101 protein-coding genes, 3 tRNA genes and 2 pseudogenes (2 of these 106 running past the window's edge) are annotated in these 115,343 nt (G+C 55.1%); 82 read left to right on the top strand and 24 right to left on the bottom strand.

Annotated elements, in window-relative coordinates:
• From ACO5Z0_RS03745 to ACO5Z0_RS03795, 11 genes are all read left to right on the top strand, one after another.
• Positions 1-511 carry the 3' portion of a MinD/ParA family protein gene (locus ACO5Z0_RS03745; RefSeq protein ID WP_442673003.1) on the top strand. The gene continues 425 nt to the left of window position 1, outside the view, so 511 of the gene's 936 nt are visible here — the last part of the coding sequence; its start codon lies off the left edge, out of view; it ends in the stop codon at positions 509-511.
• A 16-nt stretch (positions 512-527) separates the two neighbouring features.
• Entirely contained in the window at positions 528-1,211 is a 684-nt protein-coding gene (locus ACO5Z0_RS03750; protein WP_442673004.1) for a flagellar brake protein, read from the top strand.
• A 200-nt stretch (positions 1,212-1,411) separates the two neighbouring features.
• On the top strand, positions 1,412-3,529 hold the full coding sequence (locus ACO5Z0_RS03755) for a chemotaxis protein CheA (protein ID WP_485649267.1): 2,118 nt from the start codon (positions 1,412-1,414) through the stop codon (positions 3,527-3,529).
• Positions 3,530-3,545: 16 nt separating this feature from the next.
• Entirely contained in the window at positions 3,546-4,007 is a 462-nt protein-coding gene (locus tag ACO5Z0_RS03760; RefSeq protein WP_442673006.1) for a chemotaxis protein CheW, read from the top strand.
• 82 nt (positions 4,008-4,089) lie between these two features.
• On the top strand, positions 4,090-4,707 hold the full coding sequence (locus ACO5Z0_RS03765) for a chemotaxis protein CheC (RefSeq protein WP_442675876.1): 618 nt from the start codon (positions 4,090-4,092) through the stop codon (positions 4,705-4,707).
• Position 4,708: 1 nt separating this feature from the next.
• Positions 4,709-5,194: a chemotaxis protein CheD gene (locus ACO5Z0_RS03770; protein WP_442673828.1), complete on the top strand. Its 486-nt coding sequence runs from the start codon at positions 4,709-4,711 to the stop codon at positions 5,192-5,194.
• A 14-nt stretch (positions 5,195-5,208) separates the two neighbouring features.
• On the top strand, positions 5,209-5,595 hold the full coding sequence (locus ACO5Z0_RS03775) for a hypothetical protein (RefSeq protein WP_485649268.1): 387 nt from the start codon (positions 5,209-5,211) through the stop codon (positions 5,593-5,595).
• A 24-nt stretch (positions 5,596-5,619) separates the two neighbouring features.
• Positions 5,620-6,378: a FliA/WhiG family RNA polymerase sigma factor gene (locus ACO5Z0_RS03780; RefSeq protein ID WP_442673830.1), complete on the top strand. Its 759-nt coding sequence runs from the start codon at positions 5,620-5,622 to the stop codon at positions 6,376-6,378.
• Between the two features lie 23 nt (positions 6,379-6,401).
• Positions 6,402-7,805 carry a flagellar assembly protein A gene (locus tag ACO5Z0_RS03785; RefSeq protein WP_442673826.1) on the top strand — a complete coding sequence of 468 codons (1,404 nt, stop codon included), beginning with the start codon at positions 6,402-6,404 and terminating at the stop codon, positions 7,803-7,805.
• Between the two features lie 60 nt (positions 7,806-7,865).
• The gene (locus tag ACO5Z0_RS03790) at positions 7,866-8,198 is read left to right on the top strand and encodes a hypothetical protein (protein ID WP_485649269.1); all 333 of its coding nucleotides are present in this window, start codon (positions 7,866-7,868) and stop codon (positions 8,196-8,198) included.
• Between the two features lie 184 nt (positions 8,199-8,382).
• Positions 8,383-9,456: a hypothetical protein gene (locus ACO5Z0_RS03795; protein ID WP_485649270.1), complete on the top strand. Its 1,074-nt coding sequence runs from the start codon at positions 8,383-8,385 to the stop codon at positions 9,454-9,456.
• A gap of 93 nt (positions 9,457-9,549) precedes the next feature.
• Here the strand turns inward: ACO5Z0_RS03795 and ACO5Z0_RS03800 are convergent.
• Positions 9,550-9,626: transfer RNA gene (locus ACO5Z0_RS03800), tRNA-Arg, on the bottom strand.
• 2 nt (positions 9,627-9,628) lie between these two features.
• Positions 9,629-9,705: transfer RNA gene (locus ACO5Z0_RS03805), tRNA-Pro, on the bottom strand.
• 137 nt (positions 9,706-9,842) lie between these two features.
• On the opposite strand from ACO5Z0_RS03805, the gene ACO5Z0_RS03810 reads away from it, so the two are divergent.
• Genes ACO5Z0_RS03810 through ACO5Z0_RS03820 form a run of 3 tightly spaced genes read left to right on the top strand, consistent with a single transcriptional unit; the run spans position 9,843 to position 12,783 of the window.
• Complete coding sequence (locus ACO5Z0_RS03810; protein ID WP_485649271.1) at positions 9,843-10,787, top strand: sirohydrochlorin cobaltochelatase; 945 nt, start codon at positions 9,843-9,845, stop codon at positions 10,785-10,787.
• Positions 10,762-12,054 (top strand): purple acid phosphatase family protein, encoded by a 1,293-nt coding sequence (locus ACO5Z0_RS03815; protein ID WP_485649272.1) that lies wholly within the window; start codon positions 10,762-10,764, stop codon positions 12,052-12,054. Before ACO5Z0_RS03810 ends, ACO5Z0_RS03815 begins: the two co-directional genes overlap by 26 nt.
• A 36-nt stretch (positions 12,055-12,090) precedes the next feature.
• The gene (locus ACO5Z0_RS03820; RefSeq protein ID WP_485649273.1) at positions 12,091-12,783 is read left to right on the top strand and encodes a flagellar brake protein; all 693 of its coding nucleotides are present in this window, start codon (positions 12,091-12,093) and stop codon (positions 12,781-12,783) included.
• Positions 12,784-12,923: 140 nt separating this feature from the next.
• On the opposite strand, the gene ACO5Z0_RS03825 is transcribed toward ACO5Z0_RS03820, so the two are convergent.
• Together ACO5Z0_RS03825 and ACO5Z0_RS03830 are read right to left on the bottom strand one after the other, a co-directional pair.
• Positions 12,924-14,225: a M18 family aminopeptidase gene (locus ACO5Z0_RS03825; RefSeq protein ID WP_485649274.1), complete on the bottom strand. Its 1,302-nt coding sequence runs from the start codon at positions 14,223-14,225 to the stop codon at positions 12,924-12,926.
• Complete coding sequence (locus tag ACO5Z0_RS03830; RefSeq protein ID WP_485649275.1) at positions 14,222-15,610, bottom strand: sodium:solute symporter family protein; 1,389 nt, start codon at positions 15,608-15,610, stop codon at positions 14,222-14,224. Before ACO5Z0_RS03830 ends, ACO5Z0_RS03825 begins: the two co-directional genes overlap by 4 nt.
• 224 nt (positions 15,611-15,834) lie before the next feature.
• Between ACO5Z0_RS03830 and ACO5Z0_RS03835 the strand changes: the two genes are divergently transcribed.
• From ACO5Z0_RS03835 to ACO5Z0_RS03850, 4 genes are all read left to right on the top strand, one after another.
• Positions 15,835-16,479: an NfeD family protein gene (locus tag ACO5Z0_RS03835; RefSeq protein WP_485649276.1), complete on the top strand. Its 645-nt coding sequence runs from the start codon at positions 15,835-15,837 to the stop codon at positions 16,477-16,479.
• 27 nt (positions 16,480-16,506) lie between these two features.
• The gene (gene floA / locus ACO5Z0_RS03840) at positions 16,507-17,493 is read left to right on the top strand and encodes a flotillin-like protein FloA (RefSeq protein WP_442676592.1); all 987 of its coding nucleotides are present in this window, start codon (positions 16,507-16,509) and stop codon (positions 17,491-17,493) included.
• 27 nt (positions 17,494-17,520) lie between these two features.
• Entirely contained in the window at positions 17,521-17,988 is a 468-nt protein-coding gene (locus ACO5Z0_RS03845; RefSeq protein WP_485649277.1) for a dihydropteroate synthase, read from the top strand.
• A gap of 94 nt (positions 17,989-18,082) precedes the next feature.
• Positions 18,083-18,952: an NAD(P)-dependent oxidoreductase gene (locus ACO5Z0_RS03850; protein ID WP_442673279.1), complete on the top strand. Its 870-nt coding sequence runs from the start codon at positions 18,083-18,085 to the stop codon at positions 18,950-18,952.
• Positions 18,953-18,962: 10 nt separating this feature from the next.
• Here the strand turns inward: ACO5Z0_RS03850 and ACO5Z0_RS03855 are convergent, their stop codons facing one another.
• Positions 18,963-19,358, bottom strand: a complete 396-nt coding sequence (locus tag ACO5Z0_RS03855) for a GtrA family protein (RefSeq protein WP_485649278.1) — start codon at positions 19,356-19,358, stop codon at positions 18,963-18,965.
• A 105-nt stretch (positions 19,359-19,463) separates the two neighbouring features.
• On the opposite strand from ACO5Z0_RS03855, the pseudogene ACO5Z0_RS03860 reads away from it, so the two are divergent.
• The 5 genes and pseudogenes from ACO5Z0_RS03860 to ACO5Z0_RS03880 form a co-directional block, all read left to right on the top strand.
• Positions 19,464-19,931, top strand: a pseudogene (locus ACO5Z0_RS03860) (heme NO-binding domain-containing protein); the annotation flags it as partial.
• A gap of 711 nt (positions 19,932-20,642) precedes the next feature.
• The gene (locus tag ACO5Z0_RS03865) at positions 20,643-21,260 is read left to right on the top strand and encodes a methyl-accepting chemotaxis protein (RefSeq protein WP_442673281.1); all 618 of its coding nucleotides are present in this window, start codon (positions 20,643-20,645) and stop codon (positions 21,258-21,260) included.
• Between the two features lie 69 nt (positions 21,261-21,329).
• On the top strand, positions 21,330-22,193 hold the full coding sequence (locus ACO5Z0_RS03870) for a ChbG/HpnK family deacetylase (protein ID WP_485649279.1): 864 nt from the start codon (positions 21,330-21,332) through the stop codon (positions 22,191-22,193).
• Complete coding sequence (locus ACO5Z0_RS03875; protein WP_485649280.1) at positions 22,183-23,850, top strand: DUF3329 domain-containing protein; 1,668 nt, start codon at positions 22,183-22,185, stop codon at positions 23,848-23,850. Before ACO5Z0_RS03870 ends, ACO5Z0_RS03875 begins: the two co-directional genes overlap by 11 nt.
• A 383-nt stretch (positions 23,851-24,233) precedes the next feature.
• The gene (locus ACO5Z0_RS03880) at positions 24,234-25,553 is read left to right on the top strand and encodes an S-layer homology domain-containing protein (protein WP_485649281.1); all 1,320 of its coding nucleotides are present in this window, start codon (positions 24,234-24,236) and stop codon (positions 25,551-25,553) included.
• 70 nt (positions 25,554-25,623) lie between these two features.
• Here ACO5Z0_RS03880 and ACO5Z0_RS03885 read toward each other — a convergent pair whose 3' ends face one another.
• Together ACO5Z0_RS03885 and ACO5Z0_RS03890 are read right to left on the bottom strand one after the other, a co-directional pair.
• Positions 25,624-26,523, bottom strand: coding sequence for a metal ABC transporter substrate-binding protein (locus tag ACO5Z0_RS03885; RefSeq protein WP_485649282.1), 900 nt, complete (start codon positions 26,521-26,523; stop codon positions 25,624-25,626).
• Between the two features lie 129 nt (positions 26,524-26,652).
• Positions 26,653-27,066, bottom strand: coding sequence for a Fur family transcriptional regulator (locus tag ACO5Z0_RS03890; RefSeq protein WP_485649283.1), 414 nt, complete (start codon positions 27,064-27,066; stop codon positions 26,653-26,655).
• A gap of 284 nt (positions 27,067-27,350) precedes the next feature.
• Here ACO5Z0_RS03890 and ACO5Z0_RS03895 point away from each other — a divergent pair.
• Positions 27,351-27,836, top strand: a pseudogene (locus tag ACO5Z0_RS03895) (nitroreductase family protein); the annotation flags it as partial.
• Between the two features lie 169 nt (positions 27,837-28,005).
• Here the strand turns inward: ACO5Z0_RS03895 and ACO5Z0_RS03900 are convergent.
• Positions 28,006-28,854: a deoxyribonuclease IV gene (locus tag ACO5Z0_RS03900; protein WP_485649284.1), complete on the bottom strand. Its 849-nt coding sequence runs from the start codon at positions 28,852-28,854 to the stop codon at positions 28,006-28,008.
• Positions 28,855-28,884: 30 nt separating this feature from the next.
• A complete protein-coding gene (gene lgt, locus ACO5Z0_RS03905) occupies positions 28,885-29,700 on the bottom strand; it encodes a prolipoprotein diacylglyceryl transferase (protein ID WP_485649285.1) in 816 nt (271 codons plus the stop codon).
• Between the two features lie 397 nt (positions 29,701-30,097).
• On the opposite strand from lgt, the gene ACO5Z0_RS03910 reads away from it, so the two are divergent.
• The 6 genes from ACO5Z0_RS03910 (at position 30,098) to ACO5Z0_RS03935 (ending at position 36,409) form a co-directional block, all read left to right on the top strand.
• On the top strand, positions 30,098-31,348 hold the full coding sequence (locus ACO5Z0_RS03910; RefSeq protein WP_485649286.1) for an NCS2 family permease: 1,251 nt from the start codon (positions 30,098-30,100) through the stop codon (positions 31,346-31,348).
• An 18-nt stretch (positions 31,349-31,366) separates the two neighbouring features.
• Positions 31,367-32,170, top strand: a complete 804-nt coding sequence (locus tag ACO5Z0_RS03915) for a glucosaminidase domain-containing protein (protein ID WP_442673679.1) — start codon at positions 31,367-31,369, stop codon at positions 32,168-32,170.
• 81 nt (positions 32,171-32,251) lie between these two features.
• Positions 32,252-33,877, top strand: coding sequence for an ABC-F family ATP-binding cassette domain-containing protein (locus ACO5Z0_RS03920; RefSeq protein ID WP_485649287.1), 1,626 nt, complete (start codon positions 32,252-32,254; stop codon positions 33,875-33,877).
• A gap of 36 nt (positions 33,878-33,913) precedes the next feature.
• On the top strand, positions 33,914-35,521 hold the full coding sequence (locus ACO5Z0_RS03925) for an ABC1 kinase family protein (RefSeq protein ID WP_485649288.1): 1,608 nt from the start codon (positions 33,914-33,916) through the stop codon (positions 35,519-35,521).
• 68 nt (positions 35,522-35,589) lie between these two features.
• Positions 35,590-35,955 (top strand): chorismate mutase, encoded by a 366-nt coding sequence (gene aroH / locus ACO5Z0_RS03930; RefSeq protein WP_442673676.1) that lies wholly within the window; start codon positions 35,590-35,592, stop codon positions 35,953-35,955.
• A gap of 55 nt (positions 35,956-36,010) precedes the next feature.
• On the top strand, positions 36,011-36,409 hold the full coding sequence (locus tag ACO5Z0_RS03935) for a RidA family protein (protein WP_485649289.1): 399 nt from the start codon (positions 36,011-36,013) through the stop codon (positions 36,407-36,409).
• Between the two features lie 107 nt (positions 36,410-36,516).
• Here the strand turns inward: ACO5Z0_RS03935 and rpmB are convergent, their stop codons facing one another.
• The 5 genes from rpmB to ACO5Z0_RS03960 all read right to left on the bottom strand — a co-directional run bounded on the left by rpmB (position 36,517) and on the right by ACO5Z0_RS03960 (position 42,110).
• Complete coding sequence (rpmB, locus tag ACO5Z0_RS03940; RefSeq protein WP_006192484.1) at positions 36,517-36,708, bottom strand: 50S ribosomal protein L28; 192 nt, start codon at positions 36,706-36,708, stop codon at positions 36,517-36,519.
• A 148-nt stretch (positions 36,709-36,856) separates the two neighbouring features.
• Positions 36,857-37,744 (bottom strand): fructose bisphosphate aldolase, encoded by an 888-nt coding sequence (locus ACO5Z0_RS03945; RefSeq protein ID WP_485649290.1) that lies wholly within the window; start codon positions 37,742-37,744, stop codon positions 36,857-36,859.
• 164 nt (positions 37,745-37,908) lie between these two features.
• Positions 37,909-38,898, bottom strand: coding sequence for a class II fructose-1,6-bisphosphate aldolase (gene fba, locus ACO5Z0_RS03950; RefSeq protein WP_442675827.1), 990 nt, complete (start codon positions 38,896-38,898; stop codon positions 37,909-37,911).
• Positions 38,899-38,947: 49 nt separating this feature from the next.
• Complete coding sequence (locus ACO5Z0_RS03955; protein ID WP_485649291.1) at positions 38,948-39,871, bottom strand: RluA family pseudouridine synthase; 924 nt, start codon at positions 39,869-39,871, stop codon at positions 38,948-38,950.
• A 151-nt stretch (positions 39,872-40,022) separates the two neighbouring features.
• On the bottom strand, positions 40,023-42,110 hold the full coding sequence (locus ACO5Z0_RS03960; protein WP_485649292.1) for a TonB-dependent copper receptor: 2,088 nt from the start codon (positions 42,108-42,110) through the stop codon (positions 40,023-40,025).
• 247 nt (positions 42,111-42,357) lie between these two features.
• Here ACO5Z0_RS03960 and ACO5Z0_RS03965 point away from each other — a divergent pair, with 247 nt between their 5' ends.
• The 5 genes from ACO5Z0_RS03965 to ACO5Z0_RS03985 all read left to right on the top strand — a co-directional run bounded on the left by ACO5Z0_RS03965 (position 42,358) and on the right by ACO5Z0_RS03985 (position 48,740).
• Positions 42,358-43,587, top strand: coding sequence for an aspartate kinase (locus tag ACO5Z0_RS03965; protein WP_485649293.1), 1,230 nt, complete (start codon positions 42,358-42,360; stop codon positions 43,585-43,587).
• 449 nt (positions 43,588-44,036) lie between these two features.
• The gene (locus ACO5Z0_RS03970) at positions 44,037-45,281 is read left to right on the top strand and encodes a pyridoxal phosphate-dependent aminotransferase (RefSeq protein ID WP_485649294.1); all 1,245 of its coding nucleotides are present in this window, start codon (positions 44,037-44,039) and stop codon (positions 45,279-45,281) included.
• Between the two features lie 100 nt (positions 45,282-45,381).
• Positions 45,382-46,008: a DUF47 domain-containing protein gene (locus tag ACO5Z0_RS03975; protein ID WP_442673157.1), complete on the top strand. Its 627-nt coding sequence runs from the start codon at positions 45,382-45,384 to the stop codon at positions 46,006-46,008.
• Positions 46,001-46,996 (top strand): anion permease, encoded by a 996-nt coding sequence (locus ACO5Z0_RS03980; protein WP_485649295.1) that lies wholly within the window; start codon positions 46,001-46,003, stop codon positions 46,994-46,996. Before ACO5Z0_RS03975 ends, ACO5Z0_RS03980 begins: the two co-directional genes overlap by 8 nt.
• Positions 46,997-47,093: 97 nt before the next feature.
• Positions 47,094-48,740, top strand: coding sequence for a uridine kinase family protein (locus ACO5Z0_RS03985; protein WP_485649296.1), 1,647 nt, complete (start codon positions 47,094-47,096; stop codon positions 48,738-48,740).
• Positions 48,741-48,824: 84 nt separating this feature from the next.
• Here the strand turns inward: ACO5Z0_RS03985 and ACO5Z0_RS03990 are convergent, their stop codons facing one another.
• Positions 48,825-50,219: a pyruvate carboxylase subunit B gene (locus tag ACO5Z0_RS03990; RefSeq protein WP_442673160.1), complete on the bottom strand. Its 1,395-nt coding sequence runs from the start codon at positions 50,217-50,219 to the stop codon at positions 48,825-48,827.
• A 251-nt stretch (positions 50,220-50,470) separates the two neighbouring features.
• On the bottom strand, positions 50,471-51,331 hold the full coding sequence (dat, locus tag ACO5Z0_RS03995) for a D-amino-acid transaminase (protein ID WP_485649297.1): 861 nt from the start codon (positions 51,329-51,331) through the stop codon (positions 50,471-50,473).
• 197 nt (positions 51,332-51,528) lie between these two features.
• Here dat and ACO5Z0_RS04000 point away from each other — a divergent pair, with 197 nt between their 5' ends.
• The 23 genes from ACO5Z0_RS04000 to ACO5Z0_RS04110 all read left to right on the top strand — a co-directional run bounded on the left by ACO5Z0_RS04000 (position 51,529) and on the right by ACO5Z0_RS04110 (position 77,458).
• Positions 51,529-51,798 carry an ACT domain-containing protein gene (locus ACO5Z0_RS04000; protein ID WP_442673162.1) on the top strand — a complete coding sequence of 90 codons (270 nt, stop codon included), beginning with the start codon at positions 51,529-51,531 and terminating at the stop codon, positions 51,796-51,798.
• Positions 51,799-51,840: 42 nt separating this feature from the next.
• On the top strand, positions 51,841-53,202 hold the full coding sequence (locus tag ACO5Z0_RS04005) for a DUF711 family protein (protein WP_485649298.1): 1,362 nt from the start codon (positions 51,841-51,843) through the stop codon (positions 53,200-53,202).
• A 7-nt stretch (positions 53,203-53,209) separates the two neighbouring features.
• Positions 53,210-53,839, top strand: a complete 630-nt coding sequence (nth, locus tag ACO5Z0_RS04010) for an endonuclease III (protein ID WP_442673164.1) — start codon at positions 53,210-53,212, stop codon at positions 53,837-53,839.
• A 21-nt stretch (positions 53,840-53,860) separates the two neighbouring features.
• Positions 53,861-54,334 (top strand): N-acetyltransferase, encoded by a 474-nt coding sequence (locus ACO5Z0_RS04015; protein WP_442675819.1) that lies wholly within the window; start codon positions 53,861-53,863, stop codon positions 54,332-54,334.
• A 19-nt stretch (positions 54,335-54,353) separates the two neighbouring features.
• Entirely contained in the window at positions 54,354-55,367 is a 1,014-nt protein-coding gene (gene aroF, locus ACO5Z0_RS04020; protein ID WP_442673166.1) for a 3-deoxy-7-phosphoheptulonate synthase, read from the top strand.
• Positions 55,364-56,251 carry a prephenate dehydrogenase gene (locus tag ACO5Z0_RS04025; protein WP_485649299.1) on the top strand — a complete coding sequence of 296 codons (888 nt, stop codon included), beginning with the start codon at positions 55,364-55,366 and terminating at the stop codon, positions 56,249-56,251. The genes aroF and ACO5Z0_RS04025 overlap by 4 nt, the downstream gene beginning before the upstream one ends.
• A gap of 15 nt (positions 56,252-56,266) precedes the next feature.
• The gene (locus ACO5Z0_RS04030) at positions 56,267-56,707 is read left to right on the top strand and encodes a UPF0158 family protein (RefSeq protein WP_485649300.1); all 441 of its coding nucleotides are present in this window, start codon (positions 56,267-56,269) and stop codon (positions 56,705-56,707) included.
• Positions 56,708-57,081: 374 nt separating this feature from the next.
• The gene (rpoB, locus tag ACO5Z0_RS04035; protein ID WP_485649301.1) at positions 57,082-60,816 is read left to right on the top strand and encodes a DNA-directed RNA polymerase subunit beta; all 3,735 of its coding nucleotides are present in this window, start codon (positions 57,082-57,084) and stop codon (positions 60,814-60,816) included.
• 17 nt (positions 60,817-60,833) lie between these two features.
• Positions 60,834-64,919, top strand: a complete 4,086-nt coding sequence (rpoC, locus tag ACO5Z0_RS04040) for a DNA-directed RNA polymerase subunit beta' (RefSeq protein WP_485649302.1) — start codon at positions 60,834-60,836, stop codon at positions 64,917-64,919.
• A gap of 207 nt (positions 64,920-65,126) precedes the next feature.
• Positions 65,127-65,579, top strand: coding sequence for a ribosome maturation factor RimP (locus ACO5Z0_RS04045; protein WP_485649303.1), 453 nt, complete (start codon positions 65,127-65,129; stop codon positions 65,577-65,579).
• Between the two features lie 70 nt (positions 65,580-65,649).
• Entirely contained in the window at positions 65,650-66,747 is a 1,098-nt protein-coding gene (gene nusA, locus ACO5Z0_RS04050; protein WP_442672510.1) for a transcription termination factor NusA, read from the top strand.
• A complete protein-coding gene (gene rnpM / locus ACO5Z0_RS04055; RefSeq protein ID WP_485649304.1) occupies positions 66,744-67,034 on the top strand; it encodes an RNase P modulator RnpM in 291 nt (96 codons plus the stop codon). Before nusA ends, rnpM begins: the two co-directional genes overlap by 4 nt.
• A 19-nt stretch (positions 67,035-67,053) precedes the next feature.
• Positions 67,054-69,531: a translation initiation factor IF-2 gene (gene infB, locus ACO5Z0_RS04060; protein WP_485649305.1), complete on the top strand. Its 2,478-nt coding sequence runs from the start codon at positions 67,054-67,056 to the stop codon at positions 69,529-69,531.
• 15 nt (positions 69,532-69,546) lie between these two features.
• Positions 69,547-69,906, top strand: a complete 360-nt coding sequence (gene rbfA / locus ACO5Z0_RS04065; protein ID WP_442672493.1) for a 30S ribosome-binding factor RbfA — start codon at positions 69,547-69,549, stop codon at positions 69,904-69,906.
• 5 nt (positions 69,907-69,911) lie between these two features.
• Entirely contained in the window at positions 69,912-70,871 is a 960-nt protein-coding gene (locus ACO5Z0_RS04070) for a DHH family phosphoesterase (protein ID WP_485649307.1), read from the top strand.
• Positions 70,871-71,752 carry a tRNA pseudouridine(55) synthase TruB gene (gene truB, locus ACO5Z0_RS04075; RefSeq protein ID WP_485649308.1) on the top strand — a complete coding sequence of 294 codons (882 nt, stop codon included), beginning with the start codon at positions 70,871-70,873 and terminating at the stop codon, positions 71,750-71,752. Before ACO5Z0_RS04070 ends, truB begins: the two co-directional genes overlap by 1 nt.
• Positions 71,753-71,781: 29 nt before the next feature.
• Positions 71,782-72,747 carry a riboflavin biosynthesis protein RibF gene (gene ribF / locus ACO5Z0_RS04080; protein WP_485649309.1) on the top strand — a complete coding sequence of 322 codons (966 nt, stop codon included), beginning with the start codon at positions 71,782-71,784 and terminating at the stop codon, positions 72,745-72,747.
• On the top strand, positions 72,728-73,483 hold the full coding sequence (locus ACO5Z0_RS04085; RefSeq protein WP_485649310.1) for a WecB/TagA/CpsF family glycosyltransferase: 756 nt from the start codon (positions 72,728-72,730) through the stop codon (positions 73,481-73,483). Before ribF ends, ACO5Z0_RS04085 begins: the two co-directional genes overlap by 20 nt.
• Before the next feature lie 161 nt (positions 73,484-73,644).
• Entirely contained in the window at positions 73,645-74,298 is a 654-nt protein-coding gene (locus ACO5Z0_RS04090; protein WP_485649311.1) for a phosphatidylserine decarboxylase family protein, read from the top strand.
• A complete protein-coding gene (gene pssA / locus ACO5Z0_RS04095) occupies positions 74,283-74,984 on the top strand; it encodes a CDP-diacylglycerol--serine O-phosphatidyltransferase (RefSeq protein ID WP_442672499.1) in 702 nt (233 codons plus the stop codon). Before ACO5Z0_RS04090 ends, pssA begins: the two co-directional genes overlap by 16 nt.
• Positions 74,985-75,019: 35 nt before the next feature.
• Entirely contained in the window at positions 75,020-76,291 is a 1,272-nt protein-coding gene (locus tag ACO5Z0_RS04100; protein ID WP_485649312.1) for a glycosyltransferase family 2 protein, read from the top strand.
• A 57-nt stretch (positions 76,292-76,348) separates the two neighbouring features.
• Positions 76,349-76,729, top strand: coding sequence for a 6-carboxytetrahydropterin synthase QueD (gene queD, locus ACO5Z0_RS04105; protein ID WP_442672501.1), 381 nt, complete (start codon positions 76,349-76,351; stop codon positions 76,727-76,729).
• A 3-nt stretch (positions 76,730-76,732) separates the two neighbouring features.
• The gene (locus ACO5Z0_RS04110; protein WP_442675805.1) at positions 76,733-77,458 is read left to right on the top strand and encodes a 7-carboxy-7-deazaguanine synthase QueE; all 726 of its coding nucleotides are present in this window, start codon (positions 76,733-76,735) and stop codon (positions 77,456-77,458) included.
• A 113-nt stretch (positions 77,459-77,571) separates the two neighbouring features.
• Here ACO5Z0_RS04110 and ACO5Z0_RS04115 read toward each other — a convergent pair whose 3' ends face one another.
• Both ACO5Z0_RS04115 and ACO5Z0_RS04120 read right to left on the bottom strand, forming a co-directional pair.
• Positions 77,572-78,357: a tRNA 2-thiocytidine biosynthesis TtcA family protein gene (locus tag ACO5Z0_RS04115; protein WP_485649313.1), complete on the bottom strand. Its 786-nt coding sequence runs from the start codon at positions 78,355-78,357 to the stop codon at positions 77,572-77,574.
• A gap of 188 nt (positions 78,358-78,545) precedes the next feature.
• Positions 78,546-78,633, bottom strand: a tRNA-Leu gene (locus ACO5Z0_RS04120).
• A gap of 309 nt (positions 78,634-78,942) precedes the next feature.
• On the opposite strand from ACO5Z0_RS04120, the gene ACO5Z0_RS04125 reads away from it, so the two are divergent.
• Positions 78,943-80,298 carry a sodium-dependent transporter gene (locus tag ACO5Z0_RS04125; RefSeq protein ID WP_485649314.1) on the top strand — a complete coding sequence of 452 codons (1,356 nt, stop codon included), beginning with the start codon at positions 78,943-78,945 and terminating at the stop codon, positions 80,296-80,298.
• Between the two features lie 55 nt (positions 80,299-80,353).
• Here the strand turns inward: ACO5Z0_RS04125 and uraA are convergent, their stop codons facing one another.
• Entirely contained in the window at positions 80,354-81,613 is a 1,260-nt protein-coding gene (gene uraA, locus ACO5Z0_RS04130) for a uracil permease (protein ID WP_485649315.1), read from the bottom strand.
• A 183-nt stretch (positions 81,614-81,796) separates the two neighbouring features.
• Between uraA and ACO5Z0_RS04135 the strand changes: the two genes are divergently transcribed.
• The 4 genes from ACO5Z0_RS04135 (at position 81,797) to ACO5Z0_RS04150 (ending at position 85,590) form a co-directional block, all read left to right on the top strand.
• Positions 81,797-83,455 (top strand): DUF4153 domain-containing protein, encoded by a 1,659-nt coding sequence (locus tag ACO5Z0_RS04135; protein WP_485649316.1) that lies wholly within the window; start codon positions 81,797-81,799, stop codon positions 83,453-83,455.
• Positions 83,456-83,510: 55 nt separating this feature from the next.
• Complete coding sequence (locus tag ACO5Z0_RS04140) at positions 83,511-83,780, top strand: type II toxin-antitoxin system RelB/DinJ family antitoxin (protein WP_485649317.1); 270 nt, start codon at positions 83,511-83,513, stop codon at positions 83,778-83,780.
• Entirely contained in the window at positions 83,777-84,013 is a 237-nt protein-coding gene (locus ACO5Z0_RS04145; protein ID WP_485649318.1) for a Txe/YoeB family addiction module toxin, read from the top strand. The genes ACO5Z0_RS04140 and ACO5Z0_RS04145 overlap by 4 nt, the downstream gene beginning before the upstream one ends.
• Before the next feature lie 218 nt (positions 84,014-84,231).
• Positions 84,232-85,590, top strand: a complete 1,359-nt coding sequence (locus ACO5Z0_RS04150) for an MATE family efflux transporter (RefSeq protein ID WP_485649319.1) — start codon at positions 84,232-84,234, stop codon at positions 85,588-85,590.
• A gap of 87 nt (positions 85,591-85,677) precedes the next feature.
• Here the strand turns inward: ACO5Z0_RS04150 and ACO5Z0_RS04155 are convergent, their stop codons facing one another.
• Entirely contained in the window at positions 85,678-87,630 is a 1,953-nt protein-coding gene (locus tag ACO5Z0_RS04155) for a methyl-accepting chemotaxis protein (RefSeq protein ID WP_485649320.1), read from the bottom strand.
• 415 nt (positions 87,631-88,045) lie between these two features.
• On the opposite strand from ACO5Z0_RS04155, the gene ileS reads away from it, so the two are divergent.
• The 5 genes from ileS (at position 88,046) to ACO5Z0_RS04180 (ending at position 96,052) form a co-directional block, all read left to right on the top strand.
• Positions 88,046-91,162, top strand: a complete 3,117-nt coding sequence (gene ileS, locus ACO5Z0_RS04160; RefSeq protein ID WP_485649340.1) for an isoleucine--tRNA ligase — start codon at positions 88,046-88,048, stop codon at positions 91,160-91,162.
• Positions 91,163-91,182: 20 nt separating this feature from the next.
• Positions 91,183-91,599 carry a tRNA (N6-threonylcarbamoyladenosine(37)-N6)-methyltransferase TrmO gene (gene tsaA, locus ACO5Z0_RS04165; RefSeq protein WP_485649321.1) on the top strand — a complete coding sequence of 139 codons (417 nt, stop codon included), beginning with the start codon at positions 91,183-91,185 and terminating at the stop codon, positions 91,597-91,599.
• 1 nt (position 91,600) lies between these two features.
• Positions 91,601-91,891, top strand: coding sequence for a metal-sensing transcriptional repressor (locus tag ACO5Z0_RS04170; protein WP_442673485.1), 291 nt, complete (start codon positions 91,601-91,603; stop codon positions 91,889-91,891).
• Between the two features lie 316 nt (positions 91,892-92,207).
• Entirely contained in the window at positions 92,208-93,269 is a 1,062-nt protein-coding gene (locus ACO5Z0_RS04175) for an HD-GYP domain-containing protein (RefSeq protein ID WP_442673483.1), read from the top strand.
• 164 nt (positions 93,270-93,433) lie between these two features.
• Positions 93,434-96,052 (top strand): heavy metal translocating P-type ATPase, encoded by a 2,619-nt coding sequence (locus tag ACO5Z0_RS04180; protein ID WP_485649322.1) that lies wholly within the window; start codon positions 93,434-93,436, stop codon positions 96,050-96,052.
• A gap of 74 nt (positions 96,053-96,126) precedes the next feature.
• Here ACO5Z0_RS04180 and ACO5Z0_RS04185 read toward each other — a convergent pair whose 3' ends face one another.
• On the bottom strand, positions 96,127-97,032 hold the full coding sequence (locus ACO5Z0_RS04185) for a Fic family protein (protein ID WP_485649323.1): 906 nt from the start codon (positions 97,030-97,032) through the stop codon (positions 96,127-96,129).
• 476 nt (positions 97,033-97,508) lie between these two features.
• On the opposite strand from ACO5Z0_RS04185, the gene ACO5Z0_RS04190 reads away from it, so the two are divergent.
• The 10 genes from ACO5Z0_RS04190 (at position 97,509) to recJ (ending at position 107,365) form a co-directional block, all read left to right on the top strand.
• On the top strand, positions 97,509-98,768 hold the full coding sequence (locus ACO5Z0_RS04190) for a SpoIID/LytB domain-containing protein (RefSeq protein ID WP_485649324.1): 1,260 nt from the start codon (positions 97,509-97,511) through the stop codon (positions 98,766-98,768).
• Entirely contained in the window at positions 98,768-99,799 is a 1,032-nt protein-coding gene (gene queA / locus ACO5Z0_RS04195; RefSeq protein ID WP_485649341.1) for a tRNA preQ1(34) S-adenosylmethionine ribosyltransferase-isomerase QueA, read from the top strand. Before ACO5Z0_RS04190 ends, queA begins: the two co-directional genes overlap by 1 nt.
• A gap of 27 nt (positions 99,800-99,826) precedes the next feature.
• Positions 99,827-100,942: a tRNA guanosine(34) transglycosylase Tgt gene (tgt, locus tag ACO5Z0_RS04200; protein WP_485649325.1), complete on the top strand. Its 1,116-nt coding sequence runs from the start codon at positions 99,827-99,829 to the stop codon at positions 100,940-100,942.
• 94 nt (positions 100,943-101,036) lie between these two features.
• The gene (gene yajC, locus ACO5Z0_RS04205; RefSeq protein ID WP_442673472.1) at positions 101,037-101,333 is read left to right on the top strand and encodes a preprotein translocase subunit YajC; all 297 of its coding nucleotides are present in this window, start codon (positions 101,037-101,039) and stop codon (positions 101,331-101,333) included.
• Positions 101,334-101,372: 39 nt separating this feature from the next.
• Positions 101,373-101,924 (top strand): 5-formyltetrahydrofolate cyclo-ligase, encoded by a 552-nt coding sequence (locus tag ACO5Z0_RS04210; protein ID WP_485649326.1) that lies wholly within the window; start codon positions 101,373-101,375, stop codon positions 101,922-101,924.
• Positions 101,925-101,951: 27 nt separating this feature from the next.
• On the top strand, positions 101,952-102,644 hold the full coding sequence (locus ACO5Z0_RS04215; RefSeq protein ID WP_485649327.1) for a PP2C family protein-serine/threonine phosphatase: 693 nt from the start codon (positions 101,952-101,954) through the stop codon (positions 102,642-102,644).
• A gap of 26 nt (positions 102,645-102,670) precedes the next feature.
• Positions 102,671-103,012: a hypothetical protein gene (locus ACO5Z0_RS04220; RefSeq protein WP_442673475.1), complete on the top strand. Its 342-nt coding sequence runs from the start codon at positions 102,671-102,673 to the stop codon at positions 103,010-103,012.
• A 43-nt stretch (positions 103,013-103,055) separates the two neighbouring features.
• Complete coding sequence (secD, locus tag ACO5Z0_RS04225; protein ID WP_442673476.1) at positions 103,056-104,324, top strand: protein translocase subunit SecD; 1,269 nt, start codon at positions 103,056-103,058, stop codon at positions 104,322-104,324.
• Positions 104,317-105,234 carry a protein translocase subunit SecF gene (gene secF, locus ACO5Z0_RS04230; RefSeq protein WP_485649328.1) on the top strand — a complete coding sequence of 306 codons (918 nt, stop codon included), beginning with the start codon at positions 104,317-104,319 and terminating at the stop codon, positions 105,232-105,234. The genes secD and secF overlap by 8 nt, the downstream gene beginning before the upstream one ends.
• A gap of 163 nt (positions 105,235-105,397) precedes the next feature.
• Entirely contained in the window at positions 105,398-107,365 is a 1,968-nt protein-coding gene (gene recJ / locus ACO5Z0_RS04235; protein WP_485649329.1) for a single-stranded-DNA-specific exonuclease RecJ, read from the top strand.
• A gap of 97 nt (positions 107,366-107,462) precedes the next feature.
• Here the strand turns inward: recJ and ACO5Z0_RS04240 are convergent, their stop codons facing one another.
• From ACO5Z0_RS04240 to ACO5Z0_RS04250, 3 genes are read right to left on the bottom strand one after another with little or no spacing between them, the layout of a single operon-like run.
• Complete coding sequence (locus ACO5Z0_RS04240) at positions 107,463-107,903, bottom strand: hypothetical protein (protein WP_485649330.1); 441 nt, start codon at positions 107,901-107,903, stop codon at positions 107,463-107,465.
• Between the two features lie 23 nt (positions 107,904-107,926).
• Positions 107,927-108,562, bottom strand: a complete 636-nt coding sequence (locus ACO5Z0_RS04245; RefSeq protein ID WP_485649331.1) for a hypothetical protein — start codon at positions 108,560-108,562, stop codon at positions 107,927-107,929.
• A gap of 32 nt (positions 108,563-108,594) precedes the next feature.
• On the bottom strand, positions 108,595-109,608 hold the full coding sequence (locus ACO5Z0_RS04250) for an OB-fold protein (protein ID WP_485649332.1): 1,014 nt from the start codon (positions 109,606-109,608) through the stop codon (positions 108,595-108,597).
• Positions 109,609-109,942: 334 nt separating this feature from the next.
• Here ACO5Z0_RS04250 and ACO5Z0_RS04255 point away from each other — a divergent pair, with 334 nt between their 5' ends.
• The 4 genes from ACO5Z0_RS04255 to ACO5Z0_RS04270 form a co-directional block, all read left to right on the top strand.
• Positions 109,943-112,165 carry a RelA/SpoT family protein gene (locus ACO5Z0_RS04255; protein ID WP_485649333.1) on the top strand — a complete coding sequence of 741 codons (2,223 nt, stop codon included), beginning with the start codon at positions 109,943-109,945 and terminating at the stop codon, positions 112,163-112,165.
• A complete protein-coding gene (locus ACO5Z0_RS04260; protein ID WP_485649334.1) occupies positions 112,162-112,803 on the top strand; it encodes an MBL fold metallo-hydrolase in 642 nt (213 codons plus the stop codon). Before ACO5Z0_RS04255 ends, ACO5Z0_RS04260 begins: the two co-directional genes overlap by 4 nt.
• Before the next feature lie 349 nt (positions 112,804-113,152).
• Entirely contained in the window at positions 113,153-114,784 is a 1,632-nt protein-coding gene (locus ACO5Z0_RS04265) for a ShlB/FhaC/HecB family hemolysin secretion/activation protein (protein ID WP_485649335.1), read from the top strand.
• A 35-nt stretch (positions 114,785-114,819) separates the two neighbouring features.
• The coding region annotated (locus ACO5Z0_RS04270) for a leukotoxin LktA family filamentous adhesin (protein WP_485649336.1) crosses the window boundary (this coding region is incomplete at its 3' end): on the top strand, positions 114,820-115,343 show 524 of its 17,161 nt. The annotated region continues 16,637 nt past the right edge of the window.

Here is a 115,343-nt window from a genome sequence, read left to right on the forward strand (position 1 = left end):
CGAACGCAGCCTGCTGGAAGAAAAACTCACGGGCTGCGGCGAGATGGCGGACATCATTCTCATAGATACGGGGGCAGGTATCGGCAGAAATGTTCTCGACTTCATTCTGGCGGCAGACGAGGTGCTTCTCGTGACGACGCCTGAGCCGACGGCGCTGACCGATGCCTATGCCGTTATGAAGGCGTACAGTATGTATGCCGCGAAACCGAACATGCGCCTCGTCGTCAATCGCGTTTACGATGAGGCGGAAAGCCTGGAAGTGGCGGAAAAACTTAAGAAAACGGCAGAACGGTTCTTGCACATGGATATCGGCTGTCTTGGTGCGATTTATGAGGACCGCAACATGATCCAAGCCGTGCGGCAGCAAAAGCCGATCTTAGAAGCATATCCAAGCTCGCTTGCAGCGAAGTGTATCAAGGCGATTGCACGAGCAATTCTCTACGGGGAGAAGGTTCCTGTAAAAAAAGGCTGGAAATCATTCCTGCAATATTTTCTTGATTTCACTCGATGATAGGGAGGTGCCTGTTATGGCCGGCGATTTGATCAATGCGGCAAAGGTGTTAAAAATTGGGCAGAGGGTTGAGTTTTACCTCGAAGATGACGATATAAAGTATACGAGCCGTATAGAAGATATTACTTCGGATCGATTGGTTGTTGCCATGCCTGTGGATGAGAAACGTCGTCCTGTCATACCGGCAGTTGGTGAACAGCTCTATGGACTTGCTGTAGATGAGATGTGTCGTTACCGCTTTTTTTCTGTATTCAGGGGAAAGGCGCGGGATCCGATTCCTGTCTGGAAGATCACGAAGCCCGAGGTCGTTGAGCGTCACCAGAACCGCGGTTTTGTGCGTGCAATGGTGCGTTTGCCCATCCAAGTGCGGATTATCAATACGGAAGGTCGCGAGGGCGACTTGATGAATCTGCGAACCACAGATGTCAGCGGCGGCGGCGTTTCCTTTATCGCGCCGCACCATGTCAAGATCAACAGCCGTGCGGCCATCGTGTTCACGAACTTCCCCAACATCGGCACATTGTCCGTCATGACGCGCGTTGTACGCTGTCAGCCTCTTGCGTCGAATGATCGCGGCTGGCAGATCGGGGCGCACTTCCTTGAGCTTAATCGAGGAACGATGAATAAAATCGTCCATTTTGTCTTTAGCGAACTCCGCCGTCAAATTGCCCTGCACCCGGACAGTCCCGGTCGTGAATAAATAAAAGCAGGATTTTTGACGGTGGCGGCGAAGAATATAAGAATGATGCAAGTGATTCGCGATTCGCGTGCTGCCTGGCTGGTACCAAGGCTCTTGGCGAAGGTTGCGGAGCAAACTGACAGGCTGCTGGGCCTTTTGAGGTGATGCTGCACTAAGCGGTAGTTCCTAGAGGCAGCAGAAAACAAACAGGGGGATTTGAAATGGAAACAAATCAGTACATGGACATGTTTTTGGACGAGTCACGCGAACATCTGCAGTCCTTGAACGATGGTCTGCTGAGCCTCGAAAATGACCCGAACGAGGTGTCCGTCGTCAACGAGATTTTTCGTAACGCGCATACATTGAAGGGTATGTCGGCGACGATGGGGTTCAATAAGATCGCTGAGCTTACACATGAGATGGAAGACGTTCTTGATCTTATCCGCAACAATCAGCTCAAGGTGACGGAGGACATCATTGAGACGATCTTTAAGTGCCTTGACTCCCTGCAAGAAATGATCGAAAACGTCGGCAATGGCGATCCTGAGGATCTCGTTGATGTTTCTGACCTCGTGAAAAAACTCTCGTCCATTTCGAAAGGCGAGCCGCAGCCAACGGCAGATGTCGCAGAACCGCCGGCTCCGACAGCTGCTGAGGCGCCTGCAGAAGCTGCGCCGATATCCTCGCTGGACTACACGGAGGACGATAAAGATGCAATGAAGGCTGCGAAGCAGGGCGGCATGGACGTGTTCCATATCCATATCCGTCTCGCCGATACATGCCTTTTGAAAGCAGCGCGTACATACATGGTCATGAATGCCCTCGAAGAGATTGGCGACGTCATCAAGTCGGTTCCCCCGGCAGAGGAGCTGGAAGCGGAGAAGTTCGATCACGATTTCGATCTCGTGATTGTGACGACTTCCGATGCACATGCAATATCCGATGCACTTGCACCTGTCTCCGAACTTGAAGAAGTGAAGATCGAGCAGGTCGATCCTGATAACCTTGCAGCCCCGGCATCAGCTCCTGCAAAGCCTGCGGCCGCCGCTGCTCCCGCTGAAGCGCCGCCTGCTGCACCTGCGCCGACACCGGTTCCTGCGGCAAAGCCCGCTGCCAAACCTGCGGCAAAACCCGCAGCGAAGGCTCCGGCGAAGCCGGCGCCGGCTGCTGAGAAGAAGCATCATGCGAGCCAGTCCGTGCGCGTCGATATCGAAAAGCTCGACAATCTCATGAACCTTGTCGGTGAGCTTGTCATCAACAAGGTGCGCCTTGAGCAGATCGGCACGACGAATCGTATGCCGGAACTTACGGAAACCTTAGAACAGATGGATCGAGTGACGACGGATCTGCAGAATGTCGTCATGAAGGTTCGAATGGTTCCGGTCAGTCAAGTGTTCAATCGTTTCCCACGCATGGTTCGTGATATCGCAAAGGAACTCAACAAGGACATTAACCTTACGGTCGAGGGTGAGGAAACCGAACTTGACCGTACGGTTATCGATGAGATCGGCGATCCGCTGATGCATCTTCTGCGGAACTCGCTTGACCACGGCGTCGAACATCCCGATGACCGCGAGAAGAAGGGCAAGCCGCGCACGGGCGAGGTTGGTCTTATCGCGCGACATGAAGGAAACAATGTTGTCATTATGGTCACGGACGACGGTGCGGGCATTGATGCCGATAAGATTCGTGCCAAGGCTGTGGAAAAAGGCATTTACACACAGGATGAGGTTGATACGATGTCTGATGCGGACGCCGTACGCATCATCTTTGCACCGGGTTTCTCAACGGCGGAGCAAATTACGGATATCTCCGGTCGCGGCGTTGGCATGGACGTTGTGCGCAGCAAGATCGAATCCTTGGGCGGTCACGTCGATGTTGAAACGAAGATCGATGAAGGCTCTGTATTCAAGATCAAGCTGCCGCTGACGCTCGCTATCATCCAGGCGCTTCTCGTGCGCGTGCAGGAAGAGATGTATGCGATTCCGCTCGGTTCCATCGACAGTACGATCAACATTCATCCCGATGACATCAAGACGGTGCAGAATCAGGCGGTTATCGTGCTGCGCGGTCAAATCATTCCGATCATCAATCTCAGCAATGCACTCCAAGTGCCGCGTACGAAAGAAGAAGACAATGACGATATCTTTGTCGTCGTCGTTTATGTCGGTGAGCGTAAGGCTGGTATTGTCGTCGACAATCTCATCGGTCAGCAGGAAATCGTCATCAAGACGCTCGGAAAACTCCTTTCCGGACTCAAGATCTTCTCTGGAGCGACTGTGCTCGGAGATGGCCGTGTCGCCTTGATTTTGGATGTAGGCACGGTCGTGCAGCAGTAAGGGGGAGGATTTAGACATGGCTAAGGAAAAAAAGGCAATTATGGAAGATGTTCAGGTCGCTGCATTCAAGCTCTTGAAAGAAGAGTATGGCGTAAACATCCTCAATGTGCAGGAAATCAAAGTTTTGACAGATATCACACGCGTGCCTTTCGCGCCGGACTATATCAAGGGCGTCATCAATCTGCGCGGCAGTGTGCTGCCGGTCATTGACCTCAAGCGCCGCATCGGTCTTGAAGATGCTCCCTACACGGAGGCAACGCGCATCGTCATCATGAAGATTGGCGAGTTTTCCATCGGTATGATTGTCGATGCCGTGACTGAGGTGCTGACTATTTCCGGACGTGATATCAATGCCGCGAAGGATGTCAGCGACAACACGAGCAATCGTTTTGTCAGCAGCATCGGCAACATTGATGCGCGTCTGATCATCATGCTGAATCTCGATGAAATCGTCGATTTGCCGGAAGATATGAAATAAGATTTTACGACCTTCTCCTGTCCGGCAGGACAGGAGAAGGATATTTCTATCGGATCATGCCAGTATGCTAGAGGGTGCAGCTATGACGGAAGATATTATTGACCTCTCTCCTGTGCAGCTCGATGTGCTGCGGGAAATAGGAAATGTCGGCGCCGGAAATTCTGCGACAGCTTTGTCGCAGCTCATCAATCGCCGCATTGATATGAATGTGCCGAAGGTTTCGGTCGTTCCGCTCGACGAAGTTCCCGACCTCGTCGGTGGTCCGGAAACGATCGTCGTCGGCGTTTTTCTGCGTGTTTACGGCAAGGCGCCGAGCAATATCCTGTTTCTCATGCCGCAAGACAGCGCTTTCTACCTCGTGGATGCTCTTATGGGCAAGGAAGCGGGGGAGACGACGCATCTTGATATGATGGCGGAATCTGCCTTAATGGAAATCGGCAATATTTTAGCGGGCGCCTATCTCAACGCGCTTTATAGTTTCACGAACCTCTCATTGATCCCCTCCATACCGGCGCTTGCTATGGATATGGCAGGTGCGATTTTGAATGTCGTGCTCGTGCAGCTCGGACAGATGGGGGATCATGCCATGGTCATTGAGACGGAGTTCCTTGCGGAGGATGATGAGCTTCGCGGACACTTCTTCCTCGTGCCGGATCCAGGCTCCATGGAAATGATTCTTTCGGCAGTGGGGGTTGGATGATATGGCTGATATGTTACGCGTAGGAATCGCGGATTACAAAGTCGGTAAGGCTCCGCAGCAGATCATCAGCTATGGTCTTGGATCGTGTATCGGCATATCCCTCTACGATCCTCAGACAAAAGTTGGCGGACTTCTCCATATCATGCTGCCCGACAGTACGCAGGCGAGAGCGCACGAGAATCATGCAAAGTTTGCCGATACAGGCGTACCTTTAATGCTCGGGGAGGTCTTGAAGCTCGGTGCGGTGAAGAGCAGGCTCGTCGCGAAGATTGCAGGCGGTGCACAGATGTTTTCGTTCGCCAATGCATCCGATGTCATGCGCGTGGGGCTTAGGAATGCCGAAGCTGCCAAAAAAGCGCTGGCTAAGGAAGGTATACGGATCATTGCTGAAGATACGGGCGGAACCTACGGACGCACGGTGCAGATTGACTTGACAACGGGCGATTACAAGGTCAAGACGATCGACCGTGGTGAAAAAATCATTTAACGGGGGAAGGGACTTTGTTTAAGATTGGAACAGCGCTTGTCTCGGGCGTCATAGCAGCCTTTCTTGCCGTCTTGAGCGCCGTTTCCGCAGGTGCGCGGTTTTCGACGGTTGCGGGGAGGAGCTTTGCGGTATTTCTCGTTGTTACTGCTCTCGTATTTCTCGTCACATTCCTCATGGAGAAGCAGTTTCCAGCTCTTTTTGCACGAACGGCTGAAACGGATATTTCAGCTGTGAAAGAGGGAAAACCGCCATCTACGACGAATGATACAGATGAGGTAGGAGATACGGCAGATGTCGCAGAAGATGGGGAAACGGCAGATATGCAATCGGAAGGCTCGGAGCAGGATTTGGAATCGGCGATCACGGAAGAGCCTGTCGTTGCTGCCCCACAGGGAGAATGACTAGACGAGGAGGCGGCTTGATTGATGAAAAAAGCAGACCCCCCCTCCGCAGAAATCCAAACGCTTTGGTCGCTTTATCGCGAGACGCGCTCACCGGAAGTTCGTGACAGGCTTGTCGAAAAGTATTTGCCGCTCGTCAATATTATTGCAGGACGTGTTGTCGTCGGTTTGCCTGCGCATGTTGATCGTGATGATCTCGTTTCGAGCGGCTTTTTTGGTTTGCTTGATGCGATTGAGCGATACGATGTTGAGCGCGGCAATAAGTTTGAAACGTATGGCGGCGTGCGCATTCGCGGCGCCATGCTCGACTATTTGCGCACGATGGATTGGATACCGGTATCGAAAAGGCAAAAGATTCGGCGGTATGAGCAGGCTGTGACGAATTTGGAAGGGCGCTTGGGGCGTTCGGCAACTGACGATGAGCTTGCCGATGAACTCAAAATATCGAAAAAGGAATTGCACGATCTCGTTTCACAGACAAATATTGCAACGGTCATTCCGCTGGAAGAGTATGTGCGAACGGAATCACCGTCTTCACAAACGATTGATCCCGAAGAAAATGCTGAGAAGAATGAACTGCGTGATACTTTGGCGAAAGCGATTGACCAGCTGCCTGAAAAGGAGCGCACGGTTGTTTCACTCTATTATTATGAAGAACTCACTTTGAAGGAAATCAGCTTGATTCTGCATCTTTCGGAGGCGAGAATTTCTCAGCTCCATACGAAAGCGGTCTTTCGGCTCAGGGGCTTTTTGGCTAGGTGGAAAACGAGTCTCATGGAATGAGGCACAAAGGAGGCACATAGGGCATGAGCGATAATGCAATGGGAGCGTCTGCGGCTGACGGAGACAGGCCGGTCTACAGTAAGATCAACATCCATATCAGCTCGGACAAGATGGTGGCGACGGTTGGTTTCGACCATACGGATTCCGACGTTTATCCGACGCCGGAGATGATTAAGAAGGCGCTTCAGGACAAAGGCGTTGTCTTCGGCTTCGATGAGAAAGCGATCGAGCAAGGGGCAAAGGATGGGCAGGATTTCGAGGCGGCGCTCGGGCAGGAGCCGCAGCATGGCGAGGATGCCTATCTGAAGAAGAATTACGATCTCGGCGTCAAGGGGCGTCCTAAGACCGATCAATATGATCGTGCAGACTACAAGGATATGAATCTCTTTGTGCTGGTAAAGCAGGGGGATCTCCTCGCTGAAAGGATCCTGCAGACGGATGGCGCGCCCGGCATGAATGTTCTCGGCGGCAAGATCAATCAGAAGAAGGGGCGGCCGCTGGTGTTCAAGGCGGGCAAAAATTCTTCGATTCGCGATGAGAACTTTCTCTATGCCGATATTGACGGACAGATCGTTGATACGGGCAAAATCATCGGCGTTGATCCGCGTCTTGTGATCAAGGAAGATGTGGGCGTTGGTACGGGAAATATTGAGTTTACCGGCGCCGTTGCTGTTCAGGGCAGTGTGCAGGCGGGCTTCGTCGTCAAAGCGACAGGTGATATCGAGGTTGGCGGCATCGTTTCGGGCGCTGAGGTTGAGGGGCGCAATATCTTCATCAAGGGCGGCATTCAAGGCATGAATCGCGGTTTTGTCAAGGCGAAGGAGACGCTTACCGCGTTTTTTGCTGAAAATGCCGAGATCGAAGCGGGCAAGGATGTCGCGATTGCAGACGTTGTCTTGAATTCTCAAGTGCGGGCGGGCAGAAAAGTCACGGTACTTGGAAAACGCGGGCAGATCATGGGCGGTTCGACCTTTGCCGGCGAAGAAATTGAGGCGACGCAGATCGGAAACCCTGCGAATGTCGCGACGAAGCTCGAAGTCGGTATCAATCCTATGGTGCAGCGTCAATACAAGAGTGTTTGTCAGGAATATGGTGATACGAAGAAGAAGCTCGATGATATCAAAAAGACGCTTACGACGCTTGGCAAGGTTGACCTCAGCAAGCTGCCGCCCGAACGGCAGGAGTTGGTTGCGCAGCTCGGGAAGGCTCGCTTCCAGGTGGAGGAGCGCCTTGAGAGTCTCGTGGAGGAAATGGACGAACTTGAGGAAAAGATCCAGAGCATGAAACGCGGCCGCATCCGTGCCGCTGATACGATTTATCCGGGCGTGAAGCTCAAGATCAACAATGTTATCAAAAATATTCATTCCGAGGAGAAGCGTTGCACTTTGAGTGTCGAGGGTGATCAGATCCGCACAGGTGCGTATTGATTTTTTGCCTTTTTCGTGATTTCTTTTGCTTGAACTGTTCGGAAAGGACGGATGGAACGCATGGATGTAACCCCAATGAGCTTGCAGGCGATCGTACCGCGCACATCCGAAGCGACGCAGGTGCAGCACAATATGAACCAGCAGTCCGCGCTGCAGCAGGATTTCCAAGCCGTGCGCGACAAGCAGGAAACGGCGTTGAAACAAACGCAGGTCAGAAAGAAAGATCAAGCGGAGGAAGAGCGTATCAAAGATGATCCTGAACGCCGTAAGAAGCAGGGACGCGGCAGACGCGGGGATCGAGGCGGTCGCCATGAGGCGGATGAGGATGAGGCGCCGACGGAGAGACTGGCTGTCGATGTGTTTCGCGGACGTAACATTGATATATCGCTGTAGAGGTGTCCTATAGGAAGCGCCGATAAAATGAAGTTGTCCGGACGTGTGAAAATGGGTGACTGAATGTATCCGCGCTTCCTGCTAAAGGGGCTGTCGCATAGCCGCATTAGGCTCATGCGGCAGCCCCATTTCTAAAGAGAGCAGAGCGTATGTATATTTTTAAAGATAAGGGGAGCTGCGAGAAGTGATCACGGAAATTTTGGGCGCTTTGATCGTTTTGGGGGCGGTGCTCGTCCTCGTCATGCGGCGGCTTTTGCATAAGGGGAAAGGGAAGGAACAAGAATCGGTGGAGGTTTCTGCCAGTCGCCTGCGCTATGAGATCGAGCGCTCGGGTGACGCCGTCATCGGCAGGATGCAGATTCATGTCGAACGCTTGGAGAGGCTTTTGGCAGAGGCGAATGCACAGAAAGCGGCGCTCGATGAACGTCTGAATGCTTTGGCGCAATGGGAAAAGGTCTATGGCGCACAGCTCGGCGCTCTTCCAGCGCAGATGAATTTCGCTGCTGCGCCCCCCGCAGCAGCTCAACAAACGACTTCGGCGGCGCAGTCGCGCACTGCGCACCAGATGAACGCCTCTCTAGCATCGCAGCAGACGGTTGGGGCGGCTGCTCCCATGTCTTCGGCGACGTCTCCGGTGGAGGAAGCGACGAATTTCCATGCTGCTCTCATGGAACAGATGACAGGAAGAACGGTAGGCGGCTCTATTGACTTGCAGCTGTATCCGGAAGAGTGGACGTCGCCGGATGCAGAAAAGGCTGCGGACTATGATCGCGCTGCGGCGCGGGTGGAAGGTTTGGCGAAGACTTCGTTCGATGCCGCGCACGCATCGATGTCTGTCGATTCGTATGCTGAGACTGAGGAAGAAGAGGTGGCTGAAGCGTACGAATATCCGGATGCGGACGAGATCGAATATGCGGCATACGAAGAAGAAGGCGAAGAGGAAGGAGAGGATGTTGCGCCGGACGACGAGGAGCGCACGGAGGATGTCTTGTCGGAAGATGAAGAGGCAGAAGATGAGCCGTCCGAAGAAGATTCGCTGACTTTTGCATCGGAAGATGAGATCGAAGAAGGAAACGAGGCGTCTTCCCATGCGGTTTTGAAGCAACAGCAGGAGCAGATCCGCGCCTTTTTGCGTCAAGGGCTGAGCGTCGAAGAGATTTCTCAGCGATTGGGATTGGGGCTTGGCGCGATCGAACTCATAAGGCATATAGAGAAGCGAACACAGGAAACGAAGAATCAAGCGGCGCAGGAAGAGTAAACTGCACGAACAAACGCTCGCTCGTGGACATTGTGCGCTGCCTTTAGTAAAATAAAAAGGGCTTGGCATAAAATGCCAAGCCCCGTACATGTCTGGTGCGACAGGAGGGATTCGAACCCCCGACCCACGGCTTAGAAGGCCGTTGCTCTATCCGACTGAGCTACTGACGCGATGGTCGGAGCAGCAGGATTTGAACCTGCGACCCCCTGGTCCCAAGCCAGGTGCTCTACCAAACTGAGCCATGCCCCGAAAATCGCACATGCAAAGTGTATCATGCGCAATAAAGAAATTATAAAGGACGCTGTGCGCTTTGTCAAGGTTTTGTCCTGAGGCAGAATATTTTGTATGAGGTTAAGTTAATGATGCAGGAAAGAGGCGATACATATATGGCACATACGGGTTACAAGCTCCATGATGAGGTCAAGACGGCAGGCAGGGCGTTGAGAAGAGCGGCAAGTCTTGGCGTACTTGCCGCGGAGAATGCGGCGCTCTTTAAGCGTGAAGAGCGCGATGCCATTCTTGTCATGAGTTTTGGCACGACCTTTAAGGAGACACGTGAAAAGACGATCCTTGCTGTGGTGGAAGAGATACGGCGCGAGCATCCGAATGCCAAAGTGATGCTCGCGTTCACTTCGCACATCGTCATCGAGCGTGTCAAGGCGAACGAGGGGATTTCCTACCCGACGCCTGAAGAAGCGCTGCAAAAACTCAAGGATGATGGATATACGCGCGTGGCGCTCGTTTCTCTCGACATCATCCCGGGCATCGAGTATGCGTATAAGCGCGAGGTGTTCGAGGAGTGCCGCACATGGTTTTACAGGATGACGCTCGGCACGCCGCTCGTGTATTGGCAGGGGCAGGAGGAAAAGCGCGACGATGTCGCCGATGTCATGACTGCTGTCGCCAAAGATCTGCCGCCATGTGCTGCGGATGAAGCCGTACTCCTCATGGTTCATGGCACGCCGCATCCGGCAAATGCTTATTACACCGTTATGCAGGAACGCTTGGAGCAGCAGGGACAGCATCGCATCTATATCTACAGTGTAGAGGGACGGCCGCATTTGGATGATGTTCTGCCGAAACTGAAAAAGGCGTGTATAAAAAAGGTCACGCTCGTGCCGCTGATGCTTGTGGCAGGCGATCATGCGACGAATGATATGGCAGGCGACGCGCCGGACTCGCATAAGGCTGTTTTGGAACGGGAGGGATTCGTCGTGCAGACGATTCTTCGGGGTATCGGCGAAAACGATGCTGTGCGCAAAATTTTTGCAGCGCGTGCGCAGGAGGCGTATGAGGCGCTGTACGATGGAAGTTTGTGCAATGATGTCTGAAGCGTTCGTTATTTCGCGCCGCAGGTTTTTGAACATATCATCAAGGACTGTTGCTGCACTGGGGCTTTTCGGTCTTTTTCCTGCATCATGGCGGCGGGTGTTTGCCGCCGATGGTCTGGATGCGTTTTTTGTGCGTCAGATCATCACGGAGGATAGTCGGACTTCGCGCATGATCGCTTGGGAGTCTGCCGTGAGCGAGCCGGAGGCTGTCGTCGATCTGCGGTGTGCGGGTGCGGCGGATGTTTCTTCGTTTGCTGCGCGTGAGAAGGTTTTCGTCGACGGCGGCGAGCGGCTTTTTTCGCATGAGGCTCTTTTGACAGGGCTTGCTCCCGATACTTCGTACGAGTATCGCCTGCGCACGGGCGATACGGCGTCGCCGTGGTTCTCGCTTCAGACGGCGGCGGATGGTACGTTCAAGGCGTTGATATTTCCTGATTCGCAGTGTTCGGACGGCTATCGCACATGGCGAAATGCGGCGGAGAAGGCGGCGCAGCAGCAGTCGGACGCCGGCTTTTTCATCATGATGGGGGATCTTGTCGACAATGGCGAGGCTGCCTACCAATGGCGGCAGTGGTTTGAGGGGGCGGCGAAGATCATCGCCCGCCTGCCGTGTGCGCCTTTGATGGGCAATCATGAGGCGTATGATCTCAACTGGCAGTGCCGCTTGCCTTTGGGCTGGCTCGGCTATTTTCCTGTACCGGGGAACGGCAGTCTGCATTTTTCGGGCTGGTATTATTCGTTCGACTGGGGAGTGTGCCACTTTGCTGCGCTCAATACGCAGTGGGAAGAAGTCGATGCGCTGCGGGCTGGACTTTTCGAGGAGCAGGCTGCATGGCTGCGCCATGATCTGGCGGCGAGCCGCAAGAAGTGGAAGATCGTTTTGATGCACAAGGATATCATCGAGTACGATTATCCTGATGGGAGCGATCCTGTCACGGGCGATATCAGTGCGACGGGGCGGGCGCTGATGCCGATCTTCGACGAGCTGCGTCCCGACGTCGTCTTGACGGCGCATCAGCATACATATCGGCGGCTCGGGCATATTCTGCACTTTGCGCCGAGCGAGGATGGTCCTTTTTACATCGACACAGGCAACTGCGGCAACTGCTACTATGATGTGCCGCAGAATATGCGCTTTGACAAGAAGATGCTCGCGCAGCCCGAACGCGGCAATTATATGACGCTTGAGGCGTCCGCAGGGCAGCTGCGCTTCCAGTGTTTTCTGCCTGACGGCAGCCTTGCCGACGAGGTGGTTTTGCAGAAATGATGGAATGGAATGGATATTGCAGAAAGCAGAGGGAATATGACGACAGAGAATGGGACGGCAGAGCGCTTTGCGCCGGAAGAAGCGCTTGTCTTAGAGGAGAAAATTTATTTTTTGCAGGAGAACGGAAAGAAAACGCGCGTGGGAAGGCTCAAAGAGATGTCGGTGGATCGTCTCGTCGTCGAGATGCAGATGACGGACGCAGAATATGCGCATGGTCCGGAGACGAACGCGCATTTTCGCTGCGCCATGCCGAGCGAGAAGTGCACCTACCGATTCGAGTCTGCGTTTTGTGCGAGCAGTCCGCTGCCCGATCGCATCTGGTACATGGAGCTTCCCACTGAGGTCGAACGTCAGCAGAAGCGCGATTTTGTGCGCGTGCCCGCGCCGTTTCCCATGCAGGTAACGCTGTCGAATCTTTACGGCGGCAAAAATAAGCCGAAGGAGACGACGCTCGTCGATCTCAGTGGCAACGGTGTGTCCTTCGTTTGGAAGGAGCCGTTGGAAGATGGTATGGAAATCGAGATCTCCATACCGGATCTGCCGGCTGTCGGCGAACTTCATACGACAGCCGTTGTCATGCGCTCGATCGACCGTACAGCGCTTGCAACGCCCGTTTATCATATCGGCGCACATTTTGCCAAGTACCTCGACAAGAGACAGCAGAATCAGCTGGTGCGATGTATTTTTTTGCTGCAAAGAAAGTATTTGGAACGAGGGCTTGGCATTTGAGGAACGCTGTTAAAAGGAAGTCGCAGAGGTTTGTGAAGATAGGCGTTTGACTTGATCTGTGATTTCTTAAAACGCACCCCCGAAAGTCCGAGATGGATTTTCGGGGGTGCGTTGCATTTTGTGAGACTGCGTGCAGATTTTTAGGCGAGGAATACTTTCAGAAGCCGTTCCAGTGCATCTTGATCGGCGCAGCCCATCGTTTCCCTTGCGGAGTGCATGGCGAGCAGCGGTGCGCCGATGTCCATCGTGCGCACAGGAACGAAGGATGAGGCGATGGCGCCGAGTGTGGAGCCGCCGCGGCTGTCGGCGCGGTTCACGAAGCGCTGCCAGGGGATCGCGTGCTCTTCGGCAAGCGCCCGCACGATGGCGACGGCTTCGGCGTCGCCCGCATAGCTTTGTGATGCCGCCTGCTTCAAGACGACGCCTGCGCCGAGCGTCGGACGCACGTTTGGGTCGCTCTTTGCCGCGTGCGAAGGATGTACGGCGTGCGCTACATCGACGGAGAGCAGGAAGCCTTCGGCGAGTGCGCGGATGAGAGCGTCGCTTTCGTCCGTGCGTTCTTGATAGATGCGGCGGAGCACGTCGCTGAGTACGGTGGAGCCTGCGCCTTGCTTCGTGCGGCTGCCGACTTCTTCGTTGTCGAAAAGTGCGATGAGGCGAAGCCCTTCGTCGGGACGTGTTTCTTCGATGCCCTTGAGGCAGGCGAGAACGGATGTGAGGTTGTCGAGCCGGGGGGATGAGATGAATGCGTCGTCCATACCGAAGGTGCAGCCTGTCTCGCATGGATAGGCGCTGAGATCGTAGGAGAGGATTGCCGTCGGTTCCACGCCGCAGGAGGCGGCAAGCCACGGGAGGAAGAAATCGCTTTTTGCCGCTTCCGCACCGACGAGGGCGGCGAGCGGCAGCATGTCCTTCTGGGCGTTCAGGGCGCCGCTTTTGTTGACCTCGCGGTCCATGTGGATGGCAAGGCTCGGAATCGTCATGAGCGGTTTTGGAAAATCGACGAGCTTCTCTTCGGGATGAAAGGCGTCGCTGCCGCGCAGCATGACTTTGCCTGCAAGGGAGAGCGGGCGGTCGAGCCATGTGCGCAGAATGAGACCGCCGTATGGCTCGACGTTCAAGCTGCCATAGCCGTCGCTTGCTATGCCTGCGGCGGGTTTCAGGCGAAAGCATGGGAAGTCCGTGTGCGCCGCTGCCATGCGAAGCGGTGCGCCGCAGCCTGCGAGAGATTTTTCACCGAGGGTGAAAGCGAGGAGCGTCGAGCCGTAGACTTTGACGAAGTAGCGTCCGCCGGGAAAAAGCCGCCATGCGGCGGCGGGATGCAGCTCTTGGAAGCCCGCGCGTTCTAGTCGTTCTGCGCTTTTTTCGACGACATGGAAGGGCGATACGGCGCAGGTGATGAAGTCGATCAGTTCTGTTGCTGTCGTGTTTGTCTTTGTCATGAGAGGATCCCTCCGTTGTTTTTCGGTGGTTTTTTGCAAAGTTTTGGCAAGATGAGCGCGGCGCTCGTGATGAGGCCGATGAAGAGCGGGTGTATGGAGCTTTTGCATACGATTGCCGCTGCAGCAACTGCCGTCGAGAGAAGCATGGAAGCGACGGCGCGGCGCGGCGAGAGGCGCCCGGGCAGGAATACCGCCGCTGTCAGCGGCAGGAAGATGCCGCCGCCGCGAAGTGCCATAGACAGGTAGTTCCAGACGAGTACTTCGCTGTCGATGGTAAAAAGTGCGAAGAGGGCGGCAAGTCCCATCACGAGAAGCACGGTGAGACGGTGCAGGAGAAGCAGCCGCTTTTCGCGCGTCACGGCGAAAAATGGCGCGAATACGTCGTGTGAGAGCATGGTTCCAATACCGAGCGAAAGACCGCCGATGCTGCCGACGAGGGAAAGTACGATGCCGCCCATAGCGACGCTGCCGATGAAAACGCCTGCATGTGTAAAGAGGTAGGCGGGCAGTGCGAGGATGGGCGCGATGTCGGGCGCTGCCGCGTGCATGTAGACGCCGATGATGGAGCAAGGCAGACCGACGGGAATGACGATGAGCGCGGCGGTAAAGGCGCCGACAGCAGCCGTGCGCGGGTTGGCGGCGGAGAAGATGGCTTGGATGTAGGATTGTGTGGATAGGATACCGACGATGAGAGAGAGGAGCCCTGCGGCGATGCTTTCTGCACCAGCGCTCATAAGGCTCAGTGTCCCCTCTTTCAGCGGTGTGTTCACCGTGACCTCGGGCAGACCTTGCCATGCGGCGATCCCCGCGAAGCAAAGACTCAGCCACAGGATGAGCATTTTCAAGACGCCGCCGACGCCGGCGCTTTTCATGCCGCCGAAGAAAACGTATCCGGCGACGAGTACGACGAGAAAAAGCGCCGCTTTGCCGTGACCGACGCCAAAAACGGCGGCGATGAGATGAAGTCCCGGCAGCGTGCTGGCGACGGCGCTGAAGAAGATGCCGATGGAAGATACGAGACTCGAAAAGACGCCTGCGGGCTTGCCGTAACAGATGCCGAGAAACTGCGGGATCGTCTCAAGCGCGGTGCGCCGCAAGGGACCGGCGTAGAAAAGTCCCATGAGGATCAGGGCGATCCCCGTGCCGAGTGTGAACCACCAAGCGGAAAGTCCGAGGGAGAAGGCGAGCTGCGCCGTGCCGACCGTCGCGCCGCCGCCGACGCAGGTACCGGCGATCGTACCCGCGACGAGCGGCGCACCTGCACTGCGCCCGTTGAGGCTGAAGCCTTCCGCCGAGTGAATGGAACGCGCAGCGTAAAGCCCGACGGCGATGACGAGTGCGATGGTCGAGAGCATGATCGCAAGCTGCTCTGCGGAAATCTCCATAGCGTGAAAACCTCCCCAAATATTTTCTGAGGGAAACCGTCTTTGCTGCAATTATACGCCCGCAGGGGCGTGAAAGGCAAATCATTCCTTAAAGAGAAAAGTCTATAGCGTCATGGGTATTCTCTCCTGTAATTTTAACGATTGCAGGCAGGGTTTCGCCTTTTTCTATGGAATATATATTAGGAAAGGCAGAGGTAGGAAAGGCTGAGGAAGGATGTGATCGTATGGAATTCGTCGGAACGATGCCTCTTTTGCAGGTCCTGCTTGTCGCTGTGATTTTTCTCGCCGTACTTGTGGAGATCAAGACGGGCGGCACGGGGTTCGGCGTTTTGCTCGGTCTTGCGGCGGCGGGCGTGTTTTTCAGCAGCCAGTACGTCAAAGGGCTTGTGAGTCTATATGAGGTTGCCGTCTTTCTTGTCGGCGTCCTGCTGATCGTGGCAGAGGCGCTCTTACCCGCTACAGGCGTTTTAGGGGCGCTCGGCGTTGCGGCGATGCTATACAGCGTCGTCCTCGCGCTCGGCGGCGACGTCAATGCGCTCTATGCACTTTTTGCGGCAGCTGCGATCGCGCTCGTCTCATTTCTTTTGCTCGTGCGGTTTTTGCCCGAGAGCCGCCTTTGGAAGAGGGTCGTGCTGCATGATGCTTCGACGAGTGCAGGCGGTTATGTGAGCGCGGCAGAGCGCACGGATCTCGTAGGAAGGGAAGCGACCGTGCTGACCGATGTGCGTCCGGCTGGCTCTATCCTCATCGACGGCGTGTCCGTTGACGTCGTTTCCGAGGGCGCTTACATCGAGAAGGGCGAGCGCGTCTATGTGGCAGAGGTGCATGGCAGCCGCATCGTCGTGCGCCGTGTCTGTGAAAAGGTTTGATTGGAATTTTTACGGGAGGGGTTCTTCATGGAAGGCGTTATCGCATTGGCATTTCTCTTTGTCATCGCCGTTGTTGTCGTCATGGTTTTTCTGCACTTTGTTCCCATTGGTCTTTGGATTTCGGCGATTGCGGCGAATGTGCCCGTGAATATCATCACGCTCATCGGTATGCGTATGCGCCGTGTGCCGCCCGGCAAGATCGTCATGCCGCTCATCAAGGCGAACAAGGCGGGGCTGAACGTGCAGGTCAATCAGCTCGAAGCGCACTATTTGGCGGGCGGCAACGTCGATAAGGTCGTCGATGCGCTGATCGCGGCGCACCGTGCGCAGATTCCCCTGCCGTTCGAGCGCTCCGCCGCCATTGACCTTGCAGGGCGCGACGTGCTCGACGCTGTGCAGATGAGCGTCAATCCCAAGGTCATAGAGACGCCGATCGTCTCCGCCGTCGCTATGAACGGCATCGAGTTGAAGATCAAGGCGCGTGTGACTGTGCGCGCCAACATCGATCGCCTCGTCGGCGGCGCGGGTGAGCCGACGATCATCGCCCGCGTCGGCGAGGGTATCGTCACGACGGTCGGCTCCTCGGCGAGCCACGGCGAAGTCCTTGCGAATCCCGACGTCATCTCCAAGACCGTACTTGGCAAGGGGCTTGACGCAGGAACGGCGTTTGAGATCCTTTCCATCGACATCGCCGATGTCGATGTCGGGCGCAACATCGGCGCGGAACTGCAGACCGACCAAGCCGAAGCCGATAAGCGCATCGCGCAGGCAAAGGCGGAGGAGCGCCGCGCTATGGCGGTCGCCAAGGAGCAGGAAATGAAGGCTTACACGCAGGAGATGGAAGCGAAGGTCGTCGAGGCGCAGGCAGAAGTGCCGCACGCGATGGCAGAAGCCTTGAAGAGCGGCAATCTCGGCGTCATGGACTATTACAACCTGCGCAATGTGCAGGCGGACACCGACATGCGGACGGCGATCAGCGAGGCGGGTGCAAACCCGTCGCATCCGGCGAAGTAAGACGGAAAAGGGAAGGAGACAGACGGTATGAGCGTCACGGGTATCATCCTATTCGTCATATTTCTCCTCGTCACGAATTTGCTCGACAAGAAGAAGCGCAAGGCGCGGCAGAAAAGGCAGTCCGAAGCGCTCGAACCGCCCGTCGATTTGCGGGAAACGGCGACAGAAACGCAGGGAGCCGCGCCGTCGGATGAGATGCAGGCTTTGCTGCGCCGCTTCTTTTCCGCGCAGGAAGCGGCGAGCGAGGAGCCGAGCGCACCGCGAGCGGCGGTTGCTGTCCACACGGCGGCTTCTCTTGCGATAGATGGAGTCGATGCGCCGCCGCATAAAGCCGTGCAGCGGCAAGAAATGGAGCAGCCGCAGCGGGAGCCGGCTGCTTCGGGCGCTTTGGCGCTCGACTTTACCCCCGCTGCCATGCTGCAGGCGGCTGTACTTGCGGAAGTCATCGGACGACCCAAGGCGCAGCGCGGACGAAGCCCCTATTTTCGTCCATGAAGAGAGAGCCCCCCGACGCTTCGCAGATCGCGGCAAGCGGCGGGGATTTGCACATTTATAGAAAATAGGAAAAAATATCCAAGGAGGCAAGATCATGGATAGAGAGCGTATCGGCTTTATCGGTACAGGCGTCATGGGAAGCAGCATGGCGAGAAATCTTATGCGGGCAGGATATCCCGTCAGCGTCTACACGCGCACGAAGAAAAAGGCGCAGGCGCTTCTCGATGCGGGCGCGTGCTGGGCGTCTTCGCCCGCAGAGCTTTCGAAGGAAGCGGACGTCGTCATCTCCATCGTCGGCTATCCGAAGGACGTTGAGGAGATCTACCTCGGTGCGGCAGGCGTCTTGTCTGTGAAAAAGGGCGGCGCGGTCATCGACATGACGACGTCGAGCCCCGCGCTCGCGAAGAAAATTTTCGCCGCTGCGAAAGAGAAGGGCGTCGATGCGCTTGATGCGCCCGTTTCCGGCGGCGACATCGGTGCGCGTGATGCGTCGCTCGCCATCATGGTCGGCGGTGAAAAAGAGGCGTTTGAGAGGTATCGTGACATCTTCGCCGCCGTGGGAAAAAATGTGCGCTATTTCGGTGCGGCAGGCAGCGGGCAGTTCGTCAAGATGAGCAACCAGATCGCCATCGCCTCGAACATGCTCGGTGTCGCTGAAGCGATGGCGTATGCGAAAAAGAGCGGACTGGACGCCGAGGCTGTGCAGCAGACGATCGCCGCCGGTGCAGCCGGCTCGTGGTCGCTCACGAACCTCGCGCCGAAGATGCTGGCAGGCGACTGGTCGCCGGGATTCTTCATCAAGCATTTCCTCAAAGACATGCGCATCGCCATCGAATCGGCGGAGGAAATGGGGCTTGACCTGCCGGGACTGAAGCTCTCGAAGAAGCTCTATGACGAGCTTTCAGTGCGCGGCATGGACGACTGCGGTACGCAGGCGATCTTCCGTTGGTATACGGAGAAATGAGACAATCGACTCATGCTCTGCCGAAGGCGAAGAGCTTCACGGCGAGGAATGTCACAGGCACGCCGAGGACGGCGGCGATGATAAACGCTGCAAGGCTCGGAAAACCGAGCTGATTGTAGAAAATAAAGACGATGACGTTCTGAATCAAATAGTTCGGGATGTAGGAAACAGCGAACTTCAGGCATTTTTCAAGGGCGAGCGGCTCGTGGAAGATCAAGCGGCTGTTCAGTGCGTAGGCGATGAGGTTCGCGAGGATGTAGCCGATGTTGAACGCGAAATTCGTATCGAGGAAATGTTCTAAGGCGCTCGCCAGCAGGCTGCCGTTGAACGTGTTGAGACAGCCGACGGCGAGAAAGAGCAGAAATTCGCGGGAAAGAAAGTGACGGCGTAAGTTTTTGAAAAGCATGGGCATAAAATACCTCCCTTTCGCTGCATTATTGCCAGTATAGCATAAACGCAGCGAAAGAGGGAGCGGAAATGACCTGCGAGGATTGATAGAATAGGAGTGTTTATGAAAGGAACTGTTGTGGCGACGTGGATGGACACGGCGCAGAAGCTTTGGGGCGATACGGCTGTCCGTGCGGCGTGTCAGGCGGCTGGTTGGTCGGCGGGGCGTATTTTTACGCCTTTGGAGGATGTGGCAGATACGGAGGTCCGCACCTTCTTCGATACTTTGGCAAAGAATATGGGGCAGACGTCGGATGCCATTTGGCACGAAGTGGGACGCGACAATATTCTGACCTTCGCATCTGTTTATCCGTCCTTTTTCGAAGGCAAGAACATCTATACGTTCCTCGCCTCGATCTACAATGTGCATGTGGAAATCGTCCGAAAGATTCCGGGAGCGAATCCGCCGCTCTTGAAGATGACGCCGCTCTCTGAGCATGAGGCGGAGCTGCTGTATAAGTCGAAGCGCAATCTCAGTTCGTATTTTCGCGGCTTATTGAAAGGGGCGATCGACTACTTTAAGGAGCCTGTCGAGGTCAAGGTCGTGGAGGAAGGAAACGGCGTGGTGCGTCTGCGCCTCCACTTCAAAGAGCGCATCTTGGAGAAGAGGCGCTTTGCGCTCAACTGCCTCTTAGGCGTTTTGGCGCGATCTTTATCGGTAAAATTTGCGTTCGTTTCTTTTGCTGCGGCTCTTTTTTTCAGCGCGCTTTTCTGGCTTTTCGGAGCGCCGTCTATGGTGTTTTTGTTCCCCGTCCTCATGGGCGCTGTGACAGGCGCTGCGGCGGGCGTTCTGCTCTCGCCGCTTCGTCTGCTGCGGCGGGAACTTACCTCTATTGCCGAGCATCGCTTCTCGGCGGATCTCGTGCTCTCCTCGCGCGATGAATTTGAGGAAATGGGCGCTTTGATCGATGCTTATAAAAAATCGGTACGCGCCGACTTCACGGGCTTTCGCGGCATGGGCGACGAACTTATCGCCTACGGCGGCAAGTTCAATGAACTTGCGAGCAACATGAGCCAAGCGTCTGCCCAGATCACCGAAGTTGTAGATAATGTGGCGGAAGCGACGACGGGGAGCGCTTCTTCGACGGGGCAGGTGGCGGAAGTGCTGCGCCGGAATGTCGAAGCGCTGCAGCAGGTCGTTTCTTCGCAGGAGAAAAACAACAAGAGCCTTGCAGAAGCCGTGGACAATGTGGCGCGTGGCTTTGAAGGCGTGCGCAGCTCAAGCGATGCGCTCGGCAAGAGCATGGAGAACTTCGCTGCCGTGCGCGATGCCGCCGATTCCTTGAAGCAGGAAACGGAGAAAATCATCTCCATCGCCAACATGGTGACGGAGATCGCTTCTCAGACGAATCTCCTCGCTTTGAATGCTTCGGTCGAAGCGGCGCGCGCCGGCGAGCAGGGCAAAGGCTTCGCCGTCGTCGCGCAGGAAATCGGCAAGCTTGCCGCCGAATCGCGCGAGCAGGCGGATACGATCACCTCTGATGTGCGCAACATCACACGCATCATCAACAATGTCGTCGCAAGTATCGACGCTGAGTATCATGCGCTCGGCAGGGAGAGCGGCGGGCTTGTGCAGGTCGTCGAGAGCAACGGCGCCTTCGTTGCTAACATCCGCGAAGTATCGACGAGCATCAGCGGCATCATTCTGCGGCTCAACGATGAGATGGGGCGTATGAACGACGCCATCGGTCAGGTGCGGACGATCGCCGGACTTTCAGAAGAAAACTCCGCTGCAGCGAAAGAGGTCAACGAAACGGTTGGCGATCACCACGAGAAGCTGCAGGATATGATGCAAAAGATCCAAGACTTCCAAAAAATCGCCGTATCCTTCTCCGACGATCTCAAAAATTTCAAGATATGACGATCTTTGGGCAACGTGCGCTTTCGCTGAGGCTCATGGGTATAGAGATGAAACGGATGTGAGAAGAAGTTGAAGCGGATTATCGTCAATGCCGATGATTTCGGGCGGCATGTGCGCATCAATGAGGCGGTGGAGCGGGGAGCCGTCGAGGGCGTGCTGCGCTCGGCGACCCTGATGGCGGGGGGCAGGGCTTTTGCCGATGCGGCGGAGCGCGTGCGTCGTCTGCCGCAGTTGGGATTGGGCATACACTTCACGCTGGTCGACGGCTTTCCGATCCTGCCGCCTGCGGAGATTCCTTCGCTCGTCGATGAAAACGGCGTCTTTCTGCCGAACTACGGCGCTTTTTCCAAGCATTATGCAAAGGGCGGCGTGCGACTTGCCGAAGTGCGTGCCGAACTTTCCGCGCAGATTCGAAAGATCGAGAATGCCGGTCTTCGCATCGACCATGCCGACAGTCATCAGCACATGCACGCCCTGCCGGGCATTGTAGAGGTCGTCATCGGGCTTTGCTGCGAGGCGAAGATTCCGGCGCTTCGCGCGCCGTTTGCGCCGCTCTTTGCAGGCGGCTTCGGGGGCGTCGGGCAGTTCATCGGGCGTGTCGGTCTTTCGCTCTTGGCGAAGAACGCTGCGAGTTTGGCAAGAAAGGCGGGGCTTTTCGTACCCGAACATTTCGCGGGCATCGTCGCGGGAGAAGCCGTCGATGAAGCGGCGCTTCTTGCCGTGCTCAAGGGTCTGAAAGAAGGCACGACTGAAGTCATGATGCACCCGGGCACGGCAAACGAAGAACTCGCGCGAGATTGTGGCTGGCGGCATGACTTCGAAGCGGAGCTCGCCGCGATTCTTTCCGCGAGAGCGGCGCAGATCCTCGCGGAAGAGAGGATCGAAGCGGTGAATTTTCAAGCGTTGGGAGGCTCTCTAGAGAATGAATCGTAAGTGCCGAGAGACTGTACTGGCGGCTGCGGGCATATTCTTATTGATGTATGCGCTCAATTATTTTATGCCGCTGCACCGTGACGATTATGAATACTCACTGATCTGGCTGACGAATCAGCATATTGCGTCTCTTCCCGATGTCATGGAATCTCTGTGGCGGCATTATTTACTGCATGGCGGGCGCATGGTGGCATTCTTCTTCCTCGATGTTTTTCTCCTCTGGGGCAAGGGCATTTTTGATATAGCTAATGCTTTGATGTTCCTCATCCTCATCGTGCTGCTGACGATTCATGCACGGCGCGATTGGCGGTTTTGGCGGGAGCCGCGTCTCTTTGCCGTCATGGGTGCTTTCGCGTGGCTTTCGTTTCCGCATTTTGGCGAGGTGGCTGTTTGGAAGTGCGGCGCTGCCGTCTACCTGTGGACGGGTGTGTTTGCTGCGCTTTTCCTCGTGCCGTACAATCTCCAATGCAGGGCGATGGCACAGGAGAAGCCGCCTGTGCGGAATTGGCTGATCGCGCCGATGCTTGTGCTCGGCGTCCTCGCGGGCTGGTCGGTGGAGAATCTTGCCGTGACGGTGTTCGTTCTGACGGCAGGGCTTTCGTGGTGGGCGCGGCGCAAGGGGGCAATGCCGCTTTGGATGCCGGCGGGCACTTTTGGGGCGTTCGTCGGGCTTGTGCTGCTCGTCGCTGCGCCAGGCAATTTTGTGCGTTACGATGCGCAGGGCAGCGGCAAGGGGATACTCACGCATATCGGCAATCAGTTTGCAGGCAACGGTGAGATGGCGCTGTATATCCTGCCGCTTCTTTTGCTCTTGCTGGCGGCGGGGCGCATCTATCGTCTGCATCTTGCCGCGCGTGTGGACATGCTGCGCGATAATGCTGCGGGAGAGAGACCATGCGCTCTTAAAGTAGGGCAAATCGCTTGTTTGCTATGGATCCTGCTCCTCGTTTTTTCCTATTTCAATGACGGCTTCTTTGCCAATGCGCTGCGTGATTTTCTCGTCGGACATGTGCTTGTACCGCTGGGGCTTGACAAGCCGCGCACGATCGAGCACTTTGCCAACGTCATGGCGGGATTTGAGGAAATGGCGATCTATTGGCTTACGATATTTTTCTTCTACAGCCTGCTGAAGCGCTCGCTGGGATTTTCGCGCGATAAACTCGCCGCAGCTCGCACCGTGTCGTGGCTTGAGGTGACGCATACTTTTCCGGCAGCGCGCTATGCGGCATTCCTGCTTCTTTTGGCGCTGTTCAACAACTTCGTCATGATCGCCGCGCCGACCTTCCCGGCACGCGCGACATTCAGCTCTGTCGCGATGATCCTCGTTGCCGCCTGTGCCGTGCTGCGCGATCCTGTCGTTGCGGATGTCCTGCAGAGCAGAGCGAAGAAAACGCTTCTCGCAGGCGCTGCGGCGATTTGCTCCTTCACGATGGCTGCTGCACTCTTCATTACAGCCGCTATGCAGGAAGAAAATGCCGTGCGTATTGCCATCGTCGAGCAGGCGGCGGCGAACGGCGAGGATATCGCCTATATGAAGCCCCTCCCTCTGAAAAACCGCGCCCTGCGCCATGTATTCTTCGTCGATTTCGACAACGGCGTGACGAAGGAAGGTCTTTGCCGCTATTATGGCATCAAGGATATTTGTGTAGAACGCTAGAGAAATACGGGACCGTCGCACTTAAAGCATGTGCGGCGGTCTCGTATTTTATTTTGCATGGCCGCTTTCTCGCAGGGGGGTTATCTAATATGCGCCTAATTGCCTATTGTGAAAGTATGGAATTTATCTATAATATGCGGATTTTCTCTCTGGAAATTCATCTGGAGCTGGGTGTATAGGCGGAATATAGGGCTTTTCTGGGGAGAAAGACTTGATTTATGAATGAGCTTCATTTCTTCTTGTATTCGATCATGATATGTGATATCATTCTCTTTACCAAAGGAGCGTTTGAGGACATCGTTGAGGAAACATGGATACTCAGAGGATGCCTCCCGATTCTTTGGAGAAGATTTACGGTTCCATTTTTGAAGGAGGAGCTTATTATGAAGAAGTCTCTCACAGCCGCTTTGACGACGGCGCTTGTCGTCGGCGCAGCATCGACGACGTTTGCTGCGGCGAACCCGTTCAGCGACGTCCCGATGGATCATTGGGCATACGATGCAGTCGCGCAGCTTGCCGACGACGGCATCATCGAGGGCTACGGCGACGGTTCGTATCGCGGTGAAAATGAGATCACGCGCTACGAGATGGCGCAGATGGTCGCAAAAGCGATGGCAAAGGAAGATCAGGTCAACGCCCGGCAGAAGGCGATGATCGACCGTCTCGCCGCTGAGTTCAGCGAAGAGCTGAACAACCTCGGCGTGCGCGTCGCCAACCTCGAAAGCCGCATTGACAACGTCAAGTGGACGGGCGAACTGCAGTACACCTACGAGCGTCAGAAGGCAGAGGACGCAGCTGACGCAGATACGACCAATGAACTGGTGTTCCGCCTTGAGCCGGAGGCTACGGTCAATGCTCACTGGAAGGTCAAGGCTCGCCTCGATGCAACGTGGGATGCGAAAGAGGACAAGGGTGATTCTGGAACGGTCGAACTCAAGCGCGCCTATGTCGAAGGGAATTATGGAACGACGGTTATCCGCGCCGGCAAGATGCCCGTTCTGACAGAACAGGGCATGGCGATCGACGATGATTTGACGGGCGCTTCCGTGACCTTTGGCGAAGGTACGAACTTCACCGGTACGCTTTTCGCCGGTCGTTGGGATTTGGAAGATGCTGAGGGTGTAAAGGACAGCGTCAAGGATGCGCGGAGGAATATGTGGTTCCATCCCAGGGCGAGTGCTACTGCAGATGTGCAGATGGTGAACCTCAACTGGATGCCTTCCGAGAGGTTCAATGTCGCAGCGGAATATGTGCGCATTCATCAGGAAGCGGTTCTGAATACTGCTTTTGAGATGCACGACGCCAGCAATATTTGGGGCATTGGCGCAACGTGGAAGCCGGTTGACACGGTATACCTCACGGGCGGTTATTGGAAGAACACGAGCGATGAAGGAAGAGCGCTTCTTGCCGGCAAAGATGGTATGAGGGCTTACAACATCGAGCTTGGCTATAGGGGCGCGGAGCCTGAGAACGCCCGCACTTTCGGTCTCTATGCAGCCTATCGCTATGTTGGCGGCGCTGTGGCGTTTGCGCCGACATTCGATGGAGCGCTTTGGAATACGAAAGGGTGGGAGATCGGCGGTCAGTACACGTTCGCTAAGAATGTCGTCGGTTCGATGGTCTACTTTAACGGAAAAGACCTTAGCAAGACCGATAAAGATGGCGTGAACAAGTTCTTCGCTCGCCTCGAATACTTCTTCTAAGGGGTTTTACGAAGATAAAGCGCCTGCGCACGGTTTTGTGCGCAGGCGCTTTTCGTATGCTTCTTTCGGCTTACTGCAATGCCGTTTTCAGCGTCTCCATATTCTTTTTCATGGTGTCGATATAGGCGTTGATTGCTTTATCGTCGGATTCGCCCGTGACGACGGGATCCAACGTGTAGATCTTTGCACCTGTTTCGCGAGCGATGGTTTCAGCAGCGCTCGGGGAGTACTGCGGCTCGGTGAAGAGAACTTTGACGGGGAGCTTATTGACTTGCTCGACGGTCGCTTGCAGTTCGGCAGGCGTCGGCTCGGTGCCCGGCTCTCGTTCGACGACGCTGATGATGTTGAGACCGAATTCCTTGGCGAAGTAGGGGAAAGCTTCGTGGAAGGTTACGATGTCTTTGTTCGGCACGTTGTCGAGTGCGGCGTGCATCTCGGCTTTGAGCGATTCGAGCTTTTTGATATAGGCGTCGGCGTTTTTCTCGTAGGCGTCGGCATGTTTGGGATCCGCCGCCTTGAGCTGCTCGGCGATGTTTTTCACCTGCAGGATTGCATCGGTGACGCTGAGCCAAACGTGCGGATTTTCCTCATCCCCGTCTTTGAGAAGCTCGATGCCCTTGGAAGCGTCGATGACTTTGAGGTTCTTCTGCTGCGTGACAACTTTGTCGAGGAAGCTTTCCATGCCCGCGCCGTTGATGATGAAAGCATCGGCTTTTTCGAGCGTTTTCATGTCCTCGGTCATAAGTTGGTAGTCGTGCAGGCAGCCCGTCTGCGGTTTCGTCATATTGGTGACGGTCACGCCGTCGATGCCCTGCGTGATGTTGAGGGTGGCGACGTACATGGGGTAGAAGGACGTGACGATATGGAAGGAGCCGTCCTTGCCGCCGTCTGCCGTGTTTGCGCCCCCGCAGCCCGTGAGAAACAGGCAGAGTGCAGCAAGCAGGCAGAAGAGTGTGTTTTTACGTTTCAAAAGAATGACCTCCTGTGCGTGGGGAATGTTCCCCTTGAATAGTAATTTTACTATTTGATAGAATAGCACAGGAGTTTCTGTTTGACAAGAGATTATTTCTCATGAAGTGCAGGATTTTCGAAGATTTTTTTACTGGCAATCTTTGCAGATACCGTAAAATTCGAAGATGTGACCCGTGATGCGAAAGCCTTTTTTCTCGGCTTCTTTGATGTAGGTATCCTGCATGGGGCAGATGTCGACGCACTCCGTTTTTCCGCATTCCGTACAGACGAGGTGGTGATGGTGATGTCCCGGCGCAAGGATCTCGTAGACGTTTCCTGCCGTACGGTAGATCTCATGAATGACGCCGAGTTCTGAAAGGAGTGCAAGGTTGCGGTAGATGGTGTCGAGGGAGACGTTGGCATGTTTCTTGTGTACGGCTGCAAGCAGCTGCTGTGCGGTGGGAAAGGGGTCGCATTCCAAGAAAGCATCCAGTACGGCGCGTCGCTGTGGTGTCAGCTTATAGCCCTTGGAGCGCAAGAGGGCAAGGTGATCTTCTGTCATGAGAACCTCCTTTTGTCGAGGGTGGATGCGTCTTTTTCGGGGCGGCATGGATATATTCTGCCATGCGGTCTTGGCGCAGTCGTTCACGATCTCTGCGTCGGCAAATCTGCACGAATCGGACGGAGTTCATTTTATCCGCGCTTTTTGGATTCGTGTTTCCTTAGAATCATAGCATAATTGGAAGAAAAGAGATAGAGTAGAAAAGAAGAAAGTATTGACTTCTTGAAGGTTCGTAGTAGAATGACGATATAGGAAACCGATGGCTTTCTAAAGGAGGAGTTTTTATGTCGTTTCTTGATTTGGCGAAAAAGCGCTATTCTTGCCGCAAGATCTCGGCGCGGCCGGTGGAGGATGAGAAACTTCAGAAGATTTTAGAGGCGGGCGATCTCGCGCCTACTGCACACAACAATCAGCCGTTTCATATCTGGCTTCTGGAGAGCGCTGAGGCGATGCAGAAGGTTTCACAGACGACGTCGTTTATCTTCGGCGCCCCTGTCGCTTTCGTCGTGGGAAGCAAGGCGGAGAGCGCCTGGGTGCGGCCTTTTGATAAGAAGAACTTCGCGGACGTGGACGCGAGCATTGCGGCGACGCATATCATGCTGGCGATCGAGGATCTGGGGCTTGGCACGACGTGGGTCGCGCATTTTGATGCACCGAAGCTCAAGGAGCTTTTTCCCGAGATGGCAGATTACGAGCTTGTGGCGATATTCCCCGTCGGCTATCCCGCGGAAGACGCCGCACCGTCGCCGCGCCATACCGAGCGCGTAGGGCCGCCGCGCTTTCTGATCGGCTTTGAAAGTACGAATCGTTGCAGAGCGTCAGGCATAGCAGGCGCGATTTTGCCAGATGATACGTGTTTCCCTAAGCGTGCAGGAAAAGCCGCCTTTCGTTGAGAGGCGGCTTTTTTCATGGATGATGGAGATGCGGTGTTTTTGCAGGTTATTTCGCCCGTTCTCGGAGCATGGCGATTTCTTTTGCGTATCCGGCATCGTCGTTTGGCGTTTCCAAGATGAAAGGCAGATGACGAAGTTTCGGGTGGCGGATGATACGCGTCAAGGCTTCAAGTCCGATTTTTCCTTCGCCGATGCGGGCATGGCGATCTTTGTGTGCGGCGCGTGGATTGAGACTGTCGTTCAAATGGACGGCATGGAGGCGAGAAAGCCCGATCGCACGGTCAAATTCCTCGAGGACGCCATCGAGATTGTCCGCGATGTCATAGCCTGCATCCCAGACATGGCAGGTATCGAGACAGACGCCGAGTTTTTCTGCGCATTCCACGCGCTCGATGATAGCGGCGATCTCCTCGAAACTGCGTCCGACTTCCGTGCCTTTGCCCGCCATCGTTTCTAAGAGGACGGTCGTCTTTTGTGCAGGGCGCAGAACATCATTCAAGAGTTCGGCGATCAGGTTGACGCCTTTTTCTGCGCCCTGCTGCACATGGCTGCCGGGATGAAAGTTGTAAAAGGTGTTGGGGATGTGTTCTAAACGTGAGAGATCATCCGCCATCGCTTCGCGTGCAAACGTGCGAAGGTTCTCTTTTGCGGCGCAGGCGTTCAGTGTATAGGGGGCATGGGCGACGAGTGTGCCGATGCCGTGTTCTTCGCGGTAGACAGAAAAAGCGCGGACATCATCGGGGTTGAGTGGTTTCGCGCTGCCGCCGCGCGGGTTGCGTGTGAAGAAGGCGAATACATCGGCGCCGAGCTGCGTTGCCGTCTTGCCCATGACGAGAAAACCGCCGGCAGATGACAAGTGGCAGCCGATGTGAAGCATTTGAGGCGTCTTTTGCATGTTTGACTCCGTTTCTATGAGATGATGAGGCTATGCGCGTGCCGTGCGTTTTCGGCTCTTCTTTTTGGGCGGGGTTTTTTGATGCTTTTTCAGTCCGAGCCAGACGAAGAAAAAGAGCGCGATGGTAAAAGCGACGAGGCTTGTCATCTGTGCAGATTTGAAAAGACCGAGAACAAGTTCATTGTAATCGCCTCGCAGGTATTCGAGGAAGAAACGCGCTGCCGAGTAGAGCATGATGTAGAGCGTGAACGCCTGTCCTTTCGCATGATTCGTGGCGCGAAAAATGAGGAGAAGAGCGAAGATGAAGATGTCGAGCTGGCATTCCCAAACTTCCGCAGGCCAAAGAGGCTGATTGCCGTAGGTGTGGAACGCGAGCGTCGTTTCCGGATAGAGGATGCCGAAGGAAGAGCCTGTCGGCGCACCGAAAGCGTCGCCGTTCAGGAGATTGGCTGTGCGGCCGAGCGCCTGCCCTAAGATGATGGCGGGGGCGACGATGTCGGCGAGCGCCCATGTGTCGATGTCGTGGCGGCGTGTGTAGAGGATGCCGACGATGGCGCCGAGCAGCACGCCGCCCTGAATCGCCATGCCGCCCTGCCAGACGTTTAACAGCTCCGTCAAATGGTTTTGATAGTAGTCCCAATCGAAGAAGAATACATCCCAGAGGCGCGCGCCCAGCAGTCCCGCGATGCCGCAGTAAATGCCCATGTCGATGATATGCCCATGATAGCGGCCGTCCTGCTTTGCGAGAAAGTAGGCGACGCCCGTCGCCAAGATGATGCTGAGGCTCAAGATCAACCCGTAAGCGCGTACAGGAAAATCTCCGAGGAAGAACAAATATTGGTGCATGATATGCCTCCGTTGCTGTATGATAAGGAATACAACAAGTGTATCATTTCTCTACGCCCTTTGTCCAGCATCGACGTATTCTTGATGGGGAAGATTCCTTCAAACGCGTGGGGTAAACTACACGCACAAACGTCTACTTCGTAGACATTGTGCGCCGCCCTTACCAGAAACTTAGCCAATCGGTCTGCGCCTACGGCTTGACCTCTTGGAGTTTCATGGTAAGCTACACGCACAAACGTCCACTTTGTGGACATTGTGCGCCGCCCTTACCAGAAACTTAGCCAATCGGTCTGCGCCTACGGCTTGACCTCTTGGAGTTTCATGGTAAAATATAAAATAGGTTGTTTTGGTGAGGGGAGGATGGGCTGAGATTTTTTCTTTTCCTTTAGGGGAGAATATGCGCGGTTCATGGCGGCGGGAGTTTTTGGGCGGCGCTCTTACGGCGCTTTCGCTCCTTGCTTCTTGTGCCGTTGTGCCTGCGCTTTGGGCGAAGGCGGGAGCGCCCTTTGTCGGGGCTTATGCGGCGGTGCTCATCTCTGCGTTTTTGGCGACGTTTTTCTTGGGGCTTTGGGCGCGTCAGCCGCTTGCGGCAGCGCCGGCGCTCGGCGTCAATGTCTGGCTCGTCTATGGCGTCGTCTATCCTCTGGGGGTGTCGTGGCAGGCGGCTTTGGCGGCATCTTTCACCGCTTCGCTTCTTTTTTTGCTGACGGCGCTCACGCCGCTTCGCCGCATTCTTGCAGGTGCGGTGCCGGATGTGATCGTGCAGGCAGCGCGCGGCGGCATGGGACTGCTCATCGTGTTCATGGGGCTTCAGATGGGAAAGCTCGTTGTCGGTTCGCCGCTTGCGGTGACGATGCTCGGGAACCTTTCTGAGCCGATGGCTTTTGTAGCGCTTGCAGGTCTTGCCGTATCGCTCGCGCTTTGGGCGATGGGGGTTCATGCGGCGGCGTTCTGGGGTGCTTTTGCGGCGGCGGCGCTGGCTCTTTTGGAAGGATTTCTCGTCGTGCCGGATGCGCCGTTCCTGCTGCCTGAGGGGCTTGACCGAGTGTCTCTGGCGCTCGACTTCGCGCACGTTTGGGAGCTTTCGGGCGTCGTTTTGGCGCTTTGGCTTGTTCTCTTCTTTGATACGCTTGGTGTTTTTGCTGCGTTGGGGGAGCGGGGGGAGCCATGCAGCCTTGCAGAAAAGCGTACGTTTGCTGTGCTTGCTGCAGGCAATGCTGCAGCGGCTCTTTTCGGTGCGGGTCCTCTCGCTTTGGCAAAGGAGTCGGCGGCGGCGCGCGCCGTCGGTGCGCGTACGCCTCTTGCGGCATGTGCAGCGGCGCTCTGTTTGCTTTTCGTGCTTTTCGTGGAGCCTGTGGCGGCGGCGGTTCTTGATTTTTCGGCTATTCTCGCACCGCTGCTCGTGTTTTCCGGCTGCCTGCTGCTCAAGGGGCTGCGGCTCGATTGGCGTGAGCCGTCGGAGCACGCATCCTTTTTCGCCGTGCTTCTCATAACGCCGCTTTCGTTCAGTCTTTCGACGGGCTTGGGTGCAGGTCTGATTCTCTATGTTTTCTTGGAGGTCTTTTCGGGACGAGGGAAGAAGGTTCATCCGGTCTTGTTTTTCTTGGCGGGGTGTTTCTCGCTGTATTTTGCGTACGGTACGTCATGATTTCTAGGGGGAATTTCATTGAGTTTCAAAAGGTCTTTTCGAGGCAGAGCCGTTTTGACGGCATTCGTGCTCGGGGCATTTGCTTTTTCGCTTCCATCGGCGGCGGACGCCAAGCGTCTGCATGATCCGCAGGTGGAAACGAAAGTGGAAATGCGCCAGGGCGTCGAGCAGGGAACGTCGAAGGAGATGCCGGTGCATGTACAGGACGCGCAGGAGCAGCAGCCGCTTTCCGAGCGTATTCAGCGCATCCTGAATCCGCCTGCGCCGAAGAAGCCGGCGGATCGTCTGCCGAGCGAGTATACGGCAGCGCCGCGTACGGCGGATGCTATCCTAGGCACGGCGATGGCGACGCAAAGACAATGTGTGGAGTATCTTCTGAGCAATAATCCGCATCCGAACATTTCCGTTTCGCCGGAAGTGCTTGTCTCGTATTATTATAAGGAAGGTGCGCGTGAGGGCGTGCGCCCGGATGTGGCTTTTGCACAGGCGTTGAAGGAGACGGGCTTCTTCCGTTACGGCGGTACGGTCACGCCCGATCAGAACAATTACTGCGGCTTGGGCACGACAAGTGCGACGGTCAAGGGCGCCTATTTCGCTTCGTCGGAGCTTGGCGTGCGTGCGCATATCCAGCACCTTTTGGCGTATGCTTCGACGCGTCGTCCGACGTCGCCGCTCGTCGATCCGCGCTATGATCTCGTCCGTTCGACGTATGGCGCACGCACGCTCGACACGTGGACGGATCTCAACGGACGCTGGGCCGTCCCCGGACATACTTACGGGCAGAGTATCCTGCAGCTTTTCCGTGACATCCTGCGTCAATGAGACCATTTCTTGATGCAGATGAAAACATGACAGAGCCGCAGGCGAAGAAATACAGTATGGGAAGGTTGAGGATCAGATTTTATGATTAGTACAAGCGGATTGACGCTGCAGTTTGGCAAGCGCGTCTTGTTCAAGGATGTAAGCATCAAGTTCACGCCGGGAAATTGTTACGGCGTCATCGGCGCGAACGGCGCGGGCAAGTCGACGTTTCTGCGCGTCCTTGCGGGCGACATTGAGCCGTCGAAAGGCTCGGTAGACATCACGCCGGGTGAGCGTCTCGCCGTGCTCAAGCAGGATCACTATGCGTTCGACGACGTTGAGGTGCTGCGTACGGTCATGCTCGGGCATGAACGTCTCGTCGCGATCATGGACGAGAAGGACGCGCTTTATCAAAAAGAAGATTTTTCTGATGCCGATGGGATGCGTGCTTCGGAGCTGGAAGCAGAGTTTGCCGATATGAATGGCTGGGATGCGGAGCCGGAAGCGGAACGCCTGTTGAATGGTCTCGGCATTGAGCCGTCGAAGCATCACAAGAAGATGGCGGATCTCACGGATAAGGAAAAGGTGCGCGTCCTTTTGGCGCAGGCTCTTTTTGGCAATCCTGATATTCTGCTTCTGGATGAGCCGACGAACCATCTTGATATCGATTCGATCAACTGGCTTGAAGCGTTCCTCGACGATTTCCCCAATACGGTCATTGTCGTTTCACATGATCGCCACTTCCTGAATCAGGTCTGCACATATATCGCCGATGTGGATTTCGGTGCGATTCAGATCTATGCGGGCAACTATGATTTCTGGCTCAAGTCAAGCCAGCTTGCCTTGCAGATGGCGAAGGATCAAAATAAGAAGAAAGAGGAGAAGATCAAGGAGCTGCAGACGTTCATTCAGCGTTTCAGCGCCAATGCTTCGAAATCGAAACAGGCGACTTCGCGCAAGAAGCTGCTCGAAAAAATCACGCTCGACGACATTCGTCCGTCCTCGCGCCGCTATCCCTACATCGCCTTTACGCCCGACCGTGAGGCGGGCGACCAGCTGCTGCAGGTCAGCGGTCTGACAAAGACGATCGACGGGGAGAAGGTGCTGAACAATGTGAGTTTCACGCTCAAGAAGGGCGATAAGGTCGCTTTTGTCGGACCGAATTCCGTGGGAAAGACGGCGCTCTTTGAAATCCTCATGGGCAATATGGAAGCGGATTCCGGCACGTTCAAATGGGGCGTGACGACGACGCAGGCATATCTGCCGAAGGACAACAACGCATTCTTTGATGGCGTTGACTTGAACCTCGTCGATTGGCTGCGTCAGTATTCGCGCGATCCCGATGAATCGTTTGTGCGCGGCTTTTTGGGGCGTATGCTCTTTTCCGGCGAGGAGAGCCAGAAGAAAGCAAAGGTGATTTCGGGCGGCGAGCGCGTGCGCTGTATGCTTTCCCGCATGATGCTTTCGGGCGCGAATGTGCTGCTCTTGGATGAGCCGACGAATCATCTGGATTTGGAGTCCATCACAGCGCTGAACGACGGCTTGATTGCGTTTTCGGGCACGGAGCTTTTTGTCTCGCACGACCATGAGTTCATCCAGACGATTGCGAATCGCATCATCGACATCACGCCCGAGGGCGTCGTTGACCGCGTGACGACGTACGATGAATTCTTGGAAAACGAGACCGTGCGTCAGCAGTTGGACGAAAAGTACGGCAGGAAGGGCTGATGGTGAAACTTTCCTTCTGGGGCAGGAGGGGATGCGATGTTCGCACAGGCTTTTCGCGAAGCGGTGAGCCAAGAGGATAAGGGATCGGCGAAGCGTCTGCGCGAGATGGTCAACGTCCTGCGTACGCGCGATATCGTGCGCGGCATAACGCCTGAGAAGCTGCGCCTGATTCTTGAGGATCTCGGTCCGACCTTCGTGAAGCTCGGGCAGATCATGAGTATGCGTCCGGATTTTCTGCCGCAGGAGTATTGTGACGAACTCATGAAGCTGCAGACGGAGGCAAATCCGCTGCCTTTTTCTGTCATTGAGGAAGTCATTGAGCAGGAGTACCAGCGCCGTTGGACGCGTATTTTCCGCTCTATGGACGAGGAGGCGCTTGGCTCGGCGTCTATCGCGCAGGTGCATCGCGCCGTGCTGCTTGACGGTGAGAAGGTCGTCGTCAAGGTGCAGCGTCCCGGCGTGCATGATGTCATGAGCAAGGATATCGTGCTGTTGAAGCGTGCGGCGGGCATCTTAAAGATTTTGGGTCCCGTGCAGGATGTCGTGGATTTCAGTATGGTGCTTGACGAGCTTTGGGCGATTGCCAAGCAGGAGATGGATTTCGTCATGGAGGCGAACCATATCGAGGAGTTTCGCCATGCGAATATGGATGCGGACTTCGTGAGCTGCCCGAAGGTCTATCGCCATCTGACGACGCCGCATGTGCTCGTCATGGAGTATATAGACGGCATACAAGTCGATGACGCCGCAGAGCTTAAAGCGGCAGGCGTCGATATGCGCCGCATCGGCGAACGGCTCGGTGAAAATTATGTCAAGCAGATCGTAGAGGACGGCTACTTTCACGCCGATCCGCATCCGGGGAATATATGGGTGCGCAGCGGTAAGATTGTCTGGCTCGATCTCGGCATGATGGGGCGTCTTTCGAACAAAGACCGCACGGCGATTCGCAAGGCGGTCTTTGCCTTGGCGCAGCACGATGTCTTTGAGATGAAGGCGGCTGTTCTCTCGCTTGGCGTGCCGCAGGATCGCATTGATCATGCACGCTTATATCAAGATATCGATGCGCTCATGGCGCAGTATGGCGACCTCGATTTTCGCTCACTGAAGATGGGCGTGCTCTCGCGCCAGATCATGAACGTGCTGCGCGCCCATCACATCGCGATTGCGCCGGGCATCAGCATGTTCTGCCGCGGCGTCATGACGATCGAGGGCGTCATGCGCCTGATTTGCCCTGAGGTCAGCTTCGTTGAGATTTTTGCACGCAGTATGGAGCTGAACTTTACGAAGGACTTTGACTGGCGTGCGGAAGCCGCCAGGGCGAAGCGCGAGGGGTATATCCTCATGCGAAAGTCTTTGCAGCTGCCTGAGCAGATTTCAGATATTCTGAAGATGACGCTGAGCGGACAGACGAAGGTCAATCTTGATCTGACGGGTGCGGATGAGCCGCTTGTGAGGCTCAACAAGATGATCAACAAGCTCATCATTGCGCTTTTGAGCGCGGCGCTTCTCCTCGGCTCAAGCACGATATGTACGACGCAGATGACGCCGAAGATCATGGAGATTCCTTTTTTGGGCGTCTTGGGGTACTTGGCAGCCATCGTGCTCTCGTTTCGTTTGCTGTGGAGCATATTGCGCGGGCATTGAAGGGATGTATGGAAACGCACAGGATGCGCGTTTCTTTGGGATTCAGAGGTAGGATAGGAGGGTTTCCCATGCGTGGAATCAGGGGTGCGATCACGGTCGAAAAGGATACGAAAGACGATATATTTCAAGCGGTAAAGCTTATGGTTATGGGGATGTGCCGCACGAATAAGATTGCGCCGGCAGATATCGGTGCGGTGATTTTTTCGATAACGCCCGATCTTAAGGCGGCTTTTCCGGCGGCGGGTGCAAGGTTCTTGAAGGGATTCGATACGGTGCCGCTTTTCGATACGCTTGAGCCGGACATCGAGAACGCTTTGCCGCGCTGCATACGCGCACTCTTGCTCGTCGATACGGACAAGCCGCAGAGCGAGATTCGTCATATCTATCTGGGCGGCGCCATTGCACTGCGTCCTGATCTGCAAGTGGAGGAGTGAGGCGCGGTATGCGCTTGCGCTGGTTTGGGAAGAAAAAGAGGGGAGTGTTTGTACAATGAAAAAGAAAATTGTCACGGATCGTGCGCCGAAAGCAATCGGTCCATATTCGCAGGGAATCCGTACTTCGGGCGGCTTCATCTTCGCCTCAGGGCAGATTCCGCTCGATCCCGCGACGGGCGAGCTTGTCGCGGGCGGTATTGCCGAGCAGACAGAGCGCGTGCTTGAAAATCTCAAGGCGGTTCTTGAAGCGGATGAATGCTCGCTGGAGGATGTCATAAAAACGACGGTTTATCTGAAAAATATCGAGGATTTCGCGGCGATGAATACGGTGTATGCAAAGTATTTCACTTCCTGCCCGCCGGCTCGTGTCTGCATCGAAGTGGCAAGATTGCCGAAGGATGCCTTGATTGAAATTGACTGCGTCGCTTCGGAAGGGCAGAATTTTTCTTATTGAATCGTATCTGCATAAGGAATTGCTGATATCATAAAACAAGCCGTTGAATCTTTCGATTCAGCGGCTTGTTTTATGATATATCAGTTCTGATTCTGTGCACGAATAAATCAGATGGCGCGTTCCACTTTGCCGGAACGCAGGCAGCGCGTGCAGACGTTGACATGCTTCGTCTCACCATTGACGATCGCACGTACACGCTGAATATTCGGCTTCCACTTGCGCTTCGTTTTCAGATGCGAATGGCTGACATTCATGCCGGACATTTCGCCCTTTGCACAGATTTCGCAAACACTTGCCATAGGGTACACCTCCTTCGCGGCGCAGTAAATATTGCGCCATAGACAACAAAAGCATTTTATCACAAAGTACGGGGAAACGCAAGACGGAAATACAATATCTCGCATCTTGCGTTTCCCCGGGCGTGCATTTGTCTGGCGTACTTGCTGTTTAGGTGATGGAGGCTTTGTAGATACCGTCGATGGCAGTCTTTAGAATCTTGTCGAATTCGGCGTCGCTTTGTCCGGCGCGCAGATCTTGGGCGAGTGCGCGTGAGAAGCTGGCGATGAGACCGCGATTCTTGGCGAGTTTTTCGTTGGCTTCATTCTGCGGATAGCCGCCGCTCAGAGCGACGATGCGCACGACGTGAGGATCCTTCATGAGTTCTTCGTAGAGGTTTTCCTTTGTCGGGATTGTGACCTTGAGCATGATTTTGTCATCGGCAGGGAGCTTTGCCACATGCGCTTTGATCTCTTCGAGCATGACGGCTTCCGCTTCGTTCTTCTTGGGGCAATGGATGTCGACTTCCGGCTCTAAGATGGGGACGAGTCCCTTGGCGATGATCTCCTTGCCGACGGCAAACTGCTGCTCGATGACGGCTTTGATGCCCTCTTTGTTCGCCTCTTTGATGACGGAGCGCATTTTCGTGCCAAAGATATGGCGCTCTGCCGCGCGGTCAAGAAGCGCGGAGAGTCCGTCGATGGGCTTCATGCGCTGGACGCCGTTTTCCTCGGCGGCGAGTCCTTTATCGACCTTCAGGATGGGGACGATGCCTTTTTTCTCCCAGAGGTAGTCCGCGGTATAGAGGTCGTCAATTTTGCGGTCCATCGTGTTTTCGAAGAGAATGGCCGCAAGAATCTGCTCTTTTGTAAACGAGGGACTTTTGATGATGCGCGTGCGCATCTCATGAACGCGCGTGAACATCTCCTCGTCATTGGCGTAGGCGCTTTCGTCTACGCCGTAAGCCTTGAGCGCCTTGGGTGTAGAGCCGCCGCTTTGATCGAGGGCAGCGATGAAGCCCTTGCCGCTTGTCATGCGATTGAGTTGCTCTTGATTCATTTTGCATACCTCCTTAAACTGTTGCCAAATCCATTATACTGCGATGTGGGTGGAAAGTAAATGATATTGAAAATAAATATCAAAAAATAAAAATCGTGCAGATGTCGCTTTCTGCACGATTTTTAGGAAAAGGCTGATCGGGTAATACGTTTGCGCGATGGGCGTTACTTCAAAAGCGCCATGACTTCTGCTGCCTTGCCGTCGGAGCCGAGGACTTCTTTGATCTTGTGCTCGACGAGTTCGCGGATGTAGTCGCGTCCCGGAGCGATGTACTGGCGCGGATCGAAGTGCTCGGGATGCTGCTGATAGTGCTCGCGGATGCCCGCCGTCATGGCGAGGCGCAGGTCGGAGTCGATGTTGATCTTGCAGACCGCTGACTTCGCCGCTTTTCTGAGCTGATCTTCGGGGATGCCGATGGCATCGGCGAGGCTGCCGCCGTTGTCGTTGATGATCTTGACATATTTGGGAATGACAGACGAAGCGCCGTGCAGCACGATGGGGAAGCCGGGCAGACGCTTCTCGATCTCAGCAAGGATGTCGAAGCGAAGTTCGGGCGGCACGAGTACGCCTTGTGCATTTTTCGTGCACTGCTCGGGCTTGAACTTGAACGCGCCGTGACTCGTGCCGATGGCAATCGCGAGGGAGTCGACGCCCGTACTCGTGACGAATTCTTCGACTTCTTCGGGGCGCGTGTAGTGCGCGTCTTCAGCGGCGACTTTCACATCGTCTTCGATGCCTGCGAGCTGGCCAAGTTCGCCTTCGACGACGACGCCGTGCGCATGGGCATACTCGACGACGCGCTTCGTAAGCTCGATGTTTTCTTTGAAGCTCAGATGCGAGCCGTCGATCATGACGGAGGTGAAGCCATCGTCGATACAGGATTTGCACGTTTCAAAATCCGGCCCGTGGTCGAGGTGCAGGGCGATGGGCAGATCTTCGCATTCGAGCGCCGCCTGCACGAGGTGCTTGAGGTAGGCGGGCTTTGCATACTTTCTTGCACCGGCGGAAGCCTGCAGGATGATGGGAGATTTCAGCGCAGCGGCTGCTTCGGTGATGCCTTGGACGATCTCCATGTTGTTGACATTGAAAGCGCCGATGGCGTAGCCGCCTTCATGGGCTTTTTTGAACATTTCCTTTGTTCCGATGAGTGGCATAATCTCAACCTCCTATGGATAGATGATACTCATTGATGGAATCATTATATCATAATTTAATGAGAACGTCATGAATCTTTTGTGAAAAGAGAAAATCTGCGGAGATTTCAGGGAAAAGAGCAGACATATCGGCAGGAAGGGGCGCATGGACTTTGATGTCCTCTCCGTTCGATGGGTGACGAAAGCGTATATTGCAGGCGTGCAGCGCTTGGCGTCTGAGCCGATTTGTCCTTTTGCCGTAGAGGTCGTCGCCGAGAAGCGGATGTCCGAGATGCGCGAGATGGACGCGGATCTGATGCGTACGCCCCGTGGAGAGGCGCAGCGCGAGGAGCGACAGGCCGCCTGTCTGAACGAGTGTCGCGTAGTGCGTGACGGCGCGCTTTCCTTCGGGGGCGATCATGCGCTCGATGATGCTGCCCCGCCGGCGTGCGATGGGCAGATCAATCGTGCCGCAAGGCTTGGGCAGGACGCCTTCGATGACGGCGAGGTAGATGCGCTCGATTGCGTCATGTTTGGATAAGAGGTGCTGGACGTGCGGCTCTTTGGCGATGAGCACGAGTCCGCTCGTCTGACGGTCGAGGCGGTGTACGGGGTGAAAAGCATGTTTTTCGCCATGTGTTTCATAGTGGAAGAGTACGGCGTTGGCGAGCGTATGATGATGCTCGCCGCCCGTCGGGTGGACGAGCATACCTGCAGGCTTGTTGATGATGAGAAGCGCCGTGTCCTCATAGAGAATGTCGAGAGGTATGTCTTCGGGCGCGATGCGGCTCTCTTCTGTCAGATGCCAGCAAAGTTCATCGCCGCTTTTGATGCGGGCTCGTGCGGCGTTGGCGGGGTGTCCGTTCAGCGAGAACGTGTCCGAGCGGCGCAGTTTTTTCCAGAGCGTCGTGGAGAAGCCGCACTCCTTTTGCAGAAACTCCCGAAGCGCCATACAAGCGAGCCCTTCCGGCACGACAAGTCGCGTCTCTCCCATGAAATCACATCCTTTTCCAGCAATATAGCATGAATCGGGGGATTTTGTCCATGCCGTGCGATGGCTGGGAGTGAAACGGAAAATCCCGCAGAGTGATGCTGCGTGCATCTTCTGCGGGATTTTTCTGTTTGTCGGAGAAAAAGAATATGCGTCAGAACTGATAGTTCGTCTTGAACCAGAAGGTTCTGCCCGGTTCGTTGATATGATCGCGCGCGGTGATGCCGAGGTTGCTGATGGCAGACTCGTTGTAGCTGACGAATTCGGCGTATTTTTTGTTGAAGAGATTGTCGACGCCCAGGGAAAAGACGAGATTGTCGCCGGCACGGTAGGCGCAGCTTGCAGAAACGATGCCGAAGCCGCCCGTCGGGCCGTGATCGACGCCCGTTTCGCTGCCGTAGCCCGTGCGATAGCGGTTCTGCCTGTCGACCAGACGCCAGAGAAGGTTCGCCTCCCATTTGCCTTGGCGATATTTCGCTGCGAGGCTTCCTTCGAGCGGTGCGATCTGCGGCAGCGGCGCATGGTTTGTCGTGTCGTCGCCGTGGGTGAAGGAAAGCGTGCCCGTCACGGACCATTGCGGCGAGAAGCTGTGCGTATATTCCGCTTCCATGCCGTAGAGACGTGCGTCTACGTTGCCATAAGCGCTCGACGGCAGGCGCAGGATGAAGTCGTCGACATGTGCGTAGAAGAGGGAAAGGCTGCCTTGATCTTGTCCGCGTGCGTAGAGCCAGCCGAGGTCGAGCTGCGTATTGCGCTCGCGGTTCGGACGAGAGGCGTCCGGCGAAGCGGTCTGACCGTTCACGCGATTGTTGTGCGCTTTCCACGTTTGGAAGGATTCCCAATAATCGGCGGGACGCTCTGCGTGGCCAAGCCCGACGTAGAAGGTCAGGGGGAGGGATGCGTAGTCGTACTCGTAGCGGATAAAGCCGCTGTAGGCGTTGTCGGCGGTTTCGCCGGGGACGAGATCCAGTGTCTTTCTGCCCCGCATGTTGTATGCCAAATAGTTGTGATAGTCGTTCGTCACGCGGTCGTAGCGGATGCCGCTGCGCAGATAGGTGCGCGGGCGCAGACGGTAATCGTGCTCGAAGAATACGCCGAAGGAGCGGATGTCCATATCATCGCGGAAGGAGCCGATGGGGCGGTCCTTGAAGGCGCTGGCGAAAGCGTGCTCCTGATTTTGCAGCTCGAAGCCGAAGGCTCCCGTGCTGCGCGGCGTAAAAGCAAGCTCTGCGATGGCGCGGACGCCGTACTGCGTACGCTTGACGTCCGTGCCCATCTTTCCCGCAGAGCGCAGAGAATAGTTGTCCATGATGTGATCGATGACGGCGTGGTGGAACGTCACATCGAGGTTCGTGACGACGGGAGAGAGGTTGGCGCGGTTGTACTTGAATGTCCAACTGTCACGGTCGAACTGACTGCCGTCCATCATGGAGTGGGCGAATTTTGCATGACCGCGGCTCATATCGTAGGCAAGCTCAAGCAGGGTATCTTTGTCCGGTGTGAGACCGACGATACCCGACAGGCTGTAGCGTCCGTAGCCTGAATGGATGCGTCTGCCGCTGCCGTCGGCGTAGTCGTCGGCGTAGTTGCGTGTTTGGATGAGACGCACATAGCCGCTCTTGTCGCCTGCTGTGACGTCGAGGAGGTCGTCGAAGCGGTGGCTGCCGCCGAACGTGAGGATCGCGTTGCCTCGTACGTCCGGCTCTTGAAAGCGCTTCGTTTCGCGCTCGAAGAGAACGGCGCCTGAGATGCTGGCGCCGTCGCGCACGCTTTGCGGTCCCTTGCGCACGACGATGCGGCTGAACGTCTCAGGAAAAGCATAGGTCGTCGTCGGATCCATGCGCCCCGGGCAGCCGCCGAACATATTGCCGCCGTCCATGCGCACGTTCAGACGCGTGCCGCCCATGCCGCGCAGCATGGGATCGCCGCTGATGCCGCCCTTGCGCACGAGAGAGAAGCCCGGCAGGTTCTTCAGGTAGCCGCCGCCGTCCGCTGCCGGCACGGGCTGACGCGGTCGTTTGGGATCCGTGTCGAGCGTCAGCGGCTCGCGGCTGCGGTTGGCTGTGACGATGATCTCGTCTAAGACGAAAGCCGTTTGTGTGTCGTGCTTGTCGGGGGCGCGTTCGCTATCCGTCTCGGGGGCGGATGCCGCTGCCGCCTGCACCGTGACGGTGGAGAGAAAGCCGAATGTCAAGGCGCCTGCAAAAGAGAGCAGGCGGTGTTGATGCTTCCATAAGTGCATGGGAATCCTCCTGGAAATGATAATAAATATCTTTACCGAAGGAGTATAGCATAATTTTCCATGAGAGACAACGATTTTCTTCGCGAAATGCGCTTCGTATTTTTGTTTCTTGGTAGACGTGGACATGAAATTCTTGTATAATAAAAGGCGGTCACTCGTGTTTTTTGATGTTTTGTAACGGATGACTATTGTCAAAGGACATTCTGCCTGCGGTGCTTTTTGCCGCACGGCAATCTGGGAGGAAGTTATGGCTCTGATAGTAAAGAAGTTTGGCGGCAGTTCAGTTGCCACGACGGAGAAGATCAAGGCGGTGGCGAAGCGTGTCCTCGACGGGATGCAGCCGGATGACAAGGTCGTTGTCGTCGTTTCCGCTATGGGCGACACCACGGATGATCTTATTGATCTGGCACGCGGCATAGATAAAAATCCGTATCATTATGCGCGTGAGATGGACATGTTGTTAACAACGGGTGAGCAGGTATCCATCGCTCTTTTAGCGATGGCTTTTTGCTCGATGGGACACAAGGCGATTTCTTTGACGGGGGCGATGGTCGGCATGGAGACGAACTCCGTGCACACGAAGGGACGCATCGTCGGCATCGAGCCGGATCGCGTCCAAAAGGCGCTCGCTGACGGCAATATTGTCGTCGTTGCGGGATTTCAGGGAGCGGATGCTTTAGGCGACCCCGTGACGCTTGGGCGCGGCGGCTCGGATACGTCGGCGGTGGCTCTTGCCGGCGCCTTGAAAGCGGACAGCTGCGAGATATTCACCGATGTAGACGGCATATACTCTGCGGATCCTCGACTCATTGCAGGCGCACGCAAGATGCAGGAGATCACCTACGATGAGATGCTTGAGATGGCGCGTCTCGGCGCCGGCGTCATGCAGCCGCGCTCCGTGGAGATGGGGAAGCACTTCGGCATCCCCATCCATGTACGCTCGACGTTTACAGAGAAGACAGGCACGATGATCAGGGAGGCTTATACAATGGAAGAGAAGGATTTTGAAATCAGAGGGCTGGCGCACGACGACAAGGTGGCGAAGCTCGCCGTCATGGGCGTGCCGAACCAGCCGGGCATCGCACATGCCCTCTTTTCCGCACTCGCCGACGCCAATGTGAGCGTCGATATGATCGTGCAGAGCGTGCGCAGTCTCGAACGCAATGTGACGGATATGGTCTTTACGGTCGCCGTTGACGACCTTGAGACGGCGCGTGAGATCGTCGAGAAGGTCAAGACGAAGCTCAACGCTGTATCGGTTCTCGTCGAAGAAAACGTCGCGAAGGTCTCCATCGTCGGCGTCGGTATGCTCGGCAACCCGGGCATAGCAGCGCGTATGTTCGGCGCGCTGCAGAAAGCGGACGTCAATATCGACATCATCAGCACGTCGGAGATCAGCATTTCCTGCCTCATCACGAAGGACAGGCTCAAGGAAGCGGCAAATGCGATTCACGATGAATTTTTTCCATGCGCGTGAGATGAGAAAGACGAACTTTTTAGGAAACGCTGATAAAATGAAGTCGCCCAGATTTGCACAGATGCGCTGTTCCTATAGCGGTCAACGTCAACCAATCATGCGGCGCGCTTTGCGCTTGCATTCTTGGGACGTTTTCGCATACGAACCGTTGCCCAATCGCCTGCGTCCTTCGGACTTGGCTCTTGGACGGTTCAGTAAGGAAACAAGCTACACGCACAAACGTCCACTTTGTGGACATTGTGCGCCGCCCTTACCTGAAACCAGCCAATCGGTCTGCGCCTTCGGCTTGACCTCTTGGGGTTTCAGTGTAAACCGCAGGCGTAGCGGTGCTACGTCGAGGATTTGTTGACGACGAGAGGACAGTGCAGATGTGTGAAGATGGGTGGCTGAATTTATCAGTGATTCCTTAAGAAGCAGGAGCCAAGGCGTTTAGGAGGTTTCATAATAAAATGAGTACGAAGATGGCTGCATCGCATACAGAAAACAAGTTTCTCAACGACGTGATCTTTGCTGCGAGCGGCGCGGCGACGGCAGCGGCAAAGGAGCATGGGGCAGCGAACGTTACGAACGCCACCTTGGGCGCGATTTTTGGCGAGGACGAAAAGCTCGCTTGTATACCTACCGTCGAGAAGGTGCTGCGCGAACTGCCGATCTCGGAGATCATCGCCTATGCGCCGGTCGCCGGACTGCCGGCGTATCTCGCCGGTGTGGAGGAGATCGTCTTTGCAGGGCATCGTCCGGCAGGATATGTTGAGGCGGTGGCGACGGCAGGCGGCTCGGGCGCCGTACACCACGCGATTGAAAACTATTCGGAAGTGGGGGACGGCGTCCTTACTTCCGATTGGTATTGGGGACCCTACAGTGCGCTTTGCCAAAATATCGGACGCCGATTGGAGACGTACCCGCTGTTTGACGAGACGCTCTCCTTCAATACAGCGGCTTTTTCCAAGAAGGTGACGATGCTTCTTGAAACGCAGGATTCGCTCCTCGTCATCATCAATACACCTGCGCACAATCCGACGGGTTACTCCCTCTCCGATGCAGATTGGGATGCGGTGCTTGATGCTTTGAAGGAACATGCAAAGACGGGCAAGCGCATCAGCATCCTCGTTGACATCGCCTATATCGAGTACAGCGGCACGAAGGATGAAACGCGCGCCTTTATGGAGAAGTTTGCAGATCTTCCCGCGAACCTCTTTATCATGTTCGCGTTCAGCATGTCTAAGGCGTATACGTTCTATGGACAGCGTACGGGAGCGATCGTCGGACTTTCTTCGAGCCGTGCGGTCATCGAGGAGTTTTCCAACGTCAGCAAGTTTTCCAGCCGTGCCACATGGTCGAACATCAACCGCGGCGCTATGGCGCTTCTGGCAGAGATCCAACACGATGCGGCTCTTTTGGCACAGTTTGAAAAGGAACGCGATGCGCTCTATCAGATCGTCCGTGCGCGCGGTGCGCTCTTTATGGACGAAGCGAAAGCATGTGGTCTCAAGGCGCTGCCGTACAAGGCGGGCTTCTTCCTCGCCGTACCGACAAAGGATCCGCAGGCTGTAACGGACAAGCTGCACGATGATCTCGTCTTTGCCGTTCCCTTGAAGCGCGGCGTGCGCATCGCTGTCTGCGGCGTCGCTACGTCGAAGATCAAAGGACTTGCCGCGAAGGTCAAGAAGGCATGGGATTTTGTGGGAAAATAAGCATTTGCGACTATTCTAAACTTCAATATTGCTCTATCTGAAAAATGATGTTATAGTTGAGAGGGAAAGCGGATAGAGATTGTGTTCTGGGAGGAAGCAAATGTTTAATTTCAAGAACAAGGACTCAGAGTTCTTCGACTTGTTCCTCGAAAGTGCCCAGTATTTCCATAAATGCGCTGTGATGATGGATGAGGTTATGCAGGATTACAGCAAGGCGGAAGCAAAGATGCGTGAGATCATTGATCTTGAGCATGAGGCAGACGCCGTCAATGACAAGATCATTGACAAGCTCAACCAGACTTTCATCACACCGATTGACCGTGAGGACATCTATGCTCTCGCCAACGGTCTTGACGACGGCGTTGATTTTTTGCAGGGGACGCTGCAGCGTGTCGTCATGTACCATATCGGCGGTGTCAAGGATAGTGCGATCGCCTTGACAAAGCTTCTCATCGAATGTACGGAAGAGATGATGAAAGCATTTAAGCTCTTGAAGCATGTGAAGAAGAACCAGACGGAGATCTTAAAGTGTACGCATCGTATCAGCAGCTTAGAGAGCGAGGGGGATCGCGTCTATCGCAACGAGGTTGCCAACCTTTTTGAAAACGTCAAGGATCCCATTGAACTCATCAAGTGGAAGGATGTTCTGGAGTATTTGGAGGACACGCTCGACCATTGCGAGAATGTAGCAGACATGGTGCGCGGCGTGGTAATGAAGTATGCCTGAGCTGCAGTTTCTCATTCTGACGGTCATTGTGCTCGCTTTGATATTTGACTTTATCAACGGCTTTCATGATACGGCGAATGCGATCGCGACATCCGTTTCAACACGCGCCATAAAGCCGGCACATGCCATCATCATGGCGGCGTTTTTGAACTTTATCGGCGCGATTTACAGTACGGGCGTTGCCAAAACGATCGGCGGCGACATCGTGGCGAGTGCGGAGATGGTCGATGAGCATATCATCATCGCGGCGCTCGTAGGCTCGATTATATGGAATCTTTTCACTTGGTATGTAGCGATGCCGAGCAGCTCTTCGCACGCACTTGTCGGCGGCATCATCGGCGCCGTGCTTGTCTCTACAGGCAGCACGGGACTGAACTTGATAGGCATAGGAAAGATCGTGCTGTCATTGATTGCGTCGCCGCTTTTGGCGATTTTCTCAGGGTTTCTTGTGATGACGCTGCTTTTTTTCCTCTTTGGACGCTTTGCACCGTCGGCGCTCAACGGGCGCTTCAAGAAGATGCAGATCCTCTCGGCGGCGGCGATGGCATTTTCTCATGGTTCGAATGATGCGCAGAAGTCGATGGGCATCATCACGCTGGCGCTTTTGTCCGGCGGCTACATCTCAAGTTTTGAGGTGCCGGACTATGTGAAGTTCCTGTGTGCGGCGGCAATGGCGTGCGGCACGGCGCTCGGCGGCTGGCGAATCATACGTACGATCGGCGGCAAGATCTTCAAACTGGAGCCGATCAGTGGTTTCGCAGCGGATCTCAATTCGTCCATCGTCATTTTTTCGGCGACGCTTTTGCATCTGCCTGTCAGTACGACGCACGTCGTTTCCGGCTCCATCATGGGCGTCGGCACGGCGAAGCGCATTCGTGCCGTGCGGTGGGGCGTTGCGCAGCAGATGCTTGCTGCATGGGTGCTGACGATCCCGTGTACGGCTGTCATGGGGGCGCTGGCGTATCAACTCGTTCTTTGGATTTTCTGATGAATCTGCTGGATCAATGGCTGGAAAGGGACGCTGTGCGTGCTTTTCAGCCGTTTCTTTTTATGCGTTGCTATGAATCTGAATAGGAGGCGAAAGTATGCGCTGGGAGAAGGGAAAAGGGCGGGAGATCCCCGCAGAAACGATGCTTTTGGATCTTGCACAAGAGGTGCAGCAGGCGGGAGAACCGCTCATTGTGGCGGCGCGTGTGGACAATGTCTTGCGTGATTTGCAGTCGCCTGTCGGGGCGTTTCATACGATAGAGCTTGTCGATACGAGAAGCGAGCTGGGACGGCGCATCTACCAGCATTCCGTCGTGTTTTTGCTCATCTTGGCAGCGCATGAGGTTCAGCCGGATTTGTCGGTCATCGTACAGTTCACGGCGCACGGCGGACTTTACTGTGCGCTGCAGACGCCGTCCGGTGTGACGAAGCACATGGTGCGGGAGATCGAGCAGCGTATGCGTGAGATCGTTGCGGAAAACCGCCCGATCGTCAAAAAGCGCCTGCAGCGCGAGGAGGTTGTGCAGCTATTCAAGCAGTCCGAGCAGATTGAAAAAGCAAATCTCGTCATGTCACTGGAGTCGGAAAAAGCAAGCGTTTATTACTGCGGCGATTTTTATGACTATTTTTTCGGCCCTATGGTATCTGCGACGGGGGTCTTAGGGAAGTTTGCTCTTGATGCCATGCCGGACGGCGTGCTGCTGCGCACCCCAAATGCGGATGCGCCCGAAGTCGTACCTGCATTGCGTGCGCAGCCGAAGTTCGGGGGCATTCTCATGGAAGCGGAGCGCTGGGCGAATGTCCTGCGCTGTGACTATGTGTCCGATCTCAATCGCTATATACGCCGCGGTGAGATCGCTGACATCATCCATGTATCAGAGGCTTTGCACGAGAAGAAGATTGCTGAGATTGCCGATCATATCGCTGCGAATATCAAGAAGCTGCGCCTCATCCTTATCGCAGGGCCGTCGTCGTCGGGCAAGACTTCGTTTGCGCAGCGTCTGCGCATACAACTTCGTGTCAATGGCATCGAGCCTGTCTCCATATCGCTCGACGATTATTTTCGCAACTGGGAGGATACGCCGCGCCTGCCGGACGGAACGTATGACTTTGAAAACATCGGCGCACTTGACGTCGCACTCTTCAACGATCATCTCGTGCGCCTTCTGCGCGGTGAAGAGGTCATTTTGCCGCGTTACAATTTCCTCACGGGAAAGCGGGAAGAGGGGACGGCGCATCTGTCTGTGGCGCCGACGGCGCCCCTGATTGTCGAGGGCATTCATGGGCTTAATGAAGCTCTGACTGCCGCTGTACCGCGAGAGAAGAAGTACAAGATCTATATCAGCGCCCTGACGCAGCTCAATATCGACGCACACAACCGCATAGCTACGACGGATGCGCGGCTTCTTCGCCGTATGGTGCGCGACTACCAGTTTCGCGGTGCATACGCTTTGAAAACTTTGCGCCAGTGGCCCGATGTGCGCGCGGGGGAGGAGAAGAATATTTTCCCATTCCAAGAAGAAGCGGATGTGATGTTCAATTCGGCGCTGATTTATGAGATTGCCGTCTTGAAGCGCTATGCCGTGCCGCTCTTGGAGATGGTGCCGCGCGATGTGCCGGAGTACACGAAGGCGAATCGTCTGCTCGATTTCTGCCGCTGCTTTGCTGATATCACGGAGGAATACGATATCCCGAACAACTCGCTTCTGCGTGAGTTCATCGGCAAGTCGATTTTCTTCAAATAGGGAAACGGAGCAAACAAAAAACCACGCTTTCGCGTGGTTTTTTGTTTGCCCCCCTGCAAGGGGGAAACCGGTGATGACTCTCGATCAGCCCTTCTTGGACATATCGTAAGCGTTCATCGGTGCGTAATGCTTCTTGAAGAACTCTTCGGCGACCTGCGGGAAGAGTGCATAGGAGAGGATATCCTCTTCCGTCGGGTTGAGGAAGCCTTTTTCCTTCATCTCCTTCTCGAAGTCTGCGAGCTTCGGAGCCTTGGCATCTTCTGCGACGATATCGTCGATGATCTCGCTCTCGGGGATGCCGAGCGTCTTTGTGAGGTAGTCGCGCTTGACTTCCACCGGCGGCTTGCCGAACTTGCCGCGGGCAAGATCTTTGAATTCCTTCGGGACGATCTTGTAACGCTCGCCCGTCATGACGTTGAACGTAGCCATCGTGCCGACGATCTGGCTCGACGGCGTGACGAGCGGCGGGAAGCCGACATCTTCGCGCACGCGCGGCATTTCGTCGAGGAGATCCTGGAACTTATCTTCCATGCCCTGCTCCTTGAGCTGGTTTGCAAGGTTCGAGAGCATACCGCCCGGGATCTGGAAGTCGATGACGTTCGGGTTGACATCGAAATAGCCTTTGAGGTTGAATTCTTTGATGAGATCCTGTTTGACCTGCAGGAAGTGCTTCGCGATCGGCGTCATGGCATGACGGTCAAGACCTGTGTCGAACGGCGTGCCTTCGAGGGCGGCGACCATCGTCTCCGTGCAGGGCTGGGATGTATCGAGAGCGAACGGCGAGAGGGCGCAGTCGACGACATCGACACCGGCTTCAATCGCCTTCATGTACGTCATGCTGCCGAAGCCGGACGTGTAGTGCGTATGGAGCTGAATGGGAATGTCGAGCTTCGCTTTGAGTTTCTTCACGAGGTCTTCTGCGACATACGGCTTCAGAAGGCCGGACATATCCTTGATGCAGACGGAATGGCAGCCCATCTCCTGCAGCTTTTCGGAGAGTTCGACAAAGACTTCGTTCGTATGATAAGGGCTGAGTGTGTAAACGAGGCAGCCTTGTACATGCGGCTTCTCTTTGCAGCCGAGAGCAGCGCTGATCGCCGTCTTGAGGTTGCGCACGTCGTTCAGTGCGTCGAAGATGCGGAACACGCCCATGCCGTGCTCGGATGCCTTCTCGACGAATTTCTTGACGACATCGTCCGAATAGTGGTTGTAACCCAAGAGGTTCTGACCGCGAAGCAGCATCTGAATCGGGGTCTTGAGACGTGCCTTGAGTTTGTCGAGTCTCTCCCACGGATCTTCATCGAGGAAGCGAAGGCAGGTATCAAAGGTCGCACCGCCCCAAGCTTCGAGCGAATTGTAGCCGAGCTTGTCGAGCGAGGCGAGCATCGGCTCCATCTGCGCGTAACGCATACGCGTCGCACACAGGGACTGGTGGCCGTCGCGAAGTACTGTTTCTGTGATTTTTACCTTTTTTGCCATAAAAAAACACACTCCTTCGGGTTATACTACCATAAACATGATGTATTTGCTTCACTACAAGTATAGGTACTATTTTGGATATTGTCAATGAAAAGTTGTGATTTTTGCAGGTTTTTTCCAATACGCGAAAAATTCTGCCAACAAAAGAAACCACGACCGTTGGCAGCCGTGGTTTCTTTTGGGGAACTAGACGCACAAGCGTCCGCTTCGCGGATGTTGTGCGCCGCCCTGCATGAAAGTCCCCAAGCGTCTTAGGAAAAGCAAGCCTTTTGGATAAGCGATTGAAACGATGCCATGATTTTTTTCGTGATTTCGCCCGGCGCGCCTGAGCCGATCGTTTTGCCGCCGATCTTGACGACGGGGGTGACTTCGAGACTCGTACTCGTTTCAAAAGCTTCGTCCGCTTTTTGCGCAAATTCCGGCGTGAATGTTTTTTCGATGACGGTCAAACCGAGTTCCTTGGCGCATTCTTCGACGACGACGGCGCGGGTGACGCCCGGCAGCACGAGATGATCGAGCGGATGCGTCCAGACGACACCGTCTTTGACGAGGAAGAAGGTGCTGCTTGCGCCTTCGGTGACGAATCCCGTATCTTTGCGATAGAGAAGCGCTTCCGCGCAGCCTTCCGCTTTCGCTTTCTCTTTGGCGAAGACGGCGCCGAGAAGATTCAGCGACTTGATGTCGCAGCGCAGCCAGCGGATGTCCTCGGCGAGCGCGAGTGAGATGCCGCTTTCTTGCTGCTCTCGGTTGGGCGTGCTTTCGCGAATCGTCATGGAGAGATTCGGCGTGGCGCGTCCGGGGAAGGGAAAGGCGCGGGCTGCCGTGCCGCGCGTGACCTGAAAGTAGATGGCGCCGCTCTTTATGCCGCTCTTTTCGATGAGGTCGTTATGAATGGCGGTGAGTTCTTCGTCCATGTAGGTGATGGGGATGTGCATTTCGCGCATGGAGCGGCGGAAGCGAGCGAGGTGGCGGTCAAACGCGAAGAGTTTGCCGTTGTAGACGTGCGTGACTTCGTAGATGCCGTCGCCGAACTGATAGCCGCGATCTTCGATGTCGACTTGCGCTTCGCCCGGCGCGTAGAAATGATCGTTAAAAAAGCTGAGTTCCTTCAAAAGAGTGACCCCCTTGATGATGAGTTTTTCGCATTGTGTCAGAAAATGCTTCTTCCATTATAACGGAAACCGATGCAAAAAACAATTTGGGAGACGTGCCCTCTTGGATTTTCAGTCTGTGACTGCTATAATGAGAAAATATACATCAAAAAGCTCGGCGGCGCATGGCGGCTGTCGGAAAGAATGAGGGGTTGCAAATGAAAATTGTGGTGACGATCGTCGGCAAGGACAGCGTGGGCATCATCGCGGCGGTCAGTACGATTTTGGCGGAGAACGGCGTCAACATTCTGAGCATCAATCAAAATATCATGGACGGTTTTTTCAACATGGTCATGATCGCCGATATGACGGGCAGTAAGATCGAGCTTGCTGCGGTGCGTCAGCTTTTAGAGGAGAAGGGCGAGACGCTTGGCGTTGAGATCAAGACGCAGCATGAGGATATTTTCAATGCGATGCACAAAGTTTGAACAGGCCGCTGCTTTTCTTGAGCCGTTGCAGGAGGTTTTTTTGTGATTACCATTGATGATATATTAGAAACAAATCGCATGATTACGGAGAACAAGCTCGACGTGCGCACGATCACGATGGGCATTTCACTCCGTGACTGCGCACATCCGAACATCGAGCAGTTTTGCCGCAACGTCTACGACAAGGTCACGAAGTCGGCGGAGTTCCTCGTAGAGACGGGCAGGGACATCGAGGCGGAGTACGGCATTCCGATCATCAACAAGCGCGTTTCCGTCACGCCGATCGCCATCGCGGCGGACGCCTGCAAGACGGATTCTTACGTCCCTGTTGCCGAAGCGCTCGACCGTGCGGCGAAGGAGATCGGCATCAACTTCATCGGGGGCTTTTCCGCACTCGTTGAAAAGGGCTATACGCATGGCGATCAAGTGTTGATTTCGTCGATTCCGCAGGCGCTTTCTTCGACGGAGCTCGTCTGTTCCTCGGTCAATCTCGGCTCGACGAAGGCGGGCATCAACATGGACTGCGTGCGTGAGATGGGCGAGGTCATCAAACGCACGGCGGAATTGACGCGCGATCAGGCGGCGATCGGCTGTGCGAAGCTCGTCGTTTTCTGCAACGCGCCGGGGGACAATCCCTTTATGGCAGGGGCTTTCCACGGTGTTTCCGAGGCGGACAAGGTCGTGAGCGTCGGCGTCAGCGGCCCGGGGGTTGTGAAGCGCGCCTTGGAGGACATCAAGGGGGCGGATTTCTCCGAGGTGGCGGAGATGATTAAGCGCACGGCGTTCAAGATCACGCGCGTCGGTCAGCTCGTGGCGCGTGAAGCGTCGAAACGTCTCGGCGTGCCTTTCGGCATTATCGATCTCTCGCTTGCGCCGACGCCGGCGGTCGGCGACAGCGTCGCGCACATTTTGGAGGAGATGGGACTTGAAAGCTGCGGCGCTCCGGGGACGACGGCGGCGCTTGCGCTTTTAAATGATGCGGTCAAGAAGGGGGGCCTCATGGCGTCGTCGCATGTAGGCGGTCTCTCGGGCGCGTTCATCCCTGTCAGTGAGGATGCGGGCATGATTGATGCCGTCGCGCGCGGCAGTCTTTCGCTCGAAAAGCTTGAGGCGATGACGTGCGTCTGCTCCGTCGGGCTCGACATGATTGCGGTCGCGGGCGATACGACGGCGGCGACGATTTCGGGAATCATCGCGGATGAAGCGGCGATCGGCATGATTAACAACAAGACGACGGCGGTGCGCATCATCCCCGTGCCCGGCAAGAAGGTCGGCGATGAAGTCGAGTGGGGCGGTCTCTTGGGACGCTGCCCGATCATGCCCGTCAGAGACGCGTTCCGTTCAGAGGCGTTCATTGCACGCGGCGGGCGTATTCCTGCGCCTGTGCGCAGTTTGACGAACTGAGGCTCTGATGCGGGTCACGAAGAAGATACGAGAAGAGCAGCTGAAGATTCTTGAAGAGACGTATCGCGGCGCGAAGCCTGAGCTTCATTTTCGCAATCCCTTTGAACTTCTGATCGCCGTCATCTTGTCAGCGCAGTGTACGGATAAGCGCGTGAATATCACGACGGCGCGCCTTTTTCAAAAGGCGGCGACGCCGGAGGCTATCGTCGCTTTGGGGCTTTCGGGGCTGGAAGAGGAGATCAAGGACTGCGGGCTTTTCCGCAACAAGGCGAAGAATATCATGGCGACGTGCCGCACGCTCGTCGAGGAGTTCGGCGGTGAGGTGCCGTCGGACTACGATACGCTTTTGAAGCTGCCGGGCGTTGGCAGAAAGACGGCGAACGTCGTCACGAGCGTTGCTTTCGGACGGCCTGCCATCGCCGTCGACACGCATGTCTTTCGCATTGCGAATCGGCTGAAACTCGCCGTGGGAGAGACGCCGCTTGCCGTGGAAAAGGGCTTGATGAAGAATATTCCGCGCGAAAAGTGGAGTGCGGCGCATCACTGGCTCATCTACCACGGCAGGCGCGTGTGCAAGGCGAATCGCCCGCACTGCGGCGAATGTCCGCTCGTTGGTGTTTGTCCAAGCCGCGAATAAGCGGCGAATGGAGGAAGCGTTTTGAAGTACAGGAAGGCCGTGTTTGCGGACGTGGAGAGCATCTTTCATCTCGTGAACGATTATGCGGCGGGCGGTGCGATGCTTGCACGCTCACGCAATACGCTCTACGAAACATTGCGTGATATGATCGTCGCCGAAGATGATGCGGGAAAGGTCGTCGGCGTCGGCGGTCTGCACATGATGTGGGATGGACTGGCGGAGGTGCGAACGATGGCGATTGCACCCGAGCTTGCGCGCTGCGGCATCGGCTCGGAAATTGTGCGCCGCCTTATGGAAGAGGGGCGTGCGCTCGGTGTACGTCAGTTTTTCACACTGACGTATAAGCCGGGATTTTTCAAAACGCTCGGCTTTCATATTGTCCCCAAGGAAACACTGCCGCAGAAGGTCTGGAAGGAATGCATCGACTGTCCCAAGTTCCCGAACTGTGACGAGATCGCTATGGTACGGGAAACTTCGGACGAGATGAACCTTTAATTTTGCAGGAGGTTATGGCATGATCATCGTAATGAGTCCGACATCGACCAAGGAAAATCTTGAGAAGGTGGAACAAAAAATCACGCAGGCAGGTCTCAAGTACCATCTTTCGACAGGCGATGAACGTACGATCGTCGGCGTGATCGGCGATAAGAAGATCATCGCCGGCCTGCAGATGAATTCTCTGGATGGGGTGGAAAAAACAGTGCGCATCACGGAGAAGTACAAACTTGTAAGCCGCGAATTCAAGCCGGATGACACCGTCGTCGATGTCGGCGGCGTGAAGGTCGGCGCGGGACATCTGACGGTCATGGCGGGACCGTGCGCCGTCGAGAGCATGGAGCAGCTTTTGGAAGCGGCAGAGTGCGTGAAGGACTGCGGCGCCGAGTTCCTTCGCGGCGGCGCCTTCAAGCCGCGCACTTCGCCATACGATTTTCAGGGTTTGGCAGACGAGGGGCTTAAATTGCTGCGCGAAGCGGCGGACAAGACGGGGCTCAAGGTCGTGACGGAGATCGTAAATATCAACGATGTCGAACTCATCACGAAATATGCCGATGTGATTCAGATCGGCGCGCGCAATATGCAGAATTTCCAACTGCTGAAAGAAGTCGGCAAGGTGCGTACGCCCGTGCTTTTGAAGCGCGGTCTTTCGGCGACGATCAGCGAGTGGCTCAATGCGGCGGAATACATCATGGCGGGCGGCAATGCCAACGTCATCCTCTGTGAGCGCGGCATCCGCACCTACGAAACGTATACGCGCAACACGCTCGATTTGAGCGCTGTCGCAGCCGTCAAGGAGATCTCGCATCTGCCGATTATCGTCGATCCGAGCCACGGCACAGGCCGCTGGCAGATGGTGCCGGCGATGGCGCGTGCGGCGATCGCCGCCGGTGCTGACGGGCTGATCATCGAGGTGCATCCGCATCCCGAAGTCGCGCTTTCGGACGGCGATCAGTCCCTGACGCCCGAGAACTTCCGAAAGACGATGGGTGAAGTGCGTGATATCGCACGCTTTATGGGGCGCAAAGCATGAAGATGAAGCTTGCAATCATCGGCGTCGGTCTCATCGGCGGCTCTCTGGGACTTTGCCTGAAGGAAAAGCTCGGTGAAGATATTTTCATCACAGGGCTTTGCCGCACGCAGAGATCCATGAATCTTGCCGTAGAGCTTGGCGCGGTTGACATGGCTTCGTCGGATGCGCGAAAGGTCGTAGAGGATGCCGACGTCGTATTTTTGGCGACGCCCGTGCTGCAGATGGCGCCGATGCTGGAAAAGATTCTGCCGTATCTTAAAGAAGGTGCGATCCTGACGGACGCGGGAAGCACAAAGGCGTATCTTTGGCAGCATATCCAAGGCATTCTGCCCGCTGGCGTTCACTACATCGCGGGGCATCCGATGACGGGCCGTGAAAAGAGCGGCGTCGAAGCGGCATCTGCAGATCTCTTCCGAAATAAAGCGTATGTCATTGTCGAGGATACCGGCGCGCCGCCCGAAGCGCATGAAAGGCTCATGAAGGTGCTTTCGCATACGGAAGCGAATTTTCTGCGGCTTGACATACGAAAGCATGATCGCTGCGCTTCGATCATCAGTCATGTGCCGCATGTGACGGCGGCGGCGCTCGTGACGCTTCTCAATCAGAGCGCGGGCGATATGGAGTCCTGCCTGAAGCTGGCGGGCGGCGGCTTCAAGGACACGACGCGCATCGCATCTTCGAACGCCGATATGTGGGCGGATATATGTATGACGAACGGGGAAGCGATCACGAGTCATCTGCGCGCTTTGCAGGCGATTCTCGACACGGTCATCGACGCCATTGAAGCAGGCGACCGCGAAGCTGTACATCGTTACTTTGCTGCAAGCAAGGAGAGGCGCGACGCGATCTTAGACCGCACAGAGAAGATGTACGATCTCGTATGACGGGGAGGGAAGTTTTTGGAAATCTCTTTGCAGGAGCTTGCGTCTGCGCTTGCGAAAACAGATGTACTGCAAGGCTATGTCGATACGCGCGAAGGGCGCATCCTCATGATCGGAGCGGCTGGTGAATCCACATCTTTTGATGAAGCGGCGAAGCGTGGGGAAGACTGCGTGGAACGGCTCCTTTCCATTGAGGATGATTGGCAGCGTTATGTGCCTCTGCCCAATATTTATGAGGAAGAGATTCGATCCGTTATGCAGGATTTCGCAAAGAAAGCGCCGCACGATGCGGGCGTCGCCCTCGCTGAGGCTTTGTCCGGCGCTGCTGCACGGCTGCGCTTTCGGCGCACGGTGCAGCGGCTTTCTCTCGAAGGGGCGTGGCAGGCGCATCTTTCGGCGAGCCTTCAGATGCTTGCACGCGACTGGTGTGAAGAAAACGCGATCGCTTATCGTGCATGAACCTGCAGGAGGTTGTTGAAGTTTGAGGAAGCGCTGCTGAAAGGAAGCCGCTCGGATGGATGAAGGCGGGAGCGGAATGTATCAGTGACTTCTTAATGGGATAAACAGCCTATTGATAATAGAATATACCCATGCTAAAATCACTTATTACAGCGTGTATGTTATTCCAACTATGCGCATTTGCGCGTTTAACAGCCTTGTTGACGCATGAGAACTGAATAAGCGTGGATGATGGCGAGCGAGATGGGAGAGATCAGACAAGGTATCGAGCGACAGTTTTATGCCTTGTCTTTTTTGATTCTCCTGTCATTCGTTGTCTTTTTGGCGTGTTTTTTGGTTGTGAACCAAATTTTGGCTAAGGGGTGAGGGATTTAATGTTTAGTCCTGTGCCGGTGGGCAAGAGAAACAGGTATACCTATGCGAGAATCAAGGAAGTCATGGATATGCCGCATCTTTTGGATATTCAGAGAAACTCTTACGAATGGTTCTTGAAGGAGGGCCTGCAGGAGATTTTCCAGGATATTTCACCGATTCAAGATTTTACTGGAAATCTTGTGCTGTCCTTTGAGAACTTTTCGCTCGGTGAGCCGAAGTACGAGCTTGACGAGTGCAAGGAGAGGGATGTTACGCTCGCGGCGCCTTTGCGCGTCAACGTGCGCCTGATCAATCGCGAGACGGGAGAGATCAAGGAGCAGGAAGTTTTCATGGGCGATTTCCCGCTCATGACAGATACAGGAACCTTCATCATCAACGGTGCGGAGCGCGTCATTGTCAGTCAGCTCGTGCGCTCGCCGGGCGCCTACTACGGCGAGACGATTGATCCGACGGGCAAGAAGCTCTACAATGCAACGATCATCCCGAATCGTGGCGCGTGGATTGAGCTTGAGACGGATGCGAACGACGTCATTTCTGTGCGCATCGACCGCACGAGGAAGCTGCCCGTGACCATTCTCGTGCGTGCGCTCGGCTACAGTTCCAACAGCGCGATTGCCGAGTTGTTCAACTACGATGAGCGCATCCAGGCGACGTTAGAGCGTGACGGCGCCAATTCCAAGGAAGAAGCGCTCGTCGAGATCTATAAGCGTCTGCGTCCCGGTGAACCGCCGACGGTTGACAACGCACAGCAGCTCCTCGACAGCCTTTTCTTCGATCCCAAGCGTTATGACCTCGCGATGGTCGGCCGCTACAAATTGACGAAGAAGCTCGGCTGGAAGAGGCGGCTCCTTGGCAAAGTGCTCTCGCAGCCGATCGTGGATACAGAGACGGGCGAGGTCGTCGTCGCGGCGGATGTCGTCGTCGATGAGGCGATGCTCGATAAGATCACGGCGGAGCAGGAAGATGCGCTTTTCGGCGTGGATAAGCCTGCCGTTTTCTTCGTGCGCACGCAGAACGGCGACGGCAAGAGCATGAAGATGCTCTGCTCGCGCACACTGCCTTACAATCATCGTACGATTACCTGCAACGATGTCATGGCGTCCATCAATTATTTGCTGAACCTCATGGACGGTTTCGGCACGACGGACGACATCGACCATCTTGGCAATCGGCGCGTGCGCTCTGTCGGCGAACTTCTGCAAAACCAGTTCCGCATTGGACTTTCGCGTATGGAGCGCGTCGTCAAGGAACGCATGACGATTCAGGACGTCGATGTTATCACGCCGCAGGCGCTCATCAACATCCGTCCCGTCGTCGCCGCAATCAAGGAATTCTTCGGTTCGTCGCAGCTCTCGCAGTTCATGGATCAGCACAATCCGCTGTCCGAGCTTACGCATAAGCGCCGTCTCTCGGCGCTCGGCCCCGGCGGTCTTTCGCGTGAGCGCGCGGGCTTTGAGGTGCGCGACGTCCACAATTCGCACTATGGGCGCATGTGTCCGATTGAGACGCCGGAAGGTCCGAACATCGGTCTGATCGGCTCGCTTTCGAACTATGCGCGCGTCAATCAGTTCGGCTTCATGGAAACGCCGTATCGCAAGGTGGATAAGGCGTCGAAGCGCGTGACGGACGACGTGCGCTATTTGACGGCGGATGAAGAAAACAAGATCGTCATCGCGCAGGCGAACGAACCGCTTGATGAAAACGGCTGGTTTGTCAACGAGCGCGTCACGGCGCGCCACAATGAGGAAACGGTTCTCGTTTCGCGCGACCGCGTCGATTACATGGACGTTTCGCCGAAGCAGGTCGTTTCCATCGCTACGGCGATGATCCCGTTCCTTGAGAATGACGACGCAAATCGTGCTTTGATGGGGGCGAACATGCAGCGTCAGGCTGTGCCTCTTTTGCGCACCCAGGCGCCTTTGGTCGGCACGGGCATGGAATACAAGGCAGCGTGCGACTCGGGTGTCATGATTCTCGCGAAGCGTGCGGGCGTCATTGAAAAGGTCACGGCAGATCAGATACAGGTACGCACGCATGAAGGCGATCTCGACATTTATAAGCTGCAGAAATATCAAAGGTCGAACCAAGGCACCTGCATCAATCAGGTCCCGATCGTCGAGAAGGGCGAGGAAGTGTTCGAAAGGCAGCCGATCGCCGACGGGCCGGCGACAGATCACGGTGAGCTGGCGCTCGGCTACAATATTATCGTCGCTTACATGCCGTGGGAAGGATATAACTACGAGGACGCCGTGCTTCTTTCGGAAAATCTCGTGAAGCGCGACCTCTATACATCCATTCATATCGAGGAGTACGAGTGTGATGCGCGGGATACGAAGCTCGGCTCGGAAGAAATCACGCGCGACATCCCAAATGTTGCGGAAGATGCGCTGAAAGATCTCGATGAGAGCGGTATCATTTCCATCGGTGCAGACGTGCTGCCGGGCGATATCCTTGTGGGCAAGGTCACGCCGAAGGGGGAGACGGAGCTGACGGCGGAAGAGCGGCTTTTGCGTGCGATCTTCGGAGAGAAGGCGCGCGAAGTGCGCGACACGTCGCTTCGTGTGCCGCATGGCGAGGCGGGCAAGATCGTAGACGTCAAGGTGTTCAGCCGCGAAAACAACGACGAGCTGCCGCCGGGCGTCAACAATCTCGTGCGCGTCTACATCGCGCAGAAGCGCAAGATCTCGGTCGGCGACAAAATGTCCGGCCGCCACGGCAACAAAGGTGTCGTCTCGCGCATCATGCGTCAGGAGGACATGCCGTTCCTGCCGGACGGCACGCCGGTCGATATCGTTCTCAATCCGTTGGGCGTGCCTTCGCGCATGAATATCGGGCAGATTTTGGAAACGCATCTGGGCATGGCGGTGCGTGCGCTCGGAATGCAGATCAAGGCAGGTGATCCGACGGTGGGCGAGCGTCTGCGCTCGATCGGCTACGATGTAGAGACGCATGGTCTGCCGAAGCCTGATGTCGCGGGCGTTCATATCGCGACGCCGGTCTTTGACGGCGCGGGCGATGCCGAGGTGTTCGGCACGATTCGCGCGGCGGGGCTTCCTGAGGACGGCAAGACGATCCTCTACGACGGACGCACGGGTGAACCCTTTGAAAACCGCGTGACGGTCGGCTGTGTTTATATGCTCAAGCTGCACCATCTTGTCGATGACAAGATCCATGCGCGTTCGACAGGTCCATACTCGCTCGTCACGCAGCAGCCGTTGGGCGGCAAGGCGCAGTTCGGCGGCCAGCGCTTCGGAGAGATGGAGGTCTGGGCGCTTGAGGCCTACGGTGCGGCATACACCCTACAGGAAATTCTCACGGTGAAGTCCGATGACGTTGTCGGACGCGTCAAGACGTACGAGGCCATTGTCAAGGGGGAGAACATCCCTGAACCCAGCGTCCCCGAATCGTTCAAGGTGCTCATCAAAGAGCTGCAGAGCATCGGTCTTGACATCAAGGTTCTTACCGAAGACGCACAGGAGATCGTCATTCATGATGATGACGATGATATCAATGCGACGGCGCGTGAGCTTGATCTCGATGTTGCGGGCGTCGCGGCGCAGAAAGAGCGGGAACAGCCGCCTGCGGAAGCGGGCGAAGATGCCGAGAAAGAGGAGACATCCGAAGAGGCGGACGGCGATGATATCATTGCCGATCTTGGGAGTCTTGATGCCCTGGGGGCGTTGGACGACATCGCTGACAGTGCGATGAACGACGACGATTTCTCGGATAAGTAGAAGGGAGTGAACCCTCGTTGTTGGATGTAAACGAATTTGACTCGATGCGCATCGCTTTGGCTTCGCCGGACAAGATCCGCGAGTGGTCCTATGGTGAGGTCAAGAAGCCGGAGACGATCAACTACCGTACGCTCAAACCGGAACGCGATGGACTCTTCTGCGAACGCATCTTTGGTCCGACGCACGATTGGGAATGCCACTGCGGCAAGTACAAGAGGATTCGCTATAAGGGCGTCGTCTGCGACCGCTGCGGCGTCGAAGTGACGCGCGCCAAGGTGCGCCGCGAACGCATGGGTCATATTGAGCTTGCTGCTCCCGTTTCTCATATCTGGTATTTCAAGGGCATACCGAGCCGCATGGGACTCATCTTGGATATTTCTCCGCGTTCCTTGGAAAAGGTTCTCTACTTCGCTTCCTACATCGTGCTCGATCCGGGCGATACGCCGCTCATCAAGAAGCAGCTTCTGACGGAGAGTGAGTATCGCGACAACCGTGCGAAGTACGGCAGCGCTTTCCGTGTGGGCATGGGAGCTGAGGCGGTAAAGGAGCTTCTTGCGGAGCTTGATCTCGACAAGATGAATGAGGAGCTTCGCAAGGATCTGCGCGAGGTCAGCGGACAGCGCAAGATCCGCGCGATCCGTCGTCTCGAAGTCGTCGAGGCGTTCCGCAAGTCGGGCAATCGCCCCTCGTGGATGGTGCTCGACGCCGTCCCCGTCATTCCGCCCGAGCTTCGTCCTATGGTGCAGCTTGACGGCGGACGGTTCGCGACGAGTGATCTGAATGATCTCTACCGCCGCGTCATCAACCGCAACAATCGCTTGAAGCGTCTTTTGGATCTCGGTGCGCCGGACATCATCGTCCGCAACGAAAAGCGTATGCTGCAGGAGGCCGTTGACGCTTTGATCGACAATGGCCGCCGCGGCCGCCCCGTCACGGGGCCGGGCAATCGTCCGCTGAAATCGCTCTCCGATATGCTCAAGGGCAAGCAGGGACGCTTCCGCCAGAATCTTCTCGGCAAGCGCGTCGACTATTCGGGGCGTTCCGTCATCGTTGTCGGGCCTGAGCTGAAGCTGCACCAGTGCGGTCTGCCGAAGGAAATGGCGTTGGAACTTTTCAAGCCCTTCGTCATGAAGCGGCTCGTGAGTTCTGAAGTCGCGCACAACATCAAGAGCGCCAAACGTATGGTTGAGCGAGCGCGTCCCGAGGTTTGGGATATGCTCGAAGAGGTCATCAAGGAGCACCCTGTCCTCTTGAACCGTGCGCCGACGCTGCATCGTCTCGGCATCCAGGCATTTGAGCCTGTATTGACAGAAGGGCGCGCACTGAAGCTCCATCCGCTCGCCTGCACGGCGTACAACGCGGACTTCGACGGCGACCAGATGGCGATTCATTTGCCGCTGTCGGCAGAAGCACAGGCAGAGGCGCGCATACTCATGCTCGCTGCGAATCACATCCTCGCGCCGAAGGACGGCAGACCGATCATTGTGCCGACGCAGGACATGGTGCTTGGCGCGTATTATCTGACGATTCTTCGGCCCGGCGCTTTGGGCGAGGGCAAGCTCGTCACGGGCATCGAGGAAGCTCTTTTGATGTATCAGCATCAAGAACTTGCTCTGCAGGCGGAGATTCAGGTGCGCATCAAGGAATACGGTCTTGTCAGGACCTCGCTCGGTCGCATGATCTTCAATGAGATTCTGCCGCCGGAGCTTCGCTATTACCACAAAGACGAGGAAACGGGACAGTGGAGCCTTGGCATCCGCATGGATAAGAAGCAGCTTGGCAAGCTCGTAGCAAACTGCTTTGACCATTTCGGCGCTGCACGTACGGCTGCCGTCATCGACGACGTCAAAAATCTTGGCTATCATTATGCGTGCCTTGCAGGCATGACGGTCGCGATTTCCGATATCATCGTGCCCGAGAAGAAGCAGGAGATCCTTGCTGCGACGAAAACGCAGGTCAACGGCATTGAGCGTCAGTTCAGCCGCGGTCTCATCACAGATGAGGAGCGCTACAACAAGGTCATCGCGCTTTGGACGCAGGCGACGGACGATGTGACGGACGCCATGATGGACAACATGGACGCTTTTAACCCCATCTTCATGATGGCGGACTCGGGTGCGCGAGGCAACAAGCAGCAGATGCGTCAGCTTGCCGGTATGCGCGGTCTCATGGCCGACCCGTCGGGCAAGATCATCGACCTGCCGATCACAGCGAACTTCCGTGAAGGTCTTACGGTTTCCGACTACTTCATTTCCTCGCACGGTGCGAGAAAGGGACTTGCCGATACGGCGCTTCGCACGGCGGACTCGGGCTATCTCACGCGCCGTCTCGTGGATGTCGCGCAGGATGTCATCGTGCGTGAGGACGACTGCGATGTGGAGAGCATCAACTTGCTGCGTGAGCGTGCGCGTCTTGCCGAATCGGCGGCAGATGCCATTGAGATTCTCGATGAGCAGCTGGTCGGTCGCCTGACGGCGATGGATGTTGTAAACCCGGAGACGGGGGAACTTCTCCTGCCGCAGGATACGGTGCTGACGGAGGGCGATTTGGAGCTTCTCGCCGAAGAAAATGTGCATGAGATTGTTCTGCGCGGCTCGTCTTTGACGTCCGAAGCCATTATCAGCAGTGCAATGGTTTCGGAGAAGATCGCCCTCGGTGAACCCGATGAGGCGCGTCGCGCTGAGATTAAGCACGCCATGATTCACGAGATGCTTGGCAAAGAAACGCGCTATGCCGTTGTTGACAGTGCAGGCGTGGAAGTTGTTCCCGCTGCGGTCGCTTTGACACAAGAGCAGATCGAGGCGATCCTTGCAAGTGACGCCAAGGAACTCAAGGTGCGTAATAACAACGTGCGCGGCATTGAAGTCGAAGCCATCAAGGAGGGCAACGGCATCATCGAATCGCTGGAAGATCGCATCACAGGCCGCGTGCTTGCCGAGGACATCTTCAACCCCGAAACGGGAGAAAAAGTCGCCTCGCTCAACGATGCGATTGACGAAGCGCTTGCCAAAAAGATTGCTGCGGTGCGCGAGCGCGTGTCTATCCGCAGCGTCTTGACCTGCAAATCCCAGTTCGGCGTCTGCGTCAAGTGCTACGGACGCGACCTCGCGAACCAGACGGAAGTCGAGGTCGGTGAAGCTGTCGGTACGATTGCCGCACAGTCTATCGGCGAGCCGGGCACGCAGCTCACGATGCGCACGTTCCATACGGGCGGCGTCGCCGGCGAGGACATCACGCAGGGTCTGCCGCGCGTCGAAGAGCTTTTCGAAGCGAGAAAGCCCAAGCATCATGCGATCATCGCCGAGATCGAAGGAACGGTCGAGATCACGGATACGGGCAGGGGCATGAGAAAGCTCCTGATCGTCCCTGAATCGGGTGACTCGCGCGAGTATGCGATTCCCTACGGCGCACGTCTCGTAGCGCACGACGGCGATCATCTCGTACCCGGCGATCGCCTGACGGAAGGCTCGATCAACCCGCACGATATCCTGCGCGTCTGCGGTCTGCGCGACACGCAGCGCTACCTCGTCTATGAGGTGCAGAAGGTCTACAAGTCGCAGGGCGTTGAGATCAACGATAAGCACATCGAGGTCATGGTGCGCCAGATGCTCCATAAGGTGAAGATCGAGGAGGCGGGAACGACGAGTTTCCTGCCCGGCGAATACGTCGATATCAACTCCTTTGAAGCCGCGAATGCTGTCGCCATCGAAGCCGACGGTGAGCCTGCCGTCGCAAAGCCGATTCTTCTCGGCATCACGAAGGCGTCGCTGGCAACCGATTCGTTCCTTTCGGCGGCATCCTTCCAGGAAACGACGCGCGTCCTCACCGACGCTGCTATCAAGGGCAAGGTCGATCCGCTGATCGGTCTCAAGGAGAACGTCATCATAGGCAAGCTGATTCCTGCCGGAACGGGTATGGGGCGCTATCGAAACGTCGCAGTCGTCGATCCGAATCCCCCCGCGCCCGAGCCGCCCGAAGGCGATGGCGAGGAAACAGCCGCCGATCAAGACGAGGCATCGGCTGTAGAATCGACGCCGGAAGCGGAAGAGCCTGTTGAAGAGACGGCGGAGAAAACGGCGGAAGAAGAAAATATCGGCGCTTGAGAAAGCTGACATCACAAGCAGCAAAGAGCCGAAAAGATTTCACTGTTTACATTTTCTGCATTTGATGATACAATAACAGAAGTCAATTTAAGTCGTTTGTATGAAAGAGTGGGCGTCAGCCCACTCTTTCATCTTATGCACAGGAGCCTGTTTAACAAGAGATGCGGCTCTTGTGTGAAGTATGCGCGGCAAAAGAGGAGGGCTTTTGTGGCAAAACAACTGGAAGAGGCCGTGGAGGCGATCGTTGAGGACATCGTTCGAGATTCCGCTATGGAAGTCGTCGATGTTGAGTATGTCAAGGAACGTGACTGGTATTTGCGCGTCTACTTGGATAAAGCGGGTGGCATTGAGATTGATGACTGTCAAAGAGTCAGTGAGGAACTTGAGAAAATCCTTGACGAGAAAGACTTGCTGAACGAGGCATATATCTTGGAAGTTTCGTCGCCGGGACTGGATCGCACTTTGAAGAAGGCACGAGATTTCGAGCGTGAGCAGGGCAAGATGGTCGAGGTGACATTCTATGCACCCGTGGACGGCGAAAAGATCTGGGTGGGGACGCTCACGGGCTACGACCGAGAGAAAAATGCCATCGTTTTAGACGGCGAAAGAGAAATTTTTTTGGAAAAAACGGCACAAGTGCGTCTGCACATAGATTTTTGACCATTTGGGAGGAAGAGCGTTGGCCAGCAGGAAAGAGAAGGATCAGAAGAAGGAGAACGAAGGCGGTTTTTTGGAGGCCGTACATGCATTGGGGAAGGAGAAGGGCCTCGAAACAGAGGTGCTTTTCGATGCGATCGAAGCGGCTCTGATTTCAGCTTACAAGCGCAACTTTAATGCTGCGCAGAATGTACGGGTTGCATTGGACCGCGTGACGGGCAAGTATCATGTTTACGCGACGAAAACTGTTGTGGAAGAGGTCGTTGACGACGTTACGGAGATTTCGCTCGGTGAAGCGCGCGCGATCAAAGCCGACTATGAACTTGACGACATCATCGAGATTGAGGTGACGCCGGCAAAGTTTGGGCGCATTGCAGCCCAGACGGCAAAACAGGTCGTCGTGCAGCGCATCCGTGAGGCGGAGCGCGGCATCGTTTACGAAGAATTTTCCAATCGCGACGGCGATATTGTTACGGGTCTTGTGCAGCGCACGGAAGCGAAGAATGTATTCATAGACCTTGGCAAAACGGAAGCCGTTCTGACGCCGACAGAACAGATTCCCGGAGAAGAATATCATCATGGCGACCGCATCAAAGCCTATATTATCGAAGTCAGCAATACGGTCAAGGGCCCGCAGGTTCTTGTATCAAGAACGCATCCGGGACTTTTGAAGCGGCTTTTTGAGCTTGAGGTGCCTGAGATTCAAGAAGGCGTCGTGGAGATCAAGTCGGTAGCGCGAGAGCCGGGAATGCGCTCGAAAATTGCCGTTTACTCGAAGGATGAGAATGTTGATCCCGTCGGATCGAGCGTCGGTCACAAGGGGATGCGCGTGCAGGCGATCGTGGATGAGCTGCGCAACGAGAAGATAGACATTGTCAAGTGGAATCCTGAGCCGGCGAAATTCATCGCCAACGCTTTGAGTCCCGCCAAGGTCATTTCTGTCGCCATCAACGAAGACGCGAAGGAATCGCGCGTCGTAGTTCCCGGCTATCAGCTCTCTCTTGCGATCGGTAAAGAAGGACAAAATGTCCGCCTGGCAGCAAAACTGACAGGTTGGAAGATTGACATAAAGAACGAAGAGCAGGCGGCGGCAGAAACTCTTGATGAAAGCATGAATGTCATAGAGGTGACGGGCGAAGAGTCGTTTACTGCTGAAAGCGATGCCGTATGAAAAATTTGAAAAAAAGCCCGGAACGCATGTGCATCGGCTGTCGCACGACGCATCCGAAGAAGGATATGATCCGTGTCGTCCGCAGTCCGGATCAGGCGTATTCCGTGGATCTGACAGGCAAAAGCCCCGGACGGGGAGCATATATTTGCCGCAATGAGGAATGTTTCCGCCGTGCAGCGAAAGAGCATGGCTTTGAAAGAGCTTTCAAGAGCAATGTAGAAGCTGCCGTGTATGAGAGTCTGAGGAAAGAGATTTTCCCGAACGAGGCAGCAAGGGAAGAAAGCTGAAATCAGCGGGGGTGGATCGATGTCGAAGTATAGAGTTTATGAATTGGCAAAGGAGTTCCAAACGGAAAGCAAGGTTGTCTTAGATATTTTAGCGCGTAATAAATTCCGTGTGGCAAACCATATGAGCAGTGTCGGTGAAGATGAACGCGCAGCCGTAGCACGCGCCTTTGCGCCGAAGCAGGCAGCGCCCGCCGCACCGAAAACGCCTCCGGCAGATGCACAGAAGAAAGCGCCGCAAAATAAGCCGAAGCCGCAGGGGCAAGCGCAGGCGCAGGCAAATGCCGCTTCCGGCGGCGGACGCAGGTCGCCGCGCGGCAAAAGCGGCGGCGGAACGGGTGCAAGCCCTGCGGCGAATCGTCCGCGGCAAAGCGGTACGCCCCAGCAAAAGCGAGGCGCGAGCGCAGGCGCTTCAGCGAACGCCGGTGCAGCAAAGCGGCCATCGCAGGAGCGTCGCGGCGGTAACGGTGCACAGCGCGGCAATGCCAATGGGCAGGGCGGCAATCGCAATCGCGGCGGCAGTTCTGCCGGCGGCGGAGCCGCGAACAATGCAGGCGGCTGGAACAATCGCGGCGGCGGCAGCAGCCGCGGCAAGTTCGGAGGCAGTAAGAACAATCGCGGCCGCAACAATCAGCGTCAGAAGCAGCCCGCCCCTAAGGTAGAGATTGCACATCCGACGCATATCAAGGTCGGTGAGAGCATCGCCGTCAAGGATCTCGCGAGCAAGATGAGCTATACGGCGACAGAAGTCATCAAGAAGCTCATGCTCATGGGCATCATGGCTACGATCAATCAGGAGATCGACTATGAGACAGCGGCGCTCGTCGCCATCGAATTTGGCGTCACTTGTGAAGAACTGCCGCCCGAGACGGATCCCACGGAGATTCCTGAGATCGAGGACGATCCTAAGTCGCTCGTTGTTCGTCCGCCGGTCGTCACGGTCATGGGACACGTCGATCACGGCAAAACGTCGCTTCTCGATGCGATTCGCAAGACCTCGGTATCAACGCATGAGGCGGGCGGCATCACGCAGCATATCGGCGCCTATCAGGTCATGTGTCAGGGCAAGAAGATCGTATTTCTCGATACGCCGGGGCATGAGGCTTTCACAGCCATGCGTGCGCGCGGCGCACAGGTGACGGATATTGCCATTCTCGTCGTAGCGGCTGATGACGGCGTCATGCCGCAGACCGTTGAAGCGATCAACCATGCGAAGTCGGCGGGCGTTCCCATCATCGTCGCCATTAACAAAATTGATAAGCCCGGCGCGAATCCCGAGCATGTGAAGCAGGAACTTTCCGAACATGAGCTTATCCCTGAGGACTGGGGCGGCGACACGATTATGACACCTGTCTCGGCAAAGCAGAAGCAGGGGCTGAATGATCTGTTGGAAATGGTCCTTCTTGTCGCAGAGGTTAAGGAGCTCAAGGCGAATCCAAACCGCGATGCACGCGGCGTCATCATCGAAGCGCAGCTCGACAAAGGACGCGGTCCCGTCGCGACCGTTCTCGTGCAGAACGGCACGCTGCGTATCGGTGACTCCATCATCGCGGGCACGACCTTCGGCAAGGTGCGTGCCATGATCAATGACCGCGGAGAAAATGTGAAGAAGGCGGGGCCTTCCGTTCCTGTTGAAGTGCTCGGTCTTTCCGATGTGCCTGAAGCGGGCGACGTCCTCGCGGCGCTCGATGAAAAGCTCGCACGCTCCATTGCATCCAAGCGCATTGAAAAGAAGCGTACGGAGTTGATCCGCAGCAAGAAAGTATCTCTGGACGACCTCTTCCAGCAAATTCAGGACGGCAACATCAAGGATCTCAACATCGTCATCAAGGCGGATGTGCATGGCTCGGTGGAAGCGCTCGCCAGCTCCTTGCTTTCGCTCAATAAAAACGATGAAGTGCGCGTCAATATCGTCCATTCCGGCGTCGGCGCAGTCAACGAGTCTGATGTCATGCTCGCCGCTGCATCCAACGCGCTCATCATCGCCTTCAATGTGCGCCCCGACGCCAATGCCCGCCGCGTAGCGGACGCCGAGAGCATTGATATTCGCACATACCGTGTCATTTATGACGCCTTGAACGACGTCAAGGACGCCATGTCTGGTATGCTTGCGCCGAAGTACAAGGAAGTCGTGCAGGGCAAGGTGGAGATCCGCCAGGTTATGAAGTTTTCGAAAGCGCTTGTTGCAGGGTCTTATGTCTTGGAAGGAAAAATTACGAACGCCTCGAAGATTCGTATCATCCGCGACAACATTGTGGCTTTTGACGGGGAGATTGATTCTCTGCGCCGTTTCAAAGATGATGTGAAGGAAGTCGCCGCCGGCTACGAATGCGGCATCACGATCAAGGATTACCGCGATTTCCAAGAAGGCGACATCATCGAAGCGTACACGATGGAAGAAATCGAAACATCCATCACAGAAGCGAACAAGGAAGCTGCCAAGAAGCGCGATCAGCAGGAGCATACGAAGAAGGAAACGTCCGCTGGGGACAATGCTTGAAGGATGTGAGAGGAATTGAGCCAGCTTCGCATAGAAAAAGTGCAGGAACTGATGAAGCAGGAAATCAGCCAAATCATTCTGCAAGAGCTGAAAGACCCGCGCATCGGCTTCGTCACCGTGACGAAAGTGGAGATGACGGGCGACCTTCGGGAAGCAAAAATCTTTGTGAGCATCATGGGAAAAGACGATGCGCTGCAAGACACGCTGCAGGGGCTGAAAAGTTCCTTGGGATTCATTCGGCGGGAAATCGGCAGGCGCATACGCCTGCGCTTTACGCCGGAGATTTCCTTTGCGCTGGATAATTCGCTTGCATACAGCTCGCATATCCAAGAACTCCTGATGCGTGTGAATCAAAACGACAAAGCGGAAGAGTGAGAAATATGCGGATTTCATTGAAAGAAGCAGGCGAACTGCTCAAGGCGGCACAAAACATCATCATCACGGCGCATGTCAATCCCGACGGAGACGCCATCGGTTCGTCTTTGGGCGTCATGCACTGTCTGCGCAGCCTCGGCAAAAGGGTGCGTGTCGTCATCGACGACGATATTCCGAGCAATTTTGCGTTCCTTCATGCCGGTGATATCATCGAAAAGCCGATCGTTACAGCAGACAGTGAGAAAGAGGCTGTCGATCTGCTGCTCATTCTTGATACGAGCAGCGAGCGGGTGGGCAGGGTGCTGGAAGCATTTTCTCCGTCGCAGATCCTCAACATCGATCACCATGTCACGAATCCTCTCGCTTGTCCGGCAGTTTATCTGGATCCGGACAGTGCGGCAACGGCAGAAATCATCTATCGGCTGCTGCACGAGATGGGGGCGGAAATTACGAAAGACATCGCTATGGCTGTCTATACAGGATTGGCAACGGATACAGGGTTTTTCCGCTTTCCGAACACGACGCCTTTTACCATGCGTGCGGCGGCGGATCTCTTAGAGCGCGGCGCAGAGCCGGGGCTTATCTCAGAAGCCGTAGAAGCGAAGCCGTTTGCACGCGTTGTAGGCATGGCTCGCGCACTCGAAACGACCGAACTTCTTTATGATGGCAGACTCGCAGGCATCTTCCTTGATCGCGCCGCTGCAGAAACGCTTGATTCGACGGAGGGGCTTATCGACGCAATGCGCACCATCGAAGGAAGCGATGTTTCTGTCCTTTTGAAATGGAAAGAGGACAATGTTTTCCGCGTGAGTATGCGCTCTAAGAATACAGATGTGAGCAAGGTGGCGGCGAGCTTTTCCGGCGGCGGTCATGCAAGGGCGGCGGGCTGTACGCTCAAAATGGGCTTTAGCGAGGCGAAAATGACGATTCTCGATGCGCTTGGAAAAGCGATGGCGGAAAAGTAATGGCGGCGGGATTTCTCAATGTCTTAAAACCGCCGGGCATGTCCTCGCACGATGTTGTGGCAAACGTGCGTAAAATTTTTCATACAAAGCGCGTGGGACATGCCGGTACGCTCGATCCCGGAGCCGCAGGCGTTCTGCCGGTCGCTCTCGGTCATGCCACGCGGCTCGTCGAGTACATATCCTCTGCGGGGAAAGCCTATCGCTTGGAACTGCTGCTCGGCGTTTCAACGGATACAGGCGATGACGGCGGCGCCATCCTCGAATGCAGACGTAATTTCCCTATACCGTCGAGAGAAGCTGTGCTTGCGGCGATGCAGAAATTCACCGGCACGATTCTACAGCGTCCGCCCGTTTACTCGGCGATCAAGCTGCATGGCAGGCGGGCGTATGAGCTTGCACGCGAGAAGCAAGCGGTTGAAATGCCGCTGCGTCAGGTGACGATTCACGATTTGCGCCTTATTGAAGCGCACAAGTCGCAGTTTCTTTTCGATCTCGAATGTTCAAAAGGCACGTATGTGCGCAGCTTCTGCCGCGATTTCGGCGAGGCTTTGGGCATACCTGCGACGATGGGATTTCTGCTGCGTACGCGCGTCGGCAGTTTCTTTCTGCACGAGGCTTTTTCCTTGGAGGAGATCGCGCGATTCGGCGAAGAGACGCTCGTGTCGGCAGAAACGGCGGTTTTGCATCTGCCGCGCTTTGAGATGCCCGAGCATCGCATCCAGCCGTTTCTTCATGGTCTTTCTACAGGCGGCATGGAGCTTACGGCAGAAGAAAAACTTCTGCGCGTCTATGGCAGGGGACGCTTCCTTGGCATCGGTCGCTATGAAGCGGCGATGCAAGAGCTTCGTCCTGTCAAAGTATTTCGAGAGATGTCCGATTGAGGGCATTTCGATTGCGGGGAGATTGATCCATGCAGCGGTTTTCCAAAATCACACATTTAGCGGATTCCTATCGGGGCGTCGTCATAGCGTTGGGAACCTTTGACGGCGTTCATATCGGACATCAAAGCATCTTGCAGAGGGCACGGGAACTGGCAGCCGAAATCGACGGCGTCAGCATGGCGTTCACCTTCCAAAATCATCCGCTCTCCGTCGTTTTTCCTGAGCGCGCGCCCAAACGGATTCGCGATATCGAATCGAAAGAAGCGATCATCGAAAAACTCGGTGTAGATATTCTCATGAATGTCCCTTTTACGAAAAATTTTGCCGCCATCTCGGCAACGGGCTTTCTCAAGCTGCTGCAGGAGAATTTTTCGCCCGCTTATGTTGTCGTAGGCGCAAACTACACGTTCGGCTTTCAAGGCAAGGGCGACTCTGCTTTTTTGCAGAAGATGGGGGAAGATTACGGCTTTATATCGCGCATCGGCGGCTCCGTGCTGCGCGACGGACAGATGGTGAGCAGCACGCGGATCCGCAGCTTGATCGCTGCAGGCGATCTTGCGCATGTCAACGAGTATCTGCAATGGCCGCTTGACTACGCAGGCGTCGTCACCTACGGTGAGCAGCGCGGCCGCGCACTCGGCTTTCCGACTGCCAATATCGCTTTAGATGATGCATACGCGCTCTTGCCAAATGGCGTCTATGCCGTTCGCGTTCACTTTGACGGTGCCGTTTATATGGGGGTTGCCAATATCGGCTCCAATCCCACGTTTGAGGAAGTAGAGCGGCGGATAGAAGTACATATCCTGCAGTTTGGCGGCGATCTTTACGGCAAGAAAATTCGTCTGGATTTCTTGGGGAAACTTCGCGATGAAAAGAGATTTTCCGGTGTAGACGCACTGATTGAACAGATTCACTGCGACATCGAACAGGCGCATCGTTTTTGGGATATATCTGTGCAAGCAGGGAGGCTGCCGCATGGCGAAAAGCAAGGCTGACATTTTAGGAATCCATGTGGATGCTCTGACGATGAGTGAAGCCGTAGAGCGCATCAAAGGCTTCATCGAGACGCGGGATCCTGCGCTTATCGCCACGGCAAATGCAGAAATGATCATGCGTGCGACATACGATCAAGAACTCAAGATGATCTTAAACGACGCAGCGCTCGTCGTCCCCGATGGCGCCGGCACCGTTTGGGCGGCGCACCATCTGGGGCATGTTATGCCGGAGCGCGTGGCAGGCTACGATCTCGCACAGGAACTCATGCGTGAGGCTCCGCATAAGGGGTATCGCATCTTTTTCTTCGGCGCGGCGCCGGGTGTAGCCGAAAAGGCGAAGAAGAAAGCGGAGAAGCTATATGCGGGAATCGAAATCGTCGGTGTTCGAAACGGCTTTTTCACAGAAAAGGATGAGCCAGAAATTCTCCGTGAAATTCAAGCGGCATCGCCTGACATTCTGTTTGCCGCACTCGGCGTGCCCAAGCAGGAGAAGTGGCTTGCTGCGCATCTGCACGAACTTTCCGTCCCCGTTTCTATGGGCGTCGGCGGCACGCTCGACGTCATGGCGGGCGTCATGAAGCGCGCGCCGCGCTGGATGCAGAAGGCAAAGCTCGAATGGCTCTTTCGCGGAGCGCTGCAGCCGAAGCGCGCGGGCAGGCTCATGGCGCTGCCGCGCTTCGTATGCAAGGTCATGGCGTATAAAAAGAGTAGACAAAGAAATGGAGCTAGACTATAATTAGGGAAATACCTATGCATTCAGCTCCCAGCTGTGCAAATCTGAAAGACGGCATTTTATCCGTGTTTTTTTAAGAGAGTCTATGATGAATGTACTCTGCAGAGAAAATAAATATCTGCAGATTCTTGTGTTGCGCAAAGATGTGTAAGGAGGTATTGCCTATGTTGCTGTTCCCAGTTGTTCGCGAGGGATACGTTTTCATTCTTGCAGCCCTCGTTCTTGGGATGATTGCCGGCTTGGCCGTACACCCTTACCTTGCAGTTCCCTTTATCATTCTGGCATTTTACTTCGCCTACTTCTTTCGCAATCCGAAGAGGAATATTCCGACGGATCCGTTGGCGATCGTTTCTCCGGCAGATGGAACGGTGCAGGAAGTCGTTTCTCTCGAAGATGATGATTTTTTGAAGCAGCCGTGCAAGAAGGTCGTCATTTTTCTCTCTGTATTCGACGTTCATGTGAACCGCAGCCCCATCGAGGGAGAGATCAAGATTCAAAAGTATGTATGCGGACGCTTTCGGCCGGCATATAAGGATACCGTAGGATTCGAAAACGAACGGCACATGATCGGCATAGAAAATCCGCGGCTGCGCGTGACGGTCACGCAGATCGCCGGTATCCTTGCACGACGCATCGTTTCGTGGGTCACGCTTGACGATGTGTTAGAAAAGGGGGAGCTGTACGGCTTGATTCGCTTTGGTTCATGTACAGAGCTCGTCGTGCCGGCGGAAGTAGAGATTTTTGTAAAGAAAGGCGACAAGGTTGTCGGCGGTGAAACAGTGATCGGAAGGCTTGGTGAAACATGTATAAGAGCTTGATTCCCAATATATTGACCTCAGCCAATCTGGTGCTTGGCTTCTGCTCAATTCTGTCCACATACAATGCAAATTATACATGGAGCACCATCTTCATCCTGTTCGCACTGGTGGCGGACGGCTTGGACGGTCGAGCCGCGCGTTTCTTCGGCGTGAGCAGTGAGATCGGCAAGGAGATGGATTCGCTGTGCGATCTCGTTTCCTTTGGCGTCGCGCCCGCTTTTCTTGCATATTCCTATTGCCTGAAGGACTACGGCTATTTCGGATGGGCTGTCGCCATCGCGTTTGCTCTGTGCGGCGCATGGCGCTTGGCGCGTTTCAATGTAAATGTCGCTGTCGTACACGGTTTCTTCATGGGTTTGGCGATTCCGGCGGGCGGCTGTCTTGTGGCGACTGCGATCTGGTTCTTCCGCTCCATCGGCATGGAAACGGCGTCGCTTGAGCCGGCTTTTCCGTTGGTGATGATCGTCGTCGCCTATCTTATGATCAGTGAAGTACATTATCCGGATTTCAAGGGGAAGGGTGAAAAAATTTTCCTTGTTTCAAAAGTTTTCGCCATACTGCTTTTTGGAGGCATTCTGTTCCTGGGGCGCGATGCGGTTTTGAGCGCCGTGCTTTTTGGTGTTTTCAGCACATATTCTGTTTTTGGTCTTTTCAATTTCAGCTTATCACGGCTCTTTCGTAAATAAGGCGGCATTTGATGGAATAAAGGGGAAAGACGTTTATGAATTATGCGTTTGACATTGTGATGTTTCCTTTGCAAGTCATCATATTATTGTTTACGTTGTATTATTTCTTTATCGGCTTTTGCGGCATGTGGCGCAGGCGTGAGAATAAGATCTTGACTCCGAAAAAGACCTTTGCCGTCATCATTGCCGCTCATAACGAAAGCGCTGTTATCGGGCAGCTGCTGCAGAATCTGCAGTCGTTGGAATATCCAAAGACGCTTTATGATGTCTTTGTCATTGCGGATAACTGCGACGACAACACGGCGGAGATCGCGCACAGTTACGGCAGCATCGTCTGTGAAAGAACGCATCCGACGAAGAAGAGCAAGGGATTCGCTATGGAGTGGATGTTCGAGCGCCTCTTTAAGATGGAAAAAAAGTATGACGCTGTCGTCGTATTCGATGCGGATAATCTCGTTCATCCGCGTTTCCTGATGGAAATGAACAATCGGCTTTGTAAGGGCGATCGCATCATTCAAGGCTATCTCGATGCGAAGAATCCTTATGATACATGGGTTGCCGGAACCTTTGCCATCGCCTTTTGGGTCATCGACCACATCAGTCATCTGGCAAAAACGAACATCGGTCTTTCCGCGGTGCTTGGCGGCACGGGCATGTGTATTACGACAGATGTTCTTGAGCGCTACGGTTGGCGTGCGACATGTCTGACGGAGGACATGGAGTTTACAATGAAGTCCTTGGCGGAAGGCATCAAGACGACATGGGCGCACGACGCCATCGTTTACGATGAGAAGCCGCTGACATTCATGCAGTCGTGGCGTCAGCGCAAGCGTTGGGCGCAGGGGCAGTTTGACGTGGCGCATCGCTACATCCCCAAAATGCTCAAAGAAGGGATCAAGCGCCGCGACATCCGCATCCTTGACGGCTGTCTTTACCTCCTGCAGCCGCACTTTTTGATGATTTCCACCTTTTTCATCGCAATCAGCTACATCCAATCGGCATTTCCGCCATTTTACACAAACATCTACAATATCATCCCTTCGCAGCTCATGACCGCGATCATGCTTGGACAATATATCCTGCCCATGATCATCCTGCTCAAAATCCAAGTCAAGTGGAAAGCTTGGTTTTATATGCTGCTTTATCCTGTATTCATCTATTCGTGGGTTCCCATCATCTTCCTTGGATTCATCCATCGAAACGATCATGAGTGGAGCCATACGCAGCACACGCGCGCCATGAGTTATGACGACATCATCGGCAACGTGAAGAATACGACGATAGGGCGCGACGCATCCAATCAATAAAAGAAAACAGGCTGCCGCAGTTTCGCGGCAGCCTGTTTGATAAAGGGGAAAATTTTTATGTTTGAAATCAAAGTCGAAGCAGAATTTGAAGCTGCGCACCGCATTGTAAATTATCCGGGAAAATGTGATCGTCTGCATGGACACAACTGGAAAGTGGAGATGAAGATCACCGGAAAAGTCTTAGACGACCTCGGTATGCTTATCGACTTCAAAGAAGCAAAGGCCGCGCTCAAGGAAGCGACCGATGAACTTGACCATCGCTTCCTAAATGAACTGGAGCCTTTTTGCACGATGAATCCGACGGCAGAAAATATCGCGCAATACATCTATGACAAACTCAAGAATCATGATCTGTTTCAGACGGCGCCTGTACATCTTGCCGCCGTCTGCGTTTGGGAATCGCCGCGCGCCTGCGTGACATACAGCGAGGACGACTAAGGTATGGAAGAAAACATCCTCGAAATATTTTCTTCCATACAGGGAGAGGGGAAGTATATCGGCGCACGGCAAGCCTTCATCCGCTTCGCCGACTGCAACATCCGATGCCGGTTCTGCGATACGAAATTCCAGCCGGCGGATTGCTGTCAAATAGAAACGCTTCCCGGTACGGGCGTATATGAAAAACTTCCGAATCCCCTATCCGTGAAGGAAGTCGCCAAAAGAATCCGTGCTTTCGTCAAGCCTGTGCAGCATCACTCCATCAGTCTGACCGGCGGAGAGCCGCTTCTTCACGCAGGCTTCATCCGCGCACTTGCTTCCGAAGTAAAAGCGCCGCTCTTTCTTGAAACGAACGGCACGCTCTACGAAGAGATGGAACGTCTGCTCGATGTAGTCACCTATGTCAGCATGGATATCAAGCTGCCGAGCAGCACAGGAAAACCGCTCTGGGAGGCGCACGAGCGATTTCTGCGTCTGCTGCGCGGTCACGATGCCTATGTCAAAATCGTCGTAGCGGAAAATACAGAGGAAGAAGAACTGCAGCAGGCGGTGCAGCTCATCGCAAACACCATTCCTCAAATGCTTCTCGTACTCCAGCCGGTCACGCCATTTGGCGGTTTGCGTGCGCCGTCGGCGGGGAAATTGCTTCGCCTGCAAGCGCAGGCTGCGCGTACTTTGCCAGAGGTTCGCGTCATTCCGCAGGCACATCGTATGATGGGACTGCTCTAGGGGCTGCGCCATTCGAATATGTTCTTTCCTGCACCGATAATCGCGAGGAAACGCTGATAAAATGAAGCCGTCCGAATATCTGAAGATAGGACGCTGCATGTATCCGTGATTCCTCAAGTGCAGGATTTTTTATTGTAAGCGCGGTATGTTTCGAGCATCTGATCTCGCGTCTGCGCCTTAGGCCAAAGTTCCCCGACAGCATTTTCCCGCATGGCGGCAGCCAGATGATGATAAATTTGCGGATCTTTTTTCTCCCAACGAGAGATCAGATCCTTTACATCCTGACGCATCGTCGTGCCATCGAGCGGGCATGGAGAGGAAATAGGAGTAAACCCATGTATTGCAATCGCGTCGCGAATCTCCGCCTCACGAAAATAGACGAGCGGACGGATCACCGTAATATCCGACCGATCAAGATAGGTCTTTGGTGTAAATGTATGAATTTGACCCGAATATAAAAGGCTCATAAGCAAAGTTTCCACAGCATCGTCATGGTGATGGGCATAGGCTACTTTATTACATCCATGCTCCTTCGCGTAGCGATTGATCGCACCGCGCCGAAAAAAAGCACAGGTAAAGCATGGATTCTTCTCCGGCGTATGTTCGATCGTGTCGGCAATATTCACGGAAACGGCTTCGAAAGGAATCGAAAGGTCTTTACAGAACGAAGCGATACGTTCGACAGGAAAATCCTTTGTGAACTGCGGATCAATCGTCAAAGCATGAAGCGAAAATTTCTTCTTTAGGCGCTTTTGCAGGATCGCAAGTGCATAAGTCAAAAATATACTGTCCTTGCCGCCGGAAATGCCGATCAAGATACGATCCTCTTCCTCGATGAGCTGAAACTCTACGACAGCGCGCATGAGTTTACTGAAATAAAGTTGTGGCAGATGGTTCATGTCAGGTGCTCCTTTTGCTTATTTCTATAATCCTTGAGGAACGGATGCCGCGCCGCAAGATCTTGGGGCGTGTTTTCTTTGTATCGACAGAATGGCGGGGCTATAAGGGAAAATATAGAAGCTGTCAAAATAAAAAAGGAAAAGAAAAAGGCTTTCAAGCAAAACGCTCGGAAGCCCTAAAAATTCTATGGTGCCGAAGGCCGGACTCGAACCGGCACGTAGGGTAACTACGCTTGATTTTGAGTCAAGTGCGTCTGCCAATTCCGCCACTTCGGCACATTGTGTCAACGTATGCAATGATATCATTCCAAAAAGATTTTGTCAATACCTTGCTATGAAAAACCAAGAAGTCAAGGCTTTAGATACAGCGCATCTGTGCAATTCCAGGCGACTTCATTTTATCAGCGCTTCCCTAGGCTTCTGTATGCCCTGAAAGTTTATGCAGGATTTTTGAACAGGCAACGGTGAGCGCGATTATTTTGAAGTTTACTGCTTTACAGTTTTGTCCCTTATGATATAATGAAAAGCACAGCGTTTGCCTTGGCTGTGCTTTTCATTATACTTAATTTGCAGGAGGTTTGATTCATGGCGCGAGAAACGCTCAAGAGCCGCTTCGGCTTTATTCTCCTCAGTGCCGGCTGCGCGATCGGCATCGGCAATGTCTGGAAGTTTCCTTATCTCGTCGGGCAGAACGGGGGCGGCGCTTTTGTGCTGCTCTATCTCTTTTTTCTCATCGTGCTTGGCATCCCCGTCATGACGATGGAGTTTTCCCTTGGCCGTGCAGCGCGGCGCAGCCCCGTCCGCATGTATCAGAGACTTACATCGGAGAAGTGGGGCTGGCATTGGCACGGCTATGCCTGTTGGCTCGGCTGCATTATGCTCATGATGTTTTATACGACGGTCGCGGGCTGGATGCTGCTTTATTTCTATCAGACAGCGTGCGGCGCGTTTTCCGGACTTTCTCCGAAGGAGATCGGTGCGGCTTTTGGCTCGATGCTCGGCGATCCGATCTTGCAGGTCGTGCCGATGACGATCGTTGTCATCAGCGGCTTTATCATCTGTTCGCATGGTTTGCAGTCGGGCTTGGAGCGTGTGACGAAGGGGATGATGGTACTCCTGCTCGTCATCATGGTCGTGCTCGCCGTAAACAGTTTGTTTCTCGACGGTGCGGCTGAGGGAATCTCCTTCTATCTGCACCCTGACATCGCGAAGATGGAGGAGATCGGCTTCACGAACGTCATTGTTGCGGCGATGAATCAGGCGTTTTTTACGCTGAGTCTCGGCATCGGCGCTATGGCGATCTTCGGCAGCTACATCCCGAAGGATCATGCGCTTCTCGGCGAGTCGGTCAATGTCGCCCTTCTCGATACCTTCGTTGCTATCACGTCGGGTCTCATCATTATCCCTGCATGTTTCGCCTACGGCGTTGAGCCGGACAGCGGACCGGGATTGATCTTCATCACGCTACCGAATATTTTCAACCACATGGCGGGCGGCGTTCTCTGGGGCAGTCTGTTTTTCCTTTTCATGACGTTTGCAGCGTTTTCTACGGTGCTTGCTGTCTTTGAAAATATCATGGCGTGTACGATGGATTTGACGGGATGGAGCCGCAAGAAAACAGGTCTTATCAATGGCGCGGCGATTCTTCTGTTGTCGCTGCCATGCGCTTTAGGTTTCAATATTCTTGCAGGCGTTCATCCGATGGGCGGGGAGAGCAGCTTCCTCGATCTGGAGGATTTCATCGTGAGCAATATTTTGCTGCCCGGCGGTTCGCTCGTGTTCGTACTCTACACGATGCACCGCTTTGGCTGGGGTTGGGAGAAGTTCTATGAAGAGGCGAATCTGGGGAGCGGCATGAAGCTTCCCCCGTGGGCGCGCAGTTACTTTGCTTATGTTCTGCCGCTCGTCGTTGGCGCGATTCTCGTAATGGGATTGCTGTGAAAAGCAAATGCGAGCAAAGAAAAAGAACCCGACGCTGCCGCGGGTTCTTTTTCTGTTAGCCGTTATCTGTGTCTTTTTGGTGACGCAGGCGAAAGATGAGGCGGAAGGAGAGTGAGAGAATGATGGCGATGACGGTCGCGAGAGACATGCCTTTGAGCGTTACGGCGCCGATCGTGAGACTTGCCGTCGATACGCCGACGCCCATGACGATGGATGTCAGAAGGAGATTGGCGGGTTTGCCGTAATCGACTTTGGATTCGACGAGGATGCGGATGCCGGAGGCGGCGATGACGCCGAAAAGAAGCATGGAAACGCCGCCCATGACGGGGGTGGGGATGCTTTGGATGAGCGCCGCGAGCTTGCCGAGGCACGAAAGTACGATGGCAAAGACGGCAGCGCCGCCGATGACCCATGTCGAGTAGACTTTGGTGATGGCGAGGACGCCGATGTTTTCGCCATAGGTTGTGTTTGGCGTCGAGCCGAAGAAGCCGGAAAAGATCGTTGATATGCCGTTGCCGAGAAGCGAGCGGTCGAGTCCCGGATCTTTCGTGAGGTTGCGTCCTACGATGTTGTTCGTCACGATCAGATGCCCGATGTGCTCGACGATGACGACGATGGAAGCGGGCAGTATGATGAGGATGGCGCCAAGCTCGAACTGCGGTGTATAGATCGTCGGAATGGCAAACCACGGTGCGCTCTCGACGGATGAGAGGTCAACGATGCCCGCGCAATAAGCGATGATGTAGCTGGAGATGACGCCGATGAGGATCGGGATGATTGCGAGGAATCCGCGAAACGCCATAGATGCGAAGATTGTGACGGCGAGCGTCGCAACGGAAACGAATACGACCGTAGGGGCGGTATCGGCATCGGTCAGCCCTGCCATCTTTGCCGCCGTCGGCATGAGCTCAAGCCCGATGACAGCGACGATCGCTCCCATCGAAGCAGGGGGAAAGATCACGTCGATCCAGCCTGTGCCGACAGTGTGAATGATGAAGCTCACGAGGCAGAATACGGCGCCGACGACGATGAAGCCGCCGAGCGCCGCTTCGTAGCTGTAGTCGGAGAGGACGAGGAAGACGGGCGAGAGGAAGGCGAAGCTTGATCCGAGGTAGGCGGGAATCTTGCCCTTGCAGAGGATCAGATAAAAGAGCGTGCCGATACCGTTGAAGAGAAGGACGGTCGCCGGATTGATCTGAAAGAGGATCGGCACGAGTACCGTCGAGCCGAACATGGCAAAGAGATGCTGCAGGGAAAGCGGAATCGTTTGGATGAGCGGCAGCCGCTCCTCAGGGGCAATGGTTCTTTGTGTCATAGCAATACTCCTTTGAAAGATAGTTATACCAAAGAAGAATTTAGCACAGAATGAACGCTTTGTCTAATGGATTCTCGGCGGATGCTTTTGGAATCTAAGTATAATGTGAGTGCAGCAGGAAAGAATGAAACGGAAGGCGAATAGGCAAAGAAGGGATAGGGTGGTGATGGTGGAGGTGCAGGTATGGGCGTAAAGGACATGGGACAGAGGCTCTGCCGGTCGGTGCAGGGCGGCTATCAGCGTTTTCGCACAGCGATGATTCTTGATGTTGTACTGTTTGTTTGCGTGGGTGTGCTTACGTACTGCCATGTGTATGAGATGCAAGATTGGTATACGGAGGAAATTGGCTGCGCGGCGGCAGCGGCGGCGATCGGCTGCATCTTCGCTGTCGCCCTGCGGTTATTCTTGGAGAGGCGCGGACAGGAGCGGCATGGCTTCGAGGCACTGCTGACGGTTGTCGTATTTGTGTTTTTCTTCATTCTTGTGCAGGGACATGATTGGACGGATTCCTATATTCTGCTCAAGACGGCAGGGCCGGCGCTTGTTTTTGCTTCTGTCGGTCTTTACTGCCTTGAGCCGCAGAACGAAGGCGAGAATCCGCCACTTGTCGTGTTTTTTGCAATCTCTAAGGCATGGCTTGTTGGCACACTTTTGCTCATATCTCTGGGTATCTGCTTGATAGCATTCGATTCGCTGATTTTTTCTTTGGAATTTCGACTGCAGGCGATGCTGCATTTCCTCATGGTGGAATTTTCCTATCTTTTCATCGCGGTGCAGATCTTTCTCGCGAGCTTGCCTGAGCAGGGGAAAGACATGGAGACGCCCGCGCTCTTTCGTGCGCTCCTCGTGCGCGTGCTTTGGCCGGTCTATCTGCTCTTGCTTGCTATTCTCTATCTCTATGTGGCAAAGATCATCTATGCATGGGCGATACCGGTCGGCATGATGAATTGGTTCTCTTCGTTGGCTCTTTTAGCCTTCAGCGTGTTTTTCTTCTGCTTTGCGAATGATGCGCGCTATTCGCTGCTGCAGCGTTTCCTGCGATGGGGTCTTTTGCTCTTTTTGCCGATTCTTGCGGTGCAGGCTATCGCGGTTTGGCAACGGGTCGAGCCGTACGGCTTGACGGTGCTGCGCTATACATCGATTCTTTGCACGATGTTCGGCATTTTTTTGCTCATGCTTGCTTTCCTGCGCCGTTCGCCGCGTCCGGCGTTTCTTGTCTTGGCACTCATGATTGCCGCATTCACGCTGACGCCGCTCAATATCGTCGATGTGCCGCTTCGCACGCAGGAAGCGCGTCTTTGGCGCGTGCTTCTGGAAAATGATATGCTGCAAAATGGCGCGGTCGTGGAAAATCCCGATCTTTCGCCGGACGAGTGTGACAAACTCTTGAGCGCTTCGGAGTATTTGACCGATCAGCAGAAAACGACGTTTCTTGAAACGTCGGGTATGCGTGAGGTGCTTGCGAAATTGCGTGGGATGCAGAAGAGGGAAAAAACTGCCGAACGGTTCGAGTTCCAAGCGGAAATTCCTGTCTGCATTCCTGTAGAGGGTTGGAAGAAAGCTTATCGGATTGACAATCCCGCTGTGGAGGACGGCGTGATTTTTGTGGATAAGGGGGACGGAACAAAGGAACGAGTCGATGTTTCTGTGTATCTCAAGGAGCTTTTGGCATACGCGCACAAGGAAGATGCGAGAGGAACGGGCAAATTCACGCGGGAGCTTAGGATAGATATAGATGAAAACACTTGCCTTTGGCTGTGGGATGTCAATTTGTCCGTTCGTAGGGAAAGCGACAGAGAAGACATCAAGGCGTATATCACAGGTGTACTTCTGAAGCGCTAAATGGTTAACAATGTTTATATTCTGTTGTATAATTGTAGTGAAAGGAGCTGATTCTATGGCAGCAAATGCTACGTTTACTGTTCGTATGCATCCGGAACTTAAAAAGCAGGCGGAAATTGTCTGTGAGGAAATGGGCTTGACTATGTCATCTGCCATGACGATTTTTCTTAAGCGTTTGGTCAAAGACCGTGCCATACCGTTTCGCGTATCGGCAGGCGACCATTTTTACAGTGAGGAGAATATACGCCATCTCCGCGCAGCTGCAGAGCGAATGGAAGCGGGAAAAAATGTGGTTCATGACATCATTGAAGGCGATGATGTATGATTATTTCATGGGATGAGGAAGCATGGGCGGATTATATCGATTGGCAGAACGAGGATAAAAAGACGCTGAAGCGCATAAACTCCTTAATCAAGGATATTCAGCGCAACGGCACGCAGGGAATTGGTAAAGCAGAGCCGTTGAAGTATATCAAGGGCGGTTGGTACAGTCGGCGCATTGATAAAATGAATCGCCTGGTGTTTCGGATTCGTGGTCAGAACTTAGGGAACCACTGATAAATTCAGCCACCCATCTTCACGCATCTGCGCTGTCCTCTCGTCGTCGACAAATCCTCGACGTAGCACCGCTACGCCTCCGGTTTGTCTCCTCGATAGATACAGCGCATCTGCGCAAATCTGGGCGACTTCATTTTATCAGCGTTTCCTTAGAGATTTTGCAATGTAAGGAACACTATGATGATTGATGGAGAAGAGTAAAGGAAGAAGGAAGTTTTTTGCTGGGGATTCATCGAAGAGAAATCAATATGCTCGAAGGTTCGCTTTGGGACAAGATCATCGTCTTTGCCTTGCCCATCGCTCTGACGGGCATTTTGGAGCAGATGTTCAATGCGGCAGACGTCGCTGTGCTCGGGCGTTTCGTCAGTACGGAGGCGATGGCAGCGGTCGGCAACAATGTGCCGATTGTCGGTCTGATCGTGACGCTTTTTCTGGGGCTTTCGCTCGGAGCCAATGTCGTCATCGCGCAGTACATCGGCGCGCGGCGGCTTGCAGAGGCGAGCCGCGCCGTCCATACGTCGCTCGTGCTGTCGCTCCTTGCAGGCGTAAGTGTGACCTTGCTGGGCGAGCTTTTTGCTGCGCCGTTGCTTTCGCTGCTCGACGTGCCGGATGCCGTTTTGCCTATGGCGACACTGTATCTGCGCGTCTTTCTTTTCGGTATGCCGTTTATGAGCGTTTACAATTTCGCTTCGGCGATCCTCCGAAGTCACGGCGATACGGGTACGCCGCTCATCGCGCTCTTGGCGGCGAGCGTGCTCAACATCATTCTTGACCTCGGCTTCGTGCATCTTTTGAGCATGGGTGTTGACGGCGTGGCGTGGGGCACCGTGCTTTCGTATCTCGTGGCGGCTTTCATGCTCATTCGCGCTTTGCGCCGCGAAGAGGGCGTTCTGCGCCTCGATGTTCGCCTCCTGCGTATGCGCCGTCATCATACGAAGCGCATCTTCGTTATCGGTTTGCCTGCCGCCGTGCAGGGCATGGTTTTTTGCTTTGCCAATCTCGTCATTCAGGCGGCTTTGAACAGTCTCGGCGCAGAGGTCATGGCGGCGTCGGCGGCGGCATTTACGATTGAGATCAATATGTATTGTGTGATCGCAGCGTTTCAGCAGGCGTGCACGACCTTCGTCAGTCAGAATTACGGCGCGGGCAACTTGCCGCGCTGCCGTGAGGTTACGCGCTGGAGTCTTCGTCTGAACATCGTCGCCATGCTCGTTCTCGGAGCGCTCATCCTCTTCTTCATGCGTTCGCTGCTGCGCATATTCAACGCCGATCCCGCCGTCGTCGAGATCGGCGTCATTCGCATCGTCTATGTCGTCGTGCCCGAGATATTTGCCGTATTCATCGACATCTTCTCCGGCTCGATGCGCGGTTACGGCTACTCGCTGATGCCGGCTGTCGTTACGCTCGTCTGCATTTGCGGCGTGCGTCTTTCGTGGGTCTGGCTCGTATTTCCGCACCATCCGACGTTTGAGACGCTCATGATTATTTATCCGATCAGCTGGGCGGTGACGTCGATGTTCCTCTATCTTTTGTATCGATTCTATTTGAAACATCTGAAGGTGATGCGCCTGACGTAGAGAAAAACATGATTCTTTGTACGAAAAAAGCTCGGTCGAAAGCGAATCTCGACCGAGCTTTTTCGTATTCTTCGGAGGTTGGAAAGGTCAGACGTGGAAGCGGCCGACGGTCTCTTTCAGTTCGTGGGCGAGCTGTGACAGCGTCTGGCTCGCGGCGGCGATTTCCTGCGTCGATGCCGCCTGCTCTTCGGAGACGGCGGAGACGTTTTCTGCTTCCCTGCGCACATCGTTCGAGGCATTCTTGATTTCCTGTACGGAGGAAACGGTCTGCGTGCTGTCTTGGCGTACACGCTGCGTCAAAGTCTCGATGCTCTTGACGCGCTCGGAAAGCCCCTGCACGAGTTCGGCGATGCGGTCAAACTTCTTGCCCGCTTCGTTGACCTGCGTGACGCCCTCGCTGACGCGATCCTTTTGCTGCTGCATGATGGAGAATGTGCGCTCGATTTGGGAAGAGTTCTCCGTGATGAGCGTTGTGATCTGCTGCGCCGCCGTTTCTGACTGCTCGGCGAGTTTTCGCACCTCTTCGGCGACGACGGCGAATCCCTTGCCCGATTCGCCGGCGCGTGCAGCCTCGATGGCGGCATTCAAGGCAAGGAGATTCGTCTGGCTGGCGATCTGGGTGATCATCTCGACGATTTCGGCTATGCGCTTCGATCCTTCGTAGAGGGAGTTGACGGCATCGGCGACCTCTTTTGTGCTGCCGTTGATGGTTTCCATGCCCTCGACGGCGACGTGAAGCTCACTTTGACCTTCCGTCGTCGCTTTGTGCGTCTCGGCGGCGGATGAGGCGACATCGTGGATGACATTGACGACCTTGCCCATTTCATCGGACATCGCGTTGACGGAGTCGATGGAGTGGTCGACGATGTCATTTTGCTGCTGTGCACTCTGGGCGATATGGGTCACGGCTTCCGCCGCACTTTGTGAAGCGTTGGCGGACTGACCTGCCGATGAGGTCAGCTCCTCGGAAGATGCGGCGAGCTGATCGGCAGCCTTGAGGGAGCGCTGCACGAGGTCGTGCAGGTTCTTGGACATCTTGGCAAAGCTCTGGTGAAGTCTGCCGATTTCATCCCGACGATCCGTGTCGCTGAATTTGTGCGACAAATTGCCTTCTGCCACTTGCTCGGCAATCTTGCCGAGTTCTGTGATCGGCGTCGCAATCGAGCGCGTGATGTAGAGGATGATGGAGATGAGCACAGCGATCGAGAGGAGGATGATGATGGCAACGATCGCGCCCATATTAATGATCGGGGCGAGGATCTCCGACTTCGGCACTTCGAGTACCAGCACCCATCCCGTATCGCCGACAGGGGCGGAAGCGAAGAGCATCGTCGTGCCGTTTTCGCTCCAAGAGGCGATGGTCGGTTTGCCTTGGAAGAAGGCTTTGATCGCTTCGGCATTTTCCTTCTGGTCGAAGATCGTGTCGTCGATCGGCTTCGACTTGTGAGAAATGAAGTTGCCGTCCTCGTTGAGGAGGAAGGCGCCGCCCGTTTTCCCAACCTTGATGGCGGAGACGAAATCCTTCACGGCGTCGAGCGACAGATCGACGCCTGCGACGCCTGCGACTTGACCGTTTTGGCGAAACGCCGAGCTAAGGCTCACGACGGGCTTGTGGTCGGTCTTGGTCAGGTAGATCTTCGAGATCATGACGTCCTGAGAGCTTGCTGCATCCTTGTACCAGGCGCGTCCTGTCGCGTCGAAGGTGGGGTCTGAGGTCTTGTCCGCACCGTCAATGAAGGGCTGGTTTGGGAAGCCGATGAAGAAATCCCCGATGCCGTTCTTGTTGGCGAAATAGTTCGCTGTCGTCTGCATATCCTCGTATGAGGGCAGTTTCGCATCCCAGGTGCGCGTCACGGCGGCAAGCATTTCCTTCTTGCCGATCAGCTGACCGTTGATGACGCTCGCTTGATGGGTTGCCATCTCCGTCATTTCCTGCTCCATAGCATCCATGAGGACTTCATAGACGAGGCCTGCCATGACGATGAAGACCAAGAGGACAGGCGTGCCGATCAGGGTGATCATTCGTGTTTTCAGATTCATGATAGAAACTCCTTTCGTTTCCTTTGCTGCACTTTGCATATTTGCAAAAGGCTCATCTTTCGGTCAACTTCCCAAGTGTTCATGGCGGTACGGTCATGTTGCATACAAATATAAGGAAATTGAGTCGTATTTACCTATATTCTTATTACGAGATTAGATTCTATTTTCCTGCTGATGATATATAAAAAATACGAGAAATCTTCCACGCAGATTTCTCGGAAGATAACACTTGGCTTTTTTGTTGTTTTGCGTTATTATTAGGAATGGAAAAAGAGATATGAAATGCTGAAGAAAACTGGCAGGAAAGTTTGCCTTCATCCTGTTTCGGGATGAAGGTTTTTTCTATGAAGCATGTATCGCATGGCGCTGCGCCGCTTTCCTGTACGTTGTACGATATTTAGGAGGGAAAATCTTGCTGTATAAGAAGGTAGACACGACGTTGAATTTTGTCGAGCGAGAGAAGGAGGTCGAAGACTTCTGGAAATCGCACGACATCGCGCAAAAAGCGATCGACCAGCGTGCGGGCAAGGAGAATTTCACGTTCTACGACGGACCGCCGACGGCGAACGGCAAGCCGCATATCGGTCATGTGCTGACGCGCGTCATCAAGGATATGCTGCCGCGCTACCAGTCGATGAAGGGAAAGCGCGTCCTTAGAAAGGCGGGCTGGGATACGCACGGTCTGCCCGTAGAACTTGAGGTGGAGAAGGCGCTCGGGCTCGACGGCAAGGATCAGATCGAGAAGTACGGCATGGAGCCTTTCATCAAGAAGTGCCGTGAATCTGTCTGGAAGTACAAGGGCATGTGGGAGGAGTTCTCCGACGTCGTCGGTTTTTGGGCGGATATGGAACATCCGTACATCACCTATGAGAACGATTTCATCGAGTCGGAATGGTGGGCGCTCAAGGAGATCTGGAAGCGCGGCCTGCTCTACAAGGGGCACAAGGTCGTGCCTTACTGCCCGCGCTGCGGCACACCGCTTTCTTCGCATGAGGTCGCGCAGGGTTACAAGGATGTCAAGGAACGCTCCGCCCTGGTGAAGTTCAAGGCGAAGGGCGAGGATGCGTACTTTCTCGCATGGACGACGACGCCGTGGACGCTGCCGTCGAATCTCGGTCTCTGCGTCAATCCCGAGGTGGATTATGTGAAGCTGCGCGTCGGCGATGCGGTCTACTATCTCGCGGAAGCGCTTGTCGATACGGTCTTTGATGGCGTCGAGGGCGAGCGCGAAGTCCTCGCACGCATGAAGGGCAAGGAGCTGGAGTACCGCGACTATGAGCCGCTCTATCCGTATGCCGAGGGGAAAATTAAGAAAAAGGCGTTTTTCGTCATCTGCGACGACTACGTCACGACGTCCGACGGCACGGGCATCGTCCATACGGCGCCGGCGTTCGGCGAGGACGATAATCGCGTGTGCCGCAAGTACGACATGCCTTTCGTGCAGTTCGTTGATGCGAAGGGCGAAATGACGGAGGACACGGACTGGCCGGGCGTCTTTGTCAAGGACGCCGATCCGCTGATCTTGAAGGATTTGAAGGAGAAGGGGCTGCTCTTCAAGGCGCCCGTTTTCGAGCACAGCTATCCGCATTGCTGGCGCTGCGATACGCCGCTCGTTTATTATGCGCGTGAGTCGTGGTTCATCAAGATGACGGCGGTGCGTGACGAGCTGATTGCGAACAATGACACGGTCAACTGGATTCCCGAGAGCATCGGCAAGGGACGCTTCGGCGACTGGCTGGAGCATGTGCAGGATTGGGGCATCAGCCGCAACCGCTATTGGGGAACGCCGCTCAATATCTGGGAGTGCAGCTGCGGTCATCAGCACTCGATCGGTTCGATCGAGGAGCTTAAATCGCTGTCGGACGACTGCCCCGACGAGCTGGAGCTGCATCGTCCGTATGTCGATGCCGTGACGATCCGCTGCGCCGAGTGCGGCGAAGAGATGCACCGCGTGCCCGAGGTCATCGACTGCTGGTTTGATTCCGGCTCGATGCCGTTTGCGCAGTGGCATTATCCGTTTGAAAACAAGGAGATTTTCGAGCGCCGCTTTCCGGCGGACTTCATCTCCGAGGCGGTCGATCAGACGCGCGGCTGGTTCTATTCGCTCATCGCCATCTCGACGCTGCTCTTTCATAAAGCGCCGTATAAGAATGTCATCGTCCTCGGTCATGTGCAGGACGAGAACGGCCGCAAGATGTCGAAGTCGAAGGGCAACGCTGTCGACCCGATGGACGCGCTTAGAAAGCACGGTGCGGATGCGATTCGCTGGTACTTTTATGAGAACAGCGCACCGTGGCTGCCGAACCGTTACCACGACGGCGCGGTGCAGGAAGGGCAGCGAAAGTTCATGGGCACGCTGTGGAACACGTATGCGTTCTATGTGCTCTATGCCAACATTGACAACTTCAACCCGCTCGATCATGCGTTCGACTACGAAAAGCTCGCCGTCATGGACAAATGGATCCTGTCGCGTCTCAACACGATGGTCAAGGCGGTCGACGAAAACCTCGCCGCCTACAAGGTCACGGAAGCCGCGAAGGCTTTGCAGGGATTTGTCGATGAACTGAGCAACTGGTATGTGCGCCGCAGCCGTGAGCGCTTCTGGGCGAAGGGCGATGGCAGCGATAAGGTCAACGCCTATATGACGCTTTACACGGCTCTTGTGACGACGGTAAAGGCCGCTGCGCCGATGATCCCCTTCATGACAGAGGCGATCTATCAAAACATCGTGCGCAGCGTCGACAAGGAGGCGCCCGAGAGCGTCCATCTTTGCGATTTTCCCGCCGTGCACGAAGAGTACATCGACGCATCGCTTGAGGACAACATGGAGATCGTCCTTGCGATCGTCGTCTTGGGGCGTGCGGCGCGAAATGCTGCGAACATCAAGAACCGCCAGCCCATCGGCAGGATGTTTGTCAAGGCGGCGCACGCACTCGACGCGTTCTTCCGTGAGATCGTCGAGAGTGAGCTGAATGTCAAAGAGGTCGTCTTTAAGAGCGACATGGAAGAGTTCTTGAGCTACAGCTTCAAACCGCAGTTCAAGGTCTTGGGACCGAAGGTCGGCAAGCGGATCGGCGAGGTCAAGGCGGCTCTCGCGAAGGTCAACGGGCACGAGGCGAAGGACGAACTTGACCGCACGGGCAAGCTGAAGCTGGCGCTTCCCTCGGGTGAAGTCGTGCTGGAAGCCGAAGACGTCGAGGTGTCGATGGCGCAGACGGAAGGCTTCGTCACGGAGCGCTACGGCGCGGTCACGATCGCCTTGGAGACGACGCTCAGCCCCGCGCTCATCGAGGAAGGCTTCGTGCGCGAGATCGTCAGCAAGGTGCAGACGATGCGCAAGGAGAACGGCTTCGAGGTCACCGACCACATCAAGATCACGGCGGGAGGCAACGAGAAGATCGCAGCGCTCATGGCGAAGAACGAGGAGTACATCAGGCGTATCACGCTCGCCGACGCGATTTCCTATGACGATAATGTGACGGGCAAGGCATGGAACATCAACGGAGAGAAGCTGACGCTCAAGGTCGAGTGACGGCGGAAGGAGGCATTCTTGTGGAGTTAAATCGTATCGGTATGGTGCATAGCCCCTATCAGAGTTTGCAGCAGATACCGCGCCAGGGGTTTTTCAGCGAGGAAGAGTCCGTCATCGAGATAGACGAGGCGTATGCGCCCGCGTTGGAGCATGTCGAAGAGCATGCGTGGCTTACGATACTTTACTGGGCGCATCTCGCCGAGCGTGACCGTCTCGTGACGACGCCGCCGAGCGGTACGCGTTCCTGCGGTGTGTTCGCCTGCCGTGCGCCGCATCGGCCGAATCCCTTGTCGCTCTGCACGGTAAAACTGCTGCGCCGCGAGGGCAGGCGGCTTTTCGTGCAGCATCTCGATGCTTTGGACGGCAGCGCCGTCATTGACATCAAGCCGTATGTCGATGCGGTTGGATTGGCGTGCAGGGAAAAGGACGGTGTGTGAGATGCACGCACATCCGCATCCGCACGTCCATCCGCATACGCAGACGAAAGCGGTGCTCAACCGCATGTCACGACTGATCGGACATCTCGAATCGACGAAGAAGATGATCGAGGACGGGCGCGACTGCGCCGATGTTCTCATCCAACTCTCGGCGGTCAACGCAGCCATCCTTGGCGTGGGAAAAGTCATTTTGAAAGATCATTTGGAGCACTGCATCGTCGATGCCGTCGAGCATGGCGATCAAGAAGCGCTGAATAAGCTGAACAAGGCGATCGACCAATTCATTCGTTAGGCGCGTCAGCGGGATAGAGTTTTGCCGTGAAGGATGATATGTGCAGGGCAGGCAGCGATTATGCGAAGGGATGTGTGCGCCGCCCTTACAGGAATATGGACGAGCCGTTTGTGCCTGTGCTTTGCCCTTTTTTGGGAATTCATGGGCAAAAAGTCGTTTCTTAAAAGAAAGCGAGAGTTTTTTCCGTACGATAAAGGATTTCCAGCTTTTGTAGAGAATTAAACAGAAGAGGACGAATTCGGAAAGATTTCGAATCGATTCATGTACGGAAGAAACGCAATGTGATATATGCCGTTTCCCAAAGGAGGAGTTTGCTTTGAAAGCCGTATCCATCGAGGATCTGCATCCCGGAATGACCTTGGCGCGTACCATCGTCAACGACAACATGATCGTTGTGCTCTCGGAGAACACTGTTCTGACGAAGGCGCATATCACGCGTCTGGGATTCTTGAATATACCTGCGGTTTATGTCAAGGACGACTTTGAACTTACGACGACGCCCGTCGTCGGCGAGCCGCTGACGCGCAGCCATGCCTTTGTCGCTGAATATAAGGAAGTCGTTTCCGAGGCGCAGGACATCTTCAGCTCCGTTGCCAAGGATGACGAAGTGCCTGTCGAACGCACGACGGCGATGGTGCAGAGAGATCTCGCGCCTATGTCAAAGCAGAGCGGCGCTATCGACTACCTCTACGAGCTTAACCATCTCGCGAGCGACGTCTATAACCATTCCCTGCGCGTGTCCATCCTCGCGGGCGTCATTGCCAAGTGGATGCGGATTCCGACGAAAAAGACGCATGACATCATTATGGCGGGATTCATGCACGACATCGGCAAGACGAAATTCACCGAGCGTCTCTTGGAGAAGAATATTCAGACGCTCAAAGGCGAGGATTTGGAGGCGTACCGCAATCATCCGCGCGACGGTTTCAATATCCTCAGCGCCAACAAGGATACGTCTGAGGGTGTGCGTCTCGCAGCGTTGCAGCATCACGAACGCATGGACGGCTCGGGATTCCCCTCGGGGCTTACCGGCAAGGATATTCACGAGTATGCGCGCATCATTGCCGTTGCGGACATCTACGACAATATCACGACGGAGCGTGAGGGCTATGTGAAGCAGACGCCGTTCAGCGCTATTGCGCAGATTTCCGAGGACATGTTCAGCAAGCTCGATCCCGCTGTCTGCATGCCGTTCCTCAACAACATCAAGCATGTGTTCCTCGGTTCGACCGTCACATTGAGCAACGGGCTTCAAGGCATCCTCGTCGGTTATCCCGAGGACTTTGCAGCGAATCCGCTCATTCGCATCACACAGGATCAGGTCGTCGATCTGAATGAGCACAAGAACATTAAAATCATCGAGTACAATCCGAAATAATCGGCTTTTGGGCATATCCGATTTTGTGAATGGCTGTATCGCCCCCGATGGGAATTCCCGCTCGGGGGCGTTTGTGCGCTTATTTGAAAGTTGCTCTTGACAAATGTCGCTTTGACGTATATCCTGTTTCAAACAGTCATAGGAAGTGTGGAGGTGTTTTTCTTATGACGCAAAATGAAAAGTATCAGATCACGGGCATGTCATGCGCGGCATGTAGTGCGCGTGTCGATAAGGCGGTCAGCCGCCTGGCGGGCGTCTATGAAGTGTCTGTAAACCTTCTGACGAATTCGATGCTCGTGAGCTACGAGGCGCCGCTGACGTCGGAGGCAATCTGCGCCGCCGTCGAGAAGGCGGGGTACGGCGCGAGCCTTGCTGTCGACAAGAGAGCAGAGCGGGCGAAGGATATCCGAGAAGAGCGAGAGGCGCTTGAGGATCATGAGACGCCAAAGATCCTGCGCCGTTTCCTCGTGTCGCTCGCTCTTCTTTTGCCGCTTCTTTACGTTTCGATGGGGCACATGCTTCTTGCTCTTCCCATCCCGCAGGTGATGGAGGATAATGCACTCGTCGTCGGGCTTTATGAGCTTCTTTTTGCGGCTGCTGTCATGATCGTCAATCAGAAATTTTTCATCAACGGCTTTCGCCATGTTTTTTCAGGCGGCGTGAATATGGATACGCTCGTAGCGCTCGGCAGTGCGGCGGGCTTTGTCTACAGTACGGGCAATCTCTTCGCGATGCTTATCGCGGCGCGTGCCGGAGACTGGCAGAGCGTCGCGGCGGGCGGCATGGACTTCTACTTTGAGACGTCTGCGATGATCGTGACGCTCATCACGATAGGGAAGTGGCTGGAAAGCCGCAGCAAGGGCAAGACGACGAACGCCATTAAGGGACTCATGGATCTCGCGCCCAAGACGGCGCGTCTCGTGAAGGATGGTGAGGAAGTCGTCGTCGCTGCGTCGGAGGTCGCCGTCGGCGACGTCTTTCTCGTGCTGCCTGGCGAGAGTTTCCCCGTGGACGGCAAGGTGCTCGAAGGTGAGAGCGCCGTCAACGAGGCGGCTTTGACGGGCGAGAGCCTGCCTGTGGACAAGGCGCCGGGCAGTCTCGTGAGCGCCGCCACGATCAATCAGAACGGCGCTTTGACCTGCGAGGCGCGTCGCGTTGGCGAGGATACGACGCTGCAGCAGATCATCGAGATGGTGCAGAACGCCGCTGCTTCCAAGGCGGAGATTTCGAAGCTCGCCGACAGGGTGTCGGGGGTGTTTGTGCCTGTTGTCATCCTCTTGGCGATCATCACGGGCGTTCTTTGGCTGCTTTTGGGTGAAACGGCGAGTTTCGCGCTCGCTCGCGCCGTCAGCGTACTCGTCATCAGCTGCCCGTGCGCCTTGGGGCTTGCGACGCCGGTCGCCATCATGGTCGGCAGCGGCAAGGGCGCGAAGAACGGCATCCTCTTCAAGACGGCGGCGGCGCTTGAGACGACGGGCAAAGCGGACTTCGTCGTACTCGACAAGACGGGGACGATCACGGAGGGCAAGCCGCGCGTGACGGAACTCTTTCCCGCTGCAGGCGTCGGGGAAGAGGAGCTTCTTTGCGTGGCGGCAGCTTTGGAGTCGCAGAGTGAGCACCCGCTCGCCGCCGCCGTCCGGCGCGAGGCAAAAGAACGCGGTATTTCCTTCGAGAAAGCGCAGGATTTTCAGGCTTTGCCCGGGCATGGCGTCATGGGTACGGCAGAGCTTTCGGGCGAACGCCGAGAAATGATCGGCGGCAGCATGACGCTGATGAAGGACCGCGGGCTTCTGACAGCGGACATGAAAGCGGCGGCGGAAAAGCTCGCGTCGGAGGGAAAGACGCCGCTCTTCTTCGCCGCTGCTGATCGCCTGCTCGGCATCATCGCCGTCGCTGACGCCTTGAAGGCGGACAGCTGTGAGGCGATCGGGGAGCTTCTGCGCATGGGCGTGCAGCCCGTCATGCTGACGGGCGACAACCGCCGCACGGCGAACGCGGTCGGTATGAAGCTCGGCCTTTCTGCCATCGTCGCCGATGTCCTGCCCGACGGCAAGGAAGAGGTCGTGCGCCGTCTGCAGGAGAGTGGCAGGACGATCATGGTAGGCGACGGCATCAACGATGCGCCCGCTTTGACGCGCGCCGATGTCGGCATCGCCATCGGCGCGGGAGCCGACATCGCTATGGACGCCGCCGATGTCGTCCTCATGAAGTCCTCACTCAGAGATGTCGTCGCAGCCATCCGCCTTTCGCGGCAGGTCATCCGCAACATCAAGGAAAATCTCTTCTGGGCGTTTTTCTACAATGTCATCGGCATACCGCTTGCGGCGGGACTTTGGCTGCCCGTGTTCGGCTTTGTTTTGAGTCCGATGTTCGGCGCGGCGGCGATGAGCCTTTCGAGCTTCTGCGTGGTGATGAACGCTCTGCGGCTGAACTTTTTTGATGTTTATGACGATAGAAAGGATAAGCGAAGGATCTTGCGTGAACTGCCCGACTTCCTCTTGCAGACGGAGGCAAAAAAAGTCACGGAAGAAGTTTCGCAAATGCAGGCAGATGAAAAATTGGAGGCAAGTGCAATGACAAAGACAATTTCCATCGAAGGAATGATGTGCGGTCACTGCGTCGCGCATGTGACGCAGGCTTTGGAAGGCATGAACGGCGTAGAAAAGGCGGAAGTCAGCTTAGACGATAAGAAAGCCGTCGTCACCTTGAGCGCCGACGTTTCGGACAAGGCTCTTTCGGCAACGATCGTCGATGCAGGCTACGAGGTCGTCGGCATCAGCTGAGAAAGCGTGTGTGGGCGCGCCTCCTCTGCAATGGGGAGGCGCGTTTTTTATGAGAAAGCGGCTGAAAAGATGTCTCATGCTTCGAACATGAGCATCAGTTTTTTGAAGGCGTCCTGCCCGTCAAGGCAGGTGTCTGTCAGATAGCCCGGCTCTTTTTCCCATTCAGATAAGCCTCGATAATAGAACATCTTCTTGGAATCTTCGATGATGAACGGGACGATGGAATGACGCAGGCATTCTTTGAGCGCGACGAGTCTCCCGACTCTGCCGTTCCCGTCTTGGAAAGGATGGATGCGCTCGAAATCATGGTGAAAGCGGATGATATCGCCAAGCGTGATGGCGGCAAGCGATTCGTAAGCGGCAAGCAGCGCCTTCATGCGAGTGGGTACATCCTTCGGCTTTGCGGTTTCACGACCGCCGACCACGTTCGCTTTTTTCTTGTAATCGCCGATGGCGAACCAGTCGAGGGCGGCATCTTTCGTGCCTTGTTTGAGGATGCGGTGTAGCTCCTTTATGATTTCCTCTGTGAGCGGCTCTTCTGCTTTGTCAAGCACATAGTCTATGGCGCGGAAGTGATTGACCGTTTCGATGATGTCGTCGACTAGGAGCCCTTCGGCGACATCGACCGTGTTCGTTTCAAAGATCATCCTTGTCTGATCTTCACTGAGCTTGCTTCCTTCAATGTGATTCGAATTGTACGTCATGCGGATCTGAAGCTCGTGATACAGGCCGCCCGACATACGGACGCTTTTCTCATCGCGAAGCAGTTGAAGGAGAGCGTTGTCTGAAACGGTTCGGCAGAGCGCATCCGGAGTGCAGTCGAGGAACGCGGCGATTTTCTCAAGCACACGACGGGAGATTTTTTCACCGCGCCCGATTTTGGCGACGGTTCGAGAAGAGATGCCAAGCTGCGTGGTGAGCGCTGTCTTTGTCAGTTTCTTGGTTTTTAATTTTTGCAGGAGCCCTGCATAAGAAATCATACGAACACCTCTTTCCTTTACTTATTATGACATACTGGGCGAAAAAGTAAAGGATTTTCCGTAAAAAAGTAAAGGTGCGCCGATAACTGCTAAGATTCATCGACGGTCTTTTCGATCATTGCGTGAGGCTGCAAAGAATCTGCCGCAAAAGCAAACATGTCGTTTCGCGCGACGGCTGAACATATGTCCTGAAAGTTTACCATGAAGCCCCAAGAGGTCAAGCCGAAGGCGCAGACCGATTGGCTAGGCTTCTGTAAGGCGTAAGGACATATGTACAGCGTGCCACTTTGATGAAACTGTTGCAGGAAACGGGCGCAGAAGCAATCCTGTCGTTTCGCGCGACGGCTGAACATATGTCCTGAAAGTTTGCCGTGCGCGTCACAGGTGACGCGGCATACTTCTCTGTGATATACTATAGGAATCGTTGCATTTATTTGTGCTTCCTCTGGCGAATGGAATGGAAAGGGGCGTTGGTTTTGGCAGGAAAGCGAAGCGGCAATACACGGCACGGCACGAGCGTATTCTTTTTGTGCATCGTGTTCTTTTTCTGCGCTTTGAACACAGCGGCGGCAGAGCGTGTGATCGACTTTCAGGGCGTCGGGAGTTCTGCGGTCAAGGCACAGCAGAGCGCTCCAGGCAAAGCTGATGTGATGCCGGCGCCGCCATCTTCGCAGGAGATTCGCGTGGGCTTGCTCCTTGGACAAAAGCATGTACTCGTTTCATCCGACACAGGCTTTTCTCTCGTCGAAAATGCGAGCGGCAAAGTGCTGATGACGATTGCGCCGCATACCGCCGTCGAGATTGAGAGCGGCACGATGGGGCTTCTTTGGAACGGCGAGCCGTTGGCAGGCACTTCATTCCGCCTTGTACCACAGGATCCTGCGTGCGTATTCCAAATCGGCGAGGGGCATTATCGCGGCAGTTTTTTGCTGCGTGTGCAGGGTGAAAGTTTTGACGTCATTGAGCAAGTTGCGCTTGATGACTATGTCAACGGCGTGCTTGCTGAAGAGATGCCTGCTTCGTGGCACCTTGAAGCCTTGAAGGCGCAGGCGGTGGCGGCGCGTACCTATGCGCTGCGCAGCAAGGCGCAGCATCGCTCGGATGGCTACGATGTCTGCACGACGACGCATTGTCAGGTGTATGGCGGCGTAGATTCGGAAACGACTGCGACGCGCACGGCGGTTCAGACGACGGCGGGACAGATTCTTACGTATGCCGGCGAGCCGGCGGAAACGCTGTTTCACAGTGATTCGGGCGGCATGACGGAGAGCCGCGAGGCTCTTTGGGGCGATGGCGTACCGTATCTCGTGCCGGTTGAAGACGAAGTGCAAAAAACGAGCCCGTGGCAGACGACTTTCGCAGAAGCCGATTTTCTAAAAAAACTTGCCGCTGCCGGAAAAGATGTGGGCGCTTTGCAGAAAATCGAGCTTTCACCGCTCGTCATCGGCAAGAGTGATGCGTATCGCACGCCTTCGGGGCGCGTTTCGCGCATGGTGATTCACGGCTCGAATCGTGCGGTGACGCTGACGGGGAGCGATATGCGCTCGATCTTCGGCTTGAAGAGCACGCTTTTTGATGTGCGGCGTGAAAAGGGAGAGATCGTATTCGCAGGCTTTGGCAGCGGGCATGGTCTGGGAATGTCGCAGCATGGCGCGGAGAGACTCGCGGCTAGTATGAAGTATGACGCCATCTTGGCGCATTATTATCCGGGAACGACGTTGGAGGTTTTGCCGTGATGATGCTCGATGACTTTAATTACGAACTGCCCGAGGAACGGATCGCGCAGAAGCCCATCGAGCCGCGCAATGCGTCGCGTCTCATGGTGCTCGATCCGCTGGCGGGGACGATGAAGCATCGTCATTTTTATGATTTGGAAGAGTTTCTTTCGCCCGGCGACGCTCTGATCTTGAACGATACGCGCGTCTTGCCGGCGCGTCTTTATGGCAGGCGTGAGCCGACGGGCGCACATATCGAGGTGTTTTTGCTGCGTCGCATCGACAAGGACTCGTGGGAAACTCTGGTGCGCCCCGGCAAGAAAGCGCAGGTCGGGCAGGTCATTCGCTTTTCTGATGAATTAAGCGCTGAGGTTGCGGCACATACGGATTTTGGCGGACGCATCGTGAGGTTTCGCTACGAGGGCGTTTTTGAGGAGATTCTTGACCGCTTGGGTGAAACGCCGCTGCCGCCGTATATTCATGAAAAACTGGAGGATAAGGAACGCTATCAAACGGTTTACTGCCGCGAAGAAGGTTCGGCGGCGGCGCCGACGGCAGGGCTGCATTTTACGAAGGAACAGCTCGCCGCGATTCAGGCGAAAGGCGTTCATATCGGCTTCGTCACGCTTCATGTCGGTCTCGGTACGTTTCGCCCCGTAAACGTGGAAAACATCGAAGATCATAAGATGCACAGCGAGTATTATCGGCTGCCGGAGGAGACGGCGGACTTGATTCGCCGCACGAAAGGGGCGGGCGGCCGCATCGTCGCCGTCGGCACGACGTCGATCCGCACGCTGGAGTCGGCGGCTGAGGCGCAGGGAGAGATCGCGGCGAAGAGCGGCTGGACGGACATCTTCATCTATCCGGGCTATCGCTTCAAGATCGTCGATGCGCTCGTGACAAATTTTCATTTGCCGAAATCGACGCTGCTCATGCTCATCAGCGCTTTCGCCGGACGCGAGTTCGTATTGTCCGCCTACGAAGAGGCGGTGCGCGAGGGATATCGCTTCTTTTCGTTCGGCGATGCGATGTTTTTGACAAGGAAGCGCTGAAAACGGTGCGAAAGAGGAGGACGCTCTTTGACAGCCATTACTTATGAACTGATAAAAAAAGATGCCGCGACGGGAGCGCGCGCCGGCATTCTGCATACGCCGCACGGCAGTTTTCCAACGCCGATCTTCATGCCCGTGGGCACGCAGGCGTCCGTTAAGGGCGTTTCTCCCGATGAGCTTAAAAATCTTGGGGCGGGGGTGATTCTTTCCAATACATATCATCTTTTCTTGCGCCCCGGCATGGATCTCGTGCGCGAGGCGGGCGGACTGCATCGCTTCATGCACTGGGACGGCGCGATCTTGACCGACAGCGGCGGCTTTCAAGTGTTCAGTCTCGGCGATTTGCGCAAGATCACCGAGGACGGCGTGACGTTTCGCTCGCATATCGACGGCTCAAAGAAGTTTTTGTCGCCGGAGGTTTCGATGCAGGTGCAGATGGCGCTCGGCTCGGACATCGTTATGGCGTTCGATGAATGCGTGCCGTATCCTGCCGACTACGATTATGCGAAAGCCTCGACGGAGCGCACGACGCGCTGGGCAGAGCGCTGCAAGAAGGCGATGACGAGCGAGCAGCAAGGGCTTTTTGGCATCGTGCAGGGCGGCATGTACAAGGATCTGCGCGAAAAGAGCGTGGCGGATCTTATCGCGCTTGATTTTCCCGGCTATGCTGTCGGCGGACTGAGCGTCGGCGAACCGAAGGAAGTCATGTACGAGATGCTTGGTCTCACCGTGCATCTTCTGCCCGAAGATAAGCCGCGCTATTTGATGGGCGTCGGCACGCCCGATTATCTTTTAGAGGGCGTCATGCACGGCATCGACATGTTTGACTGTGTATTCCCGACGCGTGTGGCGCGAAACGGCATGGCGATGACGCATACCGGCAGGCTCGTGATGAAGAACGCCGCCTACACGCGTGATTTTTCTGTGCTTGAAGAGGGATGCGGCTGCTACGCTTGCCGGAGCGGCTACACGCGCGCCTACATCCGGCATCTCGTGCGTGCCGAGGAAATCTTCGGACTGCGCCTTTTGACGCTGCACAACCTGTATTTCCTGCAAGTCTTTATGCGCGAGATGCGAGAAGCCATTCTCTCGGGTACATTCGGCGAATTTCGTGCGAATTTTCTTCGGAATTACAAACGATAAGGAATTTTTTCTGCAATAAAGGGAAAAAGCGAAAAGCGTCGAAAGAAATTTATAGTTATGAGAGATTTTCTTGTTTTTGATTGGGAGGAATACGATGGACGCAAATATGATGAATGCTCTATATACATACGGACCGTTGATTTTCATGGTGCTTGTCATCTATTTTCTCATCATCAAGCCGCAGCGCAAGGAGCAGAAGCGCCGCAAGGAGATGCTCGACGGACTCAAGCGCGGCAATCGCGTCGTGACGATCGGCGGCATTTACGGCACTCTGACAGAGGTGCACGATACGATGGTCAAGCTGAAGATCGCCGAGCAGGTGGAGATCGAGGTGTCACGCGCTTCCATTCATGCAAATGTGAGCGATGGCACAGCCTTGGAAAAGTCATGACGCATGGTATATAGAGATCTTTTGCAGGCGAAAAAGCGAATGCGGCAAGAGGCTTTGGCGCGTCGCCGCAGCCTTTCGCCCAAGGAGAATGAGACGTTCAGCGAAGCGATTTGCAGACGGCTCAGAGCGCTTCCTGCCTGCTGCATGGCACAGCGGATTTTCGCCTTTGCTTCGATGGCGGATGAGGTTCAGCTCTACGGCTGGATTGCGGCGGCTTTGGCTGAGGGCAAGACGGTCGCCCTGCCGCTCGTCAGAGGGAAGGGCGTCATGGCGGCGGTGCGCGTGCGCGCGCTTTCGGATCTCGTGCTTGGCGACTACGGTATATTGACCGTGCGCGAAGATCAGCGCGAAATCGTCGATCCCGCGAGTCTTGACTGTGTGCTTGTACCGGGCGCGGCGTTTTCGCGCAAGGGAGAGCGGCTCGGGTTGGGCGCGGGCTTCTATGATCGCTTTTTGGGCGAGAAAGCGACGCAGGCGCAGCGCATCGCTGTGGCGTTTTCGTGTCAGATCATGGAAGATCTTCCGCTCGAGGCGCATGATATCATGATGCACGGGATTGTTACGGAGAACGAAACCATATTTTGCAGGTGAGAAGCATTGATGAAGATAAACGTAGGCATGGCAAAAATCAATAAGTATGCGATGCAGCATTGCGGCGACAACTTTGATATCATTGAGCGGCCTTACGGCGGTCTTTCCGCCGTCATCGCCGACGGGCAGGGGAATGGGCTGGCGGCGCATCATACGAGCAGCTGGGTCGTGAACAAGGCGGCTTCCTTGATCGCCGATGGCGCGCGTGACGGCGCTGTGGCACGCGCCGTGCATGACTACCTCTATGCGATGAAGGATAAGAAGGTATCGTGTACACTGACGCTTCTGAGCGCCGATTTGGAGTCAGAAACGGTCGTCATCAGCCGCAATTCCAACTGTCCGACCATCGTCAAGACGGATGAGTACCTGACGATCTACGACGATGAGGTGTCGCCGATTGGCGTCAACCGCCACATGAAGCCCCACGTCTACGAATTGCCGTTTGCTTCGGGCATGATCGTCGTCTCTTTCACAGACGGCATCGCCCATGCGGGAAAGAAGTACGACGGCGCGGCGATGGATATGAAGAAGATCATCGCCATCATCGAGGACAATGCGCCTGAGGACTGTGAATTCATCGCCAAGAGCATCTTGGAATATGCGCTTTCTTTGGACAAGGAAAAGGCGGGCGACGATATGACGGTCGTCGTCATGGGTATTTCGGAAAGTTCGTCTGATGCGCCAAAGATCGAGCAGCTTTCCGCTTCGTACCCGTTTTAAGGACATGTGGCTAAGAGGAGAGAATCATGAGAATTGCTGTTGTCGGCGTCTGTGCGTCGGGCAAGACGACGCTCGTGCAGGGGCTGAAGGATGCAGGCTTTGATGCGTACAATGTGGCGCAGGAACACTCGTGCATACGCGCCTTTTGGAACAAACACCGTCCTGATGTTCTCGTGATGATCGACGCGACGCTCCCTGCGATCAAGAAGCGCCGCCGCGTCTCATGGACCGAAGAGCGCTTGGTGGTGCAGCACGAGCGTTTGAAAGATGCGAGGGAACATGCCGATCTCTATTTGCAGACGGATGAGCTTTCGGCGGCTGAGGTTTTGGCGGCGGTCATCGCATTTCTGCATGAAAAAGGGGCTTGAACCGCATCGATTCGCGCATTGCGCCTGAGTGCGGAAGAACAATATGTATCAGAGGAGATGGAAAGATTTGAGACAGGACGCTTTACTGAAGCTCATCGCGGTCATCGCGGTGATCGTCGGCGTGTTTTTCGCCTTCGTCTCGCCGTTGGCGAATTCCATACGTCAAGGTCTTGATTTGCAGGGCGGTACGCACGTCGTGCTCGAAGCCGTCGATACGCCGGAGGCGCAAGTCAATGAAGATGCGATGCAGCGCGTCGTAAAGATCATGGAGAAGCGCGTCAACGAGCTTGGTTTGACTGAGCCGCTGATTCAGCGCCAGGGCGAGCGCCGCATCATCATAGAGCTGCCGGGCATAAAGGATCCCGATTCTGCAATCAAGACGATCGGCAAGACGGCAATGCTTGAATTCAAGGACGAAGAAGGCAATACCGTCATGACGGGTACGGACTTGAAAAACGCGCAGGACGCACGAAATCAGCAGAATCAATATGTAGTCAACTTGGAGTTTTCCGACGAGGGCGCGAAGAAGTTCGCCGATCTGACGACGAAGAATGTCGGTCGCCGCATCGCCATCCTGCTCGACGGCGAAGTCTTGACGAATCCGAACGTGCGTGAGCCTATCACGGGCGGCAGGGCTGAGATCACGGGACAGGAGAGCCAGGAAGAGGCGCATCGCATCGCGATGCTTTTGCGAAGCGGCGCACTTCCTGTCAAGGTCAACATCATCGAGACGCGCACGGTCGGCCCGACGCTCGGTCAGGATTCGAAGGACAAGAGCGAGTTTGCCTTTGTCATCGGCATTTCCGCCGTCCTCCTGTTCATGATACTGTTTTATCGCCTTTCGGGACTTATTGCTGACCTCAGTCTCATGGCGTATGTCATCTTGCTGCTTTTCATTCTGAAGATGCTCGACGCGACTTTGACGCTGCCTGGCGTCGCGGGCATTATCTTATCCATCGGCATGGCGGTCGATGCGAACGTGCTGATCTTCGAGCATTTCAAAGAGGAGTATCGACTGGGCAAGACGCTGCGCCTTTCGATGGAAGCAGGATTCAAGCGCGCCTTTACGACGATCTTCGATTCGAACATCACGACGATCATCGCAGCGCTCGTGCTGTTTTTCTTCGGCACGGGCACGATCAAGGGCTTTGCCATCACGCTCGGGCTTGGCGTTGTACTCAGTATGCTGACGGCGATTACGCTCACGCAGTACATGCTGAAGCTGCTCATCGCCTCGAATATTTGCAAGAATCCCGCCGTCTACGGTGCGACGGGATTGTCCGTGGGAAGCGGGGTGAAGAAAGATGCCTAAGTTCGATATTGTCAAACGCACGAAAATCTGGTTCATCATCTCCCTTTGCGTCATCGTGCCAGGTATTTTCAGCATGTGTACGCAGGGCTTCAACCTCGGCATCGACTTTACGGGCGGCACGATCATCGAGCTGCGCTTTCAGAAGGAAGTGACCTTGGCGGACGTGCGCGGCGTTCTGCGTGAGTACGGACTCGACAACAGTACGATCCAGTTCTCGGGCGATGCGGCGAACGCTGAAGCTGCGCCCACCGTCATGGTGCGAAGCGTTGACTTGGAGGAAGAAGAGCGCAAGGCAGTCATGGCGTCGCTCAAGCAGCAGCTTGGCGATTACGATGTGCTGCGCGAGGAGAAAGTCGGCGCGACGATGGGCGCCGAGCTTATCATGAATGCGCTTTGGGCGCTTGCGCTCTCGTGGGTCATGATCGTGCTTTACGTTTCGTATCGCTTCGAGTTCAGGTTCGGCGTTTCCTCGATCATGGCATTGGTTCACGACATTCTCATCGTCTTGAGCATCTTTTCCTTGACGCAGCGGCCGATTGATTCTTCCTTTGTCGCGGCGCTCTTGACGATCGTCGGCTATTCGATCAATGATACAATCGTCATTTTCGACCGCATTCGTGAGAATTTGAAGCTGCATTTCAGACGCGGCGGCGATATCTGTGCGCTGGTCAATACGAGCATCTATCAGACCTTGACGCGCTCGATCTACACGGTCTGCACCGTGCTTTTCACGACGTTCGCGCTCTATTGGTTCGGCGGCGATACGACGAAAGACTTCTCATTCGCGCTTCTCGTCGGCTTCTTTGCCGGCTGCTATTCGTCCATCTTTATCGCAAGCCCCATTTGGGTCGTCCTGCGCAATTTCTCGGAGAAACGCCGCAGAGCGGGCAGCGCGGCTGCAGCAAAATAAAATCATGGTCTGCGGCGCTGAAAGCAGACCTGCAAGGGCTGTGCATAGGTCGAATCCGGCTTATGAACAGCCTCTTTTACTAAGGGCGGCGCACAATGCCTGCGAAGTGGACGTTTGTGCGTGAAGTCGGCTCCATCCGGTGACAGATGGAAGGAGGGGAACAATGGAAAAAGAATGGTCGCTTCTGCCCGATGTGTCGGCGCGCGCTGTGGAGTTTTCCCAGCGCATCGGCACGACGCCCTTTACGGCGGCGCTCCTTCTGCATCGCGGTATTGCATCCGATGAAGAGGCAAGGAACTTCCTTCATCCGGAAAAACAGCCGTTTTACGACCCATTTTTGATGAAAGATATGGAGAAAGCCGTCTCGCGCATTGAGCGGGCGATTCAAGCGAAGGAGCGCATCGTCGTCTACGGTGATTACGACGTTGACGGCATCACGGCGACCTCGCTCCTCTGCCGCAGTCTGCGTCAGCTCGGCGCAGACGTCGGCTACTTCATTCCGCATCGTCAGAAGGACGGCTATGGACTGCACAAGGAAACGCTCGATGAAATCATCGCGGCGGGCGCGGATCTGATCGTCACGGTGGACTGCGGCATTTCCGCCGTCGAAGAAGCGGCGGCGGTGAAAGACAAGGTCGATCTCATCATCACCGATCACCACCTGCCGGGCAAAGAGCTGCCCAAAGCCGTCGCCGTCATCGACCCGCATCGCGCAGACTGCCCATATCCCGACAAAAACATCGCGGGCGTGGGCGTGGCGTTCAAGCTCTGCCAGGCGCTCTGGCAGAAGATGCGCGGCAGAGCCTTCACGGGCGATCTCGACATTGTCGCCTTGGGAACGGTCGCTGATGTCGTGCCGCTCGTGGGTGAAAACCGCAAGATTGTGCAGCAGGGGCTTCGCGTCTTGAAGAAATCGAAGCGCTTGGGGATTCAGGCGCTTCTCGCCGTGACAGAACTCAAGGAAAAGGAAATCACGGCGGGGCATATCGGCTTCGTGCTTGCGCCTAGGCTCAATGCCGCCGGACGTCTGGCGTCCGCTCTGCGCGGCGTCGAGCTGCTTTTGACAGAGGACGCAGCAGAAGCGCAGGCGATCGCGGAAGAGCTTGACGCTGCAAACCGCGAGAGGCAGGCCGTGGAGCAGGAGATCCTGCAAGCGGCAGAAAAGCAGATCGAAAGTATCGACATCAAAAAAGCTCCTGTGCTCGTGCTGCATGGCGAGGGCTGGCATCCGGGCGTCATCGGCATCGTTGCCTCGCGCATCGTCGAGCGGTACTATCGTCCGACGGTCATCATCGCGGAAGAGGACGGCATCGGCAAAGGATCGTGCCGCAGCATTCGCGGCTTCCACATGTTTGAAGCGCTCTCGGCTTGCAAAGAGTATCTGCTTGGCTTCGGCGGTCATGCGCAGGCGGCGGGGCTGTCGCTGCGTTCGGAAGATATTGCGCCGTTTCGCGAAGCGCTTGCCGCGTATGCGACGCGCGTTCTCGCGGCAGAGGACTTCATCCCGATCCTTGACATCGAGTTGGAACTTGCGCCGGATAAGATCTCTGAAAAACTGATGACGGAGATCAAGCTCTTGGAGCCTTACGGCATGGGAAATCCCAAGCCGCTCTTTGCGTCGCATAGTGTTCGCGGCAGTTATGCGCAGCGGATCGGCAAGGAAGGGCAGCATTTGAAGTTTGCGCTCGACGGCGTGGATGAGAGCATCGACGTTCTGGCTTGGGGCAGGGGCGAGGCAGCGCCTCTCGTCAACCGTGAGCGCATCGACATCGCATACTTTCCCGAATATCATGTATGGCGCGAGAAGCGCTCCTTGCAGCTCATGCTCGAAGACTTTCGACCGGCACGCGCCGAGGCGAAGCATCCCGACCGTGATGCGCTGGCTTCGGTCTATCGCTTTCTGTTCGCACGTCAAAAGGCGGCAGAACTGCCGTTGGATGCAGAGTATCTTTTGGCAGAGTATTTGCGTCATTTTCCTGTCATGGGGATCTTCACCTTTCAAAAGGCGCTGCAAATTTTTGAAGAGCTTGGCGTCCTGCACGCAGCCGATGGAACATACAAGTTTTCCGCACCGAAAGAACGGCTTGATTTATATAAGTCGCGCATATTCCGCGAGGGAAATCCTCTGTAGGAATTTTTTACAGAGACTTCCTTCCCAGCATAATAAAGAGCCAATACATGAGGAGACTCATATATTGGCTCTTTATTATGATTTTATCCGTGATTCTCTAGTAGTTTTGTGCGAAGAACGTCCCTGTCTTAGCGTCGTAGACGCCATGCTCCCAGAGATATTTTCCATCGTCCGTGCAGTGATAGGGATCGCCGTAGATCTCCGAAGTGGCAGAGAGGATCTCTTCGGCGATCGCTGTGGTGTCTTGTGCTCCTGCCGCGGGGCGGATGATGACATAGCTGATGCGCCCGTTTTGGATCTGCTCCATGAACTCCCATCCGTCGTATGTTCCGCGTGCAACCTGCGGCGGTACCATAGGATGATTCGGAACAACCTCGGCAAAGCTGGGGAAGGAGTCCGCCGTCACCCTTGCACCGAGCGGCGGGAGTGACTGCACAACGGTTTCGTAGGCGTCGGCAGAGGGCATGGCAAATGTGATGCCCATGCTCAGCAGGAATACGGCACAGAGAAGGATGGAAGTAAGCAGTTTGCGGTTCATTTTGTTTCTCTCCTTTTTCATGTTCAGTCCGTCGTGCTTTCGCGCACGTCGCCAAGAATGATTTTATATAAGGTTCCCGACGGGGGAATATCCTTGATGATGTTATACGCCTTTAGGAGCGGGGCAGTCTCTAACAGGTGAGCGCGGGCTTCAGCTTCGCTTGCCCCATTGTTTGTTTTAAATTTTGTTCGACTGATTCTGCCGCCGTCCCCCTTTGCAGATATGGGACTATGGAATACGCCCAACGTCGTGAATGTATCGGATGCTGAATCATAGAGAATCGGGGTGCGAAGGACTTCATTGCCGCCTATGGAGCTGATGATCTCTACATCCATCCAAATCACACGGTAACGACCATCTGCCGAGATGGGAACTGCATCTGGATATACATAATAATAAAATGCGACGCTGATTCCGTGCTCTGTCCCCTTATACTCATAAAATTGGACTCTCGAATCGAGTGGGAAGGGATGAAAAATCAGTCGGGAAACCACGGTCTTGATGCCCGTTGCACGATCTACGAAACCGTCTGCGACCAGCGAATAGGGCACGCGCCATAGGAGCAGCTGATGATAGACGGGCTGTGCATGTGCGGCGGTGCATGTCGTCAGCAAAATCACTGACAGGATGAACGATAGGAACGGGATGCGCTTTCTCATGGGGTCTCCTCCTTGGTTTGTGGTGGATTATCTTACAGCCATTCCTGTTTGAGATGTGGCAGATAGCGCAGAACGGCGTTGATCACATCGACATTTGCCTGTTCTTGCAGGGGGATGTCGTATGCATAGTTTAGAGCTTGTGAGCCGTGTGCTGTTTCACGAAAGGGTTCTATAGATCTTCCTATTGGTTTTGAATTAGGAGAGATGCGGGTTAACATACCTGGGCGGATATTTCCTCCTTCCCATGAAAACTCTGCTTTTAGCGCGATGGCATATGTATGGTTCTCGGTATCACACTCCAACCAATCCTCTCCTGCTTTGTCTGTAACCATAAGGATATAGAGTACGCCTTTGCTGAGATCGAGGTTATATTTCTGAAGAGCGAATGAGAATCCAATATATCGATTCGTTTGGTAGTCATACAAGATGAGCGCATTTTTTCGTGGAATTTGATAGCTATATCGCTTATCAGAGGAGAGCGGTCGCCATTCCTTGCTCTGATTCTGCTTGAGCTGTGCGGGAGACGGCATACCTTCTATACGGCTCATTTCTGCCGCAGGTGTCGGTGTTGCTGCGGGCTGCTCTGCAGCAATCTCGATCTTGTCCGCGTGCACCTTATAGCCGATGACCTCGCCCACGTCGTCGATGTGACCGTAGATGATGAGTGACTGACCGACCTTCAGCTGACGCACCTGATCCTTTACCTCTTTGCTTTTGGTCATGACCATCATGTTATGCACGATATTCAGCTTGTTCCGGTCACCGTTCAGGCTGATGTAGTCGCCGTCCGAGTCGATATTTTTCAAGACGCCGTGCACGATCTTGACATCCTTGCCCTTGTACTTTTCGGCGGCGTTCAGCGCATTTTCCTTTAGCTCGGTCATGAGCGTATTGAGATCGACTTCGGTGTAATTTTTCTCGGTCTTTGTCTCCTGCTTGATTGGTTTTTCCTGCCGTGTGGGATGTCCCTTCGTGGCGATCAGTGTGCCAAGGACGACGCCGAGCGTTACAACTGCGGTTACAAGCCCGATGAGCAGCTTATTCATATCGTTGCCCTGCCTCCATTGTCCATAGAATAAAATTTTATTATTATTAAATTAAGTATTATTATGGGGGGGTTAGACGATTTGTCAAGCGAAAAATCTGAATGATGTATCTTTTGCAAATTTATGGCTTCATCCGCGTCTTACGGCGCTGTGATGAACGAGAATGCTCCGCGCATGGTATAATAAAGGCAGACGCTGCAAGGTCGAATTATTTTTGAGATTCGATTTCGCTGTGAAAACTTGCATGATGGTGTATAATATAGAATTATGAGATGGATGTGGGCGAGCACGGATGATTGCCCGGAGAATGCCGAGGAAAGTCGGGTGGAATGGAATGAATGAGATGAATCCCATAAGGATAGATGCGATCTTGGAAGCGGTGAAAACCTACCAGCCGAATGCGGACGCCGCGCTCATCCGGAGGGCATACGAGCTTGCAGATGCCGCGCACAAGGGGCAGAAGCGCGTCTCCGGCGAAGATTATATCATTCATCCTCTCGCCGTCGCGAAGATACTCACAGACCTGCAGATTGACGACATCACGATCAGCGCCGCCATCCTGCATGATGTCGTGGAAGACACGACGCATACGCTCGAAGAAATGCGCGAGCTTTTTGGCGACGAGGTCGCCATGCTCATCGACGGTGTGACGAAGCTCGGCAAGATTCAGTACAAGTCGAAGGAAGAACAGCAGCTTGAAAGCTATCGCAAGATGTTCCTTGCGATGGCGAAGGATATCCGTGTCATCATGATCAAGCTCGCCGACCGCCTGCACAATATGCGTACGCTCAAGTATATGCGCGAGGACAAGCAAAAGCGCATTGCGCGAGAGACCATCGAGATCTACGCGCCGCTCGCGAATCGCCTCGGCATATCGAATGTCAAATGGGAGCTTGAGGATCTGTGCCTGCGTTACCTCGATCCCAAGGCATACTATGCTCTCGTCGAGAGCGTCAAGCAGAAGCGGCAGGAGCGTCAGGCGTTCATCGACGAGGCGCATGAGCAGATCGTGGAAAAGCTTGAAGAGGCGCACATGACGGCGGAGATTCAAGGGCGTGCCAAGCATTTTTACAGCATCTATAAGAAAATGAAGCGCGATCAGAAGGACATCAGCGAGATCTACGACCTTTCGGCGCTGCGCGTGCTCGTCGATTCTGTCAAGGACTGCTACGGCGTGCTCGGCATCATCCATGCGATGTGGAAGCCCTTGCCCGGACGCTTCAAAGACTACATCGCCATGCCGAAGTCGAACGGCTACCAATCGCTGCATACGACCGTAATATGCCGCGGCTATCCGCTGGAGATCCAGATTCGTACCTTCGCCATGCACAAGGTCTCGGAGTACGGCGTTGCGGCGCATTGGAAGTACAAGGAAGCGGGCAAGAGCGTCGGCGCGACGCACGAATACGATCAGAAGATGTCGTGGCTGCGTCAGATGGTCAGCCTGCAGCATGAACTTGACGACCCGCGCGAGTACTTTGAGGCTTTGAAGGTTGACGTCTTTTCCGATGAAGTCTTTGTCTTTACGCCAAAAGGCGACGTCGTCGATTTGCCCAAGGGCTCCATACCGATAGATTTCGCTTACCGCATTCATACGGAAGTCGGGCATCACTGCGTGGGAGCCAAGGTCAACGGCAAAATTGTGCCGCTTGAATACAAGCTGAAAAACGGCGATATCGTTTCTATCATCACGAACAAATCAAACAACGGGCCGAGCCGCGATTGGCTCAATATCGTCGCATCCTCGGAAACGCGCACGAAGATACGCGCGTGGTTCAAAAAGCAGCGCAAGGAAGAGAATATCGCGCGTGGCATGGACTTGATGGAGAAGGAAACCAAGCATCTTGGCTATGTGCCGAAGGATGTGCTGAAACCCGAGCGGCTTGAAGTCTTAGCGAAGAAGCTCAACATTCCGCAGGTGAACGATCTCCTCGCATCCATCGGCTACGGCGGCATAACGGTCAACGGCATTCTCTCTAAGCTCATTGATATGCACAAGCAGGATCTGCAGAAGTCGACGCCGCCGGATATTTCGCAGATGCTCAGCGAACTCAAGCAGCCGCTCAAGAACCGCAAGAAGAAGGCGAGCCACGGTATCCTCGTGGAAGGCGAGGGCGGCTTCCTCGTGCGGCTGGCGCGCTGCTGCAACCCGATTCCGGGCGATCCGATCACAGGCTACATCACGCGCGGGCGCGGCGTTTCCGTGCATCGCTCGGACTGCCCGAACCTCTTGAACGATATGGATTTTTCCCGCGTCATTGAAGTGAATTGGGACATCGGACTCGACAAGGTGTATACGGTGCAGATTGAAATTGTCTGCAACGATAAGACAGGGATGCTCGCCGAACTTTTCGCGCTGCCTGCCGAGATGAAGGTCAACATCACCTCGCTCACGGCGAAAGCGAATAAGTCGAATAAGACCTCGCTCGTCAACATGGGGCTTGATGTGCGAAATTCACAGCAGGTGGCGCAGATCATGACGAAGATTCGCCGCATGAAGGACGTCTACAGCGTGTCGCGCTCTTTGGGCATGTCAGCAAAGGATGATGAAATATGAGCCTGAATATGAAAACTCTTGTCGTGGGTGCACTCGGCGTCAACTGCTATATTCTGCATGAGGAAGGAAGCAGCGAAGCGGCAGCGATCGACCCGGGCGGCAGTGAAGAAGCCGTATGGCAGCAGATCCAAGAGGAGGGGCTGAACCTCAAGGCGATTCTCAACACGCACGCCCATGCCGACCATATCGGAGCCATCGACTTTCTGCGCGAAAAAACGGGGGCGAAACTTTATATTCATGAAGCGGATGCGCCGATGCTCCTCGATGCGCGGAAGAATCTGTCCGCCTTTATGGGGATGCCGATCGTGACGCGCCCCGCCGACGTTCTCTTGAAGGGTGGCGAGGTCTTGGAGATCGGCGGCATGAAGTTCACCGTGCTTCATACGCCCGGGCATTCTCCCGGCGGCGTCTGCTACCTCATGGGGGATCGCGTTTTCAGCGGCGACACGCTGTTTGCCGAATCCGTCGGCAGGACGGATTTTCCCGGCTCTTCCACGGAAGCTCTCCTGACGTCCGTCAAAGAGAAACTCATGACGCTGCCCGATGAACTTGCCGTATACTGCGGGCATGGTCCGGCGACGACGATCGGGCATGAGAGGAAATGCAATCCTTATATCAACGGCTTCGGGTTTATGTAAGGAATTGCCAATGAAGAAATCGCTGCAAAGGCATTTCAGCGATAAAAGACGGAGCGCATACGAACTTTTCGTATGCGCTTCGTCTTTTATCGTTCATGAAGCGCTGCATTTATCCGCGCTCCATGAACAACGCATCAAGCCGTAGGAAAGTGGTAGCAACTAGCAGGAAAGTGGTTGCGTGCGTTCGGCTTCTTTATGATAAGATAATAGTTGAAAAGTCATGGATAAATCCTCTTTTTATATGCAGGATACAAGACCGATTCTCGAAGAGCGAAACAGATGTGAGGCGATGGCGATGATGAGGGAGAAGTTTGCAATATTCGCAGCAGGGATTTTTTTTGCTGTATATATGGGAGCGGATGCACAGGCAGCGCCGCCCGGCACTGTGCCGGACAGCGGCATTGGGCTGCGCCGCCAACAGGAGCAGATGGAACGGTTGCGCATGGCGCGTGCGATGCAGGAGTGGCATAAAGCCGAAAAAAGTGAGATAGAAGCCCCGCAGCAGCCACACGAGGAAGTGGCTGATACGGGGCGTTTCGTGCTGCGCACCGTGGATTTCGACACGTCAGAGATCCTTACGCCCGCTGTGCGCGATGCGGTTGTCGCCGTCTATATGGGACACGAGGTGACGCTCTCCGATCTCTATGCGATCGTGGAAAAGATCAATGCGCTCTACGAAGAGCAAGGCTATATCACCTGTCGTGCGTATTTGCCGCCGCAGACGATTCATGAGGGGCGCGTTCACATCGGACTTTTCGAGGGGCGCGTCGGCACGGTGGAGATTCAGGGCAATGCACACACACGCTCCCTTTATATCGAAGACCGCATGAAGCTGAAAGCGGGGAGCGTGCCGCGCTATCGGGATATGGATGAGGAGCTTCGTTGGTTCAATGCAACGAATGATGTGACGCTGCATATGACGCTGAAAGCGGGGGAGAAGCCCGGCACGACCGATTTCGTGCTTACGGCAAAGGAGCCGACGAACGATGCCTTCACACTTTACGTTGACAATGCGGGTGGTGAGGCCACGGGACGCTGGCGAGAGGGCGTTTACTATACGAACCGCAGTCTTTTTGGCTGGCGCGACAGACTGACACTCGGCTTTCTGCATACGCGGGGATTGAATTCCTTCATGGCGGGGTACTCCTATCCCCTGGGGCTGCGCGGCACACGGATCGAACTTTCTTATAACACGAACGCGACGAAGGTGATCGGCGGTCAATACCACGCTTGGGGCATTCCCGTAAACGGACATGCCTCTGCGCTGCAGGTCATGCTTTCGCATCCTCTGCGTGTGACTCCTTCGATGAAAGTGGAGGCATCGCTCACGCTCAGCTGCCAGCATTCCGTCACGGACATAGAGGAGGTTTCTTCCTTGCTTGACGATACCTTCACGGATGGAATAGCGGCGCTTGCCTTTACCCATTACGGGCGTGGCGGGGCATTTTATCATCGCCATGCGCTTACTTACGGGCGTTGGAAAAATGATTCTTTGACGCGGCTTGCAAAGCCGTCGAGACGGTACGCGTTCTATACATTTAACGGCATCTATCAGAGGGGCGCGGCGCATGGGCAGCTTTTCACGCTGCGGACGAATCTTCAGATCAGCAAGACGGACGATCTGCGCCCGTCGAAGCAGTTCTTCCTCGGGGGCGTCTACAGCGTGCGCGGATACAAGGAAAACCTGCTGGGTGCGCCGAACGGCTTTTCCTGCTCGCTGGAGTATGCTGCACCCGTCTTGAATAAGCCGGCAGTCAGCCTGTATGGCTTTTTGGACTACGGAACGCTCTGGGGCGGCAGGGAGCTTGCCGAACATCACATGCTGCTCAGTACGGGACTGGGACTTCGCGCCCGGATCGAGGATACTATATCATTGGATATGGCGGCGGGCATTCCGCTTCGCCGCACCGTGGGACACAGCGCGGCTTTGGAAAAGGTGGATCGGGTGCGCTTTCATCTGCTTTTGAACGCACAATTTTGACGGCGGCAAGGGAGGAAATAAAAATGACTGGATTTATGAGAAGAACAGGGCGACGCGCAGAGAAGCGCTCATTGACGCAAAAGATATTGGCGAGCCTGACCGCTGTCGGGGTCATGGCGGGACCTTGGTTCACACAGCTTGCGGCAGCCAATGCGATAGAGAAAGCGGACGCAAGCAAGGCGGGGACGATCACGACGAACGGAGCCGTGACGAACGTGCTGGCAGATAGTGTGCACGGGGACAACGCTGTCAACACCTTCAAGCATTTTTCGCTCGATCAGGGGCATATTGCAAACCTTTATTTCGGAACGACGACGGCGGGCGGCGCGAAGAATCTGATCAATTTCGTCAATGAAGCCATCTCGATCAACGGTACGGTCAATGCGGTTCGCGCCAACAAGGTCGGCGGCAATCTCTATTTCGTCAGCGTGGACGGCATGACCGTCGGCGCGTCGGGCGTCGTGAATGCGGGCAGCATCCATGTCATCACGCCGACGAAAGGCGGCTACGGTATGCTTCGCGACAATTCGTACGACGGGCACTATACGGATGCGCTGCC

This window comes from Selenomonas sp., assembly GCF_057272215.1.

Excerpts from the sequence above, each read along its gene's own strand:
- ACO5Z0_RS03750 (WP_442673004.1), top strand. The coding sequence starts at position 528 with ATGGCCGGCGATTTGATCAATGCGGCAAAGGTGTTAAAAATTGGGCAG.
- ACO5Z0_RS03755 (WP_485649267.1), top strand. The coding sequence starts at position 1,412 with ATGGAAACAAATCAGTACATGGACATGTTTTTGGACGAGTCACGCGAA.
- ACO5Z0_RS03760 (WP_442673006.1), top strand. The coding sequence starts at position 3,546 with ATGGCTAAGGAAAAAAAGGCAATTATGGAAGATGTTCAGGTCGCTGCA.
- ACO5Z0_RS03765 (WP_442675876.1), top strand. The coding sequence starts at position 4,090 with ATGACGGAAGATATTATTGACCTCTCTCCTGTGCAGCTCGATGTGCTG.
- ACO5Z0_RS03770 (WP_442673828.1), top strand. The coding sequence starts at position 4,709 with ATGGCTGATATGTTACGCGTAGGAATCGCGGATTACAAAGTCGGTAAG.
- ACO5Z0_RS03780 (WP_442673830.1), top strand. The coding sequence starts at position 5,620 with ATGAAAAAAGCAGACCCCCCCTCCGCAGAAATCCAAACGCTTTGGTCG.
- ACO5Z0_RS03785 (WP_442673826.1), top strand. The coding sequence starts at position 6,402 with ATGAGCGATAATGCAATGGGAGCGTCTGCGGCTGACGGAGACAGGCCG.
- ACO5Z0_RS03790 (WP_485649269.1), top strand. The coding sequence starts at position 7,866 with ATGGATGTAACCCCAATGAGCTTGCAGGCGATCGTACCGCGCACATCC.
- ACO5Z0_RS03810 (WP_485649271.1), top strand. The coding sequence starts at position 9,843 with ATGGCACATACGGGTTACAAGCTCCATGATGAGGTCAAGACGGCAGGC.
- ACO5Z0_RS03815 (WP_485649272.1), top strand. The coding sequence starts at position 10,762 with ATGGAAGTTTGTGCAATGATGTCTGAAGCGTTCGTTATTTCGCGCCGC.
- ACO5Z0_RS03820 (WP_485649273.1), top strand. The coding sequence starts at position 12,091 with ATGACGACAGAGAATGGGACGGCAGAGCGCTTTGCGCCGGAAGAAGCG.
- ACO5Z0_RS03825 (WP_485649274.1), bottom strand. The coding sequence starts at position 14,225 with ATGACAAAGACAAACACGACAGCAACAGAACTGATCGACTTCATCACC.
- ACO5Z0_RS03830 (WP_485649275.1), bottom strand. The coding sequence starts at position 15,610 with ATGGAGATTTCCGCAGAGCAGCTTGCGATCATGCTCTCGACCATCGCA.
- ACO5Z0_RS03835 (WP_485649276.1), top strand. The coding sequence starts at position 15,835 with ATGGAATTCGTCGGAACGATGCCTCTTTTGCAGGTCCTGCTTGTCGCT.
- floA (WP_442676592.1), top strand. The coding sequence starts at position 16,507 with ATGGAAGGCGTTATCGCATTGGCATTTCTCTTTGTCATCGCCGTTGTT.
- ACO5Z0_RS03845 (WP_485649277.1), top strand. The coding sequence starts at position 17,521 with ATGAGCGTCACGGGTATCATCCTATTCGTCATATTTCTCCTCGTCACG.
- ACO5Z0_RS03850 (WP_442673279.1), top strand. The coding sequence starts at position 18,083 with ATGGATAGAGAGCGTATCGGCTTTATCGGTACAGGCGTCATGGGAAGC.
- ACO5Z0_RS03855 (WP_485649278.1), bottom strand. The coding sequence starts at position 19,358 with ATGCTTTTCAAAAACTTACGCCGTCACTTTCTTTCCCGCGAATTTCTG.
- ACO5Z0_RS03865 (WP_442673281.1), top strand. The coding sequence starts at position 20,643 with ATGGAGAACTTCGCTGCCGTGCGCGATGCCGCCGATTCCTTGAAGCAG.
- ACO5Z0_RS03875 (WP_485649280.1), top strand. The coding sequence starts at position 22,183 with ATGAATCGTAAGTGCCGAGAGACTGTACTGGCGGCTGCGGGCATATTC.
- ACO5Z0_RS03880 (WP_485649281.1), top strand. The coding sequence starts at position 24,234 with ATGAAGAAGTCTCTCACAGCCGCTTTGACGACGGCGCTTGTCGTCGGC.
- ACO5Z0_RS03890 (WP_485649283.1), bottom strand. The coding sequence starts at position 27,066 with ATGACAGAAGATCACCTTGCCCTCTTGCGCTCCAAGGGCTATAAGCTG.
- ACO5Z0_RS03900 (WP_485649284.1), bottom strand. The coding sequence starts at position 28,854 with ATGCAAAAGACGCCTCAAATGCTTCACATCGGCTGCCACTTGTCATCT.
- lgt (WP_485649285.1), bottom strand. The coding sequence starts at position 29,700 with ATGCACCAATATTTGTTCTTCCTCGGAGATTTTCCTGTACGCGCTTAC.
- ACO5Z0_RS03910 (WP_485649286.1), top strand. The coding sequence starts at position 30,098 with ATGCGCGGTTCATGGCGGCGGGAGTTTTTGGGCGGCGCTCTTACGGCG.
- ACO5Z0_RS03920 (WP_485649287.1), top strand. The coding sequence starts at position 32,252 with ATGATTAGTACAAGCGGATTGACGCTGCAGTTTGGCAAGCGCGTCTTG.
- ACO5Z0_RS03925 (WP_485649288.1), top strand. The coding sequence starts at position 33,914 with ATGTTCGCACAGGCTTTTCGCGAAGCGGTGAGCCAAGAGGATAAGGGA.
- aroH (WP_442673676.1), top strand. The coding sequence starts at position 35,590 with ATGCGTGGAATCAGGGGTGCGATCACGGTCGAAAAGGATACGAAAGAC.
- ACO5Z0_RS03935 (WP_485649289.1), top strand. The coding sequence starts at position 36,011 with ATGAAAAAGAAAATTGTCACGGATCGTGCGCCGAAAGCAATCGGTCCA.
- rpmB (WP_006192484.1), bottom strand. The coding sequence starts at position 36,708 with ATGGCAAGTGTTTGCGAAATCTGTGCAAAGGGCGAAATGTCCGGCATG.
- ACO5Z0_RS03945 (WP_485649290.1), bottom strand. The coding sequence starts at position 37,744 with ATGAATCAAGAGCAACTCAATCGCATGACAAGCGGCAAGGGCTTCATC.
- fba (WP_442675827.1), bottom strand. The coding sequence starts at position 38,898 with ATGCCACTCATCGGAACAAAGGAAATGTTCAAAAAAGCCCATGAAGGC.
- ACO5Z0_RS03955 (WP_485649291.1), bottom strand. The coding sequence starts at position 39,871 with ATGGGAGAGACGCGACTTGTCGTGCCGGAAGGGCTCGCTTGTATGGCG.
- ACO5Z0_RS03960 (WP_485649292.1), bottom strand. The coding sequence starts at position 42,110 with ATGCACTTATGGAAGCATCAACACCGCCTGCTCTCTTTTGCAGGCGCC.
- ACO5Z0_RS03965 (WP_485649293.1), top strand. The coding sequence starts at position 42,358 with ATGGCTCTGATAGTAAAGAAGTTTGGCGGCAGTTCAGTTGCCACGACG.
- ACO5Z0_RS03970 (WP_485649294.1), top strand. The coding sequence starts at position 44,037 with ATGAGTACGAAGATGGCTGCATCGCATACAGAAAACAAGTTTCTCAAC.
- ACO5Z0_RS03975 (WP_442673157.1), top strand. The coding sequence starts at position 45,382 with ATGTTTAATTTCAAGAACAAGGACTCAGAGTTCTTCGACTTGTTCCTC.
- ACO5Z0_RS03980 (WP_485649295.1), top strand. The coding sequence starts at position 46,001 with ATGCCTGAGCTGCAGTTTCTCATTCTGACGGTCATTGTGCTCGCTTTG.
- ACO5Z0_RS03985 (WP_485649296.1), top strand. The coding sequence starts at position 47,094 with ATGCGCTGGGAGAAGGGAAAAGGGCGGGAGATCCCCGCAGAAACGATG.
- ACO5Z0_RS03990 (WP_442673160.1), bottom strand. The coding sequence starts at position 50,219 with ATGGCAAAAAAGGTAAAAATCACAGAAACAGTACTTCGCGACGGCCAC.
- ACO5Z0_RS04000 (WP_442673162.1), top strand. The coding sequence starts at position 51,529 with ATGAAAATTGTGGTGACGATCGTCGGCAAGGACAGCGTGGGCATCATC.
- nth (WP_442673164.1), top strand. The coding sequence starts at position 53,210 with ATGCGGGTCACGAAGAAGATACGAGAAGAGCAGCTGAAGATTCTTGAA.
- aroF (WP_442673166.1), top strand. The coding sequence starts at position 54,354 with ATGATCATCGTAATGAGTCCGACATCGACCAAGGAAAATCTTGAGAAG.
- ACO5Z0_RS04025 (WP_485649299.1), top strand. The coding sequence starts at position 55,364 with ATGAAGATGAAGCTTGCAATCATCGGCGTCGGTCTCATCGGCGGCTCT.
- rpoB (WP_485649301.1), top strand. The coding sequence starts at position 57,082 with ATGTTTAGTCCTGTGCCGGTGGGCAAGAGAAACAGGTATACCTATGCG.
- rnpM (WP_485649304.1), top strand. The coding sequence starts at position 66,744 with ATGAAAAATTTGAAAAAAAGCCCGGAACGCATGTGCATCGGCTGTCGC.
- infB (WP_485649305.1), top strand. The coding sequence starts at position 67,054 with ATGTCGAAGTATAGAGTTTATGAATTGGCAAAGGAGTTCCAAACGGAA.
- ACO5Z0_RS04070 (WP_485649307.1), top strand. The coding sequence starts at position 69,912 with ATGCGGATTTCATTGAAAGAAGCAGGCGAACTGCTCAAGGCGGCACAA.
- truB (WP_485649308.1), top strand. The coding sequence starts at position 70,871 with ATGGCGGCGGGATTTCTCAATGTCTTAAAACCGCCGGGCATGTCCTCG.
- ribF (WP_485649309.1), top strand. The coding sequence starts at position 71,782 with ATGCAGCGGTTTTCCAAAATCACACATTTAGCGGATTCCTATCGGGGC.
- ACO5Z0_RS04085 (WP_485649310.1), top strand. The coding sequence starts at position 72,728 with ATGGCGAAAAGCAAGGCTGACATTTTAGGAATCCATGTGGATGCTCTG.
- ACO5Z0_RS04090 (WP_485649311.1), top strand. The coding sequence starts at position 73,645 with ATGTTGCTGTTCCCAGTTGTTCGCGAGGGATACGTTTTCATTCTTGCA.
- pssA (WP_442672499.1), top strand. The coding sequence starts at position 74,283 with ATGTATAAGAGCTTGATTCCCAATATATTGACCTCAGCCAATCTGGTG.
- ACO5Z0_RS04100 (WP_485649312.1), top strand. The coding sequence starts at position 75,020 with ATGAATTATGCGTTTGACATTGTGATGTTTCCTTTGCAAGTCATCATA.
- queD (WP_442672501.1), top strand. The coding sequence starts at position 76,349 with ATGTTTGAAATCAAAGTCGAAGCAGAATTTGAAGCTGCGCACCGCATT.
- ACO5Z0_RS04110 (WP_442675805.1), top strand. The coding sequence starts at position 76,733 with ATGGAAGAAAACATCCTCGAAATATTTTCTTCCATACAGGGAGAGGGG.
- ACO5Z0_RS04115 (WP_485649313.1), bottom strand. The coding sequence starts at position 78,357 with ATGAACCATCTGCCACAACTTTATTTCAGTAAACTCATGCGCGCTGTC.
- ACO5Z0_RS04125 (WP_485649314.1), top strand. The coding sequence starts at position 78,943 with ATGGCGCGAGAAACGCTCAAGAGCCGCTTCGGCTTTATTCTCCTCAGT.
- uraA (WP_485649315.1), bottom strand. The coding sequence starts at position 81,613 with ATGACACAAAGAACCATTGCCCCTGAGGAGCGGCTGCCGCTCATCCAA.
- ACO5Z0_RS04135 (WP_485649316.1), top strand. The coding sequence starts at position 81,797 with ATGGGCGTAAAGGACATGGGACAGAGGCTCTGCCGGTCGGTGCAGGGC.
- ACO5Z0_RS04140 (WP_485649317.1), top strand. The coding sequence starts at position 83,511 with ATGGCAGCAAATGCTACGTTTACTGTTCGTATGCATCCGGAACTTAAA.
- ACO5Z0_RS04145 (WP_485649318.1), top strand. The coding sequence starts at position 83,777 with ATGATTATTTCATGGGATGAGGAAGCATGGGCGGATTATATCGATTGG.
- ACO5Z0_RS04155 (WP_485649320.1), bottom strand. The coding sequence starts at position 87,630 with ATGAATCTGAAAACACGAATGATCACCCTGATCGGCACGCCTGTCCTC.
- ACO5Z0_RS04170 (WP_442673485.1), top strand. The coding sequence starts at position 91,601 with ATGCACGCACATCCGCATCCGCACGTCCATCCGCATACGCAGACGAAA.
- ACO5Z0_RS04180 (WP_485649322.1), top strand. The coding sequence starts at position 93,434 with ATGACGCAAAATGAAAAGTATCAGATCACGGGCATGTCATGCGCGGCA.
- ACO5Z0_RS04185 (WP_485649323.1), bottom strand. The coding sequence starts at position 97,032 with ATGATTTCTTATGCAGGGCTCCTGCAAAAATTAAAAACCAAGAAACTG.
- queA (WP_485649341.1), top strand. The coding sequence starts at position 98,768 with ATGATGCTCGATGACTTTAATTACGAACTGCCCGAGGAACGGATCGCG.
- yajC (WP_442673472.1), top strand. The coding sequence starts at position 101,037 with ATGGACGCAAATATGATGAATGCTCTATATACATACGGACCGTTGATT.
- ACO5Z0_RS04210 (WP_485649326.1), top strand. The coding sequence starts at position 101,373 with ATGCGGCAAGAGGCTTTGGCGCGTCGCCGCAGCCTTTCGCCCAAGGAG.
- ACO5Z0_RS04215 (WP_485649327.1), top strand. The coding sequence starts at position 101,952 with ATGGCAAAAATCAATAAGTATGCGATGCAGCATTGCGGCGACAACTTT.
- ACO5Z0_RS04220 (WP_442673475.1), top strand. The coding sequence starts at position 102,671 with ATGAGAATTGCTGTTGTCGGCGTCTGTGCGTCGGGCAAGACGACGCTC.
- secD (WP_442673476.1), top strand. The coding sequence starts at position 103,056 with ATGTATCAGAGGAGATGGAAAGATTTGAGACAGGACGCTTTACTGAAG.
- secF (WP_485649328.1), top strand. The coding sequence starts at position 104,317 with ATGCCTAAGTTCGATATTGTCAAACGCACGAAAATCTGGTTCATCATC.
- recJ (WP_485649329.1), top strand. The coding sequence starts at position 105,398 with ATGGAAAAAGAATGGTCGCTTCTGCCCGATGTGTCGGCGCGCGCTGTG.
- ACO5Z0_RS04240 (WP_485649330.1), bottom strand. The coding sequence starts at position 107,903 with ATGAACCGCAAACTGCTTACTTCCATCCTTCTCTGTGCCGTATTCCTG.
- ACO5Z0_RS04245 (WP_485649331.1), bottom strand. The coding sequence starts at position 108,562 with ATGAGAAAGCGCATCCCGTTCCTATCGTTCATCCTGTCAGTGATTTTG.
- ACO5Z0_RS04250 (WP_485649332.1), bottom strand. The coding sequence starts at position 109,608 with ATGAATAAGCTGCTCATCGGGCTTGTAACCGCAGTTGTAACGCTCGGC.
- ACO5Z0_RS04255 (WP_485649333.1), top strand. The coding sequence starts at position 109,943 with ATGAATGAGATGAATCCCATAAGGATAGATGCGATCTTGGAAGCGGTG.
- ACO5Z0_RS04260 (WP_485649334.1), top strand. The coding sequence starts at position 112,162 with ATGAGCCTGAATATGAAAACTCTTGTCGTGGGTGCACTCGGCGTCAAC.
- ACO5Z0_RS04265 (WP_485649335.1), top strand. The coding sequence starts at position 113,153 with ATGGGAGCGGATGCACAGGCAGCGCCGCCCGGCACTGTGCCGGACAGC.